45 protein-coding genes and 2 pseudogenes are annotated in these 84,712 nt (G+C 38.7%); 24 read left to right on the forward strand and 23 right to left on the reverse strand.

The window, feature by feature from the left end; translation table 11 throughout:
* The 23 genes from ACNQGH_RS16660 to ACNQGH_RS16770 all read right to left on the reverse strand — a co-directional run.
* A partial coding sequence (locus ACNQGH_RS16660; RefSeq protein WP_417957139.1) for a beta-N-acetylhexosaminidase occupies positions 1 to 1,077 on the reverse strand: 1,077 nt, incomplete at its 3' end.
* Positions 1,078 to 1,215: 138 nt separating this feature from the next.
* On the reverse strand, positions 1,216 to 2,547 hold the full coding sequence (locus tag ACNQGH_RS16665) for an alpha-L-fucosidase (RefSeq protein WP_417957140.1): 1,332 nt from the start codon (positions 2,545 to 2,547) through the stop codon (positions 1,216 to 1,218).
* A 61-nt stretch (positions 2,548 to 2,608) separates the two neighbouring features.
* Entirely contained in the window at positions 2,609 to 5,155 is a 2,547-nt protein-coding gene (galB, locus tag ACNQGH_RS16670; protein ID WP_417957141.1) for a beta-galactosidase GalB, read from the reverse strand.
* Between the two features lie 95 nt (positions 5,156 to 5,250).
* A complete protein-coding gene (locus tag ACNQGH_RS16675) occupies positions 5,251 to 6,966 on the reverse strand; it encodes a PNGase F N-terminal domain-containing protein (RefSeq protein WP_417957142.1) in 1,716 nt (571 codons plus the stop codon).
* 136 nt (positions 6,967 to 7,102) lie between these two features.
* The gene (locus tag ACNQGH_RS16680; RefSeq protein ID WP_417957143.1) at positions 7,103 to 9,259 is read right to left on the reverse strand and encodes an alpha-N-acetylglucosaminidase; all 2,157 of its coding nucleotides are present in this window, start codon (positions 9,257 to 9,259) and stop codon (positions 7,103 to 7,105) included.
* A gap of 50 nt (positions 9,260 to 9,309) precedes the next feature.
* Complete coding sequence (locus ACNQGH_RS16685) at positions 9,310 to 10,863, reverse strand: putative Ig domain-containing protein (protein ID WP_417957144.1); 1,554 nt, start codon at positions 10,861 to 10,863, stop codon at positions 9,310 to 9,312.
* A gap of 97 nt (positions 10,864 to 10,960) precedes the next feature.
* A complete protein-coding gene (locus tag ACNQGH_RS16690; RefSeq protein ID WP_417957146.1) occupies positions 10,961 to 13,408 on the reverse strand; it encodes a glycoside hydrolase family 95 protein in 2,448 nt (815 codons plus the stop codon).
* 5 nt (positions 13,409 to 13,413) lie between these two features.
* The gene (locus tag ACNQGH_RS16695; RefSeq protein ID WP_417957147.1) at positions 13,414 to 14,661 is read right to left on the reverse strand and encodes a glycoside hydrolase family 27 protein; all 1,248 of its coding nucleotides are present in this window, start codon (positions 14,659 to 14,661) and stop codon (positions 13,414 to 13,416) included.
* Positions 14,662 to 14,748: 87 nt separating this feature from the next.
* Complete coding sequence (locus ACNQGH_RS16700) at positions 14,749 to 16,263, reverse strand: sulfatase family protein (RefSeq protein ID WP_417957148.1); 1,515 nt, start codon at positions 16,261 to 16,263, stop codon at positions 14,749 to 14,751.
* 121 nt (positions 16,264 to 16,384) lie between these two features.
* Entirely contained in the window at positions 16,385 to 17,863 is a 1,479-nt protein-coding gene (locus ACNQGH_RS16705) for an arylsulfatase (protein ID WP_417957149.1), read from the reverse strand.
* A gap of 100 nt (positions 17,864 to 17,963) precedes the next feature.
* The gene (locus ACNQGH_RS16710) at positions 17,964 to 19,838 is read right to left on the reverse strand and encodes a glycoside hydrolase family 35 protein (RefSeq protein ID WP_417957150.1); all 1,875 of its coding nucleotides are present in this window, start codon (positions 19,836 to 19,838) and stop codon (positions 17,964 to 17,966) included.
* 206 nt (positions 19,839 to 20,044) lie between these two features.
* Positions 20,045 to 21,424: a Gfo/Idh/MocA family protein gene (locus ACNQGH_RS16715; protein WP_417957151.1), complete on the reverse strand. Its 1,380-nt coding sequence runs from the start codon at positions 21,422 to 21,424 to the stop codon at positions 20,045 to 20,047.
* A gap of 117 nt (positions 21,425 to 21,541) precedes the next feature.
* Positions 21,542 to 22,840 (reverse strand): DUF3472 domain-containing protein, encoded by a 1,299-nt coding sequence (locus tag ACNQGH_RS16720; protein WP_417957152.1) that lies wholly within the window; start codon positions 22,838 to 22,840, stop codon positions 21,542 to 21,544.
* Positions 22,841 to 23,116: 276 nt separating this feature from the next.
* Positions 23,117 to 25,297 (reverse strand): M1 family metallopeptidase, encoded by a 2,181-nt coding sequence (locus ACNQGH_RS16725; RefSeq protein ID WP_417957153.1) that lies wholly within the window; start codon positions 25,295 to 25,297, stop codon positions 23,117 to 23,119.
* Positions 25,298 to 25,493: 196 nt separating this feature from the next.
* A complete protein-coding gene (locus tag ACNQGH_RS16730) occupies positions 25,494 to 28,592 on the reverse strand; it encodes a DUF5107 domain-containing protein (RefSeq protein WP_417957154.1) in 3,099 nt (1,032 codons plus the stop codon).
* A gap of 199 nt (positions 28,593 to 28,791) precedes the next feature.
* On the reverse strand, positions 28,792 to 31,803 hold the full coding sequence (locus ACNQGH_RS16735; RefSeq protein ID WP_417957155.1) for a glycoside hydrolase domain-containing protein: 3,012 nt from the start codon (positions 31,801 to 31,803) through the stop codon (positions 28,792 to 28,794).
* A 52-nt stretch (positions 31,804 to 31,855) separates the two neighbouring features.
* Complete coding sequence (locus tag ACNQGH_RS16740) at positions 31,856 to 32,851, reverse strand: c-type cytochrome (RefSeq protein WP_417957156.1); 996 nt, start codon at positions 32,849 to 32,851, stop codon at positions 31,856 to 31,858.
* A gap of 16 nt (positions 32,852 to 32,867) precedes the next feature.
* Positions 32,868 to 34,280, reverse strand: a complete 1,413-nt coding sequence (locus ACNQGH_RS16745) for an aryl-sulfate sulfotransferase (RefSeq protein WP_417957158.1) — start codon at positions 34,278 to 34,280, stop codon at positions 32,868 to 32,870.
* A 171-nt stretch (positions 34,281 to 34,451) separates the two neighbouring features.
* On the reverse strand, positions 34,452 to 35,966 hold the full coding sequence (locus tag ACNQGH_RS16750) for a RagB/SusD family nutrient uptake outer membrane protein (protein ID WP_417957160.1): 1,515 nt from the start codon (positions 35,964 to 35,966) through the stop codon (positions 34,452 to 34,454).
* A gap of 34 nt (positions 35,967 to 36,000) precedes the next feature.
* Positions 36,001 to 39,102 carry a SusC/RagA family TonB-linked outer membrane protein gene (locus ACNQGH_RS16755; RefSeq protein WP_417957161.1) on the reverse strand — a complete coding sequence of 1,034 codons (3,102 nt, stop codon included), beginning with the start codon at positions 39,100 to 39,102 and terminating at the stop codon, positions 36,001 to 36,003.
* Positions 39,103 to 40,265: 1,163 nt separating this feature from the next.
* Entirely contained in the window at positions 40,266 to 41,306 is a 1,041-nt protein-coding gene (locus ACNQGH_RS16760; protein ID WP_417957162.1) for a LacI family DNA-binding transcriptional regulator, read from the reverse strand.
* 532 nt (positions 41,307 to 41,838) lie between these two features.
* Positions 41,839 to 43,032, reverse strand: a complete 1,194-nt coding sequence (gene kbl, locus ACNQGH_RS16765) for a glycine C-acetyltransferase (protein ID WP_417957163.1) — start codon at positions 43,030 to 43,032, stop codon at positions 41,839 to 41,841.
* 3 nt (positions 43,033 to 43,035) lie between these two features.
* Positions 43,036 to 43,992 (reverse strand): NAD-dependent epimerase/dehydratase family protein, encoded by a 957-nt coding sequence (locus ACNQGH_RS16770; protein WP_417957164.1) that lies wholly within the window; start codon positions 43,990 to 43,992, stop codon positions 43,036 to 43,038.
* A 712-nt stretch (positions 43,993 to 44,704) separates the two neighbouring features.
* On the opposite strand from ACNQGH_RS16770, the gene ACNQGH_RS16775 reads away from it, so the two are divergent.
* The 24 genes and pseudogenes from ACNQGH_RS16775 to ACNQGH_RS16890 all read left to right on the forward strand — a co-directional run.
* A complete protein-coding gene (locus ACNQGH_RS16775; protein ID WP_417957165.1) occupies positions 44,705 to 45,355 on the forward strand; it encodes a sugar-binding protein in 651 nt (216 codons plus the stop codon).
* Positions 45,356 to 45,373: 18 nt separating this feature from the next.
* Positions 45,374 to 45,772, forward strand: a pseudogene (locus ACNQGH_RS16780) (hypothetical protein); the annotation flags it as partial.
* A 262-nt stretch (positions 45,773 to 46,034) separates the two neighbouring features.
* Entirely contained in the window at positions 46,035 to 47,111 is a 1,077-nt protein-coding gene (locus ACNQGH_RS16785) for a GHMP family kinase ATP-binding protein (protein ID WP_417957166.1), read from the forward strand.
* Between the two features lie 25 nt (positions 47,112 to 47,136).
* Positions 47,137 to 48,012 (forward strand): sugar phosphate nucleotidyltransferase, encoded by an 876-nt coding sequence (locus tag ACNQGH_RS16790; RefSeq protein WP_417957167.1) that lies wholly within the window; start codon positions 47,137 to 47,139, stop codon positions 48,010 to 48,012.
* Between the two features lie 44 nt (positions 48,013 to 48,056).
* Positions 48,057 to 48,989, forward strand: a complete 933-nt coding sequence (locus ACNQGH_RS16795; protein ID WP_417957168.1) for an NAD-dependent epimerase/dehydratase family protein — start codon at positions 48,057 to 48,059, stop codon at positions 48,987 to 48,989.
* A gap of 68 nt (positions 48,990 to 49,057) precedes the next feature.
* On the forward strand, positions 49,058 to 50,470 hold the full coding sequence (locus ACNQGH_RS16800) for a sugar MFS transporter (protein ID WP_417957169.1): 1,413 nt from the start codon (positions 49,058 to 49,060) through the stop codon (positions 50,468 to 50,470).
* Between the two features lie 13 nt (positions 50,471 to 50,483).
* On the forward strand, positions 50,484 to 52,412 hold the full coding sequence (gene nagB, locus ACNQGH_RS16805) for a glucosamine-6-phosphate deaminase (RefSeq protein ID WP_417957170.1): 1,929 nt from the start codon (positions 50,484 to 50,486) through the stop codon (positions 52,410 to 52,412).
* A 395-nt stretch (positions 52,413 to 52,807) separates the two neighbouring features.
* Entirely contained in the window at positions 52,808 to 54,040 is a 1,233-nt protein-coding gene (locus tag ACNQGH_RS16810) for an ROK family transcriptional regulator (RefSeq protein WP_417957171.1), read from the forward strand.
* A gap of 441 nt (positions 54,041 to 54,481) precedes the next feature.
* Entirely contained in the window at positions 54,482 to 57,919 is a 3,438-nt protein-coding gene (locus tag ACNQGH_RS16815) for a SusC/RagA family TonB-linked outer membrane protein (RefSeq protein ID WP_417957172.1), read from the forward strand.
* A gap of 5 nt (positions 57,920 to 57,924) precedes the next feature.
* A complete protein-coding gene (locus ACNQGH_RS16820; RefSeq protein WP_417957173.1) occupies positions 57,925 to 59,505 on the forward strand; it encodes a RagB/SusD family nutrient uptake outer membrane protein in 1,581 nt (526 codons plus the stop codon).
* A 529-nt stretch (positions 59,506 to 60,034) separates the two neighbouring features.
* A complete protein-coding gene (locus ACNQGH_RS16825; RefSeq protein ID WP_417957174.1) occupies positions 60,035 to 61,219 on the forward strand; it encodes an AGE family epimerase/isomerase in 1,185 nt (394 codons plus the stop codon).
* 87 nt (positions 61,220 to 61,306) lie between these two features.
* A complete protein-coding gene (locus tag ACNQGH_RS16830) occupies positions 61,307 to 62,899 on the forward strand; it encodes an exo-alpha-sialidase (protein ID WP_417957175.1) in 1,593 nt (530 codons plus the stop codon).
* A 55-nt stretch (positions 62,900 to 62,954) separates the two neighbouring features.
* Positions 62,955 to 65,552: a family 20 glycosylhydrolase gene (locus tag ACNQGH_RS16835; protein WP_417957176.1), complete on the forward strand. Its 2,598-nt coding sequence runs from the start codon at positions 62,955 to 62,957 to the stop codon at positions 65,550 to 65,552.
* Between the two features lie 180 nt (positions 65,553 to 65,732).
* Entirely contained in the window at positions 65,733 to 66,965 is a 1,233-nt protein-coding gene (locus ACNQGH_RS16840) for an ROK family protein (protein WP_417957177.1), read from the forward strand.
* A gap of 554 nt (positions 66,966 to 67,519) precedes the next feature.
* Positions 67,520 to 70,969, forward strand: coding sequence for a SusC/RagA family TonB-linked outer membrane protein (locus ACNQGH_RS16845; protein ID WP_417957178.1), 3,450 nt, complete (start codon positions 67,520 to 67,522; stop codon positions 70,967 to 70,969).
* Between the two features lie 18 nt (positions 70,970 to 70,987).
* Positions 70,988 to 72,439 (forward strand): RagB/SusD family nutrient uptake outer membrane protein, encoded by a 1,452-nt coding sequence (locus ACNQGH_RS16850; RefSeq protein WP_417957179.1) that lies wholly within the window; start codon positions 70,988 to 70,990, stop codon positions 72,437 to 72,439.
* 125 nt (positions 72,440 to 72,564) lie between these two features.
* Positions 72,565 to 73,485 carry a dihydrodipicolinate synthase family protein gene (locus ACNQGH_RS16855; protein WP_417957180.1) on the forward strand — a complete coding sequence of 307 codons (921 nt, stop codon included), beginning with the start codon at positions 72,565 to 72,567 and terminating at the stop codon, positions 73,483 to 73,485.
* 28 nt (positions 73,486 to 73,513) lie between these two features.
* Positions 73,514 to 74,686: a galactose oxidase gene (locus tag ACNQGH_RS16860; RefSeq protein ID WP_417957181.1), complete on the forward strand. Its 1,173-nt coding sequence runs from the start codon at positions 73,514 to 73,516 to the stop codon at positions 74,684 to 74,686.
* 87 nt (positions 74,687 to 74,773) lie between these two features.
* A complete protein-coding gene (locus tag ACNQGH_RS16865) occupies positions 74,774 to 76,018 on the forward strand; it encodes an MFS transporter (protein ID WP_417957182.1) in 1,245 nt (414 codons plus the stop codon).
* Positions 76,019 to 76,157: 139 nt separating this feature from the next.
* The gene (locus tag ACNQGH_RS16870; RefSeq protein WP_417957183.1) at positions 76,158 to 78,254 is read left to right on the forward strand and encodes a GDSL-type esterase/lipase family protein; all 2,097 of its coding nucleotides are present in this window, start codon (positions 76,158 to 76,160) and stop codon (positions 78,252 to 78,254) included.
* Positions 78,255 to 78,370: 116 nt separating this feature from the next.
* On the forward strand, positions 78,371 to 79,588 hold the full coding sequence (locus tag ACNQGH_RS16875) for an AGE family epimerase/isomerase (RefSeq protein WP_417957184.1): 1,218 nt from the start codon (positions 78,371 to 78,373) through the stop codon (positions 79,586 to 79,588).
* 61 nt (positions 79,589 to 79,649) lie between these two features.
* Positions 79,650 to 82,856 (forward strand): LamG-like jellyroll fold domain-containing protein, encoded by a 3,207-nt coding sequence (locus ACNQGH_RS16880; protein WP_417957185.1) that lies wholly within the window; start codon positions 79,650 to 79,652, stop codon positions 82,854 to 82,856.
* A 59-nt stretch (positions 82,857 to 82,915) separates the two neighbouring features.
* Complete coding sequence (nagA, locus tag ACNQGH_RS16885) at positions 82,916 to 84,037, forward strand: N-acetylglucosamine-6-phosphate deacetylase (protein WP_417957186.1); 1,122 nt, start codon at positions 82,916 to 82,918, stop codon at positions 84,035 to 84,037.
* A 375-nt stretch (positions 84,038 to 84,412) separates the two neighbouring features.
* Positions 84,413 to 84,712, forward strand: a pseudogene (locus ACNQGH_RS16890) (glucosamine-6-phosphate deaminase); the annotation flags it as partial.

Genomic DNA, 84,712 nt, shown 5'->3' on the forward strand with positions numbered 1-84,712 from the left:
CTGTTGACAAAATGCACTATTTTTCCATTCCTCTTTAGGCGACTCGTCCCCGCCTACATGGATGTATTTTGAAGGAAACAATGCCATCACCTCATCAAGGACATCCTGTAGAAATCCAAAAGTATATTCTGTTGGGGCGTATACATCGGTGAAAACACCCCATGTTTCCTGTACCAGTTTTATCCTTCCGTTTGCTAATTCCTGTTTGCTTTTTTCAGAAATCATGGCAGCGGGAATTTCTGTTTTTTTATCTGGAAAACAGCTTAACATAGGATAAGCGGCAATAGCAGCACTACTGTGTCCGGGCATTTCAATTTCCGGGATTACCGTGACAAAACGATCTGATGCATACTTTACAATGTCCTTTACTTCTTCTTGTGTATAAAAACCGGCATCTGGTGTATTGTCGTTTCCTTTTCCTGGATACCTGCCAATAATCGTCCCGTTTCTTTTAGATCCTATTTCGGTCAATTTAGGGTATTTCTTTATTTCGATTCTCCAGCCCTGATCTTCGGTCAGATGCCAATGGAAATAATTTAACTTGTGCAACGCCAAATAATCGATGTATTTTTTAACGAATGAAACCGGAAAGAAATGACGCCCGACATCCAGCATCGCTCCTCTATAAGCAAAACGAGGCTCATCCTTTACCGCAACCGATGCAATTTTAAGACTGGTACTTCTTGCTGTTGGAAGCAATTGAATAAGGGTCTGCATGCCGTAAAAAGTTCCAATAGCAGAATTTCCTATTATTAAAACTCCGTCTTTCGCTGATTTTAAACTGTATCCTTCGCTTTTAAGTCCGTCAATTTTTTCAAGGCTTTTGAAAGTAATGCTGTTTTTCGTTGCTTTTTTAACGATTGGCAAGGCGAACCCATAGTAATCCAATAAATATTTATTTAAAAAAGCAGCAGTGGCATCATCCTGTTTGTTGGCAACCACCAAACTTGTTTTAGGGCTAATGACAAAACTGCCCGTATTTGTAATGACCTGCACCGGCTGCGGAATAATCTGCACCTGCTGCGCAAAGGATAATGCGCTGCATAAAAGAAGAGAAAAGAAAAATGATCGTATCATATTTTACGTTTTTAATTTTAATTTTTTTTTATTTTTATTTCAAAATTACATACGGTCCTGAACTATTTATGAACCAATTTATCATTTAGATGATTGCTGATAAAGCAGCAAAAAACAGAGACAGAGTAATTTCTTTTTTTACTTCAACCCACCCTGTCCGTTATACAATGCTACAGGTTTGTCCAATTTCAGTTTTAAAACGGTTACATATTTATCCTGGACAGCCTCTGGAAGATCTATATACACCAATCCAGGTACAGGACTCCAGGAAATTTTACCGACGACTTTGTGAGTCAGCTTTGTCCCATCCCCGACAACAGTAATAGCTTCAATTTTACAATTCAAGCCCTTAAGCATTAATGGACCAGCTGTTTTTCCAGGTACAAATAAGTAAAGCGTAGTGGAATCTTTAGACAAAGTAGTAGGCCCGTAAAAATGCCCTTGCGGAATCCCTCCTATAGTATTAAATATTGCTTCTCCGTGTTTCTTATTCCAGGCCCCCAATTCTTTAAGTACAGCTACCTCTTCGTCAGGAATACTTCCGTCTTCCCTGGGACCGATATCCAAAAGCAAATTGCCCCCATTGGCAACAGCATCAACAAATATGGTTATTATTTCATATGGTGTTTTCCAGTTATGGTCTTTAGGCTGATACCCCCAATTGTCATTAATGGTCATGCATAACTCCCACCAATCAAACGCTGGTCGGCTCACAGGAAAATTCTGTTCCGGAGTGGCATAATCGCCATACCCCTGGAGACGTCCGTTAATAATTGAAGAAGGATTTTTAGAAAGTATGATCTGACGGGTTTTCTCCGATTCCCATTCTTCTGCACTATGTTCCCAATCGCCATCAAACCACCATAAATCAGGATTGAATTGCGTACTGATTTCTTTTATCTGCCCCTGAAAAAAAGCTCTGAATTTATTCCATCGGTGATAGTCATGCTGCACACTGTATCTTGAACTGTCTTTCAAAAAACCTGGATAGTCGGGATTTGTCCAATCGATTAACGAAAAATACGCCCCGCATTTTATATCCCTTTTGCGCAACTCTTCGAAGAAAGGCTTTACCACATCCCTTTTTGCTGGCGTTGCCTTTACAGAACTGAGATTATTGAGCTTTGTATCATACATCGCAACCCCATCATGGTGTTTGGTTGTTATGACCGCATATCGGGCACCACTTTCTTTAATTAAATCCGCCCAATACGCTGGGTCGTATTGCTTCAGTGTAAATCCTTTTAATTGTTTCATATAATCGGCATGGCTTATTTCCTTGTTGTGAAAACTCCATGACTCCCCAATACCATTCACAGCATAAATACCCGTGTGAATAAAGATTCCCAACTTTGCATCTGCGAACCATTGCATTTTTTCCTTAATCGTCTTAGGATCAATTTTGGATTGCGCAGTACTATAAAAGGCACCTCCACTAAAGAGTGCCAGCACTATTATTTTTTTTATCATTTTGACACATTTTATTTAAAACATTATACTATTTTTTCAAAAAAAATCCTTTTATTCCCAACTATTTGATTTTAACAGCTACAACTGAAGTGGTTAATCCTTCACTTTCCGCCTTCACTTTAAATTGCCCCTGCTGTCCTTTCTTTGCTTTTACAATTACCAACGCCATTCCATTATAAGCCTCTCGTTCGTGACTTTGAAAAGGAACAAAACTGGTAGCATCACCATTATCTGTCGCAACAATTTCTCCGGGACCTTCTATGGAGAATTTAATTGACGGATGCGAACGGGGAACCATTAGTCCGTCTTTATCGATCACCTTAACCGTAACATAGGAAAAATCAGTTCCGTTGGAATCGATCACAGAACGGTCCGCGGAAAGGCTAAGTTGTACGGCAGCTCCCGTAGTTTTCACGACGTCGGTTGCCCATTGTTTCCCATTTTTATAGCAAACCACTTTCAATTCACCCGGAGTATATACAACATCGTCCCAAACCAAACGAAAATCAATCCCCGGAGTTTTTGTTTTTCTTCCAAGACTTTTTCCGTTCAAAAACAGTTCCGCTTCCTCTCCTGATGTATAAACATGCACCGGAGTTACTAATCCGATTCGTTCACTCCAGTTCCAATGTGGAAAAATATGAGCCACCGGCAATTCTGGTCTCCATTTGGATTGGTAGCTGAAGAAACGGTCTTTAGGGAAACCGGCCAAATCAATAATTCCAAAATAACTGCTTCTGGATGGTGGGTTATTTTTACGGATTTCCTCCAATTTTTTTTCCAACTCGGCCATTTTCGACGGATCAGATCTAAAATTAAGCAGGTTGGTCTCGTCAGAATTATAAGGAGTGGGTTCTCCTAAATAATCAAATCCGGTCCAAACATACTCTCCCAACAAATGCGGGAATTTAGCATTCGTGCGGAACTGCTCATCCGGCGTGCAGCCCCAACCCGGATATGCCTGATCATAAGACGATATTTGCCAATTTTTATATTCCTCGCCAAAGAAATATTCACCTCTAGAACTTACACAGGAAGAAGTTTCACTTCCCAGGGTAGGCATGTCTTTATAGCGCGGATCTGCATCCCAGGTAGCTTGTTTACTAAAAAAATAATTCACTCCCATCACATCCATTGCCACAGCTGCTCCCACTTCACGACCACCGTCCGGATCATTATACCCGTTAGAAACCGGTCTTGTCTGGTCTTCCTCACGAACAATATCGGCCAATTCTTTTGTCAATGGAACATTGCGTTGATCCGGCACTTCATTGCCAATGGACCAAATGAATACGGAAGGCTGATTGCGATCGCGATGCACCATTGCTTTCAAATCCTTTTCATGCCACTGGTCAAAAATTGTATTGTAATCGTTTTTCTTCTTCCCTACTTTCCAGGTATCAAAAGCTTCATCCCAAACCAAAAAGCCCATTTGATCTGCCAGTTCCAATAGTTCCGGAGCAGGTGTATTGTGAGAAGTACGTAACGAATTGCATCCCATATCCTGCAACATTTTCAGCTGCCTTTTCAACCCGCTCGTATTGATGGCTGCACCCAGAGCTCCTAAATCATGGTGATTACAAGTCCCTTTAATTTCGACCCTTTTACCATTGAGCAAGAAACCATTTCTCGCTGTAAATGCTATAGTTCGAATTCCGAAAGGGGTATTGTATCGGTCCACCACTTTACCGTTCACACTGATGCTCGTTTGTGCCACATAGCGATTTGGACTTTTAATATCCCAAAGTTTAGGACTGGCTATGGTTGCCTGTGATTCCAAAACTGCAGATCCTTCGGCTTTCACCTCAATAATCGATTCTTTGGTAGCTCCTGCTTTCGACCTGGGGGTGTTGTTGGCACCCAATTCAAACAACACGGTGTGCACTTTTGCAATCACATTTTTTTTGGTCGCATTATCGATTGTAACAACCAGTTTTACTGTTGCGCTTTTAGCGGTTATTTTAGGGGTGGTTATATAGGTCCCCCAATGCCCAACATGTACCGGATTTGTTTTTACCAGCCAGACATGGCGATAGATACCGCCTCCAGGATACCATCTTGAATCCCAACTTTCGGTATCAAGACGGACCGCTATTGTATTTTTTTGTCCTGCTTTAATGTAAGGTGTTAGATCCATTCGAAAGGAATTGTAACCATAAGGCCAGGTTCCCACATATTTTCCGTTAAGCCAGATTTTGGCATAGGCCATCGCTCCGTCAAAATCAACAAAAATTTGTTTCCCGGCATCAGCTGCAGGAACCGTAAAATATTTGCGGTACCAACCAATCCCTTTCCAAGGCAACTTACCGGTTTCGCCAGTAAGGTCACTGCGAAATGGTCCTGTGATCCCCCAGTCGTGTGGTAAATCTAATTTTTGCCAGGCAGCATCATTGTAGGACTCGCTTTCTAAATTTTTGGGTTCTTCTTTTCTGGATCCGTCAGGCTGGAATCCATAACGGGAAAACAACCAGTTTTCATCAAAAGATTGGGTAGCTGTTGCCCCCATCCTGACAATGGATTTATTTTGTGCCAACAGTGTTGGGACCATCATCAGATTTAGCATAAAAGCCAGCATCATGCCAAGTAAAACCGAACGTCTCGTAATCATATTCATTCTATTATATAGTATTTATAATCAAAAAAAAAAACATAACCCAGCTAACTTTAACCAGATAGCCTTCCACATTCTTTATCAACTCTCTTTTATTCCCAAATTAAACACCCGGAAACATTCCAGGCGCTAAAGCTTCCTCCTTCGGGTTTACCCATGGGAATCTGAACCTGAATAGTATGTTTGCCCGCTTTTAAATCGCCTAAGTCAATATAAGTCGGGTTGGTAACGGTGCCCGGACACCAATTGGATCTGCTTAAATCCGAAGAAGACAAACCATCTGCAAAATTTCCGGAACTGGGATTAAACAAACGATAGGATCCACAATCCTGTCTCCATGGAATAAATGAAAAAACAGCTTTCCCATCTAACAAAACTGTATTCTTTTTGGGTACAAATTCATCTCCATTTTCCCAGCCTCCATGACCGGTCGTAATGTATTTAAGTTGCGCGTTTTTTACGTCTTTATCTAATGTAAATGTGACTTCAAGTCCTTTTTCATTAGTAAACATTGACCCGTAATTCTGACCCTTCATTTCTAAAATATTAACCGTATTGAATAACGGCAGCACTTTATTTTCATTTAGTATCGGACTTTCTTCTGATTCATTTTCTCCCGGATGAATGGTTATACTCATAGCCACTCTATGACCTCCTTTATCATAATTTCCAATGGTCATTCCAACCCAAAGTTCCTTATTGCTTAAATAATCTGCCAAATCAGTAATTTCCTGTCTGTAAGGTGTTATTTCGTGCCATTTTTTATCTTTTAACTCCAGATAATTGTATTGCTTAATCCCAAAAGGTGTGAAAAATCGCATCAATTCCAACGGTGGCGTATAATTGTCCGTGGCAACTACTCCCTGGTATTCTGATTGGTTCCCATTGGTATAGACGGGCAATTCTTTGATCCCTTTTTGCAATCCATCTAAAAATGAACGCGACTTATCCATTGGTATAATAAAGGCTGTGCCTGTTCTGTCGTAGGCGTCTCCATTGGAATTTTGCTGAATGTCAATAAATACTTTTTGACCTTTCCTTATTTCAGGAAATTTTATTTTTCGAACTAGGATAAGGCCATTGGCAAATCTTAAAATACTGTCATTCGATTTTGCATCATCAGAAAACCGAACCAGTTCCTCTTCAAAAACTTTAATTGTTTTAAATCGGCTTTTCCAAAGAAAGTCACGGTAACTTAAGACATCCGTTTTAGGAGCTGTATAAAAATCATTCGAAATAAAATTGGCTTGCGCCTTATTTAATTGCTCTATTTTGGATGCCGTGACAACAGCATTTCCATTTCTGACTGTTTCTAAGACCAATCCTAAATTTTGGCCTAAAATGGCAGGGGCTCCTTTAACTCCTAATTGATCGGTATACCACAGTTCTATACTATTCGAATTGACAACGGTTTTTGCTTTCTTACATACATAACCCAGAATTGTTTTCGTTTCGTTGACTAATTCTAACTTTTGTTTCAAAATGGATACACTATCAACTGAAGCAATGGCATTGTTCGCATTTAAATAGGCTAATTGTATATACGAATTAGCTGCTCTATTAATTCTGGTAATCTCAAAAGGGTACTTACTTTTTCTGTTTTGAATGTTTTCCGAAGTCAGTAAACTCTCTTTTTGATTTGTAAACAGTACCAGGGGATCCTGATTTTCTACTTTTTTACCATTTGAATACTTTATATAAGTAATTTTATACCCATAGGAGTTTATTCTTGTTGTAACCTGAGCAGTACAAAAACTCACTGTTAACAGTGAAATAAAAATTATTTTAACGACTGTAGTTTTATACATTTTTCTTTAATTTTATATTAAAACGCTGCATTACCCTGAAATATCAGTAGGGTTATTGCTTTGAGGATAATTTTACCACGGACCACTCTGGAGCGTTGCACCATGACCTGAAGCAGGTATTTCTATTTATTTCATGTTATTCAATTTTACAAAAAGCAACAATCTCCTGAATTACTTCCAAATAATTTCCCTTTGGGATGGTCGCATAAGCATGCTGCTCTCTGGCCCATTTTGATTCCAGGGCAAAAAAATCAACTTCTCTAAAAGGTCTTCCGGCCAGTTCATTATCCAATTGTTCAAAAAACAATTGCCATCTTGGTTCGTATAGGTCTTTTATCAGGCCTGACCATTCCTTATGGGCATATTCATGCAGGTCAGTCTTCGGATTGGTATCAGGTCCCCAAAAGGTAATTTGCATCCTTGCATTCTTTTCTACCAATTGTTTTTCATACCCTGTCCTGCCAAAATCTTTAGCCTGTCTGATCCAGGTTCCCAATAAAAAATTTTTATTGGTCGCCATCAGTTTTTCCTGAAATTGCATCAGTCTCAAAAATTCTTTTTTATAGCGATTGTACCCAATACTATTCTTTTGACCGAAAGATTTCATCAAAGAGTCGTAAGCCATTTGGCCGCGATTCGCCACTACCTGTCTGGCAATATCCGTAATGTCGTATTGGAAAGTTTCGCTGTTTTTGAAAGTGTCGGAGGCTTTCAGAAAAGATTGTAATCCCGCTTCCAATATCCGGTTATCATAAAAAAGCTTTCTGGTACCCCAGCTTGAAACCGATTCTATTTTTTTGGCCGGTCTTGCCGAAAACAAGGATTCTGTGCATCCTTCCTGATATCCGGTATGTGATCCATACACTGATTTTTTCAGCGAAAGCAATCCGTGGGATACATCAATATTTTCTTTACCATAGCGGTATTTTGCGTAACCGTGCAGCAAACTATCCGTATTAATTGGGTTACCCCAAGCACTGTTCAGTGACAGATCATACAGCAAAGGATTGTTTAAAATTCCTTCCGGAATAATACCAATGCCTTTCATATAGTGCCCCTGTGGCGTTTGTAATGCACGATGCGGTTCCTCGATAACCCGTTGTAATTTCCCATACAAACCTGGCTTTTCACCAAAATTATTAACGCTGCACCAGATCCAGGGTGTTCCATTATATGCATTGGAAGTTTCCCAATTATTTTGGTTTTCCCCAAAAAGATCAACCACCAAAACGGTATCTTTTTGTAAATCCTTCAATAATTCTTTTCGAGGATTGCCACCCCAACCTTGTAGTACCCAAGTGCTGTTTGGAAAAATTGATTGCATTTGTTTTTGGATGTTTTTTGCCGAAAGCGAAACATCGAGTCCTTTACTGCTTCCGCCTTCATGGAAAGGATCTCCTTCAAAAAACGCACAACCGCCATAAATATCTTTTACGTTTTGATAATATACCGCTGCCATTTTTGCAAAGAGACTGTCTTGTGGGGACAACATTGCAGGCCGTTGAAAACCACCTGCCCATTTGCCTTGTTCCACAATTTTTGCTGAGGGAAACTTGGATTGCAAAGTAGAAGGTACCATGCCATAAAATCCCTGAAGAATAGGTTCTATACCCAGTTCTTTCATTCGGGCCAGCATCTTTTTCTGCAATTCCATTTGCCGGTCAATCATGGCATTGGAAACCGGCCCCCCCCATCCTTCCAAATTTCCCATCAGCCACCAGGCTGTATAAGCAGGCCCCGGGATAAAATCTTTTATCTCTTTATCGCTAAAACCAAATTGCGCTAATGTTTTTTGCCAAACCATCTCGGTGCCGTTTATAGCCAACATTAAATTCACTCCGTGCAAAGCCATCCAATCCAGTTCTTTCTCCCAATCTTTCCATTGGTAAAAACTCATGGAATAGTTATAGGTGCAATAATTTAACGCGTAACGGTATCCAAAAGGCGTTTCAATTACACGTTTTTCTGTAACCTCCGGCAATGCGGAAAGTGGTTTTAAATTTTGGGCACCATGGGATACACTTTGATTGCAAAAATTATTCAAATAGTAATTAAAACCCATCGCCGCCGCTGAAGCCGATGTGGCCGAGATATGCAATTGCTTATTTTGGGTAAGCAATTCAAAGCGATCATTGGCGGATGCAGCAAGGGAATGAAAAACAATTTTGCCTTTTGTCCAGGGACTGACCCTTTCGGTTAATCCAATTACACCACTAAAATCCTGTGCCTGCAACGACTGGAGAGGGGAGCAAAAAACCACAAAGGACAGTAAAAAGCCAAACCTTGTTTTCATAGTATACATTAAAAAAAAATTATTCAATTAATCAATTGCAACAAAACCGTTTATTGCTGCTGAAGCATTTGCAATAGCACTATTCCGTGAGCCGGAATAGTTGTTTCAAATTCGTTTTCAAAAACACCTAAATCTTCTTTTACCCAAAGATTGCGTATTTTGTACTTTCCTTTCAATTGAATTGCAGTAAAAGGGAACTTTGACTCAATCGGTTCACTGGACAGGTTTAACAATCCCAATACCATAGTGCCGTCTTCCAGTTGTTTCACCCATAATTCCGTATGATCCAAAGTACCCCGTAAGGAAGCTGCTTTGCCCAGAGCATCCTGGTTGACGGCTATGATTTCCTCATTGGTCAGCAAACTGAGCGTGGCAGCATCTAGCTGTTCCACGTCAGCACCTAGTAATAAGGGGGCACTCAACATGCACCACATACTCATCACCGTTTTTTGTTCCTCAAATGTTAAACGGTTTTTTCCCGCGATACCTGAACTCTGTGCTCCCACTGCTCCCACCTGCAATATATCAGGATCATTCCAATTACCCGGTTTCACAAAAGCTGATTTATCGGATAATTTTTTAAAAGCAGATCGCACGGATTCCCAGCTGTCGTGTACGTCATCTCCGGTACGCCAAAGCTGGCCACCACTTTCATTACCCCATTCCCAAACATTCCCCATTCCATACTGGCAAAGGGCATGGATCAGATCTCTTTTTTGGAGTTTCAAAGCGTCAGACATGATACGATAGGGCTTAATCAATTCTTCCTTCGAATTGCTTTTGGCAAAAGAACCATAACTGCACCAGTCGTATTTTAAATAATCAAATCCATTGTCAGCAAAAAATTTTGCATCTGTCAGTTCATGGCCATAGCTACCGGCTACACCGGCACAGGTTAGTGGTCCCGGCGAACTGTATATACCGGCCTTGAACCCCATCTGGTGCATGATGGATGGGAATTTTTTCAGGTTCGAAAAAAAAGTATTGGGCTCTAATTCCCCTTTTGAATTTCTTGGCTGGCCTTTCCTTTTAGGAAGGTTGTCCGGTCCTTCATAATAACCGTACACTTTTTTTTCACCTGATTGGAGCTGTTTCCATACCACATCATTTATATCAGGCTGATTGGTCCAGGGGTCATCAATCTCAATGACGCTCCAACCATACTGCTGCAAGCCTTTTTCTTTTATAATTTCAGCAGAACGGATCACCTTGTCTAAGGTGACGTTGCGACCAAAACTATACCAACTGCTCCATCCCATTGGTGGTGTTAATGCCAGCCGATCACCAATAACCAGTATAAAGGATTTTGAAGCTTTCCCAAATTCGTTTTGAGCCACCAATTCAATGGTATATTCCCCCGCTTTTTTTATCGCGCCCGAAATAACACCATTCGTCTTATTGACGGCGACCCCTTTGGGTAAATTCTTTACTTCAAACTGCATGGGCCTTGCTCCACTTGCCGGAATAGTATACATAAAGACTTTCCCCGGACTGGCACCATACAACCTCGGCCCATTAATTTTGGGTTGGTTCGAAATTTGCTGCGCTCGTGAAGCCCATCCAAAAATTAAAAAAAACAATAAAAAAGGAAACCTGATTTTCATATCAATATGTATTTAAACATCTTAAAACTTCATTAGGATAAAATGATTACTATTCCTCTATAGTAATTTGAAACGGTAAGACAGCCACTCCTTATTTTTATTTTATATAGTAAGTTGTTCGCTTTTGGGTAGGAAAAGTGACCACATCCATCCCTTCCGATTTTACCGCTACTTTTTTACCATTTGAATCGTAAATAGCCTTCTCAAAAGGAAGTTTTACATAACAATTATTTCCGGTTAGAGAAATGATTGTTGCATTTTTCAACTTGCCATTAGTCCAATCAAAATTCACTTCAAAACCATTTCTAGCACGCATCCCTTTCATATTTCCTGCACTCCAATCCGTATGTGTCGGCAGAGCTGGTAAAAAGCGGATAACGGAATTCTTACCATTGCTTTGTAAAAGCATCTCTGCAATACCGGCAGTTCCTCCAAAATTACCATCGATTTGAAAAGGTGGGTGCGCACAAAAAAGGTTGGAATAAGTACCTGTACCTTTGGCTGTATAATTGGTATTATCGGGATTGAACGCAGGGACCAGCAAACCTTTTAATACTTTTAACGCATGGTCCCCATCTTCCAGTCTGGCCCAAAAATTAATTTTCCAGGCTCTTGACCAGCCCGTAGCAACGTCCCCTCTTCTTAGCAATGTTTTACGTGCAGCTGCTGCCATCAAAGGTGTTTCCAGCGTATTAATTTCATCATAAGGATAGAGACCATACAGTTGTGAAACATGACGGTGCGTCGGTTCTGTTTCTTCATAATCGCGGATCCATTCCTGAACTCCACCTGTTTTTTCGCTGATCTGGTTTGGCGCCATACGTCCTTTCAATTGTTCCAAACTAGCGGTAAAAGTCTGATCGATACCGAGCAATTTAGCGGCTGTAATAGTGCAGGTAAACAATTCCCTCCCTATTTGCATGTCCATCGTTGGTCCCATGGTCGTTTGTCCAACAAATCCATCTTCGGTTTTATAGGAGTTCTCCGGTGAATTTGAAGGAGCGGTAACCAACCATTTGGTTGTTGGATCTTCTATTAAAATGTTTTTATAAAATTCAGAAGCCCCTCTTAAAACAGGATAAATTTCTTTTAAAACCTTCTTATCGGGATTATACAAGTAATGTTGCCACAAATGCTCGCACAGCCAGGCTCCGCCAGACAAGGTTGATCCCCAGTCTGCCCCTTCACCCGGCGCTGTAAATTTCCAGGGGTTCGCAATGACATGCGCTACCCAACCATCAGAATTATAATAAGCATTAGCTGTTTTCTCCCCCGGTTTTACCAGTTGCCTGGTAAACTCAATTAATGGTTTATGGCAATCGGCCAAATTTGTGACTTCGGCGGGCCAATAATTCATTTGCACATTAATATTCAAATGATAATCCCCGTTCCATGGCGTTTGGTATTCGGCTGCCCAAAGCCCTTGCAAGTTGGCCGGCAATCCGCCCGGGCGGGAACAGGAAATCAACAAATATCTTCCAAAATTGAAATACAATGCAGGTAAGCTCACATCGCTTTCCCCTTTTGCAAAACGCACCAAACGTTGTGCCGTTGAAAGGTTCAAAACTGGCTCATTTTGTCGGGCTGTTAACTGCATTTTAGAACGGTTATAATACGATTGATAATCGGCTGTATGTTTGCTTTTTAAAACATCCCAGGAAATTTTACCTGCTGCATTTACAGTCTTTTGAACCACAGGCAATGGATCTGCCCCTCGTTTTTCAACCGTCGGCCAGTTCAGGTCCGTTGCGGCGCTTAGCACGATGATGCATTCGGTAGCCCCCGAAACAGTCAAACCATTATTTTCAGCAATCACGTTCCCGTCAGCAGTATTGGCTTTGGCATATCCGGCAAAACGAATTCCCCGATCACCATTGCCACCCGGCAATTGTCCGGTCATTGTAATCGTGTTGCCAGTGGATGCAAATTCTGCATTTTCTTTCCTATTCATTAAAACATTAAAATGCAACGCTTTGGCTTTATTTGAACTCAGACGGATGATAATTGCCTTTTGAGGGGCGTTGGCAAACACTTCCTCTTTGTAAGTGGCTCCACCTATTTTCCACTCGGTCACCGCCAAAGCCCTGTCCAGCTGCAACGTTCTTTTATAATCTTTGACTATTCCCTGCGTATCCTTCCAGTTAATCAGCAGGTCTCCAAAAATCTGATAGCAGCCGAATTTTGCATTCGCACCATTCCCGTAAGCAGAACCCTGACCGGCACTGACAAAATAGTGCTGTAGCAATTCCTGGGCTTCTTTATTTTTCCCCTCTTTCAGCAAACGTTGAATTTCCGGTAAATACTGTGCCGCATCTTCCCGGTTTGGATTTTCGACGCCGCCCGACCACATCGACTTTTCGTTTATTACAATACGTTCTTTGATCGGATTACCATAAACCATGGCGCCTAAAGATCCATTCCCCAACGGAATCGATTGGGAAAAATGCGTTGCCGGACTGTCAAACTTAATTTCCTGATCCGTTTGCGCCTGTGCACCTAAAACAGATACAAATAAAGACAGTACCAAATGAATTCTATTTTTCATAACCGCTATTCTATTTTTCTTAATCGAAATAATTGAGTCTCGTGGCTTTGTACTTTACCGTTCCATTGCTTCCCTTTTCCAATCCTTTTATGTTGCCGCAAATCTTTTATTTCATAGGTTCCCTCCAGTCCCAATTCGGCAAAGTTAATTTTAGAATTTTGGACGGTTTCAGAACGATTCAAAATGGCAACGGCAAAATCACCATTGGCCAATGGACGTACAAAAACACTCCACAACTCATTCTTGATTTTACAAACTGCCTGCTTGCCTAAAGCATCCTGGTTAATGGCAATCACTTCTTCATTCAACAAAATACGTTTGGTTTCGGCATTCATTGTTCGAACATCATGGCTAGCTGCCAAAGGAGAACCCATAATACTCCAAAGGCTCATTTGGCTTTGGTATTCCGTATCGGTGCATCCGGTTCCCCCCAAGTCCCCTGACGGTCCTTTTTTACCGTAAAGGCCTACCACCAGCATGTCCATATCATTCCAATGTCCAGGCCCCGCGTAGGTGGAATACTCCTGTGAAAAATCGACAATATCGATTATTCCTGCTCCTGCCGAATGCAATTCTTTAGCGGTGTTAACCGGTTTTAGACTTTTCCATTTGTCCCTGACATCTGCTGTAGTGCGCCACAGTTGACCACCTGCCTGACCGCCCCAAAGCCAAGGTTTACGGTCTCCCCATTCGCAAATACCCAAGGCAATGTCACGACCACTTTTGCGCAAAGCATCCGCAATTTTTTTGTAACGCGTTTTTGCAGTTTCGATGTCATCCGGAGCCCCGCAATAGTCATATTTCAAATAATCAATACCCCAGAGCGCAAACGTTCTGGCGTCCTGATCTTCAAAATTCAGACTGGCGGTGTATCCTGCGCAGGTAAGCGGCGCTGCATCTGAATATATTCCTAATTTCAGCCCTTTACTGTGCATATAGTCGGCAAGTGCTTTTATTCCGGACGGAAATTTTTTGGGATCAGCAATGATATTATTTCTATTATCCCTTCCCCCTTGCCATCCATCGTCGATAAAGACATGATCATACCCCGCTTTCAGCATGCCACTGCTTACCATGGCATCCGCCATTTCGCGTATTTCTTTTTCATTAATACTATCGGCAAAATAATTCCATGTCATCCAACCCATTGGTGGTGTTGGAGCCAATAAAGAACCGTCTATTCCCTGTGTCTGACCCATTCCATTAGTGAGAAAAAATAGGGTCCCAATAATACAAAAAATTTGTTTTTTCATTTCTATATACAATTCGTTGTTGTTTTTTAATACTTTCTTTAACATCCTCCAGCCCCGGTTCTCCCATGAATTCTTCTTAAGAAGACCTTATTTAATCTTCCCACCTTCTTTTATCTTGTGCAACAGCTGCGCTAAGTTGCTTACCTCTTGAGGATGCTGATCCGCAAGATTGTTTTTTTCCCCAATATCAGTACTTAAATCATACAACTGCGGGAGTTGATTATTGCCCAATTCAATATTGGTACCCCTATCCATTGCCGGTCCGCTGTTGGGTTCAATATATTTGCGGTTTCCTTGAAGGATTGCCAATGATTCCAATCCCTGTTCAATCAATGCAGTCCGGCCTTTTGCTGATTTACCCAATAGGGCATCCCATACATTTTCACTATCCAAAACGTCACTTTCCTGCAATTTAACAGTCAACATTTTAGAAAAAGAACGCAGTAAATCAACCTGACAAAGCAAAGCATCCGAAACATATTGTTTTGTTTTTCCTGGCCAGCTCACAATAAATGGAACTCTTGTGCCCCCTTCAAACAGACTGTATTTTCCACCACGCAAAACACCGGCGGGTGTATGTCCGTTTAATTTTGTAACGGCCTGGTCCTGATACCCATCGTCGAGTACAGGGCCATTATCGCTACTGAAAATGATAAGGGTGTTTTTTGCAATACCAAGATATTCCAGCTGCTTCATAATTTCTCCTACCGTCCAGTCCAATTGCAGGATCGCATCGCCACGATAGCCTAATTCACTTTTTCCTTTAAACATTGTGGAAGGCATACGGGGTACATGCGGTTCGGTCAGCGTATAATAGAGAAAGAAAGGATTGCGCTTATTGGTTTCAATAAAATCTTTTGCTTTGGATAAAAAAGTCAGCGGCATTTCTTCATCAGTCCATCGGGCTTTATAGCCACCGCTCATATAGCCAATGCGGCCAATACCATTTACAATCGTATTATTATGTCCTTGTCCGGGAGAAGATTGCATTTTTAATAATTCGGGTTGTTGTTTCCCCGTCGGATCATTCCCAACTATTTTTTTGTAATCAACCTGAATGGGATCCGCAGGATCCAATGCAACTACGTTGTGATTTTCTACAAAAACAGTCGGCACGCGGTCCGCTGTAGCCGGAAATATAAATGAATAATCGAAACCCACTTCGTTGGGTCCGGGTTTTAATTCGCCATTCCATTCTTTTTCTAAACTATTGCCCAATCCCAAATGCCATTTCCCAACTATGCCGGTCTGATAGCCTGCCTTCTGAAACAAGGAAGGCAACGTTGTTTTATCCGTTGGAACAATTAAAGCTGCATCCCCCGGCAGAATTCCCGTGCCTTTTTTTCGCCAGGGATATTGCCCAGTCAGTAGGGCATACCGGGAGGGAGTACAGGTAGCAGAGGTCGAATGCGCATTGGTAAACCGAATCCCTTGTTGGGTCAGCTTATCAATATGGGGCGTATGGATCTTTGTCGCACCATAGCAACTGAGATCGCCATAGCCCAAGTCATCGGTTAAGATGATTATAACATTTGGTTTTTGCTGAGCAAACAGTACACCCGATATCAAACATGCCATTAGCATGGTCCCTATTCTATTCATGGGGCAAGAGTATTATTATTTTAGTAGCAGCTTCTTAAAACTACCTAAATCTATTTCTTTATTTTAGGCCGGTAAAAAAAATGAAAATTATTAGTTTTTCCGGTCAAATAATTGCTACACATCATTCTTTTTCAGAAAACTTCGGGTCTATAAATTCCCAATCCCTTATATGCGATGGCTGGTGTTCTTTTTTCACTATTGCTTCAAACTTCTTTGCAAGCTCCAGATGCTGACCGGCAATATCTGTCGTTTCTTTTTCGTCCATAAGAAGATTGTAGATTTCCCAAGCTGCCTTCTTATTTTTCTTCATAGTACTCTTAACCCCTTTCCAGTCTCCCATGCGGACCGCCACCTGTCCTCCTTTTTCAGGAAACTCAAAATAAAGATAGTCGTGTTGCTGTTGTTTATTATCCTTTCCAAGCAAAGTTGGCAAAAACGAAATCCCATCAGTATCCCATGCTTTCACTTCTGTCATTTCAGCTAAAGTGGCCATCATATCAAATTGTGCAGCAATATGATTGCTCACCTTGCCCGCAGGAATTTTACCCGGCCAACGCGCAATAAACGGCTCCCGAATACCACCTTCGTATAGATCCTGTTTTCTGCCTCTTAGCCCTCCTGCACTATTGAAAAAATCAATATCTGCTCCACCCGCGTTAAAGGTCGGGCCATTATCACTGGAGAACATCACTATCGTATTTTCGTCTAGTCCTAGTTCTTTCAATAATTTCATAATTTCTCCGACTTGTTTATCCATATAGGTAATCATCGCCGCATAGGTAGCCCTTGGATAAAGTGTAGCAGCATACCCATTTTCCCCATGATAGGGATGTTCTTCAAATTGGCCCAGGTATTCTTTCACTGCGGCCTCTGGTGCCTGAAGGGATACATGTGGTCCGGTGTAAGGCAAGTATAAAAAAAAAGGTTTCCTTCTATTCTTTTTAATAAAATCAAAAGTCTTCTCAGCCATTTTTGTTACCGAATACGCTGTCCCTTTGAAATAATCAAAAGCGGTATCAGGAGCATCCTTTGCCAAGGGCTTATGCACTTGTATGTACGGATTTTTCAAAGTATCCCATTTCCCGTTTTCCCAAAGATGGGTCGGATAAAAATTATGCGCCTGTTTCTGGCAGAGGTATCCATAGAAATAATCAAAGCCTTGTTTGTTGGGATCACCGGTAGTGTTGTTCATTCCTAATCCCCATTTACCAATGGCTCCTGTTACATAGCCGGCTTCCTTCATCAATTTTGCAATCGTAAAAGTACCTTCGGGCAATGGCATTTGTCCTCCCTCGTTCTCATCTTCAAATCCCCCTAATTCATAATTTCCCCGAATATAAGAATGACCGCTATTCTTTCCCGTCATTAACATACAACGGGAAGGTGCACAGACCGGAGCACCGGCATAATGTTGCGTAAATTTCATCCCTTCCCTGGCAATCCTGTCCAAATTAGGCGTTTTTATTTTTTGCTGACCGTAAGCCCCTAATTCCCCATACCCCATATCATCAGCATAGATGTAAATAACATTTGGCTTTTGCTGCCCAAATACAGCAGCAGTTACCAGACACATCAGTACAATCTTCCTAATTTTATTCATGTCGTGAAATTTTATTTTTTATAATTGAATCTCATTTTTGCAACTAATGTATAGGGGTTTAAGAAACCGGCGATAAAGCCTTTTTGATGTATTCCTGACGTTATTTACTGTCCTTTCTCTCTGGTTTTAATTCTTGTAAAATAGGGGTATCAATACTTTTAACCTTAGTTTGTAATACTTCATTTTTTTGTTCAAAAATCAGGATTGTATTTTTACCTTTTTTTAACCAGCAGCCAGGCAGATACAACGTTTGTTGTGGGCCAACGCTCCAGTAACGTCCAATATTAATTCCGTTCACAAAAACAATCCCTTTACCCCAATCCCGCATATCTAAAAAAGTATCTCCGGTTTTAATAAGGTTAAAGGAACCCTGATATAAAGTGGGGCGGTTGATTTTTCCGGTATTTTTATTTTTAGCTAATTGTGGTTCGGTATTCATCGGTAATTTATACATTTCCCAGTTACCTGTAATTGTTTCGCCATTAATAATAACAGGGGATATAATTCCTTTATTATTGGCATTGATTTGTGAACCGTAATTAATACGCCCCATATTTTCAACTACAATATCTAAAGTGGCATTAAAAGGAACATCAATATCGCAGTCGTATTTTTTATAATATCGATTTAATTCTGCTACTTTTTTCCCATTGACATATACTATTGCATAATCACGTAACCCTTTTAATTCCAATTTCCCGCTAATGGGCTGTGTGAATTTTTTACTGTACCAAACATAGCCGTCCCCTTGGTTTAACTGTTCAAAAGTCAAAGGATTATCCTCTATTACCGGACTGATTCCCGATTTTAGATCTTCTAAATCAACCGCTTTGGCTAAAACAATATTTGGGAGGGTAATACTGGGTGTTCTAGCAGGAACAGCAGGGGTTTCACTGTTTTTCAACAACGCTCTTAAAGCATCGTACTTGGGCGTTGCCCACCCCGCTTCGCTTATTGGCGCATCATAATCATACGAAGTCATATCTGGCTGGATATCATGCTCCTTATCATAATTGGCTCCTGAAGTAAACCCAAAATTCGTACCTCCATGGATCATATAATAATTAAATGAGATGCCATTATCCAGGTATTTTTTAGTCTGACGAACGGTTTGCTCTGGTTTTTGTGTTGGGAATGGTTCCGCCCAATGATCCAACCAGCCTGGATAAAATTCAGCCACCATATAGGGACCCTGATTATTGTTAAACTTGTTAACTACCGTTTTTAGCTTCGTTACATCATCTTCACCATTTGCCGTAGGCAATGCTCCCGGTAAAGCTCCTCCTTCAAATAACCAGCTGCCATCTGAAGTAAAAAAAGGAACTTCGAAACCGATGTCTTTCAATTGTTGAAATACGGCTGCGCTGTATTTTTTATGCTCCGCCAAAGGGATATCTTTACGCTGTGCCACATAAGAACCGAATTCATTTTCACCCTGAACCATGATGATGGGTCCGCCTTTGGTAATTTGCAAATCCTTAACCTGATTGTATAATTGTGTAAAATACGATTTAGTAGCAGCCAAATATTCGGTATTGTTACCACGGATAACCATATTAGGAACATTTTGCAAAAACCAGGGATACCCTCCAAATTCCCACTCAGCACATACATACGGGCCCGGACGTAAAATAACAAACAGCCCTTCTTCCTGTGCTGTTTTTATATATTCGGCCAAATTTTTATTACCGGTTTTAAAGTCCCAAACCCCGGGAGCTGTTTCATGATAGTTCCAGAACACATAGGTGGCGACAGCATTTAGTCCCATAGCTTTCATCATTTTTAAACGGTGACGCCAATACGGTTGGGGAATACGGGAGTAATGCATTTCACCGGAATGAATTTGTACGGGTTTACCATCCAATAGAAAGTTGCCATCAGCAATAGAAAAACTATGCTTTTGCTGAGCAAATAATGAGGGAACCATAAAAAGGGTAACCAGAAGCGCTAGGAATATTGTTTTTGTTTTTTGCATTTGAGTAAAATAAGAGTACTAATAAATAATAGGATGAAGTGCTGTAACAGCTTCCAAATTAGTCTCAACAGTCTTTGGTCCGTTACAATAGTTTTTAATACTATTTTTTGATTAGACACAGATTATTGAGATGCTGAAAAGCATTTTAAAAAAAAATGTAATGTACCTGGGTAACTATCCTCTTTTTAAATGCTTTGTAATTATTTTTATTTAGAAAATTCTAATCCTTTGAGTTTGTTCCACCCTCCACGAGTAAAATCAGGGATCTCCACCGGAGCGGAATTGTTGTCAAGGGATTTTTCTGTTAATGGTGCCAGACAAGACCATTCCGCCAAGTCATATACATCCATGTCAAGCGGCAAGCCATTTTGAAGACAATGGATTAAACGATAATCCATTACAAAATCCATTCCGCCGTGACCACCAATTTTCTTTGCCTTTTCTTCGATTCCAACTACCATTGGATGTTTGTATTTTTCCATTAATGCTTTTTTTACATCTTCAGGAACATAACTGTGTGCGGTTAAGTTTTCATGATTTGGAGTAATATCCGATCCAATATCTTTTGAATCCAATGCATATCCTTCTACAGGATATTTATTCGCAAATCCTTTTGTTCCGGTTAGTTGGTACATGCGACTGTACGGACGTGGATTAGCCACATCGTGCTGAATCTGAATTGTTTTTCCGTTTTCGGTACGAATCATGGTCATGGTGTGATCCCCGTTCTTAAAGTCTTTCAGGTCCTTACCCGTTTTCTCTTTAATGAAAGCAGGAATACCAACTACTTTGGTATCCATAGAAACCAAATAATCCATCTTATCACCACGGTGAATGTTCAATGCCTGACAGGCTGGTCCCATCCCATGGGTTGCGTAAATATCACCACGGTGTTTGGCGTTATAATCCAAACGCCAGTTATTCCAGTAGTCTGCCCAATACGGTTCAAGGTTGTGAATATAAGAACCTTCTGCATGAAGGATTTCTCCAAACAATCCTTGTTGCGCCATATTCAATGTAGTCAATTCAAAGAAATCATACACACAATTTTCCAATTGCATACAGTGTTTACGTGTTTTTTCGGAAGTATTGATCAGTTCCCAAATCTCCTCCATGGTCATGGCACTTGGCACTTCAATCGCCACATGTTTACCGTCTTTCATGGCTTGTATACCAATTTGAGCATGGTGTTTCCAGTCAGTTGCCACATAAACCAGGTCAACATTAGGAAGCGCGGTAACTTTTCTCCAGGCATTTTCATCATCAAAAAATTCTTTCGCCTTAGGAAGACCTGCTTTCACAAGTATTCCATTTGCAGATTTGGTGTTTTTTTCCAACATATCGCAAAGAGCAACAATTTCAACTCCTGGAATATGTGTCATACGCTCTACAGCTCCGGGACCACGCATTCCTAAACCGATAAAAGCGATGCGAACCGTTGGCAACGGGGCTGTAGCCAGACGCAGCACATCCGTTTGTCCTTTGGCACGGTCCGGAGCTGGAGTTTTGATCATTTGGGCCGATACATTTGCCCATCCCAGAAAAAGAAAGGAAATTAGTAGTAGTTTAAAAATGCTGGTTTTCATAATTGAATTAATTTAGTTTTTAGAAGATAATCTCTTGGTCAGTATCTGTTTTAGGTTTATATATTTTAGATACTATTCGTTTTGCCATTTGATTTAAAAATGAGTGCTGCTATTTATTTAAGGTAATTTATTAAAATCAATGTTAGGTTTAGTATTGTGTAAAGGTCTTGTAAAAATACTTTGGGGCTTGGTGTAATTGGTAAAGAAACCGCCATTTTTCAAATAGAATGAATCCTGGTCCAGACCGCCTGAATAATCCATGCGATAGCCTTTATGACCCGTCTCGTCTATTGTGAATTTAACTGAATTTAATTCGGTCCAATTTCCTTTATCATCACAATACCACTGATTCTTAAATAATACTTTGCGGGATAAATCCCCTTGTTCCGGAATAAAATTCTCTAAAAAGGAATGAAATCGCTTTAAGTAGCTATTGGTTTGTGGACGATTAAAACTGGCTATCAACAACCATTTGTCTAATTCCGGGGCAAAAAAGTAGGCCGTATACGTTGTTGTATTATCTTTTTGGGGAGTTCCGCGCAGTAAAAACTTATACGTATTTCCCGCTATCCAATCGTATCTCAAATAACTTTGACCTCCAGAACCTTCACTACCGAATTCGCCTGTTTTTACATCCGGACCTTTTTTAAGCAGTTTGATTCTATGGGATTCCGGAATACTTTTCGGATCATCGGTTACAAAAGGGCTCCAAACGGAAAATAGTATTCTACGCTCTTTTTCCGAGTTTACCTGCATACCAAAGTACCCTTCGGCAAAACCGTTTGCCATATAATAAGAACCGACAACATCTTGTCCTGAAGGTACAGTAATTTCATTATAATACCACTCTGCATTTATCTTTTCCGGAACCTGATAATTTAAATGCACCGAAGGACCACGTCTGCCCCAATAAAAAAAGTTTCCTTCATTATTAGGTACAAAAGCGGTTTTACCGGCAATAGCGGATCCGCTGATCATCAGGTTCGAAATGGATGGAAAGCTGCTTTTGGTTTTGCTTATTCCTTTGATCGTTAAAGCAACATAACCCGTGTCAATAATTTTCCATTCTCCGATTGCAATAGGTGTTTTTAGGGTTTCTTTAAATTTGATTTTTTTAAACGTATTGGCAATGGCAAATTCTAAAACTGATTCCCCTACTATTGAAACCGGTTCAGGTATTGAAATTCGCACCATTCCTGGTTTTGAAACCCTGAAGTACACCGTAAAATATTCCTTTGGATTGGTCCATTTTTCAATTCCATTTTTTGAAATGGTCTCATTCCCATCCCGATGAAAGGAGCTGAATGCATTTCCTGCAAGAGGCAAAGAAAACCCAGTTGCCGTCTCCTGAGCAACTAGAGTGTTGCTCAGAAGGACCGGTATGAAAAAATAAATGATTTTTTTTAAAAATTTCATAGTACTGAGTAAGGATATGTTTCGATTTTTTTTAACACGCTTAGCTGACGCTAATTGCTATTTCCCTTTGCAATCCATGGACCGCTATGGCTCGTTATGACATCATTTCGATCGGAGGCATTGAAATGACGAAACTATATATATTTTTTAAATAAAAAAAGAAAAACATCAAAAAATGTGCTCGTGCACATTTAATTTACAGTATAGCACACCTAAATAGTAGCCCTGCTTATGATATTGATACTACTTGATTATAATGACAGGATTTTTTTCTAACTATAGTGCGTTAAATTTTTTTACCAGCAAGGCTACCTTTTTGTTAGTGTCTTCGTCCAATGTTGTCATTGCTGTATCTGCTTCATTAGGTGCTAATTTTTTTAATCCGGATATACCGGCAGCGATCACTTTATAAGAGCGATTTTTAACACTTTCATGCAGTAACTCTTTATAAACAGGATCGCCGGTAGCTGCCAGTTTCATAATTGCGGTGGCCCTTGCGGTTGTGTTTTTATCGTATTTGGCTATAGTAAGTAAGCCTTTCAATGCCGCATCCTTTATTTGGCTGTCTCCTAAATCAATTGCGGCAATACTGAGTGCCCGCAAATCATCTTGCAGATCCCCTAAACCAGCCAACAATACAAGCTGGGCCTCATGACTTTTATCTTTAGCAGCAAATTTTATGGCTTCAATTCTGTTGTAATAGGATGGAGCATTTTTGTATTGATACAGATAAGCTGCTGCTTTCTTGTTATCTATAATTTGGCCTACTACAATTTTATCCACATCAATATCTATTAGATCCGGTTTGGCGGCCACATCAAAACTAAAATGCTGTTCCCGTTTGTCAATTACGATATTCTTTCTTATTGCAGTTCCATTTACATATAGCGCTACTTTTAGTGGCAGGCTAAACGTTTGCACCGAACTATCCTGCGCTTGCTTTACAGCAATTGTAGCCTGTCCATTGGCATAACCATATTCAATATTTAAAATCGGGTTCCCTCCCTGATAGTACCATTGGTTAAAATAAGGACTCCAGTCTTCTCCGGTCACCTCCTCCATTGCCAAACGCAACTGATGTGTTTCTCCATTTTTAAGCGCATTGGTTGTCAAATACCGATTTAATGATTTAAAAAAAGCGGCATCACCCATTTGATTTTTTAAAGCATACAGTATTATAGCGCCTTTGGAGTAACTAATATTGTCAAACATATCATCTTTGTCCTTGTAATGAAAACGGGCTAAAACCGGACTTATTCCCCCCTTTTTGGCAGAACGCAAGTAGTTTTGTAATTTTTCATAGCGCGATCTGTCTTCCGCGTCCTGTCCCGCATCATGTCCATGCCAAAGGACTTCACCGAAAGTGGCAAAAGACTCGTTCATCGTTAAATTAGACCACGATTCAGCCGTTACATAATCTCCAAACCACTGATGAAAAAGTTCGTGCGCAATAGTACTTTCTCCATTTTCATCCAGCATTTCTCTTTCTGTTTTCTGTACAGACTCACCATGCAAAGTGGCTGATGTATTTTCCATTGCACCGGAAACGTAATCCCGGGCAACAATCTGAGCGTATTTGACCCACGGATATTCCACTCCTAAAAGTCCTCCATAAAAATGCATCATATCGGGTGTTTTGCCAAAAATTTGCTTGGCATAGGGCGCATACTTTGGCTCTAAATAATAACTAACTTCTTTCCCTTTATACGATTCTTTAAATATTTTAAAATCGCCTACCGCCATCATAAACAAATAAGGAGAGTGGGGCAAATCCATTTTCCAGGTATCGGTACGGGTTCCATTTTCATTCCTTTTTTGAGCAATTAATTTTCCATTTGATAAGGTGGTGTACTTCGCCGCTACGGTCATCGAAATCTCTGATGTTGTTTTCTGATTGGGCTTATCAATAGTAGGAAACCAGGCAGAGGATGACTCTGTTTCCCCTTGTGTCCAGATCTGTACAGGTTTATCTTCTTTTCCGTCCGGGTTAATAAAGTACAATCCTTTTGTATCTTTAATTGCCACACCTCCTTTTGTTTTTAACTCATCGGGTTTTGCCGTATAATCAATGTAAACAGTGTACTGCTCCTTATTACTGTACTTTCGGTTTAACGTGATGAAAAGTTGTTCGCTGTCGTACGTATATTTTAAAGGAATTTTTTTCTTTCCTTCCCATAGGGCAATTTCTTTAAAATCCATTCCCTTTGCATCTAAAGTAAGCGTATCCGTTTCGTAAAAATGAGGCTTTAAAGTCAGCCATTCTTTTCCATAGAGGTACCGCTTCCCATAATCAAACGATACTTCAAGTTTTGTGTTGATTAAGTCATTAATTTTTAACGCAGTAATCCTGTAAACTGATAAATCTTCTTTATTGGTGTCACTATTTTGGGCGGCTGTTTTTTGGCATACCGATAGCATAATGCTGAAAATTGTATATTTTAAAAAAATAGTCTTCATTTTTATTTATTTATAATGGTTATTTAGTATAGGATTATATCGAATTATTCTTTAGCGCTTACATTGTAATGATCTATTTTTGGGTAGCAATATAATGCTGTAGTTTTTTAAAAATCAACAAAATAAATAACTAAAATTAATATAAACCGCTGCCATTTACTATTGGTAATGATCCATTTCGTGCCGTACTTATTTTTTAAAGTTGCTCCAAAATCCGGACTTCTCCATCTTTCTGCTCTGCCGTTAACTGGTTCGATTGCTTTTTGGTATAAACCTGCAAACACCATTGAATAATTTTATTTGAGGGATATAAATTCGCCTGGGCCTGTAGCCATTCTTCTGCCTTTTTTGCGTCAGCAGTTTTTTCGATAGCCCAGGCCGAAACCAATTGATTCGCCGGTAAAAAGTTCCTAACGGTATTATCCACTTTCGGAGTAAAAGCGATAATTTTATGCAAGGACTGCAGAGCAGTTTCAGTATCGCCAAGCTTTGTATAACATTGATAATTCAGCCAGTTTTCCAGTCTTTCGTCTATGTCTTCCTCATAGGGTTTACCTACACCCAAATTTTGCGGCCATAATTTTGCGTCAGCGATAAATTGTAAGGCTTTTTTGTATTGCTTGTCTTTCATTTCCATTACCGCTTGCATCAGTTTGGCTTCATGATACAATTGTCTGCCCAGGGTGGCCCCTTCAAAAGGAAGAATTTCCAATTTGGTTAAGAAAGCATCTGCTACTGCATATTTTTGGTTCAGCAGTAGTGTTTTAGCATATAACATTCCCATGATATAATTGTCTGTATGGCGCTTATAAAAGGGTTCCGCAAGGTTCAATGCTTTCACATATTGCTTTTCTACGATAAAATGTTCTGCCAATAATTTCGAATACCGCCATCCTTGTTTGTCCAGTGTAACAGCGTGCTGAAGATCAATCATCGCCGATTCCGGATTGTCTTTCATCAATACAGCCCTTGCCGCATAAAAAGCAGGATCCATTGGTTTAGTTCCACATTGCAGGAATAATTCTTTTGCCTTTGAAAGATTATTACGGTTCCATTCGATTAATGCCAGATGGTATTTCAATAGCCATTGACCATCTGTTTGAATCAATTTTTCTAACACAGCAGCAGTTTCACCGCGGAAGGGAAAGCTAAGTCCCGGTTGAATCTTACTTAAATCAACTGCTTTGCCTTCCACAAATGCTTTCCAATACCTAAGTTCAGCATTAGGAACGGCCAGAGAAAAAACGTTTAATGCTTCTTGCTTGCGGTTCAGTTGCTGATACCAGATTCCTAATTCGAGATAGGTTTGCTGTGGCATTTCATTTTGTATCAGTGAAGTGAACTGTTGTTTTGATGATTCAGAACCGTCCCAGAGAAATTTTTCAAAGCGAACAAAATGGTTCAGCGGATCAACTGCAGCAATCCTGTTTAGTATTTCAGTCGCTTTATCGGTATTCTTTTGCAGACGGTATAGCATGGCCAGCATTTGTAATCCTTCCAAATTGTATTGATTGTTCAACAAACTTTTGTCGGCATATTCAATGGCTTTGGATGGTTCGTTTTCACAAAAATAAAGTCTAGCCAATGCTGTATAAGCAGCAGAACGGTATTCAACACTTGATGCGGCGATATCAAAACCGTCTTTTGCATCGGTGATATATCCTAAATGTAGCTTTGCCAAAGCATAATAATAATTGGCCGCGGGTTCGTAAGTAGTAATAGATAAAGCTTTACTTGTTGTACGAACTGCCTCGGCATATTGAAATTTACGAATCTGTAAAGCCGCCATATCCGATAATGCTGGAACATAATTAGGGTCTTTATTCAAACAGGCAGCTAGTTTTTCCTCCGCTTTTATATAATCCCTAAAACTGATATAATTTTTCCCCTGCAGGTATAAACCATATGCGGAATTCGTATCGAAATCTTTTGGGATTTCTAATGGTCGGCTAAGGTTCCCATCATCTGGTGCGGAATTCCAAACCAGTTTATTGTCCCCAATTGTAAGCTTTAACTTATTCTCATCAACAGCAACCCGAATGGAATCTTTAAATAGTTCCATTGGATCAACCGAAATATTTTTAGAATACACCTTCTTTTCATTATCAAAAACTTCAAGCTTTTCATTTAACTTTTGCAGTGGTGAAAAATAGATTTTCAACCAGCCATTTTCGTTTATCACATTTACAGCGCCATAGTTATTGGCTTTTACGAAACCCTTTGTTCGCTTTACGGGAAACCAATATTCTGTCCAGGAATCAGATTGGCAGGGCGAAAAAGAGCGGTGTTTAAAAGGCGTGTACATACTGTTTTCGCCTGACTGATTGAACAGTCTGCCACTTTGTACTTCTACATATTGCCCATCAGTATCGGTCAATAATTTTTCCCAAATCATTCCTTGCTGTGACAAACCCCATATCCATATTTTTTTCCCGGGTTTATCATCATGACTACTATACCTGGCCATTCCGAAATCTTCATCATGCCAGTACCCCCCAAAGAAATCAGTGTATTTACCAAATACATGGTAGGATTTATAGCCCCCAAAATTGTTATTGTTATAAAACGAAAGATCCTTCCCATTCCGCTTATTGGTAGGCCAGGAGTTATACTCCCCATCATGTCCCAGGTAATTTTTACCGGGATAAATAAATTGCAGATTTCCTGCTGCTTTTATACCGGTGTTCATCCAGGTATAATACGGCTGCTCCAATTCATTGGAATTAAACCAAAATGAACTGGTGGTAAAATAAGCCTTGTCTTTAGGTAAATTGATATCTAATTTCCAGGAAGTTCGGCTCAGCAGATCCAATACCCCAATCACACAACTTACACTTCCATCTGCTCTTGTAATGGTCGTAAAATCAACCGGAGTGGCACAATTCGGAGTATGGCCAATAATACCATAATTTCCTTCAACACCTCCGCTGGTCCAGGGTCCGCGCATGGCAATATCCCGAAATTTAATCACATGATTGTTGTAAATAAAATCTTTTCCGGTGGACTTCTCAATAGCGGACCAAACTTTACCGCCTATCTCTGGCAATAGGGTCAGTTTAATGTAATCGTTTTCCAGTTCTACTACCTTCCATTCCTTTTGTATCGGTTTATCGGTAAAACCATCAAAACGATAATAGGGATAAATTTTTGCGTCCGGTTTGGGAATGGGATCAGGGTCTGAAAAAGGATAGGTTGTAAAAACTTTTTTATATTCTTTGATCGTTGGCGAATTATTTTGTGCGTTGACACACAAGCTTCCAAAGAGCAAAATAGAGAACAATGATTTCAATTTCATATGAGGCTATTTTATTGTTTTTCAGTAGTCCAATGTAATTCGCATAGCTCTCTATCCGTTTTTATATCAAACTGCTGTTATGTTCCTTTCATAAATTTTCCCTTTTAAAAGGACAGGATTGATTTAAAAATCAAAATCAAATCTAATTTGGTTGCTTTTTAATTCAATTAAAAAGCAACCGCTCCCTTTACGAAGATTATTATCTAACAATTAGCAACCACCCTTTTCCTTTTGCAACCGGTACCTCATCTTTAACAGAAAAAGTTTGAGCAGGCTGAAAATTGTTTATGGCTGGCGCCACTAGTGTCGCTTTCGCAGGACTGATTCCTAATTTTTTCCAATCGATGTTAAGGGTTACTTTTACATCATCATCCGCCCAACTTGCTATAGCAATTAATGCAGTACCATTCTTTTTATAAACGGTCGCCAATACTTTGTCATTGGTTGTTTTCACAGGACAGTTTTCACTCCAGTACCCAATCATTTCAGAACCTTTGATACCGAAATCATTCCAAATTTTCCAGATCGGTCTTGGGTCTGCATTATCACTCCAAGGCATTCTGTTGGTCATACCATAGATCATTCCACGCCAAGGGTTTCCCCCACCCTGCAACATTTCCCCCATTAATCCAAAAGGGATTCCGCTTACTTCGGTTAAGAAAAAGTCAGGTTTGTTTTTTTCGTAATCAAAATATTCTCCAAACCATAGTTTATTTAAATAAGGGAAGTGCTCCATATATAAATTGGCACTATTATTAAAACCATCACTTTTGTTGTACTGATTGGCGCTATGTAAATCCAATATACCAGGATGACCGTCTTGAGTCAGTACTCGTTTGATACGTTTCATTGTTATTCGGTCAAAAGCGACATCATCGAGATATACTCCATCAATTCCTACGTTTTGCGTTAACCAATTCATCCCTTCAACATAGTAATTATGCCAACGATTCATACCACTGTTTACTATTGCGGCATCTTTTATTTCAGGTACAAACCATGCAGCAATATAATCCTCTCCCACATGCTCCTGTAACCAGCTAAATCCGCCGCCTTTTCCTGGAGAATAAATTTCATGGCCCAAGCTGCGTAAAGCAAATGTTTCATATGCTTTATTAGAAAGCTCTCTTATGGTATTATAAATCTTCACTTTCAATCCTTTGCTATGTGCCTCATCAATATAACTTTTCATCTTATCATGTTCTATAAAAGGATAATTGATATAGGGATTTATTGGAGTAGCATGATGAATATTGACCACTTCGGCACCAGTTTTTGCAATAGTATCAAGGTTGTCATATTTGTGATAAAACTTATTTTCCCATTGAAATTCGGTATTAATAGGATGGAATGGCGTAATCAATAAATTAAAATTATAATACACTATATCTCCTTTTTTCATACTGCGACTTCCACTATAGGCATTTACCAAAATAGCTTTGCCTTTTTGAGTTACATCAATTCCCCCTTTATTGTCATTCCCCCATGAAGTAGGAAGGAGCAATGGTTTTTGCAAATAGAAATTGGTATTCAACGGACGACTGTATTTTTCATCTCTAAATGAAAATTGCAGTCCTGCATTTACACTTCCAATCCAAGCACCATCTTGGTTTTTATTGGCAACATCCCATTTCCATTGTAAAGTTTCGGGACGATCACCTCCTTTTTGACCAAGACCCATCAGGTATTTTGCAGAAGCGGGTTGCATTGGCAAATGAAAATTGATATCACTAAAAGCGATGTCGTCGAGAGCTATAATTTTAACAGTATAAGATAAAAACCCATCAAATTCTAAAGAGGCATTCACGTCCATTTGTACAGCGGCAGAAGTACTGGTGCTCTCCCAAGCAACGGTTCCCGCTTCTTTTTTCAAGAATTTCACTCCATTAGTTTTCCATTGTTGAGTTTCTTTCCCAGAATTATCCAAAAAATGAAAATGGGCTGGTTCCGTAAAAAGATCATTCCCTTTCGTGCCAATTGAAGTCATCTCGGGTGTGAAAAAAGTTTGTATCTGTGCTGGAAATCCATCAGTACCTAAAAACAATTTTCTTCCCAATAAAGAAACAACCTTGTCCGAAACCATTAATGGCGTATAAGGCGCAATAACCGTATTTTCTTGAGCCATGGTTGAATTTAACCATTTCAATCGGGTCATTTTCTCTGGCTGGTCGATTCCTCCATTTGTAGTTAATCCTTCGCTAACCTTTACTTGTAGTAAAATTTCTTTGGTAGCATTACCTGAACTGATACTGATTTTACCCGAATAATCGCCCGGTATTGCTGTTTGAGGCACATCAATACCGCACCAGATGGCTTGTATTTTTCCTTTCGACACATCTACTTTGTTTGAAAGAACGGTTCCGTCATATTTTATTCCATCAGTATTGATACAAGTGATATTTTTTGCCGAGATAATTTCATTGTTTTTATTTTTTAAATCTGAAAAAGTAATCTTCACATCTTTTAAATCCTGCAAAGCATATATTCCCAATTGAAAAGCCAAATATTCCCCTCGTAAGGCATTATCTGTAAATGAATTTTGGATACCTTTTTGAATCCATCGTTGTGGCAAATCGTTTCTCATTCGTATAGAATTCAATCGATCTTCAGGAAAAACTAAAAAAGAACTACCACCGTTTTTAGCAATAAGCTTTTTTGTTTCTGCAGCTGTTGCTATGACTTCCATTGGATAAAAGCTGTTGAAGGCATTAATACTTTGAATTTCAGTAACGCTACAATTGTTGGCTAAATTAGTTTTGACTTTCAACAACCATTGGGTATCAGCCGTATTTTCCGGTTTGGCATAAACTCCTTTCGGGTAGTAAACAGCAAGACCTTCGTCTATATAAGGCATATAGTAAACAAAATAAGTTCCTTTACCAGAAACTGGTTCAAAAAAAACAGTTCCGGTTTCTCTGTTAATATCAGCTGTTTTTACATTGAGTATATTTTTACCGTTAGCATCTTGCACAATAATTCTTTTTTGCTCTGGGTTTTCATCTCTTCTACGCCATTCCACAGTAACTTTGGCAACCGCTCCTTTACCTGAATAGTGAACAATAGCGCGATGATTTCCCAGTACATCAGGATTCCAGCTGTCATTCCCATTAGTGTAAGCAATTTGTTGTGCAGCCAAAGGCATACTGAAAATAAAAAGGTACAGTAGCAATATTCTAATCAAAATTAGTCTGTTTTTTATGTTTAGTTTCATTTGTTTAATGGTCAAGTTTAGAATAGGGGGATGTTTAATTTATAAAAAATAGTTAGTAAACCGGTTTCCAACCGTTCTTTTTCCAGAAATCAATAATGGGTTGGTAAGGACCATATTTGTGTTGCTCTGCCGAAAAAGTATCACCAAAAGGAGCATGGGCATAGTCAATGGGTTTACCCATTTTATCAGGATAGTCTAAGGTTTTTGGGCTGGGTCTTGAATGAATCGCATCATCATTGACATAGGCTGCAATATCAAGTGCCTGTGCATCGGTCAGATAGGGTTTTCCAAGGGTTACTTTGTCGTAGGGCATATTGCCTTTTAACCATTGTGCCTGTTTAATAATTCGGTGCATACTGGAACCGGGTTGGTAGCCGTAATTTCCCCATAACGGAGGATAGGTATAGCCTGATTTATCGTCGTTATACTTTCCTTCGCCGTCATTACCATGACATCTCACACAATTTTCAGCAAAGAGCGCTGCCCCTCTTGCAGAGCTTGCCGCCACATCCGGAAAAGCTATTTCCATGTTTTTAGCGCCTTTAAACAAACTGTCTTTAGGAACAAAGGTGCTGATCCATTTAAAGTAAGAAAGAAAGGCCACCATTTCCTTGCCGTCAAGCGGAATCGGTTTTCCGGAATGCGGTCGCATAATACAATTATTAACCCTTTCGGCCAGTGTCAATACTTTATTTTCACGACCACGGTATTGCGGATAGTTATCATGGGAAGACATTAGATTAAAAGCATACGGTTTTGTACCAGCGTCCTGATGGCAATTGGTACAATTCATTTTATTGCCCAAATACTTCCCGTTAATTCCGTTTGGACCAATGTAATATGATGTTCTCAACATTAATTCCCTTCCATAACGCACCGCTTCCCCAAATTTATCATCAGGGATTTTTGACGTGTCAATAGTAATATAAGATTCCGCTTCCGATGATTCCGTAACTGTCACTATAGATTTAGCTGTAGAGGAATTACAAGAATTGAAAACTAAAACAGGCAAGGCTGCGATTAAACCAGCAATAATTAATTTTTTCATAGCTAAAATATTTTTTCTAATTCAAAAGATAAGGCTTAAGATGATCCGAAGGAATAAACTGTACCCGATATGGGGGAATGTTCGATTCCAAGGTCCATAACAAAGCCTCTTTGGTATTCACAAGAACGGTGATGTGTCGTTTAGAACAACAGGCCAAAATCGTTTTATTATCGATCATATACGCACTTCCCATTCTTTCGTTATAGATGTTCTTCGGTAATTTTATATGCAGCTTTAATTTTGCGGCATTATTTTTTTCATCAACGTTTAATGCAAATACTGACGATTCCTTTTTATCAATACCATTATCAAAAAACATCAGGTTTCCTTGCTGGTTGATGTGCGCCGCATGTGCCTGGGAAAAATTGCAATCAGCTGCCATCTTAATGGTTCCACCCTTGCCTAATTTCCAAATTACCTTACCGGTATGGGAATCCACTTTCCAAATTTGTCCATTATTATAAAAGGAGATAATAAAATTGCCGTCTTTATCATAATTCAAACTATTGGCATGCATCCAGTCTTTTTTGTTTTTAAGCAAGGCCTTGTCTTTCATTGGATCCACCACATCAAAAACACTCCATTTCCAAAGTTTTTTTCCCTTTTTATCCATAATGAGAATTCCATCGCCATTTATGGTATCTTTCTTTTTACCTCCAATGGAACTTAAATCTGTTATTCTTTGATCCACATATAAGGTTACTATTTCATTGGTACTCTTTTTTATGATTTCGTGATGAATAACAGCTGCAAAATCGCCCTCTCCTTTTTTAAGGTGTGTTATCGTATCCCCCTCTAAAGTAATTTCTAAAATTTCACTGCCATAGCTTGTTGGCTCATCATTTTTCCCCAGAATGGAAATAATGCTTTTGTCCTCGGTAAAACGGGATACTTTAAATCCTGTTCCGGCAACCGTATGGTACCATCTTAAGTTTCCTTTATAATCAATAATATAGGCAACCCCTGGCGTTTCCCTTTTACTCAAAAGCATAAAGCCTTCCTTAAATTCCTTTGGTAATAACGCTGCATTAGTATAACTGGCCTTAAATTGTTTCTGCAGCCATTCCGGTAGTTTTCTGGATTGAAAAGTATAGTTCTTGCTGGTCTTTTTCACATCATCTTCAAGGGTAATTAACCGATAGGTATAATTGGTTTCCGGACTGATATTGCAAAGAACCAGTGAATGAGAAACCCCATTTTTAGAAATCAGCGATGAAATTTTCCCTTTACTTCCGATGGCATCAGGCCAATATTCAGCAAATACTTTTGCATCAGTACTTGTCGTAACATCGATTTGAATTTTCAATTCATTGTTACTATGCGTTCCGATATGTATCGCTGTTATGATATTACCTTCATTTTTAGTACAACTGACCCATACAACAACCGAAAAAAAGAGACTTAGTTTTAGTATTAATTTTTTGATCATTTTGAAAAACTTTCTATAGTTAGCACTGTTATTCTCTGAGTAAGAAACAAGAAGTCCCAATCTTCCCTTATACTTTTATTGTAACTTAATCCTTTTTTTTTATCAAGAACAGGACGGAATCAAAAACTGACAGCATCCCATTCCTGAAATAAAAAATGAATTACTGTTGTTTTATTGTCTATCCGCGTTACTCAAATTAGGATTCAGATCCACTTGTTTTTGAGGATAGGTGAAATATTTATTTTTAGGCATCGATACATTGGAAGGCTCCCCTATTCTATTCAGGTATGCATTTACGATTACATCGTACTTGTTCATTCTAATTAAATCAGCTCTGCGTTTTCCTTCATAGAAAAACTCCCATCCGCGTTCCTGTAGTATAGCGTCTCTTAGTGAGGACTGATTAAAATTAGCCAAAATCAATTGTTTTGCATGTGATCGGGCCTTAACCTGATTGATAAGATTTATAGTTTCTGCTGTCGGGCCACCAAGTTCATTTAAAGCTTCAGCCCTGCTTAACAATACATCGGCATAACGCAAGATATCAACACTATGTCCATCGTAGTACGTTTGTGTATCCTCATCAGCATATTTTCTGGTAGCCACATCTTCCATATAAAACTCTCCCGCCGGAGGGGTGGCTCCAAGAGACGGAGCTTGCTTATGCAGCAAACCATCCGTTCCCATGTATTCCGGATAGAAACATTGTTTGCGTTCGTCTTCGTTCCCAAAAGTGTTGTAGAAATCCCAGGTAACGGTATAATACTGCCATCTGTCAGCAACCACCGGGTGGTTTTCAGGACCAAAATGATTTAACAATTCGGTTCCATTTGTGTTCGCATCACTAAGCACAGAGAAAATATTTTCCTGACACCATTTATTATCTTCTTTAAACAGCCCTAAATACGAAGGAAAAAGACTGTATTGGTTTAGACTCATCACCTGTTGGGTCAGGTCAACCACTTTTTGCCAGTCGTGTCTGCGTAGATGCAATTTTGCCAATAAGGTAAGTGCAGCTCCTTTGGTGGCGCGTCCCACATCATTACTGCTGTAAATGGGATTATTTTGATAGTTTACCGGCAATACATTCGCCGCTGCTGTCAGGTCGCTTATCAATAAGGTTTCGATTTCCTCGACTGAAGCTGGTTTCTTTGGCGTATTATAATCCGGATTCCCTGCATCAGCTTCCGTTACCAAAACGACAGGCCCAAAGGCATCCGTCAAATCCATATACGAAGAGGCTCTCAAGAATTTGATCTCCGCCAAAAATTGTGCTTTCTCAGCTGTAGAGATTGTTTTCATTGGCTCGATACTGAAAATCGCATTATTGGCATTGGAAATCAGCTTATACATCATCTGATAATCTTCTTCAAGTAAACCGTTGCCGGAATTCCACTGCGCTAAAGCCAATTGCCCTGGATTTCCTCCATATTTACAGTGTCCTAAATCAGTAGTCAAATCGGTCAATGCGAAGTGACGGGTAGCCCAATACGAGTAATTGTCGCCAACACTTGGTCCTTTTAATCGGGCATAAACCGAATTTACTGCAGCCACGGCATCAGCCTTAGACTGAAAAGCATTGGCACTCGTTAAACTGCTGTACACTTTAGGGTCAAGATCGCCATTACACGAAAATTGTAATCCTGCAGCAATTAATATAAATAATATCGAATATTTTTTCATCATTATAGAATTAAAGTTAATAAATAAATGGGGTACATTAATGAATAGTTGCTCTTAAACCCAAAACAAAAGTTCTGGAAGCAGGGAACGAGTTGAAATCGATTCCTCCACCGATATTTCGCTGTGTATCACTACCAATATGTCCATTTACCTCAGGATCATTTCCTGAATATTTAGTGAAAGTTGCCAGATTCTGACCTGAAGCATACAATCGGATATTCTCGATAAATTTAGCTTGCTTTAAAGCACTTGCAGGAATATTATACCCTATTGCGACATTTTTCAACCGAACGTACGTAGCTTTTTCAACAAATCTTGAGTTCACATAACTTCCATAAGTACTGGCATAATAGCCTTGTCTCGGAACGTCCGTGTTTTCATTTGTATTGGCTACCCAACGGTTTAAAGCATCCGTACCAGTAGTCGATTCTGATACCATTCGACTCATGTTGTATAAGGAATAATCAAAAGCGCCTTGAAAAAAGATACTTAAATCAAAATTACCGTATCTAAAATCGTTACTGAGTCCGGCAATAAATTTTGGTGTCGAATTTCCCATGTATTTTCTATCATCCGGTGTAATTTTACCGTCACCATTGATATCTGTATATTTAGGATCTCCTGGTTTAGAATTGGGTTGCGGAGCATATACCTCACCTGTTTTTACCACTCCGGCATATTCAAAACCATAAAGCAAGCCCATTTCTTTTCCTGGCTCCAGTCTTGTAAATTCACGCGCTGAAACTACTCCGCTTGGGTTAGCAGTACTGCTGTAGATGTTTTTTACACCGTCCGAAAGGGACAATACTTTTTGTTTATTAAAGGCGATATTAAAAGCAGAATTCCAATTAAGGTTTTCGTTTTTTACGTTTACCGTATTGATTCCCAATTCCAGTCCTTCATTTTGGACTTTTCCGGAATTGGCACGAATAGTATTAAATCCAAACTCCAGTCCTATTGGTCGATTCAAAAGCACATCATCGGTCACTTTTCGGTACACATCAATGGTAGTATTGATCCTTCCGTTTAGGAAACTTATATCCAATCCTAAATCGGTTTGTGTAGTTTCTTCCCATTTTAAATTGGGATTAGATAAAATTTTTGGTTCCGTACCTCCAACAAAAACATCTGGTAAAAGCGTTGTTCCGTAACTTTGATACGTTGCCAGATATTCCAAATCCCCAATACGGTCATTACCGGTAATACCCCAACTTGCTCTTAATTTCAAATTAGAGAATACATTTAAGTTTTGAACAAACGATTCGTTTGATAGTTTCCAGGCCAAAGCGGCTGAAGGAAAAGTACCATACAGGTAATTTGGTCCGAATCGGTTAGACCCATCCCTTCTCAAGGTAAATGTAGCCAGGTATTTATCGCCGTAGGAATAATTTAATCTCCCAAAATAAGATTTTAATTTTGTTTCCAATTTTTGGGTAAGTGGTTTACCGGCGATGTCTCCATTTCCAAGAGAATTAGAAGTCAAATAATCATTTGAAAAACCAGTGGCACTTGCTTTTAATCTTTCAGAATAATCTTTTTGGTTTGATGTTCCCACCAAGACGGTAAGACCATGTTCTCCTTTAGTCAATTTATACGTCAAATATTGGTCTGAAATCCATCTCAGATTGGATGTTGTTTCTTCTGATCCTGAACCTCTTAAAGCAGCACCTGCAGAAAGTGTTCTTGGAGTATAGCGGTCATCTGTTGAAGATCTGAACTCGGCACCTCCACCAAAATGATAGGTCAGGTTTTTTATGATTTCATAATCCATAAACATATTTCCATTTATTAACCTGCTGATCAATTTATTGGTTGGTTCCATCAACAAGGCAAATGCATTGTCTTTTCCCTGGTATTTGAAATAGGTACCGTCTGGATTGTACACAGGGATTGAAGGTGGTGCTGTTTGAATAGAAAATAAAGGAGATAAAATACCGTCACTGTAATCACTATTGTTCAAGTGCGAAATCGCACCATAAAAATTAGATCCCACAGTAATTTTGTCGCTGAATTTTTTCTCAGCTCCCATTCTTACAGAATACCTGTCGAAATCAGTATTTCTTAATACACCTTCCTGATTGATGTAATTTCCGGAAAGGAAAAATTTAGAAGTCTGATCGCTTCCGCTAAAATTGATCGATCTGTTTTTTACATAACCCTGACGCGTAGCCAAATTAAACCAATTGGTATTGGCAATAGGAAAACTTACCGGAAAAATAGGGGGTTTTCCGTTTTCAGCTGCAATCGCATTTTGGATAGAGGCATATTGTTGTCCATTCAATAATGAAGGTGCTTTAATAATAGTTTGGATACCATCCGAGATATCTGCTTCTATCTGCATTTTTCCCGATTTTCCTTTTTTAGTTGTAATTAATACCACCCCATTACCTCCACGAGATCCATAAATGGCCGCCGCAGACGCATCTTTCAAAATCTGGATGTCTTCAATATCATTAGGACTGATGGTTTTTCCTGCATCAGAAATAAATCCATCCACCACATACAATGGCTCATTGGTCGTATTGATTGAGTTCCCTCCTCTGATAATAATTGAAGGACTCGCGCCAGGAGCAAAATTGCCTTGCTGTACCTGAACCCCCGCTGCACGGCCTTGAATTGCCTGTGCAACATTGGAAGTTGTTCCTCCCAAATTCAAACTTTCTTTTCCAATAGAACTGACAGCACCGGTAAGATCCTTTTTCTTTTGTTTACCGTAACCTACCACAACTACTTCTTCTAATTTTTGACCTACCTCTTTTAAAACAATAGTAAGTGGCGTATTTCCAATAGTTACCTCTTGTTCTTCCATACCGATATAACTAATAATAAGTTTCGTAGCATTATCAGGCACAGTGATCACAAAGCGACCGTCCATGTCTGTCTGTGCACTACTACGGGTACCCTTAGCAAGTATATTAGCTCCGGGGATGGGATTTCCTTTTTCATCGACCACTTTTCCTTTAATTTCTTTTTGCACTAATGACAAATAGGTTCGGGACAAATCAACCGTTTTTGAAATTGCTGCTGCGGCAACTTGTAGGTTCAGGCTCAGCATTGAAATAAAGGCTATTTGAATGACCTTTCTGGATCGAGTGTTAATCCGTAAATTTCTTGGCTTGTTTTTGGTTAATAATTGCATACTCTTGGCTTGTTTTTGGTTAATAATAATTTGCTTGTTTGGTATTATTTGTTGCTTTATTCATGCTTCTCTTGTTATTCCTTATACAAGGAATTAACCGGTAGCGCTTCCTATATTTATCCTGATTCTTTTTTTTTGGATAACAAATAAATATTTTATAAAAAAGGATTCCTGATTTTGTTTTATGCTATAATTTATAAAAAAGCAATCCATCCTTTTAAACACTTTATTTTCAGTCAAAAACAGCTGAAAACGGAGGCGATTTAATCTATTAAAAAGGGATCCATTTCTTAATATATGACGAAACTATATATTTAATTTTAATAAAACAAGGAAAAGCACAATAAATGTGCTCGAACACATAATATTTGTGTTCTCGAGCACTAAAAAATTGATTCCTGCATTTTTTTTAATAAAATCATGCAGTGTTCCTAAAATAATGTTGGAGATATTGCTCTTTTAATTAGCCCTCCAAAACAGCTTATATGCTGTCCTATATAAAATAAGAAATTTCATAATAAATCTATTTATATATGAATGAGCCAGATAAATAGCATCTTATGGTATACTGCATCAGCCCTATTTATCACAGTCTCTTTTTAATAAGAAAAAATGAATTGCTCAGATCTCGTTTTTTATTGCAACTTTTAACTTCAGGAACTCCTGAATATCTTTTTAATTCCATTTGATTTAGACAGTGGATTTTTTAAAGAATGGGTTATTAAAAGAAAGTCCCTAAACCGAAACGTACTTGCGGTTTAAAAATCAAATAAAGGAAAGGGAAATTAAAAAGGGGACCGATCGGGATAGTAACAAAAAAAAATGATTGTGAACGAAAATTAGAACAGGAAATAAAAAAAGTATAAGATGAATTTAATTAAAAATCATCCGGTAATTATAACCTTAAAGCTGACGATTATTTATGGAATAATGCCAAACTTTTAGATAGTTTTATATCGCCCTGGGATAGGGATAAACCATCAAAAACAGCCTATAAAGCACTATGGAATGGGTCTTAGTGATGTAGTTTTGTTTTTTTACCTTATTGTTTGTGATAGCATGAATAACTTTGAAAAGGAGGATCGCTTTAATAGTACCAAATACTGACGCAATTTTCATATCGCTTCTTTTTTTGATCCCTTTGTTAAAAAAAATAGAATGCGCTATTCGATATAGTATTCCGCATTTTCAGAATTGACAATGTCGATCGGTAAAAGAATCGTTTTTGGAATTTCTTTGTTAAAAAGAAAATGCTCCACTAAAGAAGTGATTCCTAAATAAACCTGTCTTTTTTGATTTTGATGTATTATAAAATCAATTACGCCCTGATTCAGATAAGCAACATTTTCATTAATCAAATCGTATCCAACAACTCTAATTTTTTTACTTTTAAACTCACTAACTATTTTAGCTATTTGATACGCTTTAGAGGTGGTAACAAAAATTCCGGATACATCTGGATTTTCGTTCAAAAAAGTATTGAAATTAATTTCAACGTTCGGACTTTTTAATTTTAGGGTTGTAATAGTATATGCTGAATTTTCTTTTGTCTCAAAATAATTTCTAAAACCTCTTTCCTTCTGCTGCATGTAAATTGCATTCTTGTAGGTTTCATCAATATGAATAATTGCAATTTGACCTTTACCCGCAATCGAATCCAACAGTTTTGCCGCTACACGTCCACTCTTGAATAAATCCTGACCTACAAAGCTTTTTACTAAACTGGAATCGACCTGGTTATTGAACGTATTGACTATAATATTTTTGGCGTCGTATTCCTGGATGACCTCCAACGTTTCTTTATGGAATAAGGGTGCTAACAAAACTGCATCAGGAGCTAATTCCAATACCGTTTCATTCGCTTTCAAAAAGGATTTCTTTTTTTCCGGGTTAAAATAAAAAATACCAATATTTAAATTATAAGCCTTAAATTCCTTTACCGCATCCTCTATGCCATTAATACAAGCAAGCCAATAGGGGTCAATTTTTGGATCCGGAAGAAGTATACTGATCCGGTAAATTTTATTGTTCTTTAAATTCCTTGCAATAAGATTGGGTTCGTAGTCTATTACTTTTAAAACTTCGTTCACTTTTTCTAAAGCCGCCGGAGACACTTTTCCTCTTTTATGCAAGACTCTGTCTACAGTTCCTTTAGAAACACCTGCTAATTTAGCAATATCCTTAATAGTATATTTTTTATCCATAATGAGCAAATATATAAAAACTTTGGTTTATTTTTTTTGTAAGACTTAATTAACAAAAGAGAATTCAGTTAAGGAATGAAATCCTTTTTTTTAAAACTTAAAACAATAGGTAATAATTATAAACCTGGGATAACAAATATAAGATAAAAGTGACTCGAACCTTGGCGCTATCAAGTTTACAATAAACGTACCTTTTCTAAAATCGAAATCCGTCGCTGTAAATACCTGAATATAGTGTCGAGCAAGATTATCGATTTATCCAATAGAGGATTTTAAATGGATTAGGATTTAAAGATTATGAATCAACCAAAAGAACAAAAAAACAGTACTATTCAAGTTGTTTCTTTTACCAATTTAGAGGAGCTTTGTCACTTTTTAAACTCACTGAGTGACCAAGCTCACTACCAAGTCAAAACCTAGTGACAGTACGGAAAACGTGGTTTTAAACAGCGTCTTATCAAGGTTCAGCGACCAAGCTGCTTCCAATGCCGGGTATCAGTTTTATTTTATTTATTTTTCACTAAAGTATTTTTTACTTTTCAATTACTTTCAATTCTTTCCCTACTTTAACAAAAGCAGTAACAGCCTTTTTTATTTGGTCCAATTCATGTGCCGCAGAAAGTTGAACTCGTATCCTGGCTTTTCCCTTTGGTACTACCGGGTAAAAAAAGCCAATTACGTAAATCCCTTCTTTCAATAATTTTGCTGCAAAATCTTGGGCAAGTTGTGCATCATATAACATAATGGGTACTATTGGATGTAAGCCAGGAACAATATCAAATCCGGCAGCGGTCATTTCTGAACGAAAATATTTTGTGTTTTCTTCCAATTTATCCCTTAAATCAGTAGAATCAGTTAAAATTTCAAGCACTTTTAAAGAAGCTCCAACAATAGACGGAGCGATCGTATTTGAAAATAGGTAAGGTCGGGAAACTTGTCGTAACAATGCAACGATTTCTTTTCTTGCCGCCGTAAACCCTCCAGAGGCTCCTCCCAACGCTTTTCCAAAAGTTCCGGTGATAATATCAACACGACCCATTACCTTGTGGTATTCATGAACACCCCTTCCTCTGGCACCAATAAAGCCAGTGGAATGGCACTCGTCCATCATAACCAAAGCACCATATTGGTCTGCTAAACCACATATTTTATCCAACTGCGCTATCGTTCCATCCATAGAAAAGGAACCGTCGGTCACAATTAATTTTCGTCTTGAAGTACTGGCAGCTTTTAATTGCTCTTCTAAATCGCCCATATCATTATGCTTGTATCGGAATCGATTGGCTTTGCAAAGACGAATACCGTCAATTATAGAGGCATGATTAAACTCATCCGATATTACTGCATCTTGTGAAGAAAGTAACGGTTCGAAAAGACCTGCGTTAGCGTCAAATGCTGATGCATACAAGATACAATCTTCCATTTCTAAAAACGCAGCTGTTTTTTGTTCTAACTCTTTATGGATATTTTGCGTTCCACATATAAACCTGACGGACGAAAGTCCGAAACCATTTTTTTTAAGGGTTTCGATGCCCGCCTCAATTACCTGCTCATCAGAGGCAAGGCCTAAATAGTTATTGGCACAAAAATTTAATACATTCATTTGAGCGGTTGTATCAATTTTGGCTCCTTGCTTTGAGGTAATTATTCTTTCACTTTTATATAGTCCACTGCATTTTATATTTTCCAGCTCGTTTATCAATTCCATTTTTGTGGTTCCGTACATGGCCTAACTATTTTTAAGTTCCGTTTGATATTTTAGTTCCAATGCTTCAATCATAACACCTGTCATCGCATCAATATCAAATTGTGGTTTCCAGTTCCAGTCCGCTCTGGCCGATGAATCATCAATACTGGATGGCCAACTTTCAGCAATCTTCTGTCTAAAGTCCGGTTTGTAAACTATTTTAAATTCCGGATAAATCTTTTGAATGGATTTTGTTAACTGTTCAGGTGAAAAACTCATCCCCGACAAGTTGTAAGAGGTTCTCACTGTAATGTTTTCTTTAGGTGCTTCCATTAATTCAATGGTAGCCCTGATCGTATCATCCATATAAATCATTGGCAATGCTGATGTAGCTTCCAGAAAACATTCAAACTCCTCATTTTTTACCGCTTTATGAAAAATAGCAATAGCATAATCTGTTGTTCCTCCACCAGGCAGTGACTGATGTCCAATAACACCCGGATAGCGTATGGAACGAATATCAAGACCATACCTTTGATAATAATAGTGAGCCCAATTTTCGCCAGCTACTTTACTAATGCCATATACTGTTGAAGGCGCTAAAACATAATTTTGGGGTGTTTTTATTTTTGGAGCATCCTTTCCATAAACAGCGATTGAGCTTGGAAAAAAAACTTTCTCAACATGGGCTAATCTTGAAACTTCCAAAACATTAAAAAAAGATTTCATATTTATATCCCAGGTATTCAATGGAGATTGCTCTCCATTTGCGGATAGAATTGCTGCAAGATGATATATTTGAGTAATTTCAAATTCCAAAACTATTTCTTTTAAGGCATCAAAATCTGTCGCATCAAGGATTTCAAAATGCCCCTGAAATGATGGGTTAATCCGTAAATCCGACGCTATTACATTATGGGCACCATACTTTTCCTGTAGTTTTTCTGTTAAAACGGAACCTAGTTGTCCACTAGCCCCGGTTATTAATATTTTTGTCATTTTTATAAAATTAGTTTACTGTTAGCAGTTCATCGAGTTGTAATACCGGTACTAAAAAATAATGGCATTAATTAATAAAGATTTTTTTGGTTTGGCGTTTTAAAAACTCCTGACTAAAAGTCGTGTTCATAGTATGCTGGTTAAGAGTCGAAGTTAATTTAGCCCAACTGTTGGTGTGTCCCGTAATAAAGTTGAATTGTTAGGCTATAATAGAGGCTCTTGCATCTTTTTATCAATTAAAAATACAGTTGAAAAGGATCTTGTTATTTTTTAAAAAATTAAGACATCTATTCTTATCAGAGGACGAAACTATATATTAATTATTTATAAAGCAAGGAAAACCAATAAAATGTGCTCGAACACATTTTATTTATGTTCTCGAGCACATTTTTTATACATAAAACTTTTTTTTAGTCTTTAAAACACTACTTTTACCTCAATGGAAGCTCCCGGTTTTTGAGCAAAAAATACAACCCAGAGATTAAATACCATTATATCAGCTTCTAATAAAGATTAACACTAGAAATAATGCAAGAAACAATACGGAATTATTTGAAATAACCAGTGCGGAAATTGTTTCTAATGGAGGTACTTAAGATCGCTGCAGGGAACAATTACCAATAAGGAAATAAATGGATTTTCTTCCACCTTATTTCACGCAATAGAATGGCGCCTAACCAAAGTTTTAAATAAAAAGTAAAGACGACACAAAATGAATTCAGAGTTAAAAGAATACGAAGTGAATTTAATCGAAAAAAATCAGCTGATGATCTCTGGAAAAGGAGATGATCCGTTATGGGATGCCGCAATGGTTTTGACGGATTTTTGTTCTCCCTGGAGTGACGAAAAACAAGCTAAAATTACATTTAAAGCCCTTTGGGATCGAGAAAGCTTTTTTTTTAATTTCACGGTCTTTGATACAGCCATCCATATAAAAAAACACGATGCTAGTTTTGAGAGTATTGGAAATTCCGATAGAGTCGAACTCTTTTTCAGACCGGATAATACATTGAATCCGTACTATTGTTTGGAAATAGATACTGCTGCCCGCATAATGGATTTTATTGCTTATCCCGATAAGAACTTCGATTTTAATTGGGATTGGCCAAAGGACGCCATAGTAGTTAAATCATCTGAGAATACCCATTCTTTTACAGTAGAAGGTGCCATTAGCATCCCCTCTTTAAAACGTTTCAATTTAATTAAAAACAATAGAATTGAAGCGGGCGTTTTTAGGGCAAAATACAACCAGCAAGAGGACCTGAGCTTTGAACCAACCTGGATAACCTGGGTAAACCCAAATACTGAAAGACCCAATTTTCATATTGCCTCTTCCTTTGGGAACTTCCTTTTAAAAGAATAAAGCGATCCTGTTAATGACCATAGAACGCATTTGTCTGAACGACAGGCTCCTTACACCCAAAAAGGCTGGAATACAAAGCCAATTGATGATGTGATCAATGGAAACTGGTCACTAAAAGCCCATAGCGAAGAGCAGGGTCTTTTAATTCAAACCATTCCGCAAACTGTTCGCTTCAAGGCAGGTAAAACCTATACTGTGACTTTTAACTACGAAGCATCAGGAGCGGATTATGGATTGGTAATAGGCGACGGGATCACTACAAAAATGTCAATTACGCTAAATACCGTAAATACACCGACAATAGCGACTTTCATTTTCCTGGGTTCCGAAAACAGGAATTCCTGGTTTGGTATCGAAAAAAGCAATGGCACTGATTCTGATTTCGTTTTGGATGATTTGGTAATCACTGAGGAATAAGGTGAATTTTATTGTTTTACGGAATACTTTTTTTGAAATCTCTATCCCGTAAAACATTTATTTTCACAAAAGCGCACCTCTTATTTACAAAAATGTGTTCGACAACATAAATATCGTGTGTTCGAGCACATTTATTGTTTTTTACTTGGTTTATTAGAATTTAATCTATACTTTCGTAAAGTTAAATCTAAATAAATAGTTACAATTACAAACAAAATATCCTGTAATTAATTGAATTGCAGTTATTTAATACATGCTTAAAGTGAAAGAAATTATATCATTAGCACCTGGACGGACATGCCTCTTTGGAGATCACCAAGATTATTTAGGTCTGCCGGTAATTGCCTGTGCGATTAATAGAAATATAATAGTAACTGCAGTGCCAAATGACACGCAGGTTTTTAAATTAATTATGGATGACATCAGCCAAGTCAGAGTCATTGATATCCACACCACCTTTTCAGAATTAGAGCCTCGCGATTATTTTGCCTCTTCCTTAAGGGTATTGCGAAGGCATGGCTGCATTCCCAATCTGGGATACGACATCACAATAACTGGAAATATTCCTATTAACTCGGGAACCTCCAGTTCATCGGCCCTTCTATTGGCATGGATTAATTTTTTAATAGAAGCTTTTGGTGTTGAAGATGAAGTTACACCCGAATTCATTGCGAAAATGGGATATACTTCTGAGGTTCTAGAACACGGAGAACCTGGCGGAATGATGGATCATTATAGCATCGGAGTAGGCAACATTGTCCATATCGACACCAAAATTCCTTTTTCTTACACTGTAATCGGCACGGAATTAAAAGGCCTTATAACAGGGGTGTCAGGAGTACCAAAAGAGACTATCGGCATAATTGGTGATTTGAAAGAAAATGCATTACTGGCTATCGCTATTTTAAAACAAAATTTCAAAAACTTTGATTTAAACAAAACGGAAATCACAAACTTAAAAAAATATTGTAATTATTTACCAGACCGATTGGTTCCTTTTTTCGAAGCGGCAATTAAAAACCATCATTATACTAAACTTGCTTTAAAAGAATTTCAAAAACCAACTCTCGATTTAAAAAAGATCGGCGAGTTGATGAATGCGCACCATGCAGTATTGCGGGATTTGTTGAAAATTACGGTGCCCCGAATTGATGCCATGATCGACGCTGCATTAAAAGCAGGTGCCTACGGTGCGAAAATAGTTGGTTCAGGAGGAGGTGGCAGTATAGTGGTAATTGCTGAACCAGGAAAAGAAACACCTGTAATAGAGGCACTATTGGCAGCAGGTGCCAAAGAAGCTTATACGGTAACAGTTGATCCTGGGGTAAGAACAGTATAAACAGACGAATTTAAAGAAATTAATTATGCACAACAATTTAATTATTTTGGCAGGAGGTGCTTCTTCCAGAATGAAAAAGGAAGTTACATTAGATAATTTGACTGAGGAAGAAATTGCGCAGGCCAATGAAAGAAGTAAGGGTCTTATAGGTGTTGGCCCAAATGGCAGACCTTTGTTAGACTACCTTCTATTGAATGCCAAAAAAGCGGGGTATAAAAATATCTACATCATTATTGGTGAGCAGGGTGGTCTGTTTCAAGAATTTTACGGAAGTGAAAATAAGAACAATAATTTTCATGGCTTAACGATCTCTTTTGCGATCCAATATATTCCAGAAGGAAGAACCAAACCCTTTGGTACTGCAGATGCATTATTTCAAGCAGTAGAACAATATCCGGAATTGAATTCCCAGTATTATTCGGTTTGTAACAGTGACAATTTATATTCTGTGCAAGCGCTTTCTGCACTTAGAGAAACAGACAGTCCCAATGCTTTCATAAGCTACAATAGAGATGCCATGGAGTTCTCATCGGAGAGAATTTCACGATTTGCCATTGCTAAGCTTGATCAGGGCAATCAATTATTAGACATTCTTGAAAAACCAACCGCTTCTAATTTAGAAAGTTACAAAGATGCCGAAGGGAAATTAAGAGTCAGTATGAATGCTTTTAAATTCGATGGGGATCTTCTATACCCCTATCTAAAGAACTGTCCTGTTCATCCTGAAAGAGATGAAAAAGAATTGCCCACCGTCCTTCTGAACACCTTAAAAGAACACCCCAACACCACATTGGGTATTCCTTTTTCTGAACACGTACCGGATTTAACTGCTAAAGAAGACATAGCCGAAGTAAAGGCCTATTTAAAAAAACACTATACTGAATTAAATTGGAATGACTAATAGTCCCGAAAGGATTGCTCTTAAAATAAAAAAACAATACGCATATGAAAAAATATGTTATAACAGGTGGTGCAGGATTCATAGGAAGTCACATTGCAGAATATTTATCGATCCAGGGACATCAGGTAACTGTTTTGGATAGTTTACGGACCGGATTTGAAAAAAATCTTAGTGGTTTGAATGTCCAATTTGAAAAAGGAGATATTAGGGATAAAGCCCTTGTGGAGGAACTAGTGCAGGGAGCGAATGGTATATTTCACTTAGCGGCTTTGGTCAGCATACCAGAATCCCTGTTAAACATAAAAGAATGTATTGATATCAATACATTGGGAACAATAAATATTTTGGAGGCTGCTAAGAAGAATGCCAGCTGTAAAGTGGTGCTTTCTTCTTCTGCGGCTAATTACGGAGACAATCCCGTACTGCCTAAAATTGAAATGATGACTCCCGAACCGATGACTCCTTATGCCGTTACAAAATTAGATGGTGAGTTTTATTTAAAAATGTATCAGGATCAATGGGGCCTTCCTACTGCTTCGTTACGTTATTTCAACGTTTTCGGACCCCGACAAAATCCAAAATCAGCCTATGCAGCTGCAGTACCCATTTTTATCAATAATGCACTTCAAAACAAACCAATAACCATTTATGGAGATGGGTTGCAAACCAGAGATTTTATCTATGTGAAAGATGTCGTAAAGGCTAACCTGTTAGCCTGTGAAACAGGAACTGATATCTATAACGTCGCTTTGGGACATAGCACATCCATCCTGGAATTGGCAGAAAGGATAATTGAAATTACCAATTCAACATCTCAAATACAATTTCTGGAAGAACGTTCCGGAGATATTAAACATTCAAAGGCAGACCCTTCAAAATTTAATACACTGGGTTTCAAACCCGATTATTCCATTGCGAGAGCCCTGGAAGAGACCATTGACTTTTACCATCAGGAATTATTAAAAGCGCAGGTATAAAACCGCAAAAAATACTTCCCCAATACTATTCTCTAAAATGTAACCAGTACTACCAAAAAATAAAAAAGATGTCAAAAATTAAAAACACAATCAACAGCAACCCAGGAAGCGCACTAATTCCAATGGTTATTTTAACCGCATTATTTTTTATTTTAGGGTTCGTAACCTGGCTGAATGGACCGTTAATCCCATTTTTTGAATTAGCTTGTGAATTGTCTCAGTCGCAGGCCTACTTTGTGGCTTTTGCCTTTTACATCGCTTATTTTGTCATGGCGGTTCCGTCCTCTTGGGTAATCGAAAAAGTCGGTTATAAAAATGGGGTCTCACTAGGGCTTGTTGTTATCGCCTTTGGTGCATTTATGTTTTACCCTGCTGCAGAAACACGAACTTTTCTTTTCTTTCTGGTGGCTTTATTTGTTATGGGTACCGGGTTGGCAATTTTACAAACGGCTGCAAATCCTTACGTGGTCGTGATCGGCCCCAGAGAAAGTGCAGCAGCGAGAATAAGTGTGCTAGGGATTGCCAATAAATTGGCAGGATTCATCGCGCCATTAATATTAACGGCTTTGGTATTATCAAATATGCAGGAGTATACCGCAGCTAAAATTGCGGCTCTTGATCCTATAGCCAAATCGGCGGCATTGGATACGCTGGCGTTGCAATTGCAAATTCCTTATCTTTATATGGGAGGTATCATCCTTGTTTTAGCAGTATTGGTTAAATTATCTCCGCTGCCGGAAATTGATTTGGATGAAGATGGAAACGTAGCACATCTAAGCATCTTTAAACAAATACTGCATGCTTTCAGATATCCGCAATTGGTTTTGGGTGTCATTACCTTAATGCTATATCTGGCTGCCGAGGTCCTGGCAGGAGATTCCATAGGCGGGTTTGGGAAACAATTAGGGGTTTATGGTCAAGACGGTAATTTTTATTTAAAACTAACTTCATTTACGATGACAGCAATGGTAGTGGGATATATTTTAGGAATAACGCTGATACCCAAATATGTTTCTCAGGCAACGGCATTAAAAATTTCCGGTATTCTAGGTTTGATTTTAGTACTGTCAATCGTTTCAATATCCCCCAGTGTAATCATTCAATTGCCAGGCATTCCAGCCTTGCCAGTAGTGATTCTTTTTGTCGCCCTTATGGGACTGGCCAATGCACTTTGCTGGCCGGCTATCTGGCCAATGGCACTACAGGATTTAGGGGGCTATACCAAAATAGCCAGTGCTATATTGATTATGGGTATTATAGGAGGTGCAATTTTCCCACTAATATATGGTTCTTTGGCCGAGTCCATCAATTTGGCCAACGAGGCAAGTGGAGTTGCAGAAACGGCAAAAAGCGGGAATCAGGTAGCTTATATAATGTTGCTGCCCACTTACCTGATGATTATATTTTATGCTTTTAAAGGACATAAATACAGAAGCTGGTCAAAAAAAACAATAGGAATTACGATACTAAAAACAAATTAAAATAGAACTGACAATGTTAAAAAGTAGTATAGATAAGGCGACAGGTTTCGAAAAAAGATTCGAAAATATTGGCACAGTAGTTTTTAAAAATTCAACTGCGGCATCTCAGGCGGTTGCGCAACAAATAGCAACACTTATCAAATCCAAACAAGAAAACAACGAGTCCTGTGTATTGGGTTTAGCAACAGGTTCTTCTCCGAAAGGGCTGTATGCTGAACTGGTTCGTCTGCACAAAGAAGAAGGATTGAGTTTTAAGAATGTAATTACATTCAACCTGGATGAATATTATCCAATGGAGCCGGATTCCATCAATAGCTATGTGCGATTTATGAAAGAATTATTGCTGGATCAAGTGGATATTTTACCGGAAAATTATCACATTCCTGATGGCACTTTATCTAAAGAAGAAATTGCGGATTATTGTGCTGATTATGAAGCTAAGATTGAAGCTTTAGGTGGCATTGATTTACAAATACTTGGAATAGGCGGAAACGGACATATTGGATTCAATGAATCGGGTTCTTTACAGAATTCCAAAACAAGATTAGTAGCCCTGGATCACATCACCAGGGTTGCGGCAAGCGGAGATTTTTCCGGATTGAGCAATACTCCAAGAACAGCAATCACACTGGGAGTTAAAAAAATAATGGAAGCCAAACAGGTTATTTTGATGGCTTGGGGAGAAGGAAAATCAGCCATCATTAAAAAGTCAGTTGAAGGCGAAGTAACCAATCAGATTCCTGCTTCTTTTTTGCAAGAGCACAACCATGCCGTTTTTGTTTTGGACAAAGAAGCTTCTTCAAAACTGACAAGAATTAATACACCCTGGTTGGTTGAAAAAATTGTCTGGACAGATCAATTGACCAGAAAAGCGGTATTAGCACTGGCACTTGATCTAAAGAAGCCTATTTTAATGCTTACCGATGCTGATTATATTGAAAACGGAATGAGTGATTTGTTGGCTGATTCAGGACCAGCCTACGACATCAACATCAAAATATTCAATAAATTACAGAATACAATTACCGGATGGCCAGGAGGAAAACCAAATGCTGATGACTCCAATAGACCGGAAAGAGCAGCCCCCGCAAGAAAAAGAGTCTTGATTTTTAGTCCGCATCCTGATGATGATATCATCAGCATGGGGGGTACTTTTATGAGGCTACAACAACAGGGACATGAAGTACACGTGGCTTACCAGACTTCAGGAAATATTGCGGTAGCTGATGATGAGGCACTACGATTTGCGAGATTCGTAACTGATTACAATGAAAAATTTGGAATAAAAAGTATTGAAGCCGCAGATATTTATAAAAAAGCGATTGCATTTCTTAAGAATAAAAAAACAAGTGAAATTGACATTCCGGAAGTTCGGTATTTAAAAGGACTGATCAGAAAAGGAGAAGCGCGATCCACCAGTAATTTCGTTGGTTTGTCCGATGAACAGATTCACTTTATGGAGCTTCCTTTTTATGAAACCGGTACCATCGAGAAAAAGCCTTTGGGAGCAGTCGATATTCAGTTGACCATGGACCTTATTGAAAAAATACAACCCCATCAAATATACGCTGCGGGTGATTTGGCAGATCCGCATGGAACTCATAAAGTATGTTTAGATGCTATTTTTGAAGCGGTTAAACGATTGAAAACAAAAGATTTCATGAAAGACTGCTGGGTCTGGTTGTACAGAGGTGCCTGGCAGGAATGGGGCATCGACGAGGTTGAAATGGCTGTACCTATGAGTCCTGATCAGGTTTTGGCTAAAAGACAAGGGATTTTCAAACACCAATCACAAAAAGACGGTGTGGTATTCCAGGGATCAGATGCAAGAGAATTTTGGCAAAGAGCTGAAGATAGAAATAGAGAAACGGCAGGATTATATGTACAATTAGGATTATCTAATTACGCTGCAATGGAGGCATTTGTCAGATGGAAATATTAAAAATCATAAAGTAAATTAAAAATTATTTGTACCCTATACACCCGTACATCGGCGCTAGCGGAACTAATGTGACACCCATTTGAGCATAATTAAAAAGTATATAGCGGTTTAAAAACCCTATGTACTTTTTTTTTACCTACAGGGTAAAAGTCCAATTCGGATCCTAAACCACACTGGTTAACCAGTAGACCTCGCTTCAGATCGACTAAAAATGGTCTCCCTTTCTATATTTTCCTACTTTGCGTTTATTCTTATTATTTTCCTTTATAAGCAGCGCATTTTTTTAATTTTTAGTTTTTAAATTAATTTAATATTAAACTATACTTTATAACATTCCTTAAAAATAATAGTAAGTTTGCACCCTAATCACGTTAATTTTTTTTAAAGTAACCCTAATGAGCTTAAAAGATTTATTGGACAGTAGTACAGACAAAAGCCTTTCGGGGCAAAAATGGCATATGCTAAGACAGGCAATCATAAAACGATTATTGTCGACCGGCAATGCCACGATAGCAGAATTAAGTTCTGAACTGCAATCTAGTGTCCCAACGGTAACCAAAGCCGTTAACGAATTATTGTCCGAAGACTATGTGACAGATCTGGGAAAAATTACCAATAGCGGCGGAAGACGGCCTTCTCTATATAGCATCAACCCAACCTGCGCTTACTTTTTAGGAGTAGAAGTCAGTTTAGCCAGCATGTCGATTGGTTTGCAAAATATTAAAAATGAGTTTGTCAGTATTGAATTAGGAACTTCTTTTGTCTTAGAAAACACCCAGGAATCCCTTTTGGATTTTTGCACTCTAATCCATTCATTTATAGAGGACAGCTCTGTCGAAAAAAAGATGATTGTAGGGGTCTGCATCAACTTTTCCGGTCGTATTAATTCTATGGAAGGATTTAGTTATAATTATTTCTTTAGCGAAAACAGACCTTTAACGGAGATCATTTCAGACCAATTAGAGTTAGCTGTTCATTTGGAAAACGACAGCAGAGCGATGACTTTTGGTGAATATTGCGAAGGGGTTGTTGATGACGAACAGAATATAATATTTGTCAATTATAGCTGGGGCGTCGGAATAGGAATGATAACTGACGGTAAACTGTATTATGGAAAATCCGGTTACTCCGGGGAGTTCGGCCACAGCACCATCTTCGATAACGGAATTATGTGTCAGTGTGGTAAACTGGGATGTCTGGAGACCGAAATTTCAGGCTGGTCCCTCGTAAACCAGTTTAAGACCGCCATAAAGGAAGGCAAACAATCAAAAGTGGTCCTTGATAAAAACGCTACTGCTTTGCAACACCATGCTATTATTTCCGGAGCTTTTAATCTGGAAGACCCCCTATGTGTTGATCTGGTAACCAAACAGAGCGAAAAAATGGGACGTTATTTATCCATTCTACTCAATATCTTTAATCCTGATTTACTGATCATTGGCGGTGATTTTTCTCCATTAGGAGATTACACCCTGCTACCTATTCAGTCTGCATTAAAAAAATATTCCTTAGGTTTAGTGAACCGGGATATGAAACTTAAAAAATCGACTTTAGGTCTTCGCGCCAGCGTTATTGGGGCTTGTTGTGTCATAAAAGAAAAAATGTTATCTACTTTAATAAATAACTAAAACACTCCTAAATTTTATTTATTAAATTTTTTTAATAAATAATTGAACTTATTAAATTTATTTATATATTTACAGCCTGATAGTGATTTTTTAGACAAATAAGCAGCTGGACTTGTATCCGTTTACTGTTATCTCTAAAATGAAAAGGGTACTAAAATAGTTCAGGAAAATAGAACCGGGAACTAAAGTAGTATTGTAATAAAAGACAGCTGGAAGGAAACGATATATTTTAAAATTAATAGCGAAATTTTAAAAGTAGTATCATAATAATTCGACTAAAGCGGGGAAACCCCTTTTTATAACTATTTTTTGTTTAACTAAAAAAACCAGCAGATGCGGCAAACATTGCTGGTTACTTCCTAAATACTAGGAATTTTGACTGGAAAAACAATTAAATAAACCACGAAGGAAAATTATTATTAACCAAACCATTACAAAAGTATGGAATTACTACCAAAAAGTAAGCCAAAAAATTATTGGCTTACGCCAAAATTCGGGAAAGTTATCAAATTAACGTCCCTGTTTTTAATCCCTTTCACCATACAGGTATCCGCAGCAGCAGCTACAGGAACTGTTACTTTATCCGAAAAAAACGGAACATTGAAAGTAGCAAACGAAAGAACTACGATTAAATTATCTCTAATACAAAAACAAATTAAAGGTAAAGTACTGGATGAATCCGGAAATCCTTTACCGGGGGCTAATATAATTGTTAAAGGGACCAACATTTCCGCACAGACTGATTTCAATGGTAATTTTACGTTGAGCGTTCCTGATAACGCTACAAAGCTTATTATTTCTTACATTGGCATGATCCAACAGGAAGTAACCATCGGAAACTCCCCAATTACTGTTACCTTAAAAGAAGCAGGACAAAATTTGAATGAAGTTGTTGTTGTGGGATATGGAACCCAAAAAAAATCAAAAATAACCGGTTCTGTATCTAAACTAGACAATAGAATATTGGAAACCGGAGTGCGCTCCAACCCTGCTTCAGCTTTAGCGGGTACGATTCCGGGTTTAAGAGTACAACAGGCTTCAGGACGCCCTGGTGCAGTTGCAAACATTACTTTACGTGGCGGTACCAATTATGATGGAAGTGGATCTCCATTAGTAATGGTGGATGGTTTTTTAAGAGACAGTTTTAGTGAAATAAATTCAGACGACATCGCCTCCATCGAAGTTTTAAAAGACGCTTCAGCCACAGCCATTTATGGTGCCAGAGCCAATAATGGAGTAATTTTGATTACCACTAAAAAAGGGAAGGCCGGCGTTTCAAACATTACCATCAATACAAAGTTAGGCATCAATACTCTAAATATTCCTTTTGATTTCTTAAATGCAAAAGACTATTTATATTGGTCCAGAAAAGCTATTCAGACTTCAGGTTCTTATGATCCTAGCCGCTTAACCCAATTGAACTCGACAGGTCCTTTTGGTACTGGAAATCTTTATAAAGATGGCGCTGGAAACATTCTTGACGGAAACAAAAACTCAGCAGCCGTATGGAGCCCTATGTTTAGAAATGCTGTTAATGAAGAATTATTAGGTCAAGGCTGGCAAAGTATGACGGATCCGGTCCGTACCAATGCAGCAGGGGCTTACGATCCAAACGGAACCAATAAAGAGATCATTTTTAAAGATTTTAACTATAAAGATTATGCACTTAGACCTCAGGGTATAACTAAAGATCTTAATATATCCATGACTGGTGGTAACGAAAAAGGCAGTTATTATGCCGGTATCGGTTCTTATAATGAGGAAGGCTTACCTATTAACACCTTCTACAAAAGACTTACTTTTGTTTTTAATGGAGACTATAAAGTAAAATCTTGGTTAACCTCCACCTCCGGTTTAAATTTTGCAACTGCTAAATGGAGAGATGCACAAACAAACGGCGAAGGTAATTATTTGACCCGTTCATTGGGTGCACCACCAACGATGAGAGGAACAAATGCCGCGGGTGATTTCTTAGTAGGTCGCGATTATCAAGATGGTAATCCAGCTGTCAACGATGCTAAGTTTGTTCGTAAAAACCAATCCGATAAGTTTACCTTATCCCAATCCTTTAAAGCCGATCTACTTGAAAATCTAAGCTTCAGAACTAGTGCCAACTGGTTTTATAATGAAGGTTTTAATGAGTCATTCAATAAAGATTTTTTATCGAGTCCTAATAATATTAATAAGACCCGTGCTTCAAGTGCTTCTTTTGGAAGAGAATTTAGCCAAACCTATAATGGTACCTTAAATTTTAATAGTGATTTCTTAGGAAAACATCATATAGATGCGATGGTAGGTACTGAATATTATGACATCTATCAAAACGGATTGTCCGCCTCTGGTTCAGGTGCTCCATCGGATGATTTTATGGATTTGCAATACACCAGCGCTGATAAAGACAAAAGAAGTATTGATACCTATCATACCCGCCAACGTATTTTATCTTTCTTTTCCCGTGTTACCTATGACTATGATGAAAAATACTTATTGACCCTTACCGCAAGACGCGATGGTTATTCCAGATTATTAAACAACCGCTGGGGTAATTTTCCTGGAGTATCCGTGGGTTGGAACTTACATAAAGAAAGTTTCCTAAGTGATTCTAAAATAGTGAATACTCTTAAATTTAGAGCCAGTTATGGTCAGAACGGAAACGTGAGCGGTATTGGGGCTTACCAATTGCAAGGTTCTTACGGATCAGGAAAATACGATGGAATTATTGGTTATCAGGCCTCAGGCCTTCCTTTCCCCGACTTAAAATGGGAACGTTCGGCAACTTATGAATTTGGTATCGACACGCGCCTGTTGAATAGACTAGACCTTACTATTGCTTACTATAACAGACAAACAAAAGACAAAATTTCGAGCTTTACCCTGCCTGCTACCTCAGGTTTAACGTCAATCACAACAAACTTAGGTAATATGCAAAATAAAGGGCTTGAGGTTGAATTGAATTATAAAGTTATTAAAAACTCCAATTTTTCATTAGATTTTTCAGCAAATGCAGCTTACAATGCTAATAAAATATTAAAATTACCCAATAATGGTTTAGAAAATAATAGAGTTGGCGGAAGTCAGGTTTATGATAAAAACGGTAATTTAATTTGGGTTGGCGGCTTGCAGGAAGGTCAAGATCCAAACACGGCTTATGCCTATGTTGCCGAAGGTATCATTAGAACCCAAGCTGAGCTAGATTCTTATGCGTTGAAACTAAAAGATTTGATTGGCGCCAAAGTTTTAGTTCACCCAAATGTTTTTAATAACATGACTCCAGCCGAAAAAGCGTTGTCTTATCCGATCGCATTAGGTGATGTAATGTGGAAAGATGTAAACGGAGATGGTATTATCAATACCTATGACAGAGAATATATGGGACGTACTATTCCAACAATCACTGGTGGTTTTGGTTTCAACGCCAAATACAAAGGATTCTCATTTAGCTCGCGTTTTGATTATGCTCTAGGTCATGTTCAATACGATGGACCTAAATCCTGGTTCTTAAGCAACGCGCAAGGAACATTTAACACAACAACAGCAACATTAGACACCTGGTCCCCTGAGAATCCAAACGCCAAGTACCCAACCTACTACTGGGCAGATCAATTGTTTAAAAACAATACTTTCCGTACCTCAAGCATGTTCTACAATAAAGCTGATTATTTAGCATTCCGCGAAATCAGTTTAGCGTATTCATTACCGGCTGATTTATTAGCTAAGTTAAAAATAGAAGGAATCAAATTCACCTTAACCGGACAAAATTTAGGTTACTTCAGTAAATCAACTTTATTCACTCCAGAGAAAACAGATCAGGGATTAAATGTTACAGGAGGTTATCCATTACCACGCACAGTAATTTTCGGTGTTCAATTTATTTTATAAAAACTATGAAAAAAATATTAATAGGATTTGCATTACTGACGTTGTCAATTACGTTTAATGCCTGCGACAAACTGGATTTAGCTCCAGAAGATTATTACGCTAGTGAGAGCTTTTGGAAAACCCCCTCTCAAGTGGACGGAGCAATGGTTGGACTACATAACCAGCTCAGAAGCTATCAGTTTACCTTATTCAACTTAGGGGAACTTAGAGGAGGCACCTTAAGAGACGGTACCAGCTTTACCGGAACTGCTTCTTTAAACGCAGGAGCTATCGTTCGCCAGGACTTAAGAGAATCTTCCCCTGGCATCTCCGGTTGGGTAGGCTTTTATGCTGCCATATTTCAGATAAATAATTTTATTTATCAGGTAGAAAAAGCTGATTATCTGGTAGCTGCAGATAAGAGTTATTATTTAGGGCAAGCGTATGGCTTAAGAGCTTTTTACTATTTTCAATTGTATCGTACTTACGGCAGGGTACCCTTAGCAAAAGAACCGAAAGTAGCTATTACCACTCCAACAACGGCCGCGGATGCCTATTTGTCGCGCACCGCAACAGAGAAAGAGACTTTAGACTTTATCAAAGAAGATGTCAATAAGTCTGTTGCTAATTTCTCTGGAAATTATACAACCAAAATGCAAAAAGCACAATGGTCTTTGGCAGCCACGCAAATGTTGCAGGCTGAAGTATATTTATGGTCTGCCAAAGTTACTATTGATGGTGCTGCGCCTACAAGCACAGCTGCTGATTTAGCTATTGCCAGAGCTGCGGTAGAAGCTGTTATACCAAAATATAGTTTGCAACCGAGTTTTGCCAATGTATTTAATTCAGCTGCCACAGCTGCAATTAAAGGAAACAATGAGATTATTTTTGCCCTGCGATATGGTTTTGGAGAGGCAACTAATAGTTACGGGCAATTTATATATGCCATTACGGATCCTTTAAGCAGCTATATTGATGATAAGGGTACAGCCATTCCTGCCAGTGACCCGTTAAAGGTAAATGGTGGTGGAACCATTATTCGTTATGAATATAAATACGAATTATATCAAAAATATGATGCTGCCGATACCAGGGCAAATGTTACTTTCTTAAATTTTAACAAAGGAACTGTCCATGCAACCAACTTGCGTAAGTTTATCGGTACTGTTGTTGATGGTGCTCGTATTTTCTCCGATGATTTCCCTGTTTATCGTCTATCTGAAGCTATTTTACTATTGGCTGAGATTAAAAACAAACAAGGCCAGAGTCCAGCTGCTGAAATTAATAGCATCAGAGCCCGTGCTTATGCAGGTGGTGGCGGTGTTGCCCCTATTTATGTAAATGGTTCATTCGAGCAAAACGAATTGGCTATTTTCGCAGAAAGACAAAAAGAATTCGTGGCTGAAGGAAAAATCTGGTACGACTTACGCCGCATGCAGGATGCTTCCGGAAATCCTTTAGCTTTCAGAAAAGACTTACCATTGACAGGTGTACTTGATAATGTTGTCGGCCAAAACCATAAATTACTATGGCCAATTGATCTGGGCACTTTAACTAGTGATCAAACTTTACTAGATGCCCAAAATCCAGGTTACAAAGGAACTTAATAGATGACTGATAAAACCGACAAAGAAAACTTTGTCGGTTTTATTACAATAGTCGCAATGAAATTTCCAATAAATGGATAAAAACTATTGATTCAGAGTGACTCTTCACTACTATCTCTTCCTGGATTGTCTTATTCTGCCTTATAAATATTTTACTGATTTCAGTCAGTTTGCTATGTCCAAAAGTGAATGATTTTACCCTATACCTAAAATTCATTTTCAATAATATAAGCTCTGGTTAAGCTTAGTTTGGTTGGTTTGTTTTTTTTATCGGTCGAGGCGAGACCCATTGTCTCGTCTTGGCTGATAATTAATCAAATTAATGCATCTTGGCACGTATTCGAATCTTTAAAATGCATTTTAAGATACAATCTAATGGAACTAAAAAAGCCGTACCGCCTGCCCTTCTATTGTATCGAAATTAATAATTATTCCACGGGAATATACTAATGCGTAAAAATTTAAAAATAAGCAGATCGCAATGTTATAACCGAACTAAAATCTAACTAGTAAATACTTCCTAAAAAAAATGAGCTATTCAAAAATAGATCTTTTAAACTTAAAAGAGTTTTATCGGAATCAACTATTAAATGACACGGTACCCTTTTGGTTTCCACGTTCGATTGATACCGAACTTGGCGGCTATTTATTGATGCGTGATCAGGACGGTAGCTTGATTGATGACGACAAAGCGGTTTGGATACAGGGTCGTGCCGCATGGTTATTGGCTATACTTTACAATACTATCGAGCCAAAACAAGAATGGCTGGAAGGTTCTAAAACAGGAATCGATTTTTTAAACAACCATTGCTTTGATACCGATGGGCAGATGTTTTTTCACGTAACCCGTGACGGACAGCCCATACGCAAACGCCGCTATTACTTTTCGGAAACCTTTGCAGTGATTGCCATGTCTGCTTACGCCAAAGCAAGTGGTGATGAAGCTGCCGCTGAAAAAGCGCGTTTTTTATTCGGAAAATGTATTGAATATTCCACTTCATCGGATCTCTTACAACCTAAATTCACCGCTACCCGACCATCAAAAGGAATAGGCACTCCTATGATTATGATCAACACAGCACAACAGTTACGCGAAAATATTAGAGACCCCCGTTGTGATGAATGGATCAGCAAATGGATTACCGAAATTGAAACCGATTTTGTAAAAGAGGACATTAAATGTGTGATGGAACAAGTAGCGCCAGATGGTTCCATTATAGATCACATTGATGGCCGCACGTTGAATCCTGGTCACGCCATTGAAGGGGCCTGGTTCATCTTACACGAAGCCAAATACAGAAACAATGACCCTCATTTAATTGCATTAGGTTGCAAAATGCTGGATTATATGTGGGAACGCGGATGGGATCAGCAGCATGGAGGAATTTTATACTTCCGTGATGTATACAACAAACCCGTTCAGGAATATTGGCAGGATATGAAGTTTTGGTGGCCCCATAACGAAGTAATTATTGCAACCCTATTGGCCTACACGATGACCGGAGATGAAAAATATGCAACATGGCACAAAATGGTTCATGACTATGCTTATGGTAAATTCCACGATAAAGAAAACGGAGAATGGTTTGGGTATTTGCATAAAGACGGAACCATCGCCCAGACTGCCAAAGGAAATATGTTCAAAGGACCCTTTCATTTGCCCCGACAGGAGTGGTATTGCCTGCAAATACTTACTGAATACCTCAATGAATAATTAATTTTTATTACTTTCATTATTTATCAATCAAAAAACAGTTTCTAAATATAACGGTATCATTTAAGATCCCAATAGTATTACAATATGAGAAAATCACTTTTCCTTTTATTTATTTTTTACCTGTATGGAATCCCATCGATTGGTCAAACCAATACGATCAACAGTGTTTCATTAATTCAAACGGAACTTCCAACAGCTCTGGGAGCTCATGATCAACGTATTTTGGCAGTAAAAGTTACGGCGAGCAACAGTTCAGCTATCTTAAATAGGTTGAAATTTACTATGACAGGAACTACCGATGTAGCTGATGTCAGAACTATTAAGGTGTATTCAAGCGGAGCCAATGCGGTTTTTAATCCAGCCACCGCTACCCTATTTGGAACCATTGGACCTGCATCAGGTGACCTCGTCGCTAATGGAACGCAAACATTGACCTCTGGAGATAATTATTTTTGGATTACCTATGATGTCGCAGCCAGTGCTACAGAAGGAAATCTATTGGATGCAACCTGTGAATCAATTGTAGTAAACAACGTTGCTTACAATGCCACCCCTAATACCATTGCTGGCAACAGGGTCATCTTATTAACAAATACATTATTATTCACTCCTGGGGATGCCGGATCGTTACACTACCGAATTCCTGCAATCATAACTGCGGCCGACGGATCATTAGTGACCGTAACGGATAAAAGATGGAATCATGCCGGAGATTTAGCCGCCAAAATTGATCCCGTAGTGCGTCGCAGTACAGATAAAGGAAAAACCTGGACAACCCCTTTGGTCATTGCGAACTTTGGAGGTCCAAATGGAGCCGGAGACGCAGCATTGGTGCTGGACAAAACCAATGGAAATTTATTATGTATCCTTTCCGCAGAAAAAGGATTCTTTACATCGACAAACGCTGCTCCTGCTAAAGTTTTAATTGTTCGTAGTACCGATAACGGTAAAACTTGGGGAACACCTCTGGATGTAACCCATCAAATTTATGGCCCTAATCCCAATTGGAAAGGATTATTTGTAGCCTCAGGAAGGGCCCATCAACTGCACGATGGAAAAATTGTGGCGGCAATTGCTGTTCGTGAAGACGTCGCCGGAAAGGAGCACATCAACAATTATATGATCAGTAGTACCGATCACGGGGCTAGCTGGATCGCTTCAACAGGCAGAGCTGAACTCGATGGAGACGAATCAAAAATTATAGAATTGAACAATGGCAATCTGATGATGAGTATCCGCAATAAAGGACCGCGACGTTTTAATATATCAATAGACCAAGGGCTTACCTGGGGAACTGCTTATGATCAGGTTGATATAACCGATCCAAATTGCGATGGCGATTTGATACGATATACCTCAACTCTTGACGGATATAACAAGAATCGACTGTTGCATTCCATTCCTTTCGCAAATAACAGAACCAATGTTTCTGTATTAATGAGTACCGATGAAGGAGCGACCTGGCCGATCAGAAAAACCATTTTCTCGGGAGCCTCTGCCTACTCCAGTTTAACGGTATTACCTGACGGTACAATAGGTATTTATTATGAAAACGGGGAAAATTCAATCTATCAAATGTATTTTGCCCGTTTCAGTCTCAAGTGGCTAAGCGACGGAAAAGACACTTTTATTACCAATAAACCAATCAAAAAGAAAAAGCAAAAAAATCGCAACTAAAAGACCCTGATTGCATTTTAAGACCACGCAATCAATCTTGAAATTAAATACAATTATGTCCACTTTAAAAAAACAAAGCCGGTTTTACGTGCTAAGCATCCTCATTACGCTGTTTGTTGCAGAAAATGGGTATGCTCAGCTTAAAAAAATAACTTTCCCGGATAGCCTGTTCTCTACTTACTATCACCAGAGAATCACCCATTTCAGAACACTGCCAAAGACAAAAAACGATATTGTTTTTTTGGGAAACAGTATAACCGATGGTGCAGAATGGAGTGAATTATTTGCAGACAACCGTATAAAGAATCGTGGCATCAGTGGTGACATCAGCGCCGGAGTTCTTAACCGAATCGATGAAATAGCCACCAGAAAACCAGCAAAAGTATTTTTAATGATCGGGATCAATGATTTGTCAAGAAATACCGCAGCAGATAGTATTTTTAAAAACATCATAAGAGTTGCCTCCTATTTAAAACAGGAAAGTCCATCAACAAAACTATATGTTCAAAGTGTATTACCTGTAAATGATGTGTATAAAAAATTTGGCGGACACACCAGTAAAGGAGAACAAATAAAACTGTTAAATGCTAATTTGAAGCAAAATGCGGCTGCATATCAGTATACTTATATTGATCTCCACACCTCCTTTTGTGACGCAACTGGAAAATTGTTACAACAGTATACTAACGACGGATTACATCTCAAGGGAGAAGGATATCTGTTGTGGAAGCATTTGATTTATCCGCATGTTTTTAATCTGGAATCCAAACCCTCTTTGCTTCCCAAACCCCAACAGCTAAAATGGAATACCGGGTCTTTTTCCCTTACTTCTCCCACCAAAATTCTTGTTGAGGACCCGATATTATTTAAAGAAGGGTTGGTGTTAAAAAATGCCATGGAGCAGCGTGGCCTATCCGTAGCATTGACAGATAAAATTTCCAGTACGGAACATTCCATTCAACTTCGTTTAGGAAACATTTCGACCCCTCAGGGTCAATCTGAAGCCTACCATTTGGAAACCACAAACGATAAAGTGGTACTTACCGCCAATACACCCCAGGGAATTTATAATGGTATCCAAACTTTAGTGCAGCTCATGCGTGACAATGTTGCAGTAGATGCGAGTGAAATAACGGATTGGCCTGCCTTTGCGTGGCGTGGATTCATGGTAGATGTGGGAAGAAATTATCAGTCAATCCAACAATTAAAGCAGCAAATTGATGTGATGGCTGCGTACAAACTGAATATTTTCCATTTTCATCTTACAGAAGATATTGCATGGCGTTTGCAAAGCAAGCTTTATCCGCAATTAACCAGCAGTAAAACCATGTTGCGCAATCCGGGTGAATTTTATTCACTGGAAGAAATGAAAGATTTAATTGCCTATTGTAAAGAAAGATACATTACCCTAATTCCCGAAATTGATATGCCAGGACACAGTGCTGCTTTTAAAAGGGCTATGGGAGTAGACATGCAAAGTAATGAAGGAGTGGCCATTTGCAAAAATATACTAATTGAATTATCCAAAGAGTTAAGTGTCCCTTACATCCATATAGGCGGCGATGAAGTACATATTACCAATAAAGAATTCTTGCCGACTATGGTCGCCGAACTAAAATTATTAGGCAAAAAAATAATTGCATGGGATCCGGGCGGAAATGTTCCTGAAGGCACCATCAAGCAAATGTGGATCGGCACTGCAACACCTAAAGACAAGTTTCCTGCACTGGATTCCCGTCATTTATATCTCAATGCTTTTGATCCTATTGACGGTGTCGTGGCAACATTCAATCACCAAATCTGTGATGTTGCAGCAGGCGATGAGACCAAATTGGGCGCTATTCTTTGCAATTGGCCAGACCGAAGGGTGAGTAAAGAAGAAGACCTGATCAAAATGAATGCAGTATATTCGGTAATGTTGGCTTTTGCCGAGCGAAGCTGGCTTGGAGGCGGATGGAAAAACTTCTTGTCAGACATTAGCACTCCAGGTACCGAACGCTATACCCTTTTTGTAGATTTTGAAAATCGTCTGTTAGACCATAAAACCCTCTATTTTAAAAACCTCTCTTTTCCTTATGTAAAACAAAGTGATATTGAGTGGAAATTAATAGGGCCATTTGACAACAAAGGAGCAACAGAAAAAATCTTTAAACCCGAATCTAAATCGTATCTCGAAAAAGAGCCCTTACATAAAAACCCCGTTGTTTACGGAGGTACCATCTGGTTCAGGCATTTTTGGTTTCCAATGATACAAGCCCATGTAAAGGATCAAAAAGAAAACACTACCTGGTATGCCACTACCAAAATATGGAGTGATGAAAAAACAAAGAAAAATTTCTGGATAGGGTTTAACAATCTTTCCAGATCTACCTTTAGTGATTCTCCTCCAGCAGCAGCCTGGGACAACAAAAACAGTGCCCTTTGGGTTAATAATGTGCGAATCAATCCGCCGCATTGGGCTCATGCAGGTCAAAAAGGAGACTCTGAAATCCCACTATTTGATGAGGGCTACGAATACCGTAGCCCTACAAAGATTGTATTGGAAAAAGGATGGAATACTATTTTAGTCAAATGCCCCGTCGGCAAATTCAGTTCCAATGATGCTCAAAATCCGGTGAAGTGGATGTTTACTTTTGTTGAAGTAAAAGAATAATATATAAGTACTAAAAAAAACTTTTTTAAAATTTAGCGACTCAAAATACATCAGGTCAAACGCATTAAAAACGTTCCAATTTTAAATAATTTATTTGTGATACGTTTAAATCACTGTGTAAAAAAAAATTATAGTAAGTTTGTAAATGAATCCCGTTGTAATTTTTTAAAAGGAACCCTAATGAGTTTAAAAGATTTACTAGACAGTAGTACAGACAAAAGCCTTTCGGGGCAAAAGTGGCATATGCTAAGACAGGCAATCATAAAACGATTATTGTCAGCCGGTAATGCTACGATAGCAGAATTAAGTTCTGAACTGCAATCTAGTGTCCCAACGGTAACTAAAGCCGTTAACGAATTATTGTCAGAAGACTATGTGGTGGATCTGGGGAAAATTACCAATAGCGGCGGAAGACGACCTTCTTTATACAGTATCAATCCAACCTGTGCTTACTTTTTAGGGGTCGAAGTCAGTTTAGCCAGTATGTCGATTGGTTTGCAAAACATTAAAAACGAATTTGTCAGTATAGAACTGGGAACTTCTTTTATCTTAGAAAATACACAAGAATCCCTTTTGGAATTCTGCAATTTAATCAATTCATTTATAGAAGATAGCTCTGTCGAAAAAAAGATGATTGTGGGGGTTTGCATCAACTTTTCCGGTCGTATTAATTCTATGGAAGGATTCAGCTATAATTACTTCTTTAGCGAAAACAGACCTTTAACGGAGATCATTTCAGATCAATTAAACTTGCCGGTTCGTCTGGAAAATGATACCAGAGCAATGACTTTTGGTGAATATTGTGAAGGGGTTGTTGATGATGAGCAGAATATAATATTTGTGAATTACAGTTGGGGTGTGGCCATAGGAATGATAACTGACGGTAAACTGTATTATGGAAAATCCGGTTACTCCGGAGAATTCGGTCACAGTACCATCTTTGACAATGGAATTATGTGTCAGTGCGGCAAGCTGGGATGTCTGGAAACGGAGATTTCAGGCTGGTCACTCGTAAATCAGTTTAAGGCTGCTATAAAAGAAGGCAAACAATCAAAAGTAGTTCTTGATGAAAATGCTATTGCTTTGCAGCACCATACAATAATAAACGGAGCTTTTAATTTAGAAGATACTTTGTGTGTTGATCTGGTAACCAAACAGAGCGAGAAAATGGGACGTTATTTGTCTATTCTACTCAACATCTTTAATCCTGATTTATTGGTAATTGGCGGTGATTTTTCTCAATTGGGAGATTACACCCTATTGCCTATTCAATCTGCATTAAAAAAATACTCCTTAGGTTTAGTGAACCGGGATATGAAACTTAAAAAATCGACTTTAGGTCGTCGCGCTGGTGTTATTGGGGCGTGTTGTGTTATAAAAGAAAAGATGTTATCTCCATTGATTAATAGCTAAAATTACTTCTAAATTTTAATTATTAAAATAATTTAATAAGTACATTGTATTTATTAAATTTATTTATATATTTACATCGTAATAATAAATAACACGGAAAAGAATGCTATTTTAAAATGGTTCTTTTACTATATTTTCTACTTTCTCTCTTATAAAGGATCAAGAAAAATACTTTAGTTGAAGAGAAAAATTCGTACAAAATTACTATTACAGGAGGGATTTTTATCTTTTAAGAGTATCAATCCCCACATGTATTCTGACTGTGCTGTTTTTCTTTTGAAATAGTTTTTTTCAATTAGTAAAAATTATCATTAAAAAACGAACGCAGCCATTCTTATTCTTAAAACACAAAGAATGGTTTTAAGATTACCAACTTAAAAAACAACAAAAATGGGAAAACCCTTTTTTACAAAACATTCATTTGTTATCCATAAAAAAAGCCAGCAGATGCTGTACACATTGCTGGCTGGTTCTTCGTAAAAAGAACTGCGGTTGGAAAACAAATAAATAAACCAAGAAGGAAGAATTATTATTAACCTAACCATTACAAAAGTATGAATTTATTACCAAAAAGCAAGCCTAAAAATTGTTGGCTTAGCCCTAATCTGGGGAAAGCCATGAAATTAACATCCTTATTTCTAGTGGCTTTTACTGCACAGGCATCAGCTTCGGTAACCTCAGCAACGGTTGTTTTTTTAGAAAAAAATGTTGTCATTACCAAAGAAGCAAACAAATTAGACCTAATCCAAAAGAAAATTACAGGAAAGGTAACTAATGAAAAAGGAGAATCTTTACCTGGAGTAAATATTATTGCCAAGGGCACTACTCTTTCAACACAGACAGATTTTGACGGGAATTTTACATTTGAAGTACCTGACAATATAACAACATTAGTAGTTTCTTACATAGGGCTTCAAGAGCAGGAAGTAACTGTTGGCAACGCGCCTCTTACTATAGTCCTAAAAGAAGTGGGCCAGCAAATGAATGAAGTTATTGTGGTGGGTTATGGTTCACAAAATAGAAGGACCTTAAGTACCTCAGTTTCTAAATTAGACAAAAAGGTTTTAGAAAATGTTCCTTACTCCAACGTAACACAATCCTTGCAGGGAAATGTAACAGGTCTAGTAGTGCGTACCGCATCAGGCCAACCGGGTAAAGCATCTAATATCTTAGTGCGTGGAGGTACTTCTATTGATAATCCTGCAGGTGCGACTCCTATGTATATTGTTGATGGCGTTATTCGTACTCAAATTGATGATATCAACGCTGCTGACATCGCATCCTTACAAGTGTTAAAAGATGCCGCAGCAACATCCATCTATGGAGCTCGTGCTTCCAATGGTGTTATTATTATTACCACGTCGACTGGTAAAGTAGGCAAAACTAAAATTACCTACAATGTTTCCACTCAAAACAGTCAGGTAGGTAAGAAATATGATTTTTTGGAAGGCGGAGACTACATTAGATTACAACGTTTAGGTTTGTATAATGCGGCCGAAATCGCAGGACTTTCAACCACCACCGGTATTGCCCGATTAGGGCAATTAACAGGGGCTACACCTGCCGGTACCGGAAATAACTTATTGAATAACACCCCATTCGCCACTTTATTAAAATCAAATCTGGATGCAGCCACTATTCAAGGGCTACAGGCGAAAGGTTGGCAAGAAATGGCAGATCCTCTTAATGCTGCCAATACTATTTTGTACAAAAGCACGAATTGGAATGATATTTTATTTCAAAATGCCATCACCCAAAATCACACCTTAGGTTTTAGCGGCGGTGGGGATCACGGTGTTTTTGACTTGAGCTTAGGCTATCTAAAAGGAGACGGTATAACGATATTTACCGGGTACCAACGCTTTACCAGTAAGTTAAATGCCTCTTTGAAATTAGCGGACAATTTTACTATAAATGGACGTGTTCTCTACTCGAAGTCCAGCAATAATCAAGTGGTTGCCAATAGCGTTGTTTTCAACAGGTACTTAGGAAACGCTCCTACCACAAAATTATATTTAGAGGATGGAACGTTAGCTCCTGGCCAGAATAACATTAATGGAAATCCATTATACCAGATGGGTAAAGTGAAAGGAATTAATGAAAATAATAAATTGCAGATGAGTGTCGACGGTGATTTAAAAATCACTGATGCTTTGACTTTTACACCTTCATTGTCAATATACAATGAAAATGAAAACGACAATACTTTTCAACAGGCTTTTTTAAGTGGAAGCAATGGTTTGGTAGACAATACTCGTACTGCCACACGATTAAGCAATCAAATTGCTCAATTCCAATACGAAGGGGTATTTACCTATGCTAAATCTTTGGATAATAAAGGTGATTTTCAGGCAAAATTGGGTGCTTCTAAATTCGACAGAACCATAAAAGCATTTAATGCTTCCGGAAAAGGAAGTCCTTCCGATCTTGCCCAAACTTTAGATTCATCACCCATACCGGTTTCTGTATTTAGCAACAATACCCGATTAGTGCTGAACAGTGTTTTTGGTCGTGTGAATTACGATTACAAAAGCAGGTATTTTGCAACAGCCTCTTTCCGTTATGATGGTTCTTCCAGTTTAGGCCCAGATAATAAATATGGCTTTTTCCCAGGATTATCTGTAGGCTGGAATGCACATGAAGAGAAGTTTTGGACTGTGATGCCTGAGGTTGTTTCTTCTTTTAAACTTCGTGGAAGCTACGGTGTAAACGGTAACTTAGGTACTCTGGGGGATTTCCAATCCGGAGGATTGTATTCTGGTTCCGCTAACGGATTTGCCAATAGCTACAATGGGCAATCTGCAATTGTAAATTCTCAAATTGCCAATCCAGGTTTGAAATGGGAGCAATCACAAACTATAAACGGAGGTTTTGATCTTGGTTTTAACAAGGATCGAATTAGAATAATTGGAGATTTTTATAATAAACTGACTTCTGATTTACTAACGAATCTTACGCTTCCATCCAATAGTGGTTTCTCTACGGTGCTAACCAATTTAGGTGGACTAAGAAGTAAAGGTTTTGAATTGGAACTGAATGCCAATGTGTACAATCAAAATGATTTAAAAATTAATGTAGGAGCTAATGTTTCACACAATACCAATGTAATCGAGAAACTTCCTTTCAATGGAAATGTAAACAACAGAATTGGCGGAACTGAAATTTGGGATGCCGCCAGCGGTACTTATAAGTATGTTGGCGGTTTACAGGAAGGTCAAAAAATTGGTGACTTTTATGCCCATAAGCAATTGCATATTCTTTCCACTCAAGCGGAAGCTGATGCCTACAACGTAACAACACATGATAATTATGTAACTAAAACTGCAGCAGCAGGTGGAAATCCGACCGGTAAGAAATTCGCTGGAGATGCTGTATTTTTAGATGTAGATAACAACGGTATAATTGACAGCCGCGACAGAACTTTCATGGGTAATATGTTCCCTAAATTTGTAGGAGGATTTAATTTTGACGCAAGTTATAAAGGATTTTCATTGACCGTAAGAACAGATTACTCTTTGGGAGCTACTATTTACAACGAAGCCAGAGCACGTTTTGTAGGTCAGTTTCAAGGGAATTACGGATTATTGGCAGAAAGCCTGCAATCCTGGCAAAAAGAAGGTGACATTACTAATGTGCCCCGTTACCGTTGGGCGGATCAAACCAACCAAAACAACTTGTTCCGTTCCGAGGCTAGTGGTGCAAGCTATAATACCAATATGTTTCAAGGAAATAGCCGTTACTACGAAAGTGGAGATTATCTGTGCATCAGAGAAATTACATTGAGCTATACTGTTCCAAAATCAATAATTGACAAAGTTGAATTAGCATCAGTACGCGTATATGTAACAGGAAGCAATTTACATTATTTTACCAAATACAGCGGTTTAAGCCCTGAAGTACAAGGTATCGATGGCGGATCAAGTCTTGGATTAAATGATGCCGGAGCAAAAGGTACCTATCCCGTTCCAAAAAACTTCATCCTTGGTTTAAACATTGGTCTGTAATTTTTAATACTAAATATCATGAAAAAGAAAATTCTTTTATACGTTATACTTTTTATCGGACTTTCACTGGTAAGTTCCTGCGAAGACGATTTAAATCTAAAATCTGAAAGTGTAATTACTTCTGCCAGTTTTTGGAAAACAGAAGACGATGCCAAAGCTGGCGTCAACGGTATGTATTTTACTTTTAGAGCCCAAACCCAACAAAATTATTATTTGCTGGGAGGTGCAAGGTGTGCTGAAATAACCAGTGGCGTTCAGTCACCACTGAGTTTGGCAAATTATTACAATAACAACCTAACGGCCCAAAATATCGACGTGGACTGGGCCGGTTTGTATACGGTAATTCACCAGGCAAATTTAGTATTGAAATATGTTCCGACAATTCAATTCAGTCCAACAACCGTGAATGAGCAAAAGAGATATGTGGCACAAGCATACGCTATGCGTGCTTTCGCTTATTTTATTATGGCGCGTTCCTGGGGTGGTGTGCCAATTGTAACCACACCAACAGAAAACACCAATCAATCCGAATATATCGTTCCACGAAATACAATCGAAGAAACATTTGCATTCATTAAGTCTGATATTGAATTGGCGATTGCTAATTTTCCTGATGCGACCAACAATAAGGTTCAGCTATCCTTGGCTTCAACTTATGCTTTAAAAGCAGATGTGAATTTATGGACAGCCAAACAATTGAGCGGAGGAAACACGGATTTAAATACGGCTTTGACTGCCATTAATGCTATTCCTTCGGCACCAGCCCTACTACCAAATTTCAAAGATGTATTTGCTTTTAGCAATAAAGGAAATGCCGAAGTACTTTTTGCAGTACGCTATTCATTAGCCGATGTGCCTTCATCACTGTCCGACAATTGGAATTCTTTCATGTTTGTTGGACCAAGCGACTTTGCGCCACTGACAGCAGCGACAGCAACGGCCACTTTTGGAACCCTGGGAGTCGGTACCGGTAATGCAGGTATTTCCAGAGTACAACCCGATATTACCCGCTTCAACTTTAGCAGTTCGGATACCCGAAAAACAGCTACTTATTTAACTTTATATAATGGATCTACTCCGGTAGTCACCGGTTTAGTGAAATATAATGGAACCGTTGACGGTGCAACCAGAAGGTTTGTGAGCGACATTATTATGTACCGCTGGGCTGACATCCTGCTGATGAAAGCAGAAATTAAAAATGCATTAGGCCAGGATCCAACTTCAGAAATGAATCAGGTAATGCAAAGAGCCGATGCTTCTGCCTCCTTTACAAACGGCTCTCAGGCAGCTAATAACGATGTCATTTTAAATGAACGGTTAAAAGAATTAGCTTTTGAAGGCAAAGCATGGTGGGATTTAGTTCGTTTCAACAAAACATACCTCGTGCCATCAATGGCCGGTAAAAAAATATTGTTTCCAATATCCCAAAACACCATTAACTTCAATCCAAAAATCACTCAGAATCCATAATAAAAGAGGTCTTAAATTAAGCCGGGAGTTTCTTAAATTCCCGGTATAATTAAAAAGATAAAAGAATAAGAAAGAATAAGAAAGAATAAAAAAGAATAAAAAAGAATAATTAAAAAAGATATCTCATGAAAATCGAACATTTACAAGGACTTATTTCAGCTCCTTTTACACCTTTTGACAGCAATGGAACATTAGATGTTAGCCTAATTCCGGCCTACTATACTTTTCTAAAACGAAACGGAATTACAGGTGCTTTTATTAATGGATCTACCGGAGAGGGCGTCTCTATTACCCTAGAAGAGAAAAAAGCCGTTGCACAAGCTTGGGCGGACTGTTCCAATCATGATGCCGATTTTAAAGTAATGGTGTTCCTTGGAGGTACCTGTCTTACGGATTGTATTGATTTGGCAAAACACGCTTATGAAATTGGTTTGTATGCGGTGTCATTGACAGCACCATTTTATTTCAAGCCTGCCACTATAGATACACTGGCGCAAGTCTGTATCAAAGTAGGTGAAAGGGTGCCTAATATGCCTTTCTATTACTACCATATTCCGGTATTGTCAGGGGTAAACCTGCCAATGTTTGATTTGGTCAAAGCATTGGATGGAAAACTGCCGAATTTTGCAGGAGTAAAATATACCCATGAAGATTTTATGGATTACCAAAGTTGTATGAGTTATAAAAATGGTAAATTCGATATGCTTTGGGGACGTGACGAGAACATGTTGTCTGCCTTAGTGTTAGGAGCCAAAGGTGCTGTCGGAAGTACATTCAACTATGCCGCTCCGTTGTACTATGATTTAATTGCCGCATTCAATGCAACTGATTTGGTTAAAGCACGTGCGTTGCAGCAAAAATCAATTGATATGATTCGCCTGTTAGGTAAATATGGGGGGATATCAGTAGGTAAAGCCTATATGAAAATGGTGGGGCTGGATTTAGGAGAATTTAGACTTCCGGTAAAAAACATGAGTCTCGAACAGTTCGAATTGTTTAAAAAAGATGTAGAAAGCCTCCATTTTGGAGATTTCAAATCCAAATAGCCAGTTCGTTTATTTCAAAACAAGCAGTATGAATCAATCTATTTTTCCTCTCATTCTTTCCTTACTTATTATGTCAACAACAGATGCCCTTTCTCAAAAAAAAGCCATAAACCATGTTGAATGGAAAATGGCAGCTCAACTGCAAAATGCTGATGGCAGTACCTCATTAGGTTTTGCTGGTGCAATTAATGGCATTACTAATGATGTTTTAATTGTCGCGGGAGGTGCAAATTTCCAAGATAAAATGCCTTGGAAAGGAGGAAAAAAACACTATTCAAAAGAAATTCATGTATTGCAAAAGTGCAACGATACCTATACCTGGAATAAAAATGTACGCAGCACATTACCGGAACCTATTGCCTATTGCAGTTCCACTTCAACTGATTTAGGAGTGGTATATGTGGGTGGTGAAAATGAAAATGGACTTTCAAATAAAGCCTTTATCTTAAACTGGAATGCTGCTTTAACTGAGGTTGAAGCTACTGCCCTGCCCAATTTCCCTTTAGCCATTACCAATATGGCGCTCACCCATATTGGGAATGTCATTTATGCAATTGGTGGTGATGAGCCGACTAAATCTTCCGATCTGTTTTTTAGTCTTGATTTAAACAGTACGAATCGGGAGTGGAAAACATTACCCAAATTGCCCATCGCTTTGGCTAATACGATTGCGGTGGTTCAGCATAAAAACAAGGAGACGAATATCTATGTTATTGGCGGAAGAACCAAAACGCCTTCAGGCATAAGTGATCTGCACCACACTACTTTTGCTTTTAATATAAAAAAACAGATTTGGGAAAGTCGTGCAAACCTATCGGATGGAGTCAACACAATCAACTTTTCAGCTGGTGCAGGTGTGGCCGTGGATTCGCATTCCATCTTAATCGTTGGTGGTGATACCGGTACCGTTTTTCATAAAATCGAAACGTATTTAGCACAGATTGCACAAACCAATTCTACAGAGGAAAAGGCCAGGTTAGCCGCAGAGAAAAATAAGCTGAATACTAATCATGATGGTTTTTATAAAGGAATCCTGTTATACGATACCCTTACCGATTCATGGTCTAAGATTGGTGAGCTGCCTTTTCCTGCTCATGTGACAACTACTGCTACACTATGGAATGATAGAATTGTTTTGTCCAATGGGGAAATAAAACCAGGTGTTCGTACCCCTGATGTTATGTTAGGAACTATAAAATAATTCGCTCAAAATAGGTTTTTACCCCATTTTTTTATGTTGAAAAATACAGGTAAAAATCATAAATAAAATTATAAAGCAGATCAAAATATGAAAAACACGAAGTATTATCCTTGGGTGGTAGTAGGCTTGCTATGGCTCGTCGCGTTGCTAAACTATATGGACAGACAAATGCTGGCAACGATGCGTCCCTCGATGGAAACCGACATTCCTGAATTGGTATCTGGTGAGAATTTTGGACGTTTAATGGCTATATTTCTTTGGATTTATGCTTTAATGAGTCCCATATCCGGAATTATTGCGGACAAACTAAACCGAAAATGGCTGATTGTAGTCAGTTTATTTGTCTGGTCAGCGGTAACGTATGCTATGGGTTATGCGACAACGTACAGTCAGGTGTATTGGTTAAGAGCGCTGATGGGAGTGAGTGAAGCTTTATATATTCCGGCCGGTTTATCGCTCATAGCCGATTACCATCAGCAAAAAACAAGATCTCTTGCCATTGGCATTCATATGACGGGACTCTATGTGGGTTCTGCATTGGGAGGTTTTGGAGCTACAATTGCCGCTACCTATTCCTGGCATGCTACTTTTCATTATTTTGGAATAGTCGGTATTTTTTATGCTTTCGTTTTGGTTTTCTTTTTAAGGGATACAACAGTTGTGGCAACAAAACCTGTAGATTCAGATTCGATGACAACAAATCAAAAAAATTCTCTTTTTAAAGGTTTAGCTTTATTATTCACCAACATCTCTTTTTGGGTTATCTTGTTCTATTTTGCCATAATAAGCTTACCGGGCTGGGCCACAAAAAACTGGTTGCCTACCCTATTTTCAGAAAACTTAGGAATCCCAATGGAAGAAGCGGGCCCCTTAGCTACCATTGCCATCTCCTTTTCATCTTTATTGGGAGTGATTTTTGGTGGCCTTCTATCTGATAAATGGGTACAAATAAACATAAAAGGCAGGGTTTATACCAGCGCAATTGGTCTGAGTTTAACGATTCCTGCGCTACTGCTGATTGGTTTTGGACATTCCTTATTTAATGTGGTGGGTGCCGCGCTTTGTTTTGGTGTAGGTTATGGAATGTTTGATGCTAATAACATGCCTATTATCTGTCAGTTTGTTTCTTCAAAACACAGGGCAACGGCCTACGGTGTCCTAAATATGACTGGAGTCGGTTGTGGTGCATTAGTAACTTCCCTTTTAGGCAAATCCTCAGATAGCGGAACTTTAGGCTACGGTTTTGCTCTGATGGCGGGTGTAGTTGTACTTGCCTTACTGGTTCAAATCAGTTTTCTACGTCCAAAAGTGAATGATTTTGTTGATGTTTAAAATTCATTAGCATCGTTTACTAAGTTCAAATGATTGTTTTGGTTGTTTTTTTATCTGTTAAGGCGGAGCCTTGTGTTCCGCCTGGGGATGACTTACGCCTATTTGAACTAATTTATGAAAAAATAAAAACAGGAATACAATGAAAAAGAATCTATTATTTTTGGTCTCTTTCGTTTCAATAGTCTTTCATTTTGAGTCAGTTGCACAAAAAGCAACCCTCAGAGTGGCCTGCATTGGAGATTCCGTGACAGCGGGTTATCTGTTAGCTGATGCTGCAAATGAATCCTATCCTTCACAGCTTCAAATCCTGATGGGTGAAAAATATGAAGTGAAAAATTTTGGACATAGCGGAGCAACACTTTTGAAAAAAGGAAGCACCCCCTATTCTAAGACAAAGGAATGTACCGATGCCATTGCGTACAGCCCTGATATTGCTGTTATCCATTTGGGATTAAATGATACGGATCCAAGAAATTGGCCTAATTACAAAGAGGAATTTGATGCCGATTACGCCTGGTTGCTGGATACATTAAAAAAGCAAAATCCAACAGTAAAAATTTACATCTGCAGATTAACTCCTATATTTAATGAGCACCCTCGTTTTAAGTCAGGAACCAGAGATTGGTTTTGGCAAATTCAATCCCATATACCATCCATAGCAAAAGCAAATCAGGTTCATTTAATTGATTTGCATGAAAAGCTATACCATCGTCCGGATCTATTTCCTGATGCTTTGCATCCAACAAAAGAGGGAGCAACTATTCTTGCGGAGACCGTTTATGAAAACATCATTCAAAATTATGGCGGATTAAAATTAGCTGCTGTTTTCACCGACAATATGGTTTTGCAACGCAATCAGCCTATTCCCATTTATGGAACGGCTAATGGCGGTGATACCATAGCGGTCACTTTCAAACAACAAAAAAAGACTGTCATAGCCGATCCATACGGAAAATGGAAAATTATTTTTCCAGCGTCGACACAGGGCGGGCCGTACGAAATGATCATTCAGTCTAAAGGAACAAACCTTAATTTGAAGAATATTCTGGTTGGGGATGTCTGGTTTTGTTCCGGACAGTCCAATATGGCATTCCAGCTTCAAAACTCAGAAAATGGTTCAGCAGAAATAAAAAAAGCAATTGGGAATTCTGCTATCCGGTTATTCAATGCCAAAGGGATACGAGAGACTGATGAAACGGCCTGGGATGCTGCCACTTTGGATAAAACCAATCAACTGCAATTTTTTTCGGGAAGCTGGTTGGTATGTGATTCGATAAGTGTCAAAGATTTTTCAGCCATTGCCTATTACTTTGGTAAAAACATCGCTCGCGAAGAAAATGTACCGGTGGGTTTAATTCAAGTGGCCGTCGGTGGATCACCAATAGAATCCTGGATTGACCGAAATACACTGGAACATGACAATACAGTAGTTGATGTATTGACCAACTGGCGCAAATCTGACTTCATTATGCCTTGGGTCAGAGCGCGCGCCGATATGAATTTGAAAAACGCCACAAATGTAAAACAACGCCATCCCTATGATCCTTGTTACAATTTTGAAGCTGGAGTTGACGCCTTTACAAAATTTCCTACAAAAGGCGTGATTTGGTACCAGGGCGAAAGCAATGCACACAATGTTGAATTATATGAACATCTCTTGCCGGTATTAGTAAAAAGCTGGCGTAAAGCATGGGATGCCAACCTCCCCTTTTATTATGTTCAATTATCAGGTATTGACCGGCCAACCTGGCCAGCATTCAGGGATGCCCAAAACCGATTACAAAATAAAATACCAAACAGCGGAATGGCAATTAGCATGGATTATGGCGAGGCACTCAATGTACATCCAATTAAGAAAAAAGAAGTGGCAGATCGTTTGGCGCTTTTGGCCTTGCGGTACACCTATGGAAAATCTGTAATTGCGAATGGCCCATCCCCTTTGAAAGCTGTACAAAAAGACGAAGACATCCTGATTTCATTTGCATTTGCGAAACAATTAACCACTGCTGACAAAAAACAACTAATTGGTTTTGAATTGGTAAACGACAAAGGAATTCACCTTCAAAGTAAAGCAACAATTATAAAAAATAAAGTACATATCACGGTACCGAAAGGAGAAAAAATAAGAACTGTTTTATACGCATGGAAACCGTTTACTACAGCCAATTTATTGAATGAAGCTGGTTTACCGTGTTCGACCTTTAAACTAGAACTCGATGCAGTTACTGAAAATTAAAAGAGATTCCATAAGGAAGATAAACAAATAGGAAGGGCAAATCTCTTTGGCTAAATGACTTCTAAATGAACACCTGGCACTAAATAAAAAACATCAGTTACAAAAATATATTAAAAATGAGCTATTCAAAAACAGATCTTCTCAGCTTAAAAGATTTTTATCAAAATCAATTATTAAATGATACAGTGCCCTTTTGGTTTCCACGTTCGATCGATACCGAATTTGGCGGCTATTTATTGATGCGTGATCAGGACGGTAGCTTGATTGACGACGACAAAGCGGTTTGGATACAGGGTCGTGCCGCATGGTTATTGGCTACACTTTACAATACTATCGAGCCAAAACAAGAATGGCTGGAAGGTTCTAAAACAGGAATCGATTTTTTAAACAACCATTGCTTTGATACCGATGGGCAGATGTTTTTTCACGTAACCCGTGACGGACAGCCCATACGCAAACGCCGCTATTACTTTTCGGAAACCTTTGCAGTGATTGCCATGTCTGCTTACGCCAAAGCAAGTGGTGATGAAGCTGCCGCTGAAAAAGCGCGTTTTTTATTCGGAAAATGTATTGAATATTCCACTTCATCGGATCTCTTACAACCTAAATTCACCGCTACCCGACCATCAAAAGGAATAGGCACTCCTATGATTATGATCAACACAGCACAACAGTTACGCGAAAATATTGGAGACCCCCGTTGTGATGAATGGATCAGCAAATGGATTACCGAAATTGAAACCGATTTTGTAAAAGAGGACATTAAATGTGTGATGGAACAAGTAGCGCCAGATGGTTCCATTATAGATCACATTGATGGCCGCACGTTGAATCCTGGTCACGCCATTGAAGGGGCCTGGTTCATCTTACACGAAGCCAAATACAGAAACAATGACCCTCATTTAATTGCATTAGGTTGCAAAATGCTGGATTATATGTGGGAACGCGGATGGGATCAGCAGCATGGAGGAATTTTATACTTCCGTGATGTATACAACAAACCCGTTCAGGAATATTGGCAGGATATGAAGTTTTGGTGGCCCCATAACGAAGTAATTATTGCAACCCTTCTGGCCTACACGATGACCGGAGATGAAAAATACGCAACATGGCACAAAATGGTTCATGACTATGCTTATGGTAAATTCCACGATAAAGAAAACGGAGAATGGTTTGGGTATTTGCATAAAGACGGAACCATCGCCCAGACTGCCAAAGGAAATATGTTCAAAGGACCCTTTCATTTGCCCCGCCAGGAGTGGTATTGCCTGCAACTGCTCAATGCTTATTTAAAAGAGCCGTTACGTTTGATTTCAGCTGACGCTGCCAACTAGTCGACAAAACCGCCCTAGCCACTCTTATGTTTTTTAACCAATTTAACCAAATATTAAAAATATGAAAAATGTATTACTTTCTTTCTGTTTGTTTTTTATGAGTTTATACGGTAACAGCCTAAAAGCACAAAGTGGCAAGGTTTTAAACCTGGACGGGACTGGTACTTATATGACGGTAGCCGATCATGCGGATTTAAACTTTGGGTCAAGCCAAAATAAAACAATTAGCTGTTGGATAAAAACTACCACTACAACGGGCACTCCACGCATATTTGCCAAAAGAAATGGTTCCTCAGGCAATGGATATGAATTTTGGACCGGCAATGGTGCGAATGCTGGTAAGGTTGCCTTGAATATGCAAGGCAATGGTACCCCTAATAACATTAGTACCGCCGGCTATTCCGCAAATTCAATTGCTGACGGGACCTGGCATCATATCGCATTGGTATTGGATGCTTCCAGTAACCGAACAGTATACGGTTATGTGGATGGTGTTTTAGCGAATACTGGAAAAACCTTTACATCCGTTACCGCTGATTTTTCCAATGCTTTGAACTTTGTTGTTGGGGCTACATCGGACACCAATAACAGTTACAAATGGGCTGGCCAAATTGATGCTCTTCGGATTTGGGATAAAGCGATGACTCCAACTGAGTTAGTGGCAGACATGACCGCAGTGGTAAATGGCCCAACTCCCTCTCTTTTAGCAGCATGGGATTTTGAAAATGTAAGCGGCAGCACTGTCCCCGATGTTTCGGGTAATAATCATGCAGGAATCCTTATTGGAAGTCCGACTGTTTCAAATGCTTTTCCTATGATTTTATCTTTGGATGGGATTAACGATTATATGTCCGTTGTCAATCATACCGATTTCAATCTGGTTACAGGACAAAGTTTAACCGTTACCTGTAACATTAAAACTGCTGATTTCTCTAAACGCATCCTGAGTAAAAGACCTGGCGGTGCGGGTATTGGTTATGAATTTATCAATAATTCATCAGCTGGCGGCGGGCAATTTGGCGTTAATTTAACAACAAGTGGTGGCGCAGCGGGGCCACCATACGGAACATCAAATATAGCGAATAACAACTGGCATCATCTCGCTATGGTTATTGACGCTCCCGCTACCAATTGCAAAATTTATGTGGACGGTGCTTTACAACAAACCAAAACTACTTCAAACATTGGGGGTGCGAACACCGTTTCTAATACGGGTAATGTACTGTTTGGAACGCTAAGCAATTTCGCGTCCTTTATGAATGCTCAACTAGACGATATCCGTTTTTGGAACAAAGCAATGACGGCTGCAGAAGTACTTACTGATAAAACAGCAATTATAACTGGTACCGAAGCTAATTTATTGGCAGCATGGGATTTTGAAAATGTTAGTGAGGTTACTGTTCTGGATATCTCAGGCCACAACCATCCCGGGACGTTAAATGGCGGGGCAACGGTAATCGCGCAAACCAATACCATGCAAATCAATACAGTATCATTAATTCAAACCGAGCTTCCAACGGGCATGGGAGATCTAAATCAACGCATTGTTGCCGTAAAAGTTACTGCAAACGGAACAATCAATCCCCTTACTGTAAGCGCTCTGAAATTCACTATGAATGGGACGACAAATAGTGCTGATGTCACCAACATTAAGATATACTCGAGCGGAACCACCGCCATTTTTAATGCGGCTACCGCTACTTTATTTGGAACTATAGCACCTACGGCCGGTAATCTGACCGTTAATGGAAACCAGGCTCTACTGCTCGGAGACAATTATTTTTGGATCACTTATGATGTGGCTGCCGGAGCAACCGAAGGGAATCTATTGGATGCAAGTTGCGAATCAATAGTAGCAAATGCAATTACCTATACTACCGCTGCCAGCACCGTTGCCGGTAACCGTGTTATCTTATTAGGCAATACACTTTTATTTACTCCCGGAGATGCCGGATCGTCAAACTATCGCATACCCGCAATAATTACGGCTGCCGATGGTTCATTGGTAACGGTAACTGACAAAAGATGGAATGGCGCGGGAGATTTAGCAGCAAAAATCGACCCGGTAGTCCGTCGCAGTACAGATAACGGGAAAACATGGTCCGTGCCTGTTACCATTGCCAATTTTGGCGCGCCATCAGGAGCCGGAGATGCAGCATTGGTTATGGATCAGGCAACTGGAAATTTAATTTGTTTGCTTGCTGCTGATTTAGGTTTTTTTGCATCAACCCCAACAAATCCAATTAAAATAAAATATTGCAGAAGTACTGACAATGGAATCACTTGGGGTGCACCAATAGATATAACGAATCAAATTTATGGCGCCGGGTGTAGCAATCCCATCTCCCAAAATTGGTTGGGCGTATTTGTAGCTTCCGGCAGAGCACATCAATTGAGAGATGGTCGTATTGTTGCTGCCATTTGTGTTAGGGAATCAGGCGGAGGAATCAACAATTACATAATTTCAAGTGTGGATGGAGGTATCACCTGGACACCATCAACAGGCATTGCCGAAACAGGCGGCGATGAAGCAAAAATTGTAGAATTGAATAATGGAAATCTGATGATGAGTATTCGTAATTCCGGAACACGTAGATTTAATATTTCAACCGACAAAGGAGTCTCTTGGGGTACCGCCTACAATCAGGCAGCTATTACCGACCCCAATTGCGATGGAGATTTTATCCGTTATACCTCAACTTTAGACGGATATGATAAAAACCGTTTGTTACATACCATTCCTTTTGCAGGAAACAGAACCAATGTTTCTGTGTTAATGAGCACCGATGAAGGCGCCACTTGGCCCATCAAAAAAACAATTTTTGCTGCAGCATCCGCTTATTCCAGCTTAACTGTATTACCTGACGGAACACTGGGAATCTATTACGAAAACGGTGAAAATTCAACATATCAGATGTATTTTGCTCGATTTAGCTTAAATTGGTTAACAAATGGCGCAGATACATTTGTTTCAAGCGCCCTTTTTCTTAAAAATAAAACAAATAAAATTACTGTTGAAAATGGGGCACTGAGTGCGGCGGTAGAACCAAATCCCACAACTGATGTAGTAAAGCTTACAATTAGTAATGCAAATGAACCCGTTACGGTTAAAATATTTAATTTATCCGGTAAAATGATTTATAAAACTATAATAAATAATACTGGCCAGGAAGTACTGCTTCCTCTGGGCAATCAGGCTCAAGGCATTTACGTTTTGCAGTTAAGCGATTCAAAAATAACAATCAATAAAAAAGTAATAAAGAAATAAGCCTCTCGGATTGCCTTTTTTAAACAGGAATAAGTCAAACCACATTTAAATTATAAAAAATGAAACAAGCCATTGTTAACGGAATTGTACATACTGGTGAGGAGATAAATAATGACGTCATTATTATAGAAAATGGAACAATTATTTCTGTTCAAAAAGAAATTCCCACTGCCATTCCCCTAATTGATTTACAAGGCGAGCACATTGCTGCCGGGTTTATAGACATCCAGATAAATGGTGGAGAACAGCTCTATTTTAGCCAGACCCCAACAGAAGAAACCATTCAGGATATTTATGAAACCAGTCTGAAATATGGTACCACCCACGTGCTTCCATGCCTGATCTCTTCGTCTAATGAAACCATTCTTCAAGGTATTGAAGCCATCCTTAATTATAAAGCCAAATACAATAACGGAGTATTGGGAATGCATCTGGAAGGACCTTTTTTGGATCCTTTAAAACGCGGGGCCCATAGTATCAATCAGGTTCGTAAACCTACTAATTCCGAATTGGAAGAAATTATCCGTTATGGCAAAGATGCGATAAAGGTAATCACAATCGCCCCGGAATGTTTTACCGATGAGCAGCTAGATATGCTATTGGAAAGTGGCATCGTTATTTCGGCGGGACATTCGACCATGACCTATAAAGAAGCCCAATATTATTTTTCGAAAGGGATTAAACTGGTTACCCATTTATTCAATGCAATGACTCAATTTGGTCATCGGGAACCTGGTTTAGTTGGTGCAACATTTGAAAATGAAGCCGTTTATGCTCCTGTTATTTTAGATGGTGCCCACTGCGATTATGCCGCAGCAAGAGTTGCTTATAAATTAAAGAAAGACAAATTCTTTTTAATTAGCGATGCTGCTTTTTTAGGACGCAAAGTTACCAGTTTTAAATGGGAAAATTTTGATGCGCATCTCGACAACGGCTTTTATAGAAATGAAGAAGGTAATTTGGCCGGCGCCAGTATTTCGATGAAAGAAGCGGTCCAGAATGCCTTCCATCATCTCAATGTATCAGCTGATGAAGCGATTAAAATGGCAACTTGCCGAGTAGCAGGCGCTATTAATATGGACAATCAACTGGGCAAGATAAAACCAGGATTCCCGGCGAGTTTTGTCACATTTAATGCTAATCTGTCGACAATAGAAACATTGAATACGGCCAGAATTTAAATATTCAATTTTAAATCAGACAACTAAAACCATAGCACTTCAGAATACAGTAAAATCCAAAGAATGGAAACTCCTTTTCGTGGGAATAGTATTTGCTATTTTATGGGCATCGGCAGCAGCCACTAAAATCGGACTGCATTCAGTTCAGCTTTTTGCCATTTCTATTTTTAGATTTCCAATTGCCGGGGCAGTCCTGTTGTTTGTAACGTTAAAAAACAATCCAATCAATCCAAATCGCTCATTTCATAAGGAAAGAACCCTTCGGTTTATTTACTTTTTCGGGTGTCATCTTTGTAATAAGCGGACCGTATATCAATATGTTTTTAAAAAATAAATAGTAATAAATTAAGTAATTAACTCAAATAAAAAACAAAAATGAAAAGTGTTTTAGAAATTAAACCTGACATCAGTTATAAAAGTGCCGGAAAATTTGAAGAAACGAGATTCGAAAAAATTCACAATGAAATTTTCAAAAATTCTGTTGAAGCTTCAAAAATTGTTGCGCAGGAAATAGCGGCTTTGATTAGATCCAAGCAAGCTGAAAACAAATCTTGTGTCCTTGGTTTGGCCACGGGTTCCTCGCCAATTAAAGTATACGAAGAATTGGTCAGAATGCATCAGGAAGAAGGACTAAGCTTTAGTAATGTAGTGACTTTTAATCTGGATGAATATTAT

This window comes from Flavobacterium kochi (genome assembly GCF_048286715.1).
Lineage (GTDB): Bacteria > Bacteroidota > Bacteroidia > Flavobacteriales > Flavobacteriaceae > Flavobacterium.

Excerpts from the sequence above, each read along its gene's own strand:
- ACNQGH_RS16690 (WP_417957146.1), bottom strand. The coding sequence starts at position 13,408 with ATGAAAAATAGAATTCATTTGGTACTGTCTTTATTTGTATCTGTTTTA.
- ACNQGH_RS16725 (WP_417957153.1), bottom strand. The coding sequence starts at position 25,297 with ATGAAGACTATTTTTTTAAAATATACAATTTTCAGCATTATGCTATCG.
- ACNQGH_RS16825 (WP_417957174.1), top strand. The coding sequence starts at position 60,035 with ATGAGCTATTCAAAAATAGATCTTTTAAACTTAAAAGAGTTTTATCGG.
- ACNQGH_RS16675 (WP_417957142.1), bottom strand. The coding sequence starts at position 6,966 with ATGTATAAAACTACAGTCGTTAAAATAATTTTTATTTCACTGTTAACA.
- kbl (WP_417957163.1), bottom strand. The coding sequence starts at position 43,032 with ATGTACGGAACCACAAAAATGGAATTGATAAACGAGCTGGAAAATATA.
- ACNQGH_RS16850 (WP_417957179.1), top strand. The coding sequence starts at position 70,988 with ATGAAAAAGAAAATTCTTTTATACGTTATACTTTTTATCGGACTTTCA.
- ACNQGH_RS16710 (WP_417957150.1), bottom strand. The coding sequence starts at position 19,838 with ATGCAAAAAACAAAAACAATATTCCTAGCGCTTCTGGTTACCCTTTTT.
- ACNQGH_RS16685 (WP_417957144.1), bottom strand. The coding sequence starts at position 10,863 with ATGAAAATCAGGTTTCCTTTTTTATTGTTTTTTTTAATTTTTGGATGG.
- nagA (WP_417957186.1), top strand. The coding sequence starts at position 82,916 with ATGAAACAAGCCATTGTTAACGGAATTGTACATACTGGTGAGGAGATA.
- ACNQGH_RS16760 (WP_417957162.1), bottom strand. The coding sequence starts at position 41,306 with ATGGATAAAAAATATACTATTAAGGATATTGCTAAATTAGCAGGTGTT.
- ACNQGH_RS16815 (WP_417957172.1), top strand. The coding sequence starts at position 54,482 with ATGGAATTACTACCAAAAAGTAAGCCAAAAAATTATTGGCTTACGCCA.
- ACNQGH_RS16830 (WP_417957175.1), top strand. The coding sequence starts at position 61,307 with ATGAGAAAATCACTTTTCCTTTTATTTATTTTTTACCTGTATGGAATC.
- ACNQGH_RS16800 (WP_417957169.1), top strand. The coding sequence starts at position 49,058 with ATGTCAAAAATTAAAAACACAATCAACAGCAACCCAGGAAGCGCACTA.
- ACNQGH_RS16700 (WP_417957148.1), bottom strand. The coding sequence starts at position 16,263 with ATGAATAGAATAGGGACCATGCTAATGGCATGTTTGATATCGGGTGTA.
- ACNQGH_RS16875 (WP_417957184.1), top strand. The coding sequence starts at position 78,371 with ATGAGCTATTCAAAAACAGATCTTCTCAGCTTAAAAGATTTTTATCAA.
- ACNQGH_RS16775 (WP_417957165.1), top strand. The coding sequence starts at position 44,705 with ATGAATTCAGAGTTAAAAGAATACGAAGTGAATTTAATCGAAAAAAAT.
- ACNQGH_RS16715 (WP_417957151.1), bottom strand. The coding sequence starts at position 21,424 with ATGAAAACCAGCATTTTTAAACTACTACTAATTTCCTTTCTTTTTCTG.
- ACNQGH_RS16720 (WP_417957152.1), bottom strand. The coding sequence starts at position 22,840 with ATGAAATTTTTAAAAAAAATCATTTATTTTTTCATACCGGTCCTTCTG.
- galB (WP_417957141.1), bottom strand. The coding sequence starts at position 5,155 with ATGATTACGAGACGTTCGGTTTTACTTGGCATGATGCTGGCTTTTATG.
- ACNQGH_RS16665 (WP_417957140.1), bottom strand. The coding sequence starts at position 2,547 with ATGATAAAAAAAATAATAGTGCTGGCACTCTTTAGTGGAGGTGCCTTT.
- ACNQGH_RS16810 (WP_417957171.1), top strand. The coding sequence starts at position 52,808 with ATGAGCTTAAAAGATTTATTGGACAGTAGTACAGACAAAAGCCTTTCG.
- ACNQGH_RS16795 (WP_417957168.1), top strand. The coding sequence starts at position 48,057 with ATGAAAAAATATGTTATAACAGGTGGTGCAGGATTCATAGGAAGTCAC.
- ACNQGH_RS16745 (WP_417957158.1), bottom strand. The coding sequence starts at position 34,280 with ATGATCAAAAAATTAATACTAAAACTAAGTCTCTTTTTTTCGGTTGTT.
- ACNQGH_RS16740 (WP_417957156.1), bottom strand. The coding sequence starts at position 32,851 with ATGAAAAAATTAATTATTGCTGGTTTAATCGCAGCCTTGCCTGTTTTA.
- ACNQGH_RS16790 (WP_417957167.1), top strand. The coding sequence starts at position 47,137 with ATGCACAACAATTTAATTATTTTGGCAGGAGGTGCTTCTTCCAGAATG.
- ACNQGH_RS16695 (WP_417957147.1), bottom strand. The coding sequence starts at position 14,661 with ATGAAAAAACAAATTTTTTGTATTATTGGGACCCTATTTTTTCTCACT.
- ACNQGH_RS16750 (WP_417957160.1), bottom strand. The coding sequence starts at position 35,966 with ATGATGAAAAAATATTCGATATTATTTATATTAATTGCTGCAGGATTA.
- ACNQGH_RS16880 (WP_417957185.1), top strand. The coding sequence starts at position 79,650 with ATGAAAAATGTATTACTTTCTTTCTGTTTGTTTTTTATGAGTTTATAC.
- ACNQGH_RS16870 (WP_417957183.1), top strand. The coding sequence starts at position 76,158 with ATGAAAAAGAATCTATTATTTTTGGTCTCTTTCGTTTCAATAGTCTTT.
- ACNQGH_RS16735 (WP_417957155.1), bottom strand. The coding sequence starts at position 31,803 with ATGAAACTAAACATAAAAAACAGACTAATTTTGATTAGAATATTGCTA.
- ACNQGH_RS16865 (WP_417957182.1), top strand. The coding sequence starts at position 74,774 with ATGAAAAACACGAAGTATTATCCTTGGGTGGTAGTAGGCTTGCTATGG.
- ACNQGH_RS16840 (WP_417957177.1), top strand. The coding sequence starts at position 65,733 with ATGAGTTTAAAAGATTTACTAGACAGTAGTACAGACAAAAGCCTTTCG.
- nagB (WP_417957170.1), top strand. The coding sequence starts at position 50,484 with ATGTTAAAAAGTAGTATAGATAAGGCGACAGGTTTCGAAAAAAGATTC.
- ACNQGH_RS16845 (WP_417957178.1), top strand. The coding sequence starts at position 67,520 with ATGAATTTATTACCAAAAAGCAAGCCTAAAAATTGTTGGCTTAGCCCT.
- ACNQGH_RS16755 (WP_417957161.1), bottom strand. The coding sequence starts at position 39,102 with ATGCAATTATTAACCAAAAACAAGCCAAGAAATTTACGGATTAACACT.
- ACNQGH_RS16680 (WP_417957143.1), bottom strand. The coding sequence starts at position 9,259 with ATGAAAACAAGGTTTGGCTTTTTACTGTCCTTTGTGGTTTTTTGCTCC.
- ACNQGH_RS16705 (WP_417957149.1), bottom strand. The coding sequence starts at position 17,863 with ATGAATAAAATTAGGAAGATTGTACTGATGTGTCTGGTAACTGCTGCT.
- ACNQGH_RS16730 (WP_417957154.1), bottom strand. The coding sequence starts at position 28,592 with ATGAAATTGAAATCATTGTTCTCTATTTTGCTCTTTGGAAGCTTGTGT.
- ACNQGH_RS16855 (WP_417957180.1), top strand. The coding sequence starts at position 72,565 with ATGAAAATCGAACATTTACAAGGACTTATTTCAGCTCCTTTTACACCT.
- ACNQGH_RS16835 (WP_417957176.1), top strand. The coding sequence starts at position 62,955 with ATGTCCACTTTAAAAAAACAAAGCCGGTTTTACGTGCTAAGCATCCTC.
- ACNQGH_RS16860 (WP_417957181.1), top strand. The coding sequence starts at position 73,514 with ATGAATCAATCTATTTTTCCTCTCATTCTTTCCTTACTTATTATGTCA.
- ACNQGH_RS16820 (WP_417957173.1), top strand. The coding sequence starts at position 57,925 with ATGAAAAAAATATTAATAGGATTTGCATTACTGACGTTGTCAATTACG.
- ACNQGH_RS16770 (WP_417957164.1), bottom strand. The coding sequence starts at position 43,992 with ATGACAAAAATATTAATAACCGGGGCTAGTGGACAACTAGGTTCCGTT.